112 protein-coding genes, 3 tRNA genes, 1 pseudogene and 1 riboswitch (1 of these 117 only partly in view) are annotated in these 112,704 nt (G+C 62.3%); of the genes and pseudogenes, 60 read left to right on the forward strand and 56 right to left on the reverse strand.

What is annotated here, in order from left to right; translation table 11 throughout:
- Positions 1-74: 74 nt before the first annotated feature.
- The 3 genes from NKI18_RS00005 to NKI18_RS00015 all read left to right on the forward strand — a co-directional run bounded on the left by NKI18_RS00005 (position 75) and on the right by NKI18_RS00015 (position 2,871).
- The gene (locus tag NKI18_RS00005; RefSeq protein WP_352457075.1) at positions 75-443 is read left to right on the forward strand and encodes a four helix bundle protein; all 369 of its coding nucleotides are present in this window, start codon (positions 75-77) and stop codon (positions 441-443) included.
- A gap of 81 nt (positions 444-524) precedes the next feature.
- Complete coding sequence (locus NKI18_RS00010; RefSeq protein ID WP_352622372.1) at positions 525-1,811, forward strand: NAD(P)/FAD-dependent oxidoreductase; 1,287 nt, start codon at positions 525-527, stop codon at positions 1,809-1,811.
- Positions 1,812-2,070: 259 nt separating this feature from the next.
- Complete coding sequence (locus NKI18_RS00015) at positions 2,071-2,871, forward strand: SH3 domain-containing protein (RefSeq protein ID WP_352622374.1); 801 nt, start codon at positions 2,071-2,073, stop codon at positions 2,869-2,871.
- Positions 2,872-2,934: 63 nt separating this feature from the next.
- Here the strand turns inward: NKI18_RS00015 and NKI18_RS00020 are convergent, their stop codons facing one another.
- Entirely contained in the window at positions 2,935-3,681 is a 747-nt protein-coding gene (locus tag NKI18_RS00020; RefSeq protein ID WP_352622376.1) for an SDR family oxidoreductase, read from the reverse strand.
- A 274-nt stretch (positions 3,682-3,955) separates the two neighbouring features.
- Between NKI18_RS00020 and zwf the strand changes: the two genes are divergently transcribed.
- The 3 genes from zwf (at position 3,956) to edd (ending at position 8,017) form a co-directional block, all read left to right on the forward strand.
- Positions 3,956-5,425, forward strand: a complete 1,470-nt coding sequence (zwf, locus tag NKI18_RS00025; RefSeq protein ID WP_352622377.1) for a glucose-6-phosphate dehydrogenase — start codon at positions 3,956-3,958, stop codon at positions 5,423-5,425.
- Positions 5,407-6,120, forward strand: a complete 714-nt coding sequence (pgl, locus tag NKI18_RS00030) for a 6-phosphogluconolactonase (protein ID WP_352622379.1) — start codon at positions 5,407-5,409, stop codon at positions 6,118-6,120. The genes zwf and pgl overlap by 19 nt, the downstream gene beginning before the upstream one ends.
- 73 nt (positions 6,121-6,193) lie before the next feature.
- On the forward strand, positions 6,194-8,017 hold the full coding sequence (gene edd / locus NKI18_RS00035; protein ID WP_352622381.1) for a phosphogluconate dehydratase: 1,824 nt from the start codon (positions 6,194-6,196) through the stop codon (positions 8,015-8,017).
- Positions 8,018-8,165: 148 nt separating this feature from the next.
- Here the strand turns inward: edd and NKI18_RS00040 are convergent, their stop codons facing one another.
- The 5 genes from NKI18_RS00040 to NKI18_RS00060 form a co-directional block, all read right to left on the reverse strand.
- Entirely contained in the window at positions 8,166-9,833 is a 1,668-nt protein-coding gene (locus NKI18_RS00040; RefSeq protein WP_352622383.1) for a vWA domain-containing protein, read from the reverse strand.
- Positions 9,834-9,945: 112 nt separating this feature from the next.
- Complete coding sequence (locus NKI18_RS00045) at positions 9,946-10,944, reverse strand: GlxA family transcriptional regulator (RefSeq protein WP_352541752.1); 999 nt, start codon at positions 10,942-10,944, stop codon at positions 9,946-9,948.
- 16 nt (positions 10,945-10,960) lie between these two features.
- The gene (folD, locus tag NKI18_RS00050) at positions 10,961-11,860 is read right to left on the reverse strand and encodes a bifunctional methylenetetrahydrofolate dehydrogenase/methenyltetrahydrofolate cyclohydrolase FolD (RefSeq protein WP_352622385.1); all 900 of its coding nucleotides are present in this window, start codon (positions 11,858-11,860) and stop codon (positions 10,961-10,963) included.
- Positions 11,861-11,897: 37 nt separating this feature from the next.
- Positions 11,898-12,032 (reverse strand): hypothetical protein, encoded by a 135-nt coding sequence (locus tag NKI18_RS00055; RefSeq protein WP_023677431.1) that lies wholly within the window; start codon positions 12,030-12,032, stop codon positions 11,898-11,900.
- 36 nt (positions 12,033-12,068) lie between these two features.
- Positions 12,069-12,806 carry a hypothetical protein gene (locus NKI18_RS00060; protein ID WP_353018559.1) on the reverse strand — a complete coding sequence of 246 codons (738 nt, stop codon included), beginning with the start codon at positions 12,804-12,806 and terminating at the stop codon, positions 12,069-12,071.
- A 226-nt stretch (positions 12,807-13,032) separates the two neighbouring features.
- On the opposite strand from NKI18_RS00060, the gene proC reads away from it, so the two are divergent.
- Positions 13,033-13,848 (forward strand): pyrroline-5-carboxylate reductase, encoded by an 816-nt coding sequence (gene proC, locus NKI18_RS00065; RefSeq protein ID WP_352622389.1) that lies wholly within the window; start codon positions 13,033-13,035, stop codon positions 13,846-13,848.
- A 146-nt stretch (positions 13,849-13,994) separates the two neighbouring features.
- On the opposite strand, the gene NKI18_RS00070 is transcribed toward proC, so the two are convergent.
- Positions 13,995-14,153, reverse strand: a complete 159-nt coding sequence (locus tag NKI18_RS00070; protein ID WP_352622391.1) for a hypothetical protein — start codon at positions 14,151-14,153, stop codon at positions 13,995-13,997.
- A complete protein-coding gene (locus NKI18_RS00075) occupies positions 14,146-15,471 on the reverse strand; it encodes an NAD(P)H-dependent oxidoreductase (protein WP_352622393.1) in 1,326 nt (441 codons plus the stop codon). The genes NKI18_RS00070 and NKI18_RS00075 overlap by 8 nt, the downstream gene beginning before the upstream one ends.
- 163 nt (positions 15,472-15,634) lie before the next feature.
- Between NKI18_RS00075 and NKI18_RS00080 the strand changes: the two genes are divergently transcribed.
- The 6 genes and pseudogenes from NKI18_RS00080 (at position 15,635) to NKI18_RS00105 (ending at position 19,714) form a co-directional block, all read left to right on the forward strand.
- Positions 15,635-16,990, forward strand: coding sequence for a pilus assembly protein TadG-related protein (locus tag NKI18_RS00080; protein ID WP_353018563.1), 1,356 nt, complete (start codon positions 15,635-15,637; stop codon positions 16,988-16,990).
- Between the two features lie 26 nt (positions 16,991-17,016).
- On the forward strand, positions 17,017-17,436 hold the full coding sequence (locus tag NKI18_RS00085) for a TadE/TadG family type IV pilus assembly protein (RefSeq protein ID WP_023677424.1): 420 nt from the start codon (positions 17,017-17,019) through the stop codon (positions 17,434-17,436).
- Positions 17,426-17,830 (forward strand): TadE/TadG family type IV pilus assembly protein, encoded by a 405-nt coding sequence (locus tag NKI18_RS00090; RefSeq protein ID WP_352614745.1) that lies wholly within the window; start codon positions 17,426-17,428, stop codon positions 17,828-17,830. The genes NKI18_RS00085 and NKI18_RS00090 overlap by 11 nt, the downstream gene beginning before the upstream one ends.
- 174 nt (positions 17,831-18,004) lie before the next feature.
- Positions 18,005-18,886, forward strand: coding sequence for a YihY/virulence factor BrkB family protein (locus tag NKI18_RS00095; RefSeq protein WP_352614743.1), 882 nt, complete (start codon positions 18,005-18,007; stop codon positions 18,884-18,886).
- Between the two features lie 80 nt (positions 18,887-18,966).
- Positions 18,967-19,107 (forward strand): annotated as a pseudogene (locus NKI18_RS00100) (SDR family oxidoreductase); the annotation flags it as partial.
- Positions 19,108-19,210: 103 nt separating this feature from the next.
- Positions 19,211-19,714: a DUF2314 domain-containing protein gene (locus NKI18_RS00105; RefSeq protein WP_352571645.1), complete on the forward strand. Its 504-nt coding sequence runs from the start codon at positions 19,211-19,213 to the stop codon at positions 19,712-19,714.
- Positions 19,715-19,784: 70 nt separating this feature from the next.
- Here NKI18_RS00105 and NKI18_RS00110 read toward each other — a convergent pair whose 3' ends face one another.
- The 4 genes from NKI18_RS00110 to NKI18_RS00125 form a co-directional block, all read right to left on the reverse strand.
- Positions 19,785-20,546: a glutamine amidotransferase gene (locus NKI18_RS00110; RefSeq protein WP_352614741.1), complete on the reverse strand. Its 762-nt coding sequence runs from the start codon at positions 20,544-20,546 to the stop codon at positions 19,785-19,787.
- 87 nt (positions 20,547-20,633) lie between these two features.
- Entirely contained in the window at positions 20,634-21,635 is a 1,002-nt protein-coding gene (locus NKI18_RS00115) for a rhamnose ABC transporter substrate-binding protein (protein ID WP_023677420.1), read from the reverse strand.
- Positions 21,636-21,681: 46 nt separating this feature from the next.
- Positions 21,682-22,671, reverse strand: a complete 990-nt coding sequence (locus NKI18_RS00120) for an ABC transporter permease (protein ID WP_352614739.1) — start codon at positions 22,669-22,671, stop codon at positions 21,682-21,684.
- Positions 22,668-25,226, reverse strand: coding sequence for an ATP-binding cassette domain-containing protein (locus NKI18_RS00125; protein ID WP_352614737.1), 2,559 nt, complete (start codon positions 25,224-25,226; stop codon positions 22,668-22,670). The genes NKI18_RS00120 and NKI18_RS00125 overlap by 4 nt, the downstream gene beginning before the upstream one ends.
- Positions 25,227-25,476: 250 nt before the next feature.
- On the opposite strand from NKI18_RS00125, the gene NKI18_RS00130 reads away from it, so the two are divergent.
- The 5 genes from NKI18_RS00130 to NKI18_RS00150 all read left to right on the forward strand — a co-directional run bounded on the left by NKI18_RS00130 (position 25,477) and on the right by NKI18_RS00150 (position 29,336).
- Complete coding sequence (locus tag NKI18_RS00130; protein WP_353018568.1) at positions 25,477-26,706, forward strand: ROK family transcriptional regulator; 1,230 nt, start codon at positions 25,477-25,479, stop codon at positions 26,704-26,706.
- A 191-nt stretch (positions 26,707-26,897) separates the two neighbouring features.
- Complete coding sequence (locus tag NKI18_RS00135; protein WP_023677416.1) at positions 26,898-27,098, forward strand: CsbD family protein; 201 nt, start codon at positions 26,898-26,900, stop codon at positions 27,096-27,098.
- A gap of 509 nt (positions 27,099-27,607) precedes the next feature.
- Complete coding sequence (locus tag NKI18_RS00140; RefSeq protein WP_352614733.1) at positions 27,608-28,135, forward strand: hypothetical protein; 528 nt, start codon at positions 27,608-27,610, stop codon at positions 28,133-28,135.
- Positions 28,136-28,400: 265 nt separating this feature from the next.
- Positions 28,401-28,658: a hypothetical protein gene (locus tag NKI18_RS00145; RefSeq protein WP_352614732.1), complete on the forward strand. Its 258-nt coding sequence runs from the start codon at positions 28,401-28,403 to the stop codon at positions 28,656-28,658.
- An 84-nt stretch (positions 28,659-28,742) separates the two neighbouring features.
- Positions 28,743-29,336 (forward strand): SOS response-associated peptidase, encoded by a 594-nt coding sequence (locus NKI18_RS00150; protein ID WP_352614730.1) that lies wholly within the window; start codon positions 28,743-28,745, stop codon positions 29,334-29,336.
- A 99-nt stretch (positions 29,337-29,435) separates the two neighbouring features.
- Here NKI18_RS00150 and NKI18_RS00155 read toward each other — a convergent pair whose 3' ends face one another.
- The 3 genes from NKI18_RS00155 to NKI18_RS00165 all read right to left on the reverse strand — a co-directional run bounded on the left by NKI18_RS00155 (position 29,436) and on the right by NKI18_RS00165 (position 31,508).
- Positions 29,436-29,981: a group I truncated hemoglobin gene (locus NKI18_RS00155; RefSeq protein WP_352614729.1), complete on the reverse strand. Its 546-nt coding sequence runs from the start codon at positions 29,979-29,981 to the stop codon at positions 29,436-29,438.
- Positions 29,982-30,644: 663 nt separating this feature from the next.
- Positions 30,645-30,968, reverse strand: coding sequence for a hypothetical protein (locus tag NKI18_RS00160; RefSeq protein ID WP_352614727.1), 324 nt, complete (start codon positions 30,966-30,968; stop codon positions 30,645-30,647).
- Between the two features lie 282 nt (positions 30,969-31,250).
- Positions 31,251-31,508, reverse strand: a complete 258-nt coding sequence (locus NKI18_RS00165) for a hypothetical protein (protein ID WP_352614726.1) — start codon at positions 31,506-31,508, stop codon at positions 31,251-31,253.
- 171 nt (positions 31,509-31,679) lie between these two features.
- Between NKI18_RS00165 and NKI18_RS00170 the strand changes: the two genes are divergently transcribed.
- From NKI18_RS00170 to NKI18_RS00190, 5 genes are all read left to right on the forward strand, one after another.
- Positions 31,680-32,057 carry a metallophosphoesterase family protein gene (locus NKI18_RS00170; RefSeq protein ID WP_352614724.1) on the forward strand — a complete coding sequence of 126 codons (378 nt, stop codon included), beginning with the start codon at positions 31,680-31,682 and terminating at the stop codon, positions 32,055-32,057.
- Between the two features lie 17 nt (positions 32,058-32,074).
- Complete coding sequence (locus NKI18_RS00175) at positions 32,075-32,437, forward strand: hypothetical protein (protein ID WP_352614722.1); 363 nt, start codon at positions 32,075-32,077, stop codon at positions 32,435-32,437.
- Positions 32,438-32,595: 158 nt separating this feature from the next.
- A complete protein-coding gene (locus NKI18_RS00180) occupies positions 32,596-33,090 on the forward strand; it encodes a hypothetical protein (protein WP_352614720.1) in 495 nt (164 codons plus the stop codon).
- A 435-nt stretch (positions 33,091-33,525) separates the two neighbouring features.
- A complete protein-coding gene (locus tag NKI18_RS00185; RefSeq protein ID WP_352614718.1) occupies positions 33,526-34,152 on the forward strand; it encodes a hypothetical protein in 627 nt (208 codons plus the stop codon).
- Positions 34,153-34,156: 4 nt separating this feature from the next.
- The gene (locus NKI18_RS00190; RefSeq protein ID WP_352614716.1) at positions 34,157-34,342 is read left to right on the forward strand and encodes a hypothetical protein; all 186 of its coding nucleotides are present in this window, start codon (positions 34,157-34,159) and stop codon (positions 34,340-34,342) included.
- A gap of 52 nt (positions 34,343-34,394) precedes the next feature.
- Here the strand turns inward: NKI18_RS00190 and NKI18_RS00195 are convergent.
- A tRNA-Thr gene (locus tag NKI18_RS00195) sits at positions 34,395-34,469 on the reverse strand.
- 160 nt (positions 34,470-34,629) lie between these two features.
- Here NKI18_RS00195 and NKI18_RS00200 point away from each other — a divergent pair.
- The 10 genes from NKI18_RS00200 (at position 34,630) to NKI18_RS00245 (ending at position 40,957) form a co-directional block, all read left to right on the forward strand.
- Positions 34,630-34,860, forward strand: coding sequence for a hypothetical protein (locus NKI18_RS00200; RefSeq protein ID WP_352457710.1), 231 nt, complete (start codon positions 34,630-34,632; stop codon positions 34,858-34,860).
- A 157-nt stretch (positions 34,861-35,017) separates the two neighbouring features.
- Positions 35,018-36,310, forward strand: coding sequence for a UDP-N-acetylglucosamine 1-carboxyvinyltransferase (gene murA, locus NKI18_RS00205; RefSeq protein WP_352614714.1), 1,293 nt, complete (start codon positions 35,018-35,020; stop codon positions 36,308-36,310).
- 299 nt (positions 36,311-36,609) lie between these two features.
- Positions 36,610-37,044 carry a DUF2948 family protein gene (locus NKI18_RS00210; protein ID WP_352457708.1) on the forward strand — a complete coding sequence of 145 codons (435 nt, stop codon included), beginning with the start codon at positions 36,610-36,612 and terminating at the stop codon, positions 37,042-37,044.
- Positions 37,045-37,048: 4 nt separating this feature from the next.
- Positions 37,049-38,341: a histidinol dehydrogenase gene (gene hisD / locus NKI18_RS00215; protein WP_352614712.1), complete on the forward strand. Its 1,293-nt coding sequence runs from the start codon at positions 37,049-37,051 to the stop codon at positions 38,339-38,341.
- 2 nt (positions 38,342-38,343) lie between these two features.
- On the forward strand, positions 38,344-38,829 hold the full coding sequence (locus NKI18_RS00220; protein WP_292663977.1) for a UPF0262 family protein: 486 nt from the start codon (positions 38,344-38,346) through the stop codon (positions 38,827-38,829).
- Between the two features lies 1 nt (position 38,830).
- Positions 38,831-39,298 carry an arsenate-mycothiol transferase ArsC gene (locus NKI18_RS00225; RefSeq protein WP_352614774.1) on the forward strand — a complete coding sequence of 156 codons (468 nt, stop codon included), beginning with the start codon at positions 38,831-38,833 and terminating at the stop codon, positions 39,296-39,298.
- An 89-nt stretch (positions 39,299-39,387) separates the two neighbouring features.
- Positions 39,388-39,606 (forward strand): translation initiation factor IF-1, encoded by a 219-nt coding sequence (gene infA, locus NKI18_RS00230; protein WP_006200926.1) that lies wholly within the window; start codon positions 39,388-39,390, stop codon positions 39,604-39,606.
- 25 nt (positions 39,607-39,631) lie between these two features.
- The gene (locus tag NKI18_RS00235) at positions 39,632-40,261 is read left to right on the forward strand and encodes a Maf-like protein (RefSeq protein ID WP_352614710.1); all 630 of its coding nucleotides are present in this window, start codon (positions 39,632-39,634) and stop codon (positions 40,259-40,261) included.
- Complete coding sequence (gene yacG, locus NKI18_RS00240) at positions 40,258-40,449, forward strand: DNA gyrase inhibitor YacG (protein WP_023677402.1); 192 nt, start codon at positions 40,258-40,260, stop codon at positions 40,447-40,449. Before NKI18_RS00235 ends, yacG begins: the two co-directional genes overlap by 4 nt.
- 432 nt (positions 40,450-40,881) lie before the next feature.
- Positions 40,882-40,957, forward strand: a tRNA-Phe gene (locus NKI18_RS00245).
- A 963-nt stretch (positions 40,958-41,920) separates the two neighbouring features.
- On the opposite strand, the gene NKI18_RS00250 is transcribed toward NKI18_RS00245, so the two are convergent.
- From NKI18_RS00250 to NKI18_RS00300, 11 genes are all read right to left on the reverse strand, one after another.
- A complete protein-coding gene (locus NKI18_RS00250) occupies positions 41,921-42,739 on the reverse strand; it encodes a class I SAM-dependent DNA methyltransferase (RefSeq protein WP_353018576.1) in 819 nt (272 codons plus the stop codon).
- A 13-nt stretch (positions 42,740-42,752) separates the two neighbouring features.
- Complete coding sequence (locus tag NKI18_RS00255; RefSeq protein WP_352453411.1) at positions 42,753-43,508, reverse strand: AAA family ATPase; 756 nt, start codon at positions 43,506-43,508, stop codon at positions 42,753-42,755.
- Complete coding sequence (locus NKI18_RS00260) at positions 43,505-43,876, reverse strand: hypothetical protein (RefSeq protein ID WP_352614708.1); 372 nt, start codon at positions 43,874-43,876, stop codon at positions 43,505-43,507. The genes NKI18_RS00255 and NKI18_RS00260 overlap by 4 nt, the downstream gene beginning before the upstream one ends.
- A gap of 532 nt (positions 43,877-44,408) precedes the next feature.
- Positions 44,409-46,001, reverse strand: coding sequence for a gamma-glutamyltransferase (gene ggt / locus NKI18_RS00265; RefSeq protein WP_352614707.1), 1,593 nt, complete (start codon positions 45,999-46,001; stop codon positions 44,409-44,411).
- Positions 46,002-46,022: 21 nt separating this feature from the next.
- Positions 46,023-46,742 carry an ABC transporter permease gene (locus NKI18_RS00270; RefSeq protein ID WP_352614772.1) on the reverse strand — a complete coding sequence of 240 codons (720 nt, stop codon included), beginning with the start codon at positions 46,740-46,742 and terminating at the stop codon, positions 46,023-46,025.
- Entirely contained in the window at positions 46,739-47,452 is a 714-nt protein-coding gene (locus NKI18_RS00275) for an ABC transporter permease (protein WP_023677395.1), read from the reverse strand. The genes NKI18_RS00270 and NKI18_RS00275 overlap by 4 nt, the downstream gene beginning before the upstream one ends.
- 85 nt (positions 47,453-47,537) lie before the next feature.
- A complete protein-coding gene (locus NKI18_RS00280; RefSeq protein ID WP_352614705.1) occupies positions 47,538-48,383 on the reverse strand; it encodes a transporter substrate-binding domain-containing protein in 846 nt (281 codons plus the stop codon).
- An 85-nt stretch (positions 48,384-48,468) separates the two neighbouring features.
- On the reverse strand, positions 48,469-49,140 hold the full coding sequence (locus NKI18_RS00285; RefSeq protein ID WP_352614703.1) for a GntR family transcriptional regulator: 672 nt from the start codon (positions 49,138-49,140) through the stop codon (positions 48,469-48,471).
- A 513-nt stretch (positions 49,141-49,653) separates the two neighbouring features.
- The gene (locus NKI18_RS00290; protein ID WP_023677392.1) at positions 49,654-50,031 is read right to left on the reverse strand and encodes a VanZ family protein; all 378 of its coding nucleotides are present in this window, start codon (positions 50,029-50,031) and stop codon (positions 49,654-49,656) included.
- Positions 50,032-50,688: 657 nt separating this feature from the next.
- Positions 50,689-50,955, reverse strand: coding sequence for a DUF6894 family protein (locus NKI18_RS00295; RefSeq protein ID WP_352614701.1), 267 nt, complete (start codon positions 50,953-50,955; stop codon positions 50,689-50,691).
- Positions 50,956-51,057: 102 nt separating this feature from the next.
- Positions 51,058-51,249, reverse strand: a complete 192-nt coding sequence (locus tag NKI18_RS00300; RefSeq protein WP_352482451.1) for a DUF3606 domain-containing protein — start codon at positions 51,247-51,249, stop codon at positions 51,058-51,060.
- Between the two features lie 411 nt (positions 51,250-51,660).
- On the opposite strand from NKI18_RS00300, the gene NKI18_RS00305 reads away from it, so the two are divergent.
- The 3 genes from NKI18_RS00305 to NKI18_RS00315 all read left to right on the forward strand — a co-directional run bounded on the left by NKI18_RS00305 (position 51,661) and on the right by NKI18_RS00315 (position 53,011).
- Positions 51,661-51,960, forward strand: coding sequence for a DUF1236 domain-containing protein (locus NKI18_RS00305; protein WP_352614699.1), 300 nt, complete (start codon positions 51,661-51,663; stop codon positions 51,958-51,960).
- Positions 51,961-52,038: 78 nt separating this feature from the next.
- Entirely contained in the window at positions 52,039-52,488 is a 450-nt protein-coding gene (locus NKI18_RS00310; protein WP_352614698.1) for a hypothetical protein, read from the forward strand.
- Positions 52,489-52,669: 181 nt separating this feature from the next.
- A complete protein-coding gene (locus NKI18_RS00315; protein ID WP_292663955.1) occupies positions 52,670-53,011 on the forward strand; it encodes a hypothetical protein in 342 nt (113 codons plus the stop codon).
- A 64-nt stretch (positions 53,012-53,075) separates the two neighbouring features.
- Here NKI18_RS00315 and ggt (NKI18_RS00320) read toward each other — a convergent pair whose 3' ends face one another.
- The 3 genes from ggt (NKI18_RS00320) to NKI18_RS00330 all read right to left on the reverse strand — a co-directional run bounded on the left by ggt (NKI18_RS00320) (position 53,076) and on the right by NKI18_RS00330 (position 58,901).
- Positions 53,076-54,812, reverse strand: coding sequence for a gamma-glutamyltransferase (ggt, locus tag NKI18_RS00320; RefSeq protein ID WP_352614696.1), 1,737 nt, complete (start codon positions 54,810-54,812; stop codon positions 53,076-53,078).
- A 572-nt stretch (positions 54,813-55,384) separates the two neighbouring features.
- Positions 55,385-56,677, reverse strand: a complete 1,293-nt coding sequence (gene rhaI / locus NKI18_RS00325) for an L-rhamnose catabolism isomerase (protein WP_352614694.1) — start codon at positions 56,675-56,677, stop codon at positions 55,385-55,387.
- A gap of 121 nt (positions 56,678-56,798) precedes the next feature.
- Complete coding sequence (locus NKI18_RS00330) at positions 56,799-58,901, reverse strand: bifunctional rhamnulose-1-phosphate aldolase/short-chain dehydrogenase (protein WP_352614693.1); 2,103 nt, start codon at positions 58,899-58,901, stop codon at positions 56,799-56,801.
- A 187-nt stretch (positions 58,902-59,088) separates the two neighbouring features.
- Here NKI18_RS00330 and NKI18_RS00335 point away from each other — a divergent pair, with 187 nt between their 5' ends.
- The 7 genes from NKI18_RS00335 (at position 59,089) to NKI18_RS00365 (ending at position 66,230) form a co-directional block, all read left to right on the forward strand.
- The gene (locus tag NKI18_RS00335; RefSeq protein WP_023677380.1) at positions 59,089-59,898 is read left to right on the forward strand and encodes a DeoR/GlpR family DNA-binding transcription regulator; all 810 of its coding nucleotides are present in this window, start codon (positions 59,089-59,091) and stop codon (positions 59,896-59,898) included.
- A 55-nt stretch (positions 59,899-59,953) separates the two neighbouring features.
- On the forward strand, positions 59,954-60,949 hold the full coding sequence (rhaS, locus tag NKI18_RS00340) for a rhamnose ABC transporter substrate-binding protein (RefSeq protein WP_352448664.1): 996 nt from the start codon (positions 59,954-59,956) through the stop codon (positions 60,947-60,949).
- An 83-nt stretch (positions 60,950-61,032) separates the two neighbouring features.
- Positions 61,033-62,574, forward strand: coding sequence for a sugar ABC transporter ATP-binding protein (locus NKI18_RS00345; protein WP_352614691.1), 1,542 nt, complete (start codon positions 61,033-61,035; stop codon positions 62,572-62,574).
- Positions 62,571-63,548, forward strand: coding sequence for an ABC transporter permease (locus NKI18_RS00350; RefSeq protein ID WP_352614689.1), 978 nt, complete (start codon positions 62,571-62,573; stop codon positions 63,546-63,548). Before NKI18_RS00345 ends, NKI18_RS00350 begins: the two co-directional genes overlap by 4 nt.
- The gene (locus tag NKI18_RS00355; RefSeq protein WP_352448661.1) at positions 63,545-64,546 is read left to right on the forward strand and encodes an ABC transporter permease; all 1,002 of its coding nucleotides are present in this window, start codon (positions 63,545-63,547) and stop codon (positions 64,544-64,546) included. The genes NKI18_RS00350 and NKI18_RS00355 overlap by 4 nt, the downstream gene beginning before the upstream one ends.
- Complete coding sequence (rhaM, locus tag NKI18_RS00360; RefSeq protein WP_352614687.1) at positions 64,546-64,863, forward strand: L-rhamnose mutarotase; 318 nt, start codon at positions 64,546-64,548, stop codon at positions 64,861-64,863. The genes NKI18_RS00355 and rhaM overlap by 1 nt, the downstream gene beginning before the upstream one ends.
- Positions 64,860-66,230, forward strand: a complete 1,371-nt coding sequence (locus NKI18_RS00365; RefSeq protein WP_352614685.1) for an FGGY-family carbohydrate kinase — start codon at positions 64,860-64,862, stop codon at positions 66,228-66,230. Before rhaM ends, NKI18_RS00365 begins: the two co-directional genes overlap by 4 nt.
- Positions 66,231-66,266: 36 nt before the next feature.
- Here the strand turns inward: NKI18_RS00365 and NKI18_RS00370 are convergent, their stop codons facing one another.
- Together NKI18_RS00370 and galE are read right to left on the reverse strand one after the other, a co-directional pair.
- Positions 66,267-67,517 (reverse strand): D-amino acid dehydrogenase, encoded by a 1,251-nt coding sequence (locus NKI18_RS00370; RefSeq protein WP_352614684.1) that lies wholly within the window; start codon positions 67,515-67,517, stop codon positions 66,267-66,269.
- Between the two features lie 43 nt (positions 67,518-67,560).
- Positions 67,561-68,556, reverse strand: coding sequence for a UDP-glucose 4-epimerase GalE (gene galE, locus NKI18_RS00375; protein ID WP_352506203.1), 996 nt, complete (start codon positions 68,554-68,556; stop codon positions 67,561-67,563).
- 264 nt (positions 68,557-68,820) lie between these two features.
- Here galE and hemA point away from each other — a divergent pair, with 264 nt between their 5' ends.
- Positions 68,821-70,098, forward strand: coding sequence for a 5-aminolevulinate synthase (gene hemA, locus NKI18_RS00380; RefSeq protein ID WP_352448656.1), 1,278 nt, complete (start codon positions 68,821-68,823; stop codon positions 70,096-70,098).
- 53 nt (positions 70,099-70,151) lie between these two features.
- Here hemA and NKI18_RS00385 read toward each other — a convergent pair whose 3' ends face one another.
- A complete protein-coding gene (locus tag NKI18_RS00385; RefSeq protein ID WP_352614680.1) occupies positions 70,152-71,318 on the reverse strand; it encodes a pyridoxal phosphate-dependent aminotransferase in 1,167 nt (388 codons plus the stop codon).
- A 112-nt stretch (positions 71,319-71,430) separates the two neighbouring features.
- Complete coding sequence (gene mscL, locus NKI18_RS00390; RefSeq protein WP_352614770.1) at positions 71,431-71,853, reverse strand: large conductance mechanosensitive channel protein MscL; 423 nt, start codon at positions 71,851-71,853, stop codon at positions 71,431-71,433.
- A gap of 233 nt (positions 71,854-72,086) precedes the next feature.
- On the opposite strand from mscL, the gene NKI18_RS00395 reads away from it, so the two are divergent.
- Positions 72,087-75,575, forward strand: coding sequence for a PAS domain-containing hybrid sensor histidine kinase/response regulator (locus NKI18_RS00395; RefSeq protein WP_352614678.1), 3,489 nt, complete (start codon positions 72,087-72,089; stop codon positions 75,573-75,575).
- A gap of 3 nt (positions 75,576-75,578) precedes the next feature.
- On the opposite strand, the gene NKI18_RS00400 is transcribed toward NKI18_RS00395, so the two are convergent.
- Together NKI18_RS00400 and NKI18_RS00405 are read right to left on the reverse strand one after the other, a co-directional pair.
- On the reverse strand, positions 75,579-76,241 hold the full coding sequence (locus NKI18_RS00400; protein WP_473556440.1) for a response regulator: 663 nt from the start codon (positions 76,239-76,241) through the stop codon (positions 75,579-75,581).
- A gap of 119 nt (positions 76,242-76,360) precedes the next feature.
- Complete coding sequence (locus tag NKI18_RS00405) at positions 76,361-76,792, reverse strand: hypothetical protein (protein ID WP_352470125.1); 432 nt, start codon at positions 76,790-76,792, stop codon at positions 76,361-76,363.
- Positions 76,793-76,918: 126 nt separating this feature from the next.
- On the opposite strand from NKI18_RS00405, the gene NKI18_RS00410 reads away from it, so the two are divergent.
- Both NKI18_RS00410 and NKI18_RS00415 read left to right on the forward strand, forming a co-directional pair.
- A complete protein-coding gene (locus NKI18_RS00410; protein WP_023677366.1) occupies positions 76,919-77,269 on the forward strand; it encodes a DUF952 domain-containing protein in 351 nt (116 codons plus the stop codon).
- Complete coding sequence (locus NKI18_RS00415; RefSeq protein ID WP_352614675.1) at positions 77,266-78,342, forward strand: quinone-dependent dihydroorotate dehydrogenase; 1,077 nt, start codon at positions 77,266-77,268, stop codon at positions 78,340-78,342. Before NKI18_RS00410 ends, NKI18_RS00415 begins: the two co-directional genes overlap by 4 nt.
- 3 nt (positions 78,343-78,345) lie before the next feature.
- On the opposite strand, the gene NKI18_RS00420 is transcribed toward NKI18_RS00415, so the two are convergent.
- On the reverse strand, positions 78,346-79,698 hold the full coding sequence (locus tag NKI18_RS00420) for an MATE family efflux transporter (protein ID WP_352614673.1): 1,353 nt from the start codon (positions 79,696-79,698) through the stop codon (positions 78,346-78,348).
- 123 nt (positions 79,699-79,821) lie between these two features.
- On the opposite strand from NKI18_RS00420, the gene NKI18_RS00425 reads away from it, so the two are divergent.
- Positions 79,822-80,724, forward strand: a complete 903-nt coding sequence (locus NKI18_RS00425; RefSeq protein WP_353018591.1) for a histone deacetylase family protein — start codon at positions 79,822-79,824, stop codon at positions 80,722-80,724.
- A gap of 4 nt (positions 80,725-80,728) precedes the next feature.
- Here NKI18_RS00425 and NKI18_RS00430 read toward each other — a convergent pair whose 3' ends face one another.
- Complete coding sequence (locus NKI18_RS00430; RefSeq protein WP_023677362.1) at positions 80,729-80,992, reverse strand: DUF6460 domain-containing protein; 264 nt, start codon at positions 80,990-80,992, stop codon at positions 80,729-80,731.
- A gap of 131 nt (positions 80,993-81,123) precedes the next feature.
- Here NKI18_RS00430 and NKI18_RS00435 point away from each other — a divergent pair.
- Positions 81,124-81,197, forward strand: a tRNA-Gly gene (locus NKI18_RS00435).
- A gap of 314 nt (positions 81,198-81,511) precedes the next feature.
- Here the strand turns inward: NKI18_RS00435 and NKI18_RS00440 are convergent.
- Positions 81,512-82,501, reverse strand: a complete 990-nt coding sequence (locus tag NKI18_RS00440) for a LysR family transcriptional regulator (protein ID WP_352614669.1) — start codon at positions 82,499-82,501, stop codon at positions 81,512-81,514.
- Between the two features lie 318 nt (positions 82,502-82,819).
- Here NKI18_RS00440 and chvE point away from each other — a divergent pair, with 318 nt between their 5' ends.
- The 5 genes from chvE (at position 82,820) to NKI18_RS00465 (ending at position 88,468) form a co-directional block, all read left to right on the forward strand.
- Positions 82,820-83,884, forward strand: coding sequence for a multiple monosaccharide ABC transporter substrate-binding protein (chvE, locus tag NKI18_RS00445; RefSeq protein WP_353018594.1), 1,065 nt, complete (start codon positions 82,820-82,822; stop codon positions 83,882-83,884).
- Between the two features lie 99 nt (positions 83,885-83,983).
- A complete protein-coding gene (gene mmsA, locus NKI18_RS00450) occupies positions 83,984-85,516 on the forward strand; it encodes a multiple monosaccharide ABC transporter ATP-binding protein (protein ID WP_352614667.1) in 1,533 nt (510 codons plus the stop codon).
- Positions 85,513-86,805 (forward strand): multiple monosaccharide ABC transporter permease, encoded by a 1,293-nt coding sequence (gene mmsB / locus NKI18_RS00455; protein ID WP_352614665.1) that lies wholly within the window; start codon positions 85,513-85,515, stop codon positions 86,803-86,805. Before mmsA ends, mmsB begins: the two co-directional genes overlap by 4 nt.
- Positions 86,806-86,995: 190 nt before the next feature.
- Entirely contained in the window at positions 86,996-87,988 is a 993-nt protein-coding gene (gene araD1, locus NKI18_RS00460) for an AraD1 family protein (RefSeq protein ID WP_352614664.1), read from the forward strand.
- A gap of 27 nt (positions 87,989-88,015) precedes the next feature.
- Positions 88,016-88,468, forward strand: a complete 453-nt coding sequence (locus NKI18_RS00465; RefSeq protein ID WP_352614662.1) for a hypothetical protein — start codon at positions 88,016-88,018, stop codon at positions 88,466-88,468.
- Between the two features lie 16 nt (positions 88,469-88,484).
- On the opposite strand, the gene NKI18_RS00470 is transcribed toward NKI18_RS00465, so the two are convergent.
- Positions 88,485-89,579, reverse strand: coding sequence for a 2'-deoxycytidine 5'-triphosphate deaminase (locus tag NKI18_RS00470; RefSeq protein ID WP_352614660.1), 1,095 nt, complete (start codon positions 89,577-89,579; stop codon positions 88,485-88,487).
- A gap of 135 nt (positions 89,580-89,714) precedes the next feature.
- Positions 89,715-89,792: riboswitch (SAM riboswitch) on the forward strand.
- A gap of 70 nt (positions 89,793-89,862) precedes the next feature.
- On the opposite strand from NKI18_RS00470, the gene NKI18_RS00475 reads away from it, so the two are divergent.
- Entirely contained in the window at positions 89,863-91,053 is a 1,191-nt protein-coding gene (locus NKI18_RS00475; RefSeq protein WP_352614658.1) for an O-succinylhomoserine sulfhydrylase, read from the forward strand.
- A gap of 36 nt (positions 91,054-91,089) precedes the next feature.
- Here the strand turns inward: NKI18_RS00475 and NKI18_RS00480 are convergent, their stop codons facing one another.
- Positions 91,090-92,244, reverse strand: coding sequence for a glycosyltransferase (locus NKI18_RS00480; RefSeq protein ID WP_353018599.1), 1,155 nt, complete (start codon positions 92,242-92,244; stop codon positions 91,090-91,092).
- Between the two features lie 227 nt (positions 92,245-92,471).
- Here NKI18_RS00480 and apaG point away from each other — a divergent pair, with 227 nt between their 5' ends.
- Positions 92,472-92,864 carry a Co2+/Mg2+ efflux facilitator ApaG/CorD gene (apaG, locus tag NKI18_RS00485; RefSeq protein ID WP_023677352.1) on the forward strand — a complete coding sequence of 131 codons (393 nt, stop codon included), beginning with the start codon at positions 92,472-92,474 and terminating at the stop codon, positions 92,862-92,864.
- A gap of 6 nt (positions 92,865-92,870) precedes the next feature.
- Here the strand turns inward: apaG and NKI18_RS00490 are convergent, their stop codons facing one another.
- The 3 genes from NKI18_RS00490 to NKI18_RS00500 all read right to left on the reverse strand — a co-directional run bounded on the left by NKI18_RS00490 (position 92,871) and on the right by NKI18_RS00500 (position 96,169).
- Complete coding sequence (locus NKI18_RS00490) at positions 92,871-93,881, reverse strand: Hsp33 family molecular chaperone (RefSeq protein ID WP_352614657.1); 1,011 nt, start codon at positions 93,879-93,881, stop codon at positions 92,871-92,873.
- A gap of 162 nt (positions 93,882-94,043) precedes the next feature.
- Positions 94,044-94,955, reverse strand: coding sequence for an ornithine carbamoyltransferase (argF, locus tag NKI18_RS00495; RefSeq protein WP_352614655.1), 912 nt, complete (start codon positions 94,953-94,955; stop codon positions 94,044-94,046).
- A gap of 14 nt (positions 94,956-94,969) precedes the next feature.
- Positions 94,970-96,169: an aspartate aminotransferase family protein gene (locus NKI18_RS00500; RefSeq protein ID WP_352614653.1), complete on the reverse strand. Its 1,200-nt coding sequence runs from the start codon at positions 96,167-96,169 to the stop codon at positions 94,970-94,972.
- A gap of 355 nt (positions 96,170-96,524) precedes the next feature.
- On the opposite strand from NKI18_RS00500, the gene NKI18_RS00505 reads away from it, so the two are divergent.
- On the forward strand, positions 96,525-97,049 hold the full coding sequence (locus NKI18_RS00505; protein ID WP_023677348.1) for a GcrA family cell cycle regulator: 525 nt from the start codon (positions 96,525-96,527) through the stop codon (positions 97,047-97,049).
- A gap of 173 nt (positions 97,050-97,222) precedes the next feature.
- Here NKI18_RS00505 and NKI18_RS00510 read toward each other — a convergent pair whose 3' ends face one another.
- The 3 genes from NKI18_RS00510 to NKI18_RS00520 all read right to left on the reverse strand — a co-directional run bounded on the left by NKI18_RS00510 (position 97,223) and on the right by NKI18_RS00520 (position 100,453).
- Entirely contained in the window at positions 97,223-98,230 is a 1,008-nt protein-coding gene (locus NKI18_RS00510; protein WP_023677347.1) for a magnesium and cobalt transport protein CorA, read from the reverse strand.
- A 116-nt stretch (positions 98,231-98,346) separates the two neighbouring features.
- Entirely contained in the window at positions 98,347-99,072 is a 726-nt protein-coding gene (gene phoU, locus NKI18_RS00515) for a phosphate signaling complex protein PhoU (RefSeq protein ID WP_023677346.1), read from the reverse strand.
- A 118-nt stretch (positions 99,073-99,190) separates the two neighbouring features.
- A complete protein-coding gene (locus NKI18_RS00520; RefSeq protein ID WP_353018604.1) occupies positions 99,191-100,453 on the reverse strand; it encodes an ATP-binding protein in 1,263 nt (420 codons plus the stop codon).
- A 197-nt stretch (positions 100,454-100,650) separates the two neighbouring features.
- Between NKI18_RS00520 and ppk2 the strand changes: the two genes are divergently transcribed.
- Positions 100,651-101,553, forward strand: a complete 903-nt coding sequence (gene ppk2, locus NKI18_RS00525; RefSeq protein WP_352614650.1) for a polyphosphate kinase 2 — start codon at positions 100,651-100,653, stop codon at positions 101,551-101,553.
- Between the two features lie 24 nt (positions 101,554-101,577).
- Here the strand turns inward: ppk2 and NKI18_RS00530 are convergent, their stop codons facing one another.
- The 3 genes from NKI18_RS00530 to NKI18_RS00540 all read right to left on the reverse strand — a co-directional run bounded on the left by NKI18_RS00530 (position 101,578) and on the right by NKI18_RS00540 (position 103,810).
- A complete protein-coding gene (locus NKI18_RS00530; protein ID WP_352614648.1) occupies positions 101,578-102,327 on the reverse strand; it encodes an enoyl-CoA hydratase-related protein in 750 nt (249 codons plus the stop codon).
- Positions 102,328-102,342: 15 nt separating this feature from the next.
- The gene (locus NKI18_RS00535; RefSeq protein WP_023677342.1) at positions 102,343-102,981 is read right to left on the reverse strand and encodes an acyl-homoserine-lactone synthase; all 639 of its coding nucleotides are present in this window, start codon (positions 102,979-102,981) and stop codon (positions 102,343-102,345) included.
- A 97-nt stretch (positions 102,982-103,078) separates the two neighbouring features.
- The gene (locus tag NKI18_RS00540) at positions 103,079-103,810 is read right to left on the reverse strand and encodes a helix-turn-helix transcriptional regulator (protein WP_023677341.1); all 732 of its coding nucleotides are present in this window, start codon (positions 103,808-103,810) and stop codon (positions 103,079-103,081) included.
- A gap of 271 nt (positions 103,811-104,081) precedes the next feature.
- Here NKI18_RS00540 and NKI18_RS00545 point away from each other — a divergent pair, with 271 nt between their 5' ends.
- Positions 104,082-104,933: an ABC transporter substrate-binding protein gene (locus tag NKI18_RS00545; RefSeq protein ID WP_352614645.1), complete on the forward strand. Its 852-nt coding sequence runs from the start codon at positions 104,082-104,084 to the stop codon at positions 104,931-104,933.
- Positions 104,934-104,947: 14 nt separating this feature from the next.
- On the opposite strand, the gene NKI18_RS00550 is transcribed toward NKI18_RS00545, so the two are convergent.
- Positions 104,948-105,358, reverse strand: coding sequence for a tellurite resistance TerB family protein (locus NKI18_RS00550; RefSeq protein WP_023677339.1), 411 nt, complete (start codon positions 105,356-105,358; stop codon positions 104,948-104,950).
- Positions 105,359-105,604: 246 nt separating this feature from the next.
- Between NKI18_RS00550 and NKI18_RS00555 the strand changes: the two genes are divergently transcribed.
- Entirely contained in the window at positions 105,605-107,260 is a 1,656-nt protein-coding gene (locus tag NKI18_RS00555) for a lysine--tRNA ligase (RefSeq protein WP_352614643.1), read from the forward strand.
- Here the strand turns inward: NKI18_RS00555 and NKI18_RS00560 are convergent.
- The 5 genes from NKI18_RS00560 to NKI18_RS00580 form a co-directional block, all read right to left on the reverse strand.
- The gene (locus NKI18_RS00560; RefSeq protein WP_352614642.1) at positions 107,223-108,062 is read right to left on the reverse strand and encodes a thermonuclease family protein; all 840 of its coding nucleotides are present in this window, start codon (positions 108,060-108,062) and stop codon (positions 107,223-107,225) included. The two genes, NKI18_RS00555 and NKI18_RS00560, sit on opposite strands and share 38 nt — an antisense overlap.
- An 11-nt stretch (positions 108,063-108,073) precedes the next feature.
- Positions 108,074-108,718 carry a S24 family peptidase gene (locus NKI18_RS00565; RefSeq protein WP_023677336.1) on the reverse strand — a complete coding sequence of 215 codons (645 nt, stop codon included), beginning with the start codon at positions 108,716-108,718 and terminating at the stop codon, positions 108,074-108,076.
- Positions 108,719-108,800: 82 nt separating this feature from the next.
- Positions 108,801-111,020, reverse strand: a complete 2,220-nt coding sequence (locus NKI18_RS00570) for a 3-hydroxyacyl-CoA dehydrogenase NAD-binding domain-containing protein (RefSeq protein ID WP_352614640.1) — start codon at positions 111,018-111,020, stop codon at positions 108,801-108,803.
- A gap of 12 nt (positions 111,021-111,032) precedes the next feature.
- Positions 111,033-112,241, reverse strand: coding sequence for an acetyl-CoA C-acetyltransferase (locus NKI18_RS00575; RefSeq protein WP_352570361.1), 1,209 nt, complete (start codon positions 112,239-112,241; stop codon positions 111,033-111,035).
- Positions 112,242-112,272: 31 nt separating this feature from the next.
- Positions 112,273-112,704: the 3' portion of an acyl-CoA dehydrogenase family protein gene (locus NKI18_RS00580; RefSeq protein ID WP_352614638.1), read on the reverse strand. Its footprint extends 738 nt past the window's final position; 432 of the gene's 1,170 nt are visible here — the last part of the coding sequence; its start codon lies off the right edge, out of view; the stop codon is at positions 112,273-112,275.

Genomic DNA, 112,704 nt, shown 5'->3' on the forward strand with positions numbered 1-112,704 from the left:
GTAGGGGAGTAGGGGAGTAGGGGAGTAGGGGAGTAGGGGAGTAGGGGAGTAGGGGAGTAGGGGAGTAGGGACGAATGGCTGAGAAAACGGGTTCCTACAAGGATTTGATAGTCTGGCAGCAGGCAATGGACCTTGCTGTGGCCGTTTACGGCGCGACGAAATCATGGCCCAAGGAAGAACTTTATGGGCTGACCAGCCAAGTGCGGCGCGCTGCAAGCTCGGTGCCATCGAACATTGCGGAGGGATATGGCAGAGAGATCCGAGGTTCCTATCAACAATTTCTCCGTATCGCTCAAGGATCATTGAAGGAACTGGAAACTCAGCTTCTGATCGCCGAGCGTACCGGCATCGCGCCGAAGGCGACGGCGGCTTCATTGTTGGCGAGTACCGAAAGCGTTGGGAAGCTTCTTCGCCTCCTGATCCGCAAACTGTCACCCGACTAGCTCCCCTACTCCCCTACTCCCCTACTCCCCTACTGCCCTACTGCCCTACTGCCCTACTGCCCTACTGCCCAGCCGAGCATCATGACCTACCAATCCCCAATCTCCCCCGGCCGCTCCTGGTACGAAGACACGGCCGGGCCAAGGCCCGAATATCCGGCGCTCGACGGCGACCGGACATGCGATGTGGTGATTGTCGGCGGCGGCTTTACCGGTCTGTCGGCGGCGGCTCATCTCGCCGAGACAGGCGCGGATGTCGTGCTTATCGAAACGCATCGTTTCGGTGACGGCGCATCGGGCCGCAATGGTGGCCAGCTCGGCACCGGACAACGGGCCTGGGCAGAGGAACTGGAAGCGGAATACGGCTTTTCCCGCGCCAAGGCGCTGTTCGACCTGGCCGAAGAGGCCAAGGCGCATCTGCTCGACTTTGCCGCGATGCACCAGATCGAGATCGACTATATGCCCGGCCAGATGTCGGTGGCGCACAAGAAGCGCTATGTCGACGACTACAAGGCGCATGCCGAGATCATGGCGAGCCGTTTCGGCTATCCGCACATCTCATTCATGGATGCCGCGGAGACAGCCGAGCGGCTGGGCTCGACGCATTATTTCGGCGGCACGCGCGACACCGGCACCGGCCACATCCATCCGCTGAAACTGGTCATCGGCACCGCAAAGGTGGCGGCAGAGGCCGGCGCAAAGCTATTCGAGCAGACGTCATCAACCGGCATCACCTCCAGTGGCGGCAAGGTGAGGGTTGTGACGCCGAAGGGCACGATCGCCGCCGCTAAATGCCTTATCGGGGTCAATGCCTATGGCGGCACGCTCGAACCGGTGAGTGCCGCGCATATCATGCCGATCGGCTCGTTCATCGGCGCGACGGTACCGCTGGGAGCTGATTCCAAAGTGTTGCCGGGTGGCGAGGCGGTCGACGATTCGCGCTTCGTCGTGCGCTATTTCCGCAAATCGAAGGATGGGCGGCTGCTGTTTGGCGGGCGCGAGATCTATGCGGTCAATGATCCCAAGGACATCCACATCCACATCCGCCGGCAGATCGCCGAAATCTATCCGGCACTGAAGGACGTTGAGATCACGCATGGCTGGGGCGGCTATGTCGGCATCACCGTGCCGAGAAAGCCGTTCGTGCGCGAAGTGATGCCCAATGTGACCTCGATCGGCGGTTATTCCGGCCACGGCGTCATGCTGTCGAACTTTTTCGGCAAGCTTTATGCCGAGACGGTCGCCGGCAACCGCGACCGGCTGAAGCTGATCGAGGACCTGAAAATTCCACCCTTCCCCGGCGGCCGGCGTTTGCGCGCGCCACTGCTCTTTCTTGCGCTCAACTGGTACGCGTTGCGGGACAGGATTTAACCAGACGTTGCAGAATCCTTAACCAGGGCGCAGAATTCCAGCCAAGGGCGCAGTGATGCCACAATCGCGGGCGAAAGATGATGCTCGTGGGCAGCTGAACGGGGAATTTTTGCGGGCCTGCCCGCTTTTGGTTTGGGACCGATGCCGATCGAAATGCCGGCTCTCCGGCATGGGTCGTAAGAACATCGGCCCGCAAATGGAGGTGGCAAGTGTGAGAGAGCCCTTCAGTTTCGGCGCGCCGGAACGACGGCGCCTTGCGATGCAATTCGGTTACGATATGCGGCCGACGTTCTGGCACGGGGTCCGGTCGAACGCGCATCTGGTGATAGCCGCGCTTGGCACGGCCGCACTGCTCGGCGTTGCCGCGGTGGCACTGTGGCTGGCATTGCCGGCAAATGAGCGACAAGCGGCCGCAAGTCCTGAGCAGATCGTTCCGACCATCCCGGTCAAGACGACGAAGATCATGCCTGCCAAGCTTGCTGCGGCGCCGCGGACGACGGGCAAGGCAGATGCGGTTTCCCCAGCGGTGGCCGCAGCGGAAGCCGAGATACCAGCGCTGGCTCCCAACGATCCGCGCTGGACGGGGCCAAAGACGGCATCGGCCGCCGCCACGGCAGCATCCGACCAGCTGGCAAGCCAGACCGAGCAGGCGACCGATAAATCGTCTGCTTCGGTGGCATTCGCCGACCCGGCAGCAAAACCCGACGCTGCGGCATTGTTTGCCAAGGTCGCGGCTCCCGGCAGCTCAACGAAAAACAGCGGGCCCGATGGCGCGCAGACCGCCGCCATCCCCACGCCCAAGCCGCAACTGCCGACGCAGACCGCGAGCGAAGACGACAACAGCACCAAGGCAAAATCCGGAAAAGCCAATACTGCCGGTACCGGACGCATCCTGAGATCCGTCACCATGCGCACCGGCCCAAAAAAGAATGCGGCCGCCATTCTCACCGTGCCGGCCAAGACATCGGTGCAAGTGATGAGCTGCAAGCAATGGTGCCAGATCGTCTACAACGGCAAGCGCGGCTGGGTCTACAAGAGCTACGTCAAAAGCGGGGCGTAGGGCCGGCAGAGCGATTGCGGGTCGCTCGCCATCAGCCGGTCCTCCGCCGGATAACCGAACCGTTCAAATACAACGCCCGCCGTCGACTTCCAGCGCCACGCCGGTGATGAAAGCCGCCTCGTCCGAAGCGAGCCAAAGCGCGGCATTGGCTATGTCGAGCGGCGTCGAAAGCCGGCCGAGCGGGATCGACGCGCGGAACTTCTCGCGGATCTCGGGTGTGTCGGCGCCCATGAATTTCGCGAGCATGCCGGTCTCGCCGGCAACTGGGCAGAGGCAGTTGACGCGGATATTCTTCGGCGCGAGTTCCACCGCCATCGATTTGGTCGCGATGATCGCCCAGCCCTTCGATGCATTGTACCAGGTGAGGCCGGGCCGCGGTCTGATACCGGCCGTGGAGGCCGTCGTCAGGATGACGCCACCGCCTTGCCGCTCCATCACCGGTACCACGGCAAGCGCTGCGTGGTAGATCGCCTTCATGTTGACTGACGTGATCAGGTCGAAGGTCGCCTCGTCGACTTCCAGCATGTCACCGTTGCGATGGGTATAACCGGCGTTGTTGACCATGATGTCGATGCGGCCGAAGGCGCTCATTGCAGCATGGACCATCTCGTCGAATTCGGACCGCAGCGAGACGTCGGTCTGGGTCCAGATCGCCTTTTCGCCGATCTCGCCGGCAACGCGCTCTGCGCCCTTGGCGTTCAGATCGGCGACGACTACGCGCGCGCCCTCCTCGGCAAAGCGACTGGCCATGCCCTCGCCAAAACCCGAGGCAGCGCCGGTGATGATGGCGACCTTGTTTTTGAGGCGCATGCTTTTCTCACTCATCGTTGAAGACGATCGAAAACGCGTTTGGCCATGGCCATCGAAAGATGTGTGTCCATTGCCGATTTCTCCTTTGGCTTTCGCCTTGATCCCGCTCTATGCTGCACCTGCGAACGCTCCCGGAAGCATCGCTTGCCGACAAGCCTCCGGCCAGCGCCGGTGTCAAGAGCACACGCGGATGTGACGCAATGGCACTGGCAAGTTTAAATCGATTAGATTATATCAGCCGCGTTATCGCGACCGGCGTCAGAGCGGACAGACCATGACCAGCCAGATCATCCCCGTCGATCCTTTCGACTTCATCATTTTCGGCGGCACCGGCGATCTGTCGGAACGCAAGCTTCTGCCGTCGCTATACTACCGCCAGCGCGACCACCAGTTTTCCGAGCCGACGCGCATCATCGGCACATCGCGTTCGAAGATGACGGACGAGGAGTTCCAGTCTTTCGCCAGGCAGGCGATTGCCGACCACGTGAAGCCGGAAGATATCGACGCCACGGAACTGAAGACGTTCCTCGCACGGCTTTCCTATGTCCCGGCAGATGCAACCACAGGTGCCGGCTTCGACAGGCTGAAGAAGGCGATCGGCGACAGCGAACACATCCGCGCTTTCTATCTGGCGGTGGCGCCGGCACTGTTCGGCGACATCTCGCACAAGCTGAAGGAGCACGGGCTGATCACGCCGAATTCGCGCATCGTGCTGGAAAAGCCGATCGGCCGCGATCTAGCTTCGGCGCGCGCGCTCAACGATCTGGTCGGCGACGACTTCCATGAAAGCCAGATTTTCCGCATCGATCACTATCTCGGCAAGGAGACGGTGCAGAATTTGATGGCGCTGCGCTTTGCCAACGCGCTCTACGAGCCGCTTTGGAATTCCGCCAATGTCGATCATGTGCAGATCACCGTGGCCGAGACAGTCGGCCTGGAAGACCGCGTCACCTATTACGACAAGGCCGGCGCATTGCGCGACATGGTGCAGAACCACATGCTGCAACTGCTCTGCCTCGTCGCCATGGAGGCGCCGTCGTCGATGGACGCCGATGCCGTCCGTGACGAAAAGCTGAAGGTGCTGCGGGCGCTGAAGCGCATCAACGGCAACGAAGCGCCGAAGCACACGGTGCGCGGGCAATATCGTGCCGGCGCCTCGGCCGGCGGGCCGGTGAAAGGCTATGTCGAGGAGCTCGGCAAGAACAGCAACACCGAGACTTTCGTTGCGCTCAAAGCCGAGATCGGCAACTGGCGCTGGGCGGGCGTGCCGTTCTATCTCCGGACCGGCAAGCGGCTGGCGACGCGCGTTTCGGAGATCGTCATCGAATTCAAGCCGATCCCGCATTCGATCTTCGGCGAGAGCGCCGGGCCGATCTCCGCCAACCAGCTGGTCATCAGGCTGCAGCCCGACGAGGGCGTCAAGCAGTTCATCATGATCAAGGATCCGGGGCCGGGCGGCATGCGGCTGCGCCAGATTCCGCTCGACATGAGTTTTGCGCAATCCTTCGACGGCCGCGCCCCCGATGCCTATGAGCGGCTGATCATGGACGTTATCCGTGGCAACCAGACGCTGTTCATGCGCCGCGACGAGGTCGAGGCGGCGTGGAAATGGATCGACCCGATCCAGGACGCCTGGGAAAGCGGCAGGCAAGAGGCGCAAGGCTACACCGCCGGCACATGGGGCCCCTCGGCCTCGATTGCGCTGATCGAACGCGACGGGCGGACATGGCACGAGAGCAATTAGGCGGCGCCTACAACTGGCACGAATTTGCCGGACGCCAGGAGTTGGCGACAGCGCTTGCCGGCCACGTCGCCGGCCGTCTGTCAAAGGCGATCGCCGAGCGCGGCACGGCGCTGCTTGCGGTCTCGGGCGGCACGACGCCGGCGAAATTCTTCGCGGCGCTTTCGACCGTTCCGATCGCCTGGGAAATGGTGACGATAACATTGGTCGACGAGCGCTTCGTGCCGCCCTCATCGCCGCGCTCCAATGCCGGCCTGGTTGCCGCCAACCTGCTACAGAACGCGGCCGCCGCCGCGAATTTCGTGCCGCTCTACCACGCCGCGGCAACGATCGAGGGTGCAGCGGTCTCCGACAGTGAGGCGCTGCAAGTGCTGCCCTGGCCACTCGACGTCGTTGTGCTCGGCATGGGAACTGATGGCCACACCGCCTCGTTCTTTCCGGATGCCGACAACCTGGCAAGATTGCTCGATCCGTCGTCGCAAAGGATCGTGCTTCCGGTTCACGCGGCAAGCGCCGGCGAGCCACGGCTGACGCTGTCACTGGCGCGGATCATCAATGCCGCCTTCATCGCGCTGCATATCGAGGGCGCGGAAAAACGCAGCGCATTCGAGGCCGCGCTTGGAACTGGAACACGAAAGCCAATTCGCGCCGTGCTCGATGCCACTCAAAAGCCCGTAGAGGTTTTCTGGGCACCCTGATCTCAACTTGGCTGCAGGTCCCGGCAACAGCCGGAAGGTGTTTGCGGGACCTCGCCTGAAAGGACCGACCGCCATGACCGCAAGACGCGATATCGAAGTCATCACCCAGCGCATCCGTGAGCGCTCCAAGCCCGATCGCGAGGCCTATCTCGGCCGCATCGCCGAAGCCTCGAACCGCACCGCCAACCGGGCCGTGCTGTCCTGCGGCAACCTGGCCCATGGCTTTGCCGTCTGCAGCCCTTCCGAAAAAGTAGCGCTTGGCGGGGACCGGGTGCCGAATCTCGGCATTATCACCTCCTATAACGACATGCTGTCGGCACATCAGCCTTTCGAGACGTTTCCAGCGCTGATCAAGGACGCGGCGCGCGAGGCCGGCGGCATCGCCCAGGTGGCCGGCGGCGTGCCGGCGATGTGCGACGGCGTCACCCAGGGCCAGCCCGGAATGGAGCTGTCGCTGTTCTCGCGCGACGTGATCGCCATGGCCGCGGCAATCGGCCTGTCGCACAACATGTTCGATGCCGCCGTCTATCTCGGCGTCTGCGACAAGATCGTGCCCGGGCTGGTGATCGCGGCGCTGACCTTCGGTCATCTGCCGGCGGTCTTCATCCCGGCCGGGCCGATGACGACCGGCATTCCGAACGACGAAAAAGCCAAGATCCGCCAGCTCTATGCCGAGGGCAAGGCCGGGCGGGCCGAACTGCTCGAAGCGGAATCAAAATCCTATCACGGGCCGGGAACCTGCACTTTCTACGGTACCGCCAATTCCAACCAGATGCTGATGGAGATCATGGGCCTGCACACGCCTGGCGCCTCGTTCGTCAATCCGGGTACGCCGCTGCGCGATGCGCTGACCAGGGAAGCGACGAAGCGGGCGCTGGCGATCACCGCGCTCGGCAACGCCTACACGCCGGTCGGGCGGATGATCGACGAGCGCTCGATCGTCAACGGCATCGTCGGCCTGCACGCCACCGGCGGTTCGACCAACCACACCATCCACCTGATCGCCATGGCAGCGGCGGCCGGCATCGCCATTACCTGGCAGGATATTTCCGACATCTCGGAAGCCGTGCCGCTGCTGGCGCGGGTCTATCCGAACGGCCTTGCCGATGTGAACCACTTCCACGCCGCCGGCGGGCTCGGCTTCCTGATCCGCGAACTGCTCGACGCAGGCATCCTGCACGAGGATGTGCAGACGGTGTGGGGCGAAGGGCTGCGCCCCTACGCGGTCGAGGCCAGGCTCGGCGCCGACGGCGGCGTCGTGCGCGAGGCTTCGCCGCGCGAGAGCGGGGACGAGAAGGTGCTGGCGCCGTTCAAGAAGGCGTTCCAGCCGAGCGGCGGTCTGAAAGTGCTTTCGGGCAATCTCGGCCACGCCGTCATCAAGACATCGGCGGTCAAGCCGGAGCGGCGCGTCATCGAGGCGCCGGCCAAGGTGTTCGACAGCCAGCAAGGCCTGAACGAGGCGTTCAAGGCGGGGTCGCTGACCGGCGACTTCATCGCCGTCATTCGGTTCCAGGGACCGAAGGCCAACGGCATGCCGGAATTGCACAGGCTGACCACCGTGCTCGGCATCCTGCAGGACCGCGGCCAGCATGTGGCGTTGGTCACCGACGGCCGCATGTCGGGCGCTTCAGGCAAGGTGCCAGCGGCGATCCACGTGACGCCGGAAGCGGCGGAGGACGGGCCTATCGCCAGGATCCATGACGGCGATATCATCAGGCTCGACGCCGAGGCCGGGACGCTGGAGGTACTGGTGCCAGCCGGCGATTTCGCACTGCGCCGCCCCGCGGACAGCGACCTCATAGGCAATGAATTCGGCTTCGGCCGCGAGCTTTTCGCCGGATTCCGGCAGTTGGTGGGACGCGCCGACCATGGCGCCAGCGCCTTCGGTACGGCGTGACTTTTCGACCATGGAAGAGTGGCTGGTGGCCGCTCTCCTAAAGCGCGTGGCGTTCGATCGGCCTCACGCGACGCGCTTTTAGGATCTTGTTTTTATGCATGTCGTTATCGCAAAACCGCTGCACACTTTTGCGCGACATGCATTAGATCTACTGAACCGTCAGCTCGGCTCGCGCGCCGGCCCTGACCGTTACCGTGCCTTCCCTCGAGCTGTTGTCCGATTTCTCCGAAACCACCGCGTAGTCGCCGGCCGACAGGGTGGCTTGATACTTCTGGTCGTAGGCGTAGCCGACCGACTTGCGGGTTCCGTCGATGGCCTTCCTGGCCTCGAATATCTCGATCTTCGAGGCCCCTGGCGCGGTTATCGTCAGCATGCCGGCGTTCATCGCGATCTTCAGATCCTGATGGTCGCCAACCTTGACGCTGAACGGCTGCTCGGCCACCGCAAGGTCGACCGTCGCGACCATTACATAATCGTCGGGCGGCAGATCGAACTTGCTGTCCGGACCGTAGGCATAGGTCACCTCCTGCCTGGTTCCGTCGATGTTCTTTTTCGCCTGGAGCACCTTGAAGCCGACGCCAGAACCCTCGGCCTTGTCGCCGCCGGCAGCATAATAGGCGTTGGCGACGATACGCCCGACGCCGACGATGATGTCCTTGTCGATGACCCTGCCGGCGGCAAGCGGGATCGTCTCGATAACCATGCCCTGGCCGATCGTGACCGTCACCTTCTGGTCACCGGCCGGCAGCACGACTTTCGTGTCACCGTAGTAGGTCGGCGGGGTGTCGACGCCGGGATAGCCGATTACGACAGCCGCGCCGTCATCAACGTCCGCTCCTTCGCTTGGCCGCGGGTGGATGACCAGCGTGCCGGCATTCAGGTTGAAGTGCGGTTTGGCGACCTGGCCAGGCTCTATCTTGATCTTCTGTTCGGCCCTGGCCTCGCCGGCACGCGCGACGACGATATAGTCGCCCGGCTCCAGATTGCCCTTGTAGGTGCCATATTCGGTGGTGACGGGATCGCCGCGCGTGCCGTCGGAATTCGCCTTGTAGATCTCCCAGGCATTGCCGTCGGTGACGGGATCGCCACCCTCGGCAAGCACGACGGTGGGCACGAAATTGGACTCCGCCGGCTGGGCGGGCGCCGGCTGGGGAGCAGGCTGCGGGGCGGGAGTCGGTTCAGGGGCGGGTGGCGGAGGCGCAACGGTCTCGACGAGGGCGTCCTGCAATGCCTTTTCATCCGACGCTTCGATATATTTGCCGCCGGTATTGTCGGCGAGGCAACCGACCTGCTTGCCCTCGGCCGCCGTCAGGCCGAAGCCGACGACATTGACGGTGAAGTCGACGCCAGCAGCCTCCAGTTCCTTACCGAGCGCACAGGGATCGCCGCTACATGTCTCGATGCCATCGGTGATGAGAACGACCGTCGCCTTGTCCTCGGTGTATTTCAATGCTTCCGCCGCTTGCTTGACCGCAGCGGTCAGCGGCGTCTTGCCCTGAAATTTCAAGCTGTCGGCCGCGGCTGAGATCGCACTTGCCGAGCCTTCCTGCGGTGGCACGATGAGTTCGATGTCGCCGCAACTGGCCTTCTCGCGATGGCCATAGGCCATGAAGCCTATTTCCTCTTCGGCCGGGACCGATTGCAGCACGTTCCGCAGCGATTGACGGGCGATTTCGAGCTTGGGCTTGCCGTCGATCTGCGCCCACATCGAGCCGGAGGCATCGAGAATAACGATGACGCGATCGGCGGCGAAGCCGAACCCCGTCGTCCACAGCAACAGGGCCGCCGCAGCGACGCTCTGCACAAATCCCGCCATCAAAAATCTCCCCCGTCAGTCGCCGCCGCTCGGCGCCGGAAAGCTATTTGACGCCGGGTCGCGACACAAGCCCGGACGCAGTACGAAGCTGCGTCACCTCTCTGTCAAACCCTCAATAGGTTGTGCGGCGTTCCTCGGAAGGCGGCCGGCCGAATTGCAGCCGGTAGCTCTGGGCAAAATAGGAATGCGAGGTGAAGCCGGTGGCGATTGCCACGTCGAGGATCGGCATGTTGGTCTGGCGCAGCAATTCGCGCGCCCGCTCGAGCCTGAGCCGCATGTAATAGCGCCCGGGCGTCACACTGAGATGGCGCAGGAACAGGCGCTCGACCTGGCGCACCGACAGGCCCGCCGACTTGGCGAGCTGCACCGCCGACAGCGGCTCGTCGAGATGGTCGGCCATCAGCTCGACGATGCGGCGCAGCTTCTCCGACTTGCCGGTCAGGTCGCGTTCCGGGCCGACGCGCTGGCGGTCCCCGGCCGAGCGGATGCGCTCATGCTGGAACTGGTTGGCGACGCCATTGGCGAGGCTCGAGCCGAAATCACCGCGCACGATCTCCAGCATCAGGTCGATCGATGTGGTGCCGCCGGCGCAGGTGTAGCGCCTGCGGTCGATCTCGAAGACGTTGCCGGTGCAGTTGATGTCCGGAAAGCGTTCGAGGAAGCCGGCGCGGTTTTCCCAATGGATGGTGCAGCGATAGCCATCGAGCTGGCCTGCTTCGGCAAGCAAATAGGAGCCGACCGAAAGCGCGCCGAGCGCATTGCCGCGCCGGCCCCAACTGCGCAGCGCTGCCAGCACCTTGCTCTTGCCGGGAAATTCCGTCGTCAGCCCGACCGAGACGAACAGGATATCGACCGGCGGCAGATCGGCAACCGCGTAGTCGATCTTGAGCGGCAGGCCGTTGGAGGCCATGACGGCGTCGCCGTCGGCCGACACCGTAGTCCAGCCATAGAAATCGCGGCCGAGCAGCCGGTTCGCCGACCGGAACGTGTCGATTGCCGCGGCCAGCGAGAACATGGAGAACTTGTCGACCAACAGAAACCCGAACTGCCGCCCGCCCTGAACGGGATCATTGGTGACCGGCCGTTCTAAGGGAACAGTGAGGTTCGGCAAGGACGCTGCTTTCTGGTCAGAAGGAAGGCCGTTTCAATCCGGCTGCGAGATAGGCGGAAGCTAGCGTGTTGGCCATCAGCATGGCAATGGTCATCGGTCCGACGCCGCCAGGCACCGGCGTGATGGCGCCGGCCGCCTTCGCTGCTTCGGCAAAGGCGACGTCGCCGACGAGGCGCGTCTTGCCTTCGCCCTTTTCAGGTGCGGCGACGCGGTTGATGCCGACATCGATGACGGTGGCGCCAGGCTTGACCCAGTCGCCGCGGACCATTTCAGACCGGCCGACGGCGGCGACCAGAATATCGGCGGTGCGGGCAAGCGCCGGCAGGTCCCTGGTCCGGCTGTGTGCGATGGTGACGGTGCAGTTGGCGGCAAGCAGAAGATTGGCCATCGGTTTGCCGACGATGTTCGAACGCCCGACGACGACCGCATTGAGACCGGACAGGTCCTTGCCGCGCACGCGTTCGATCAGCAGCATCGAGCCGGCCGGCGTGCAAGGCACGAAGGCGGTCTCGAGTTCGCCGGTGCCGAGCCTGCCGACATTGATGAAGTGGAAGCCGTCGACATCCTTCTCCGGCGCGATGGTCTGGATAATCTTGCCGGAATCGATATGGCCGGGAAGCGGAAGCTGCACGAGGATGCCGTTGATGGCCGGATCGGCGTTGAGCTGGCCGATGATCTTCAACAGGTCCGGCTCGGAGGTTTCGGCCAGCAGCGTGTGCTGAACCGAATGGAAGCCGCATTCCTTGGCGGTGCGGGATTTGGAGGCGACATAGACCTGGCTCGCCGGATCCTCGCCGACGATGACCACGGCGAGACCGGGCTGCCGTCCGCCCTTTTCCGCCAGTTCGGCGGTCAGGGCCTTGACCCGCCGCACCACGTCTTCGGCGACGCTTTTTCCGTCAATCAACTCAGCCATGAACCACCCTCGACGCCTATCGCGTAAGCCTGCCGCGTTAAAACATCCATGCGGCGCGCTCCAGATATCTTTTATGCAGGCCGTTGCCCAGAACCATGCGCTGCGGGCGGACATGCAGCGCGGCATTTTCACGAAAATCGAGCCGGGCAATCCCGTCAATGCGCCGTCCCATGCCGTTAACTCGAAACCGGCATGTTTTATTCGACGCTCAGAAATAGCGGCGGCGCGCGCGGTTTTCGGTGAGCTCGCGAACGACCTCGCGGAATTCGCGCAGGCTGGCGCGGATTTCCTCGATCTGACTTTGCTGATCGGCGGCTTCCGAGGCCTGATTTGCCTTCCTCGACCAGGCCTGAGTATGGGCCGAATGCGGCGGCGTGGGTTGCTGCTGATAAGGTGCCCGACCGGCATAGAGCGGCTGCGGGTGGAACGCAGGTGGCATCGCTGCGGTGGAATTTGTCGCGGCGGAAGTCTCACCGGACGCCATCTCCTCCGGCGCTCTGCCAGGCATGAGCCGGCTCAGCGCCGACAACACGGCACCGATCGGACTAGGACGTTTGGTACGCGCGACCTCGACCGGCTGAGCGGGAGGCGGCGCTGGCCGGTATGCTGCGTGATCGGCGGAACCGGCATCGGGGCCGCCAAGGGAGCCAGCGGGGCCGAAAAACCCATCGGCAGCTGCAGCCTCTTCCATCAGTATGGTGCCGGCCTTTGGCTCATCAGGATCGGGCTGGCTTATGCCGGAGGCTGCCAACAGGATCGGACTGGCACGCGCTTCGCGGCGCGAGCGGGCAAGACGATGGCGTGTGGCGGCATCCTCGCGCCATGACGGGCCTGCGCGGTCCTCTAGCGAAACCAGCGATGCTTCGTCCTCGCCGCGCACCGCCTCGACGAGCGACAGCAAGGAGTGCTCGTTCCTCCAGTGTTCACGATTTTTCCTATAAGCCATGGTTTCTGGAGCCTTTCCCTCGGGCTGGGACGTAGCGACCGCCACTGGTTAAGCGATGCTAAACAGGCATAGGAAATAAAAGGTTAATTTGGTCGCCGCGCGGCTGCGCGACTACATGCGCATCCCAACCGCAAGGTCGGGGTTTCCGCCTGATCACGGTCCCAACAGGGCTTCCCCGCCCTGCCGCGAACGTCTATGGGGAAGCCATCTCTATGGGAGGCTTTCGATGACGATCAGGCTTGTTCTCGCCGGTTGCGGCAATATGGGCTACGCCATGCTCTCGGGCTGGCTGAAAGCCGGCAAGCTGGCTCCGGCGGTGGTGTTCGTGGTCGAGCCCAATGCCGAGTTGCGCAAGCGTGCCGAAGCACTGGGCTGCGTTGCTGCCGCGGATGCCGACGCCATCCCGGCGGACGCCGTGCCGACCCTCGTCGTCATTGCGGTCAAGCCGCAGGTGATCCGCGACGTGACGGCTGGCTACATCCGCTTCAACGATGGCCGAACCACGTTCCTCAGCATCGCCGCGGGGACACCGGTGGCCACGTTCGAAGGTATTCTCGGCGACCGCGCGCCGATCGTGCGCTGCATGCCCAACACGCCGGCGGCGATCGGCAAGGGCATGATGGTGGTGTTTTCCAACAGGCTGGTTTCCGACGACACTAAACGCTTCGTCGCCGACCTGCTTTCGGCGAGCGGGCAAGTGGCCGATATCGACGACGAAGCCCTGATGGATGCGGTGACGGCAGTCTCCGGGTCGGGGCCGGCCTATATCTTCCATTTCATCGAAGCGCTGACCGTGGCCGCCGAGAAAGCCGGCCTGCCGACCGGGACTGCCAAGCTCTTGGCCATGCAGACGGTCTACGGCGCCGCATCGCTGGCCGCCGAAAGCGGCCAGGAGCCGGGCGTGCTCAGGCAGCAGGTGACCAGCCCCAACGGCACCACGGCTGCGGCCCTTGCGGTGCTGATGAGCGAGAACCGGCTGACGCGCCTGCTCACCGAGGCGGTGGAAGCGGCGCGGCTGCGGTCGATCGAGCTGGGGAAGTAGGGCTTCTGGGGAGCCGGTCGGCGGTGATGGTCGACCGTTCCTGTCGGCAATAGCTACCGGTAGAAAAGCCGTTACGCGGCGTTCCTTCGCGCCCTCCACTGTCCTGCCGACATCAAAATCGCGATAGCCTAGAATGTCGACAGATATCAGCGATCTCCCCACAAGTCGTCGATCTCGTCCTTGTTCACGGGCCGCCCGTCTTTGCCGGCTTTGGCTTTGAGATCATCGGCAATGGCCGCGAGCCGCTCTGCCAGAGAAAGGCGTCCATTTTCCCGCTTCAACTCGGATTCACGGACCTCAGCCATCACCAAGATTCCCATACAGCATCTCGTCCTGCAGCCGGCGCAAGGCGAATAGCCTGGTCGTCGGGTCGGGCGCGGCATTGTCGGCGGTGAGCAATTCGCCTTTCCTCACCGGTTTCAGCACCTTGCCGCCTTCGAGCAGACCGACCGGCACGGCGCGATGGGCGCGGGCTTCTTCGACGGTCATGGTCCAGGAGCGGTAGCAGGTCTCGCCGATCGCGTCGAAAACCTCGCCTGCCGCCAGATCCCGCTTGGCCACCGCGCAGACCTCGGCCACCGGCCGCGGCAGCGGCACCATGTCGGGCTTGTCGTAAAGCGCGATGCGAGCCGCCGTCAGCGGCACTTCCAGCGAGGTCAGATGGTAGGGCCTGAAGAAGCTGTAATAGGGGCCGTGGCCGATATGCAGATCGTCCATGCGCTCGATGATGCGCGGATGCGTCGCCTCGACGATGACGAAGACGCCGGGCGCCACGCCCTTGCCGACGGTGTAGTCGACGACGCCCTTCTTCGACAGGATGCCGCCCTGCTCGCGCGGGATCAGCACCTTGACCAGCTCGTCGCGATCGGCCTTGGGGCCGTGCATGCCGGGAACGTCGGGCACCAGCCCGGTGGCGTTGGCAATGGCGCACATCTCGACCATGGTTTTCGAGCCGTCGACGAACTCGACCAGCATGCGCGGATTCATGTTGCGGCGCAGCGCTTCCTCACGGTAGTCGTCGGGAACGGCGTCGTGGTTGAGCGGGTTGTTCTTGCCCTTGCCGGCGGAGACGATGGTGTAGCCGAGCGCCGAGGCGAACTCGATCAGCTCCATGCAGCTCGACGGCTCGTCGCCGGCGCCGACCGAATAGACGACGCCGAGCCGGTCGGCCTGCTGCTTTAGATAGCAGCCGATGGTGACGTCGGCCTCGACATTCATCATCACCAGGTGCTTGCCGTGCTGCATCGCCATCAGGTCGAAATCGGCGGCGACGCCGGGCTTGCCGGTGGCATCGATGACGACATCGATAAGCGGATTGGTGACCAGCATTTCGTTCGAGGTGACGGCGATCTTGCCGCTTTCGATCGCCTGGCTGACCTTCGAAGCGCTGTCCGCTTCGGCTGCCATCGCCTGGTCGCCATAAGCAATGCGGATGGCGTCACGCGCCGTATGCGGGCGGCGCGTCGAGATCGCGCAAACCGAAATGCCCGGCATCAGCATGCCTTGCGTCACCAGGTCGGTGCCCATCTCGCCCGAACCGATAACGCCGATGCGCACCGGGCGGCCTTCCGCGGCACGCTTGGCAAGATCGCGGGCAAGCCCGGTCAAGGCGACATTGGTCATACTGGAACGTCCACTGCTTTTTGATTTGAAGCGGGAATAGCAGGGAACGGCAACCCATTGCCAATCGAAACCGGCCGCGGCGGTCTTTTCTTGCGCATGACCCCGGAAACCAGAATTGTTCCTATGAAGACATGCACCCGGCCGAAGGACTAACGAGGGTCCTGTGGCGCCAAAGGCCCGCATTGAAGCGGCGCAACGGGCCGTTAAGCCCGGATGGATCGCAGCCAAGAAATGTACGGAAATTCTTAGTCATTCTTTTATGCAATCCTGCTTTAATAGGGAAATGGACTGGCGTGCCCGCATTTTTAAGTGTTTTTTCCGCGCTATGCGACCGATCGGCGAGAGCGGCAACGTTGCTACTATTTTTGCTCTGTCTTTGCCGATTGTCGTCGGCGGTGCGGGCCTCGGTATCGAGACTTCCTATTGGTATTACAGCAGCCTGAAGCTACAAGCGGTGGCGGATGCGGCGGCCTATGCTGGCGCTTTGGAAAAGGTTTCGGGATCCGACACGCCAAAGATTGTCTCCGCAGCGACAGCGTCAGCGACCACGAACGGCTGGGGACCGTCAGCAGGTACAATAGAGGTCTTCTCGCCTCCGTCAGCCGGTCCAAATGTCGGAAAAAAGGCGGTTGAGGTGGTCGTTCATCAGAACCTCGATCGGTTCTTTACGTCGATATTCACGCAAAACGCAGTTGGCGCACAAGCAAGGGCGGTGGCTCTTATTACGGATGCTTCAAAAGCCTGCATTTTGACGGTCGATCCTTCCGCTTCGAAAGCGGCGCTCTTTTCCGGCAGTTCGACCACAAAACTGACAGGCTGCTCCGTCATGTCGAATTCGATAGCTCCGGACGCCATCAAACTTCAGGGATCGGCAAGCCTTGATGTCGATTGCCTGATATCGGCAGGCGGTGTTTCGTTGAGCAACGTCGTGAAGACCGTTTGCGCCAGCCTGATAACTCAGGCGCTGCCCGCTGCTGATCCTTTTGCCGACCTGCCGGCGCCGCCGGCCACGAACCCTTGTCAAAACGGCAATCAGTCAACCTTGCAACCTGGAACATACTGCAAGGGGCTCAGCTTGAGCGGCAATGTAACCCTCTCGCCCGGGATATACGTCATTGAGGGAGGCGATTTCAAAGCGAGCTCGAATGCAAATATTTCCGGCGAGGGTGTCGTCATTTATCTGGCCGATACCTCCGGCGTTAGCATGAACGGCACGGCGACCGTCAAGCTCAGCGCACCGACGTCGGGCACCTATTCAGGTGTGCTGTTCTATGGCGACAGAGCCAACCTGGCGGGATCCAACACGTTTAATGGCACGGCGGATTCGCTATTGACCGGCGCTCTGTATTTTCCAACACAGGGCGTCAATTATCTCGGCAATTTCTCGGGCAAGGGTGGTTGCACGCAGGTCGTCGCAAGTACCGTGCAATGGTCCGGCAACGCAAACATCATTCAGGATTGCACGAGCCTTGGAATGCGTAACATTCCGGCCACGCAAACCGTTCAGCTTGTCGAGTAGTTTTCGTGGATCGGCTACAAGTCCGGATGTTCCGGAGTGATTCGGGTGTTGCCGCGGTAGAGTTTGCGCTGGTTCTGCCCGCCCTTTGCCTGGTACTTCTTGGCATCATCGACGGCTGGTCTTTTGTCTCGAGCGCATTGTCGATGCGTGCAGGCGTCAAAACCGCGGCGAACCTCGTGATGCAAGGAGCAGTCGAGGATACGACCATCCAAGCTGTCGCTCTTTCGAGCTGGGAAAACCATCCTGATGGCGCGCAGGTGGCAGTGAGCCGGAAATACATGTGCGGGAACATCGTGGCCGATCCATCGGTCCTGTGCGACACTTTGAAAGCCCCCTCGGTCTTCCTCGTAATACAGGCGACAGCCACCTGGTCACCGCCCTTCAGTTTTGGCGCGTTTTCCCTCTCGCGCGAACTCAGTCATCAACAGGTGATTCGTGTCCGCTAAGTCGAGAGCTTTCACGGGGGATGCATCAGGCGGAGCTGCATTAGAGTTCGCGCTGATCGCGCCTTTTCTGATAATGCTTTTGATCGGCATCTTTGCATTCGGCTGGGCTCTGAATGCTATGTCGAGTGTTCGGTACACGCTGGAAACGTCGTCACGTGCGCTGCAAATGAAGAACTCGCTGACGCAGGCCCAGATCCAAGCCATTGCCACGGAAAAATTACTGGATTTGGGATTGAAAGACGTCGATGTAACAATAGCAATCGACGCCCCCAGCGGCGGCTTTCGCATGGCACATCTGACCGCCCAATATGCGTTCGTGATCGAGTTCCCGTATTTCAACCGATATCCGATAAATTATCAGACAACTGTCACAGTTCCCCTGATTGCACCGTGAGCACGTCCCCGGCCAGTCGAGCGGCACCTTTCGCAGGATGTTCGCTGCACGCCGCCTTTATAGGCGATCGCCTTGTACAGCGCGCCGTTGCCGGCTTTGCTCCGGCCGAGCCCCCACCCCTCGCCCAGCGCCGCGGCGCCGCTACTTGTTTGCTGACAGGCATGCGAGGCGGATATGTGGAATTTGGCAGCAGAGGGCTGGAGGCTCCTCAAGCAGAGCGTCATCGGCTTCATCGACGACAATGCGCTGAGCCATGGGGCGGCGATAGCGTTTTATGCCACGACCTCGCTTGCGCCGATCCTGCTCATTGTTGTCGCTATTGCCGGCATGGCCTTCGGGCACGAGGCGGCGCAACTCGCCCTTTCGGCACAGATCGCTGGCCTGATGGGGCCGCAAAGTGCCGAGCTGCTGCGAGCTACGATCGAAAACGCCTCGCAGAAGGAAGCCGGAACCCTCGCCAGCATTCTGGGGCTGGTCACGCTGTTCGTCGCCGCATCCGGCGTGTTCGGCGAGATGCAGCTGGGGTTGAACGAAATCTGGAAAGTCAAACCGAGCGGGGCAACGATTTCACGAATGGTTCGGGCACGCATTGCAAGCCTGGGCCTGGTCGCCGCCCTCGGTTTTCTGCTTCTGGTGTCGCTGGTCGTAAGCGCTGCAATTTCGGCGCTCGGAGAAGTGATCAACGCTTACCTGCCGTTCGGCACCATCATCCTGAGCGCCATCAACGGGATCGTCTCGTTTGCCCTGATCACGCTGCTGTTTGCCGCAATCTACAAGGTGCTGCCGGACCGCAGCCTGCAATGGCGCGATGTCGGCATCGGCGCCGTGGTCACCGGGTTTCTGTTCACCATCGGCAAGTCGCTGATTGGCTGGTATATCGGAACCAGCGCCATCTCATCGTCATACGGCGCGGCCGGCGCCCTGCTCGTCGTGCTGTTATGGGTCTATTATTCGGCCGAGATATTCCTGCTGGGCGCCGAATTCACGCGAGCCTATTCGGTTCGACACGGCAGCCGGTCCGATTTGAAGAACAAGGTGGAATCGCATGACAAATGAGTTCACGCCGAAATTCGACCTCGCCGGCAAGGTGGTACTGGTCACCGGGGCCTCGCGCGGCCGCGCCTGCGCACTCGCCTGCATGTGCTGGCCACATTCCGCTCGGCCGCATCGGCGACCCGATCGACGTCGCGGGCACCGTGGTGTTCCTCGCCTCGCCGGCGGCGTCACTGATCACTGGCGCGAATATATTGGTGGATGGCGGTTGGTCGGTGGCGTGATAGGGCTCTTTGGCTGGTAGTGCGACACCGCTTCGCGAGCGCCGTCTCTCCACACCAGGAAGAAGCGCGCGGACTTCGCAAGGTTAGTCCAAGAGGTCTTTTAATGAGCGAAAAATCTCAATCGAACGGTGAATTCGACGAACCGCGGAATGAGCCACTCTTCACGGCTATCTCGCAGACAGACCCCGCCTTCCTAGCAGCTTACGATCGCGCGCTTGCGAGTGTGCCGACATTTGTCGAACATATCGAGGGAAATGCAGATGCCTTCTGTTCCGCGAAGCTTCGGTTTCGCGATCCCGACGAGTCCGTACGTCTTCGGGAGGACCACTTTGTTTTCCTTTGGCTTGCCGCTGTGCATTATCATGCTGAGGAGCGGCTATTTTCAGGTACGTTTTTCGAGGTGCCACCCGAGCTTCAGAAATGGCATCAAGTCGGACAGCGACTTTCGTTTGAAGGCGATGATATTTTCGATTGGATGGTTCTCGACGCGGGGCACTTGCAGGGGGGATTCACATTGCGTGTAACCCGAGACAAGCTTCCTGAGAAAGATCGTGGCTCATACGATCGATACATCGGGGTTTCGGTTTATGAGCCACTGCCGTCCTGATTCAACGCATGCTTGATAGCCTGGTCTTTCGTTGGAGGATTGGGCAGCCGCACTGGTCAAACCAGCTTTCTCATTCATCGCCGGCGAGCCAACGGACCATGTTCGCCATCAGTCTTCCGTAGAACGGCCATCCGAGGAAATCCTGCGAGAGCCAATGCGGGCCGATATCGGTTGCCCAGGCAATCGTGCGGCCGCGGCCATGGCTACCGACGGCAAGGAGCGGCCAGTCGGCGCCGCGATGGTGGCAGGTCGCCAGAAGCCGGGACGAACCGTCGCGCCTGAATTCCAGCTTGTTCATGCCGAGAATCGGCGGCAAAGGCCCCTCCACCCCGGAAAAAATCGGATGTGACGACTGCAGGATGGAGGCCTGCAGGCCTTGCGGCACCTCCATGCCGTCGCAGTAGGGTAGGCAACGGATCGGCAGAACGTCCTCGACCGGGGTGTCGTGGAAACGCGCCGTCCCGAACATGCCCTGAAAGCCCATGTAACCGCCGGCCAGCATCAGCCCGCCGCCACCTTCGACATAGGCCTTGAGCACATCGAGGCGGTTGACGCCGACACGCCCGGCGCGGGCATCCGGCGTCACCAGCAATGTCAGGGCGCCGACGTCGGAGATCACCACCGCCTGATATTGGGCGAGCCCATCGAGGTCATAGGGAAACTCCGCGCTGCAATGCTCGCCGCCGATCTGCGCGACCGCGATGCCTTCAGTGGCCAGTGCGGCATTGAAGGCCGTCGCGCCATTTGTCGAGGCCGCACTTGTAAGCACGTCGCTGCCGATGGCGACCGACGTCGTCGCCGCAAAGGTTTCGCCTGCAAGCAATATCTTCATTGCCGCCCCGCACTGTTTTCATTTCGAGAGGTTTTTAGGAAGGGCGCCGGATGGACCGGCGCCCCCTAGAACTCAAGCTCTATAGGATCAGAATTTGAACTCGGCCAGATTTTCGGGAGTCACGATCTTGGCCGGACCAAGGATCAGTTCGCCGCCAGCGCCAATCGTGTATTCGCCGAGCCTGCCTGCCGTGAACTTCTCACCCTCCTTGCCGGTGATCTTGCATTGCGCAAACGCCTGGGCCGTCTGATAAGTAAGATAGCCAAGATCGGTGACGTTCCACCAGATATCCTGAGCCGCTTCGTCCTTGATGTATTTCGAGATCAGAGTGGCCGGCGCGAGGCCGGTCAGCTTGACCTTGCCGATCATGCCCGCTTCCTCGAGTGCACGCGCGGCCGCCGGAAGGCCGATGCCTGCCGGGACGATGATCACCTTGAGATCGGGAAACGCCTGGACCAGCGCCAATGCCTGCTGCTGGTTGATCTGTTCGCTTTCTTCGCCATAGGCCACCTGCACCAGCTTCATTTTGGAGAACTTCGGCTCGGCCGCCATCTTCGCCTTCATGAAGTCGATCCAGGCATTCTGGTTGGTCGCCGTCGGCGTCGACGACAGGATCGCGAATTCGCCTTCACCGCCGCTGAGGGCGAATGCACTTTCGAGCATCATCTCGGCGAGGCTGTCGCCCTTCACCTGATTGACGAACACCGCACGCGCATCGGCGGCCACATCGGAGTCATACGAAATCACCCTGACGCCCTGCTGAACGGCGCGCTTCAGCGCAGGCGCGACGGCATTGGCGTCGTTGCCGGCAATTGCGATGACTCCGACCTTCTGCGACACGAGGCTGTTGATGAATTCGATCTGCGCCTCGGCGGTCGCCTGCGATGGGGCGACCTGGGTAGCGGTGCCGCCAATTTCCTTGGCTGCCTCTTGTGCGCCTCCGAAGGCCACTTTGAAGTAGGGATCCGTGTCGAGCTTGGGCAGGAAACCGACCGTTACGGGTTCCTTGGCGCACTCCTGGCTGAAGGCCAGCGAGCTTGGCGCAAGCAGAACCGCGGATGCGAGCAGGGCTAATCTAAACGCTTTCATTGTGACTCCTCCGTCAAAATTCGGGCTTGAAGGAAGGGGCCCGAGATCACCCCTTTGTCTCGCGCATTGCGCGGGATCTGCTGAGCATCTCCTGTGTGGAGCGCCAGTAATTGCCGACCAGCAGCGAGCCGATCAGAAGCAGGCCGATGATCATGCCCTGCGCGTCGCCACCGATCTGGTTCAGCGCCAGCACGTTGCGGATGATGGCGATCAGGACCAGTGCCAGCATGACGCCGGTCAGGCGGCCCTTGCCGCCAAAGACGCTGACGCCGCCGAGCAGCACGATGGTGATGACGTCGAGCTCCATGCCGAGCGCATTGTTGGCGCGGGCGTTGGAAAGGCGCGCGGTATAGACGATGCCGGCTATCGCCGCGACGACGCCCGAGACGACGAACAGGTTCAGCACCATCCGGCGCGTGTTTATGCCGGAATAGCGCGCCACTTCGGGGCTGCCGCCGAGCGCGTAGATGCGCTTGCCGGTCGGCGTCTTCTGCAGCACGACCGCAAACACCGGCGCCAGCACCAGGAAGGGCACGATGGTCCACGGTATCTCGGTGCCAGGCAGGTTGTTGATGCCGAAATCGACAACCGCGGGCGGCAGGATGTTGACCGAGCCGGTGCCGAGCAGGATGTAGCCAATGCCTCGATAGAGCGCCATGGTGCCGAGCGTCACAACCAACGACTGCAGTCCAAGGCCCGAGACCAGATAGCCGTTGAAGGCGCCGAGCAGGCCGCCGATGACGAGCGTCAGCGGGATTGCGGCAAGTGTCGGCACACCGGCCTGGACCAGCAAGCCAAAGACGACGGACGTCAGCGCCAGCACCGAGGCGATCGACAGGTCGATCTCGCGGGTGATGATGAGCAGCGTCATCGGCAGGATCAGCAATGCCTTTTCCGAGGCGCTGGCGGCCAGTTGCGAGAGATTGAAGCCGGAAACGAAATTCGGCACGAAGATCGCGGCATAGAGGAAGATGGCCACGCAAGAGGTCGCCAGCAGCAGATCCCAGAAGTCGATCGAACGGAGGAACTTTTTCACCGCGCCCTCGCCTGTCTTGCCTGCTCGGCCCGCCGCACGATGAAGGTGTCGATGCCGATGGCGACCAGGATCACGAGGCCGTAGACGCCCTGCAGCCACAGCGGGTCGACGCGCACCAGCGTCAGCCCGTTCTTGATGACGAGCAGCGTGAGCGCGCCGAGGATGATACCGAGCAGCGTGCCCGAACCACCGCGGATGGCGACGCCGCCGACCACCGCCGACGCGATCACGGTGAGTTCGAAGCCGAGCGCGACGCGTGCATCGATGGTCGCATAGCGCGATGCCCACAGCGCACCGCACAGGCCGCCGAGCAGGCCGGCCATGCCAAAGGCCAGCAGGATGCGCCGGTCGACGGGGATTCCGATCAGACGCGCGCCGTCGGGATTGGAGCCGGCGGCGAACAGTTCGCGCCCGATCGCCGTGCGATTGAGCAGCACATAACCCAGGCACAGGATGACGATCGCGATGACGACGATCAGCGGCACGCCGGCGATCTTCAGGCCGGTCATGTCGAGCCAGGCTTGCGTGACTTCGTCGGCGCTGATCTGGTCACCGGCTGCCCAGATCGAGTTGAAGCCGCGGAAGATCGACATCGAGGCCAGCGTGACGACGATGGCCGGGATCCTTCCCCTGGTGACGACGAGGCCGTTGATCAGGCCGGCGACGCCACCGACGGCGCATGCGGTTATCAGGCCAATGCCGATGTCGAGCCCTGGATAGGCCTGGACCATGCTGGCCGCCATGTAAGCCGACAGGCCGATCACCGCAGCGATCGAAAGGTCGATGTTGCGGGTGATCAGCACCAGCATCTGCGCGAGTGCTGCAACGACGAGCAAGGCGGCATCCATCGACACGGCGGTCAGGTTTGCAGCGCTCACCATGCGCGGGTTGATGATGGTGACCGGGATGGCGACCGCCAGCATCGCGGCGAGCAGACCGAACTCCCGCCGCTTCAGTATGTCGAGCGGTCCTTTTCTCTTCTCCTCGCCGGCGGCCTGTGCCGCCGCATCGGCGCTTTCGCCGGCCTTGGTCGCTGCTTCCAGCACCTTTTCCTGGGTGGCTTCGCCCCTGGCAAATTCGGCCGTCCGATGGCCTTCGCGCAGGACGATGATGCGGTCGCACATGCCGATGAGCTCGGGCATTTCGGAGGAGATCAGGATGATTGCCATGCCCTGGGCGGCAAGGTCGGCGATCATCGCATGCACTTCCGCCTTGGTGCCGACGTCGATGCCTTGCGTCGGCTCGTCGAGGATGAGGACGCGCGGTTCGGTGCGCAGCCATTTGGCCAACACCACCTTCTGCTGGTTGCCGCCGGACAGTTCCTTTACCGGCTGCGCGTAGCCGGAAAAGCGAAGCTTCATGCGCTTCAGCCAGTCCGAAACCAGATTGATCGCGCGGTTCGTGCCGTAGAAGCCGGAGCGGGCTGCCTTGTCGAGGACTGGCAGCACGGCGTTGTCGAGGATGGAAAAATCCATCACCAGGCTCTGGCCCATGCGGTCTTCAGAGACATAGGCGATACGCGCATCCATGGCGTCGCGTGCCGACGCGAAGCGCACAGCTTCGCCGTCGATCAGGATTTCGCCGGCATCGGGCTGGTCGATTCCAAACAGCACGCGCGCGATCTCGGTCCGCCCGCTGCCGACCAGGCCGCCGAGCCCGAGCACCTCGCCGGCATGGAGCTTGAGGTCGATATTGGAAAAGCCACCGGCGTGCGAAAGCCCCCTCGCCTCCAGCACCAGTGCGCCGGTGGCGTGGCTTCGTTGCGGATAGAGGTCGGTGACCTCGCGGCCGACCATCATGCCGATGGCAGCGGCGCGGCCAAGCTCGGCCTTCGGCTTGACGCCAATGAGGCGCCCGTCGCGCAGCACCGCGATGCGGTCGGCGATGCGGAAGATCTCGTCCATGCGGTGGCCGACGAACATCATCGCCACGCCGTGCAGCCGCAGGTCGGCGACGACGGTGAACAGCCGCTCGACCTCGCGCTGCGACAGGGCGGCCGTCGGCTCGTCCATGATCAGCACCCGCGCGTCGAGCGACAGGGCGCGGGCGATCTCGATCAGTTGCTGTTCGGAGGTGCGCAACGTTCCGAGCCGGGTTTCGGCCGGCACGTCGAGGCCGACTGTCGCCAGCACCCTGCGCGCGCCGGCAAGCATGGCGGCGTTGTCGATGCCGCCGAAGCGGTCGCGCGGCATATGGCCGAGATAGATGTTCTCCGCCACCGAAAGATCAGGGAAAAGACCGGGGTGCTGGTGCATGACCGAGATGCCGGCAGCCTGGGCGTCGTGCGGCGAATGGAAGACTACAGGCTTGCCATCGACTTCGACATGGCCGCCGGTCGGGAGATACACGCCGGCCAGCAGCTTTACGCAGGTGCTCTTGCCGGCGCCGTTTTCGCCAAGCAGAGCCAGCACCTCGCCTGAGCGCAATTCGAAGGACGCGTCCTTGAGGGCAATCGTGCCGCCGAAGGCTTTTGTCGCCTGAACCAGGGCAACGGGGACAGCCGCGTCGCTCTTCACCATGGCGTCGGCTTCGCCTAATGCGCCCAAGTGCAGCACCTTTCCTCCCTGGTCCTGTTTTTTAAATTTGCTATATTAAATGGCCGAATGCCGCAACTGGAAAATTGACTTCCATGGCCGCGAAGGGCACTGTCGCGTCGCGCCCGGGTGCGATTGGAGTGCTCGACCCCGCGGCAGCCTCAAAGCTGCAAGCGGCTGGAGTGGCTCTGCGGGAATGAATGGGGAGGCGCCGGTTTTGTCCGGAAGAGGCAGCAATTCGGTCAAGGTTCGGCATTATAACGAGCGCTTCGTGCTTGATGCCATTCGCCGCCTGAAGGAGGCATCCAAGTCCGATCTGGCGCGCGCCGCAAATCTGACGCCGGCCGCGGTCGCCACCATTGTCGACGGGCTGGAATCGTCCGGATTCGTAAAGCAAGTGGGGAAAAGGTTCGGGCAACGCGGATCGCCATCCACTCTCTACCGACTTGCACCTGAGCGTATCTACAGCGTCGGCATCAAGATCGGCCGGCGCGCGCTGGAAGCCGTGCTCGTCGACTTTGCCGGCGAGGTCCGCTCGCGCGAGTCGCACGAATATCGCTTTCCGGATCCCGACATGGTGCTCAAGGCCGGCAACATGTCGCTGGCCAATTTCGACAAGCTGGTCGAGGGGCTTGGCGATGCCAGCATCGTCGGCGTCGGCATCGCCTCGCCATATTTCCTCGGCGGCTGGAGCGAAGAGCTCGGCTTTCCCGACGATCTCGGCAGCCGCTGGGAAGCAATCGATCTGACGACGTTCTTCGCCACAAAGCCGAAGACCCCGGTCTTCGTGGAAAACGACGCATCATCGGCCGCACTCGCCGAACTCATCCAGGGGACCGGCGCGCGGTTCCGCGACTTCATGCATATCTCGATCGACACCTTTGTCGGCGGTGGACTGGTGCAAGGCGGCAAGGTCCATACCGGGCCGCACGGCAACAGCGCCGCGCTCGGTCCTTTGCCGGTCTCGCCTTCAAGCCTCGATTCGGTGGCGGCCAAGCCGGCGCGCTACCAGAGCCTGCTGCATCGCGCTTCGATCTATGTGCTGGTCAATCATCTCAAATCGCGCGGCATCGAGATCAACCGCGTGCGCGAACTCGACCCCTTGCCGCCAGGGGCGCGCGAACCGCTGTCCGAATGGATCGACGATTGCGCCAATGCGCTGGTCGAGGCGATCATCGCCATCACCTCCGTCATCGACATCGAGGCGATCGTTCTCGACAGCATCCTGCCGCGGCCGATCCATCTCGAGCTGCTGGCAAAGGTGCAGACCCAGTTCAACAGGATCAGCGCCATCGGCATCGTGGCGCCGGAAATCGTCTCGGGACAATTCGGCCCCGAGGCCTCGCCGATCGGCGCGGCGATGCTGCCGTTCTCGGCACTGTTGGCGCCCGACAGCGGCGTGCTGATGATCGGCAAGGACAGAACAATGCTGCCGGGCAGCCTTTCGAGGCTTGCCAGCCAAGGCCAACCAGCAAGAAGCTCAGCGCCTTCAACGGCATAAGATAGTGCCGCGAAAGAGCATCAAGCTCCGGACATCATCAACATCAGCTCACAGTCAGGCACGGGCACGGCGGGCTTTTTGCGCCGGCACCGGAACTTTTAGCGGCTGCTAATCTTCATTCATTACCGACATCGAATGCTGATCGGTCCGCGCTCCGCTTTAGTGCGGGCCTAGGAAGCAAGGAGGAACATATGAACTGGGATCAAATCAAGGGAAAATGGACGCAGTTCAAAGGCAAGGCGAAAGAGCAGTGGGGTGACCTCACCGACGATGATCTTGATCGCATCGAGGGCAATAGGGACCAGCTTTTGGGACGTATCCAGGAGCGATATGGCATCGCCAAGGAAGAGGCAGAGCGCCAGGTAGATGACTGGTCCCGAAGCATCAGCTGAGCCTTGGGCGCAACGCCGTCTGCTGCCCCACCACCGGGGTGAAACTCTGCGTCGCCCGCCGTGCCGACTGGTGCGGTGGGCTCTTTCGACAGCGAGGCCCGCGAGGAACCTTTAGCCGCATCTAATGTTCCACTTGCGTGGCGGGCTTCGCCTCGGCGTGCGCCCAGCCCAGATGCAAGGAGTGCAATCATGAACAACATTATCTGGCTGGTCGGCGCCATCGTGATCGTAATCGCCATTTTGAGCTTTTTGGGTCTGCGATAGCATCTGAACCCTCTCTTCGAGTCGGCGACCGTCCCCGCTCGGCATGGCCTCAGCACGCCCAAGCTGGTCAGACTTAGGTCCCAAGCAAGACGCTCTGGGGTTGGACCGAAGCCCCGGCTGAGGAACGTAGCCGGCTGGCTCACGTTGTGGTGAGCTTTGGCGCGACGAAGATGCGTCCGGGCGGAAGAGTTCAAGCCAGGGAGGAGAGGCCCGACGCTCCGAACGGGCGGCGGGCCTGGGCGTAAATGCAAACGATCAGCAGGCTGTTCAATTCCCATGCCCAGGCAGCACGTGCCGTTGCCAGGCTTCAGGCTGCCGGGATTCGTCGCCGGCAAATCAGCGTCGTCGGATCTTACAATGACAATGATGAACCGATCAGCGTTGCTGGATATTACGACGATGAGATGAGCGCTCTCTGGCGGGGTGCCGTCGCTGGTGCCGCACTTGGCGCGACGGCTGGTCTGTTGGCCGGCTTCAGCGCTTTTGGAGCTCAAGACGTTGATCCTGCGGGGATGACCGGCATGGCCCTGGTCGGTGCGGCTTGGGGCGGCTTTGCCGGCGTGCTTCTCGGAACTTTCGCCAATTTCGCCCAGAAGCCGCGCAAGCCGAAGATCGCAGAAGGTGTCGTACTGGTGATGGCCCGCGTCGATGAAAGGCAGGCCGGCGCCGCGCATACGGTGCTCCGGAGTTTCGCGGAGATGCCTTCCGGGCCGATGAAGAGGAGCGCTTTGCCAAATTCAAGCCGGCTCCGCGTCCGATCTGGTGCCCGATGAAGTTTGTTTCGCGAAACAGGAATTCAAACCGGAGGCGCCCGACGAAAGCTTGGCAAACCAACACTTTGGAAGCATGCGGGCTACTTGCCGTCGTGTTGTCCTTTATTCTTACCGTTCTGTTGGTTGGTCTCATCCTTGGCTGAACCCATGCCCTTGCCACCGGCGACACTATGCCCGGCAATTGGCGAAGGTTGTGGCCAGTTCGAAGGATTAAACCATTCGTGCTAAGCGTTAATAGCTTGTAGCCATAGGAGAGGACGCCAACGTGGACAAACGGGCTGAAGGAGACGCGGAGAGATTGGCTCGAGGCGAGTTCGAGCTCAAAGCCGAACGATATGGTGTGAACGCCTTTCTTCTCGTTGTCGAACTCGTAAATCTGCTGGAAATGCGTGGAACGATCAGCAGCGACGACGTCGCGAAAATAGCCGAAGCCGCCGCACTTGCCGTTGCCGCATCCAGCGAACCCGACGTGAACAGCATCAATCTGTTGCAGGCCATCGCTGCCGCACGCCGGCCCAAATAGGCTTATATCAAATCCGCCAGCAATCGGCGCCCACCGATAAACGCTATGTTGAACTGATCTCGGTCGAGCGTGCGGAGCCATTCCATGTGCAATGACTACGAGCAGCACATCGCCTGGGCCGAATACTGCCGGATGATGGAATCGCTGGCGCTCAAAATCCCCAGCCATCAAAACGAATTGGATCTGCCGCAGGCGGATGACATCCACATCAACGACCCCGCGCCTGTAATGCGCGCCGCCGGCGACGCAATCGAACTGGCGTCGATGACGTTCGGCTTTCCCCCGGCCGGGCCAAAAGGCGGACCTGTATTCAACTTTCGCTCGGAGGGCCGGCAGTTCAGCAACAGCACGCGCTGTCTCGTTCCGGCGTCGGCATTCTTCGAATTCACGGGAACGAAATATCCAAAGACCAAGCACAGGTTCACGCTGAATGGCCATTCGTTCATGGCGATTGCCGGGCTGTGGCGCGAGGGTGTCGGCAACAAGCCGCCGACGTTCACGATGCTGACGACCGATCCGGGGCCGGATGTCGCGCCATATCACAATCGGCAAGTGGTTGTGCTGCGGCCATCGGACTGGGCGGCATGGATCCATCTGACGAAGTCCGAGGCTGAACTCATGCTGCCACTGCCGGAAGGGTCGCTCAGTGTGGAAACAGCTCGGGCAGGTTCGGAGTAGGAACCATCGGAAGACTGCGCGCGCTGAGCTACGGCCGCGCCGCATCGTCACGGCGACGCGCGCCATGCTCAGAACGAATGCCCGCGCGATATAAGCGCTTCAGCCCGGCTTGACGTAGCCGGCGGTGACCTCGTCCTTGTGGGCGGCGAAAGCTTCCAGGACTTCGGTTTTCTCAGGCTTCGGAATTTTGAAATGATCCAAGGTCCGCCCGAGTTCGGCTGCGACCTCATCGAATTCCGCGGGGGAAATCCGCAGGTCGCGATGCGCCTCCTCGAGACCGAGCGGCGTCGTGCCGGGCTTGGTGGCGACGAACTTGAAGGGCCCGCCAGAAACGTCGCAGACCCACAGCGTGCGCATGAACTTGAGGCCGGGCAACCTTTCCAGGTTCTTGGTGTGCCATTTGCGCAGCTGCGGATTCTTGGATTTCTTGCCGACGATCGGGTTCTTCACGACGGCGTCGCTGAAGTGATCGATCACCGCTGCGATGGCAAACACGCCGCCCAGCCGCTCATACAGACTTTTCTCAGCTGTGGTTTTCTTGGCCTGGGCGAGCGCGTTGTCGGCAGGCAATACCGCCGTCGATGCCGCGGTCAGCGCCAGCGCGGCGACAACACTTCGTCTTGTCAAAGAGGTCGAAATTTTCATCCCTGGTTCCCTTCGCGGTTAGGCCAGAGCGAGCCGCAGCCTGTCTGGCGGGCTTCATGAAATGACATTCGGACACTTTGCCGTATTTTAGCACCGTCTAACGAACTAACGAGCCGTTCGCCCGAATTATTCCGATTGGGCGCATTGTCATGGTCAACATGCGTCAAAAGGGGCGAAGGCCGCGCGGATGAGGAAGGCTTAGCAGGCGTCGCTGCACGCGGCAGAGGTCGCGAAGCCACTTCGGCCGCATCTGTGCCCCTGACCTTGGGCATTTTCCTTCTGTGTCGTGTTGTCGGCGGCAATCAGCCCCGGTAGGGGGCGTACAATCGCTTCCCGCGGCTTTGCCGGCTGCTTGCGGCCAATAGCTTGTGCTTTTCGAAGATCGCGAGCTTCTGCGGATAGGTCATCCGCACCTTGGCGTTGCACCCGTCGCATCTGAAGTGCGCGATTGTTCTTAGTGCGGAGCCCTTTCTTACCGCCGGGTGTGAGCAATCCGGACATTCGAATGTGAGCGCGACATCAGATAAGTCTTCGGCCAAACCCATTTCTATCCCCTTCGCAAGCTCGGTGGCTACACTCTGGCGATCATCAATGGGCAATTCAGATGCCAATCCGATTGTGCCAATGCGGGACTAGAACAATTCGCCTCGGAACGCCGCCTAGCTAGTGCGCCTTCTCTGCGCCTTTTGAGCGACGAAGAGACCTAACTTCCTCCAGCAGTTCGCGCTCATTGGTAGTCACGTTTCGGAAGATTGCGACAATCATCACCGCCAAGGCTTCGGCATCCAGGCTTAGAGGGTCAATGTGCTCATCTGCGCAAACCTGATCAAACACGCGTTCACAAATAGCCAAATCGTGAGGGCTGAGGCGAGTGCGATTGAAACGCCGGCGCGACATTTGCGAGCCTTCGACGCCCGCCGCCCCGTTGCAAAAGAAGCGGGCCTTGGCAAGAAACGCGAGTTGTTGAGCGATTGTTCCCGGCTGCAAGCTTTGTTAAGCCGCCTGGGCGCATTGTCATGTCAACATGCGGCAAAGGGCGACGACGTGCGGGTGAGGAAGGCTTAAGACGTTGCTGCACGATTTCCGGAGGGATCGAGAGAGCCGCTCGCCTTCGCATCACAAAGCGCGTCGACGCCTGACGCTGGAGCTAGACCAGACATTCGTCAGGAGGGCGGACCCCCGGCCGACAATCGGGAGTAGGAATGGTGCGGCGCCAAACCACTGCCGCGGGCCTCGTTGCGGCGCGCCGAGGGCATACCCACGAAGCTCTTACTCTAGCTCCGGCTTTGTGACTTCCATCTTCACTGCCACTGACCGGCTTATCTCCGCCACCATGCCCACCGCGACACCGACCAGAAAGTACAACAGACCCTTGTCGATAGCCTCGCCTGTGGAGCTGGAACCTAGGTATCTCGGGGCCATAGTTTGATCGGTCGTGAAAGCAATGGTGAAGGCAAGCACCGCCCGAAAGCCGCCAAGGATAACCAACACCCACGCAATGACCCGCCCCAACTTTGTGAAAAACATAGACCCCTCCATTTCCTTATCCTCGTAGCTACTTTGTACTGACGACAACCGCAACTAGGCGACCCGATTGGTATACCCCAGCGAACCGAAACGTGGCAGATTGAACGGGCGGCGAGCGCACGCGAGCTTAACCGCATATGCATGGATAGGCCAAGGAACCAGTTCGCAGCGATGAACAAACGGACGCTATTCGAGGATTTCGTACAGCTGAGCGTAAGGCTGAATGGGCTCGTTGTGCCGGGAAGGTTGATCGAGCGGACCTTGGCAGCCTACTCTTTCAACCTCGTCGTATATAACAACCACGAGACGTACAAGGTCTCGTTGGTCGGGTCTGCGACCGCCGTCCACTTCAACGGCAGGTACATTCTGCTGTGCAGCAATCACCAGCTCAGAGACGTAGACCCCCAGCAGGTGGCGATGCTGAGGGACGGCGGACGTTTCCTCGTCACATCGGGGGGTACAGCACCTATCAGGCTCGTTCAGACACCGATGCGAATGACATCGCTGCCTTCGATTTCACAGAGCCCGTTGAAGCGCACCCCGATCTGAAGAAGCGCTTCTTCGACTTGACGGATTTGCCACCCGACACGCCCGTTACAAATGTGATGGCGATGCTGCTGACTGGCTATCCGTCCGCAGGGCAAACCTACGACTTGGAGACAAAAAACCATCTTGGGCTGGCTCGCCAGAACGCAGTTTGCGAGCCGGACGGACAGCCGAACGACGACGCTTTGATGCGGGTGCGTGCCACAAGCCCTCTTTCCATCGACCCGGACGGCATGAGCGGCGGTTCCGCCTTCGTGATCCAGATGGTGGGGACGGACCTTCGTGCGTATTTCGCCGGTGTTATCTTGCAGGGTAGCAAGAAGCTTTTTCACGTGCTGAAGCCGGGCTACGTCGTAGCATTTCTGCGCAGCGTCTACCCGTGAGTGTCCCCACCGGGTCGACATAGGCATAGGACGAGGCCGGCACGGTAGAAGCAGCGGCGGGCGTACGTCGAAGGTGACTGTGGTGCAACGATGGGCCGTTCCTGATAGATCACCTTGATTGTTGGCGCATATCCAACGCGCATTCGAGCGGAGAACGGATGAACGAGAAACCAGACCGAGAGCGACAGCTGGTCGTCCAAATTGTGAAGGGCGCAACTCTCCAGCAAACCGACGCGCTCCGTACGTGGGCGTTGACACTCCTTGAAATCCGCCAGTCGGGATTGCCGGCTCGAACGAAGGCCAAACAAGCCGTCGCCGCAACGATGCACGGCAAAGTCGTGGGACCGATACTCAAGAGTGCGCTCGGACGAGCGAAGAGCGTTGGATGGGACAACAGAACCATAGCCCAACGCCTCGGGCTCGGCGGCGCGGCTGTAGGGGTGGCCATGTTCGGCGGTCAAAGTGCGGGGATTGCTGCCCTCGGGATGGGCGTCGGGGTGCCCCTCTGGGCGGTTCTGGGAGCCGGCTCGATGTTCGCGACGTACCTGTATGAAGAGCTTACCGAGGCGCCGCCGACCGCCAAGAGCGGGGCCACCTATAGGGTCATAGACGCCGAAAAAGAGGACGGGCCTCCGCCCTCGGGCAGGGAGTAAGCAAGCTGTGGCCATAAGGTGTACCTAGCTGAACCTACGTGGAGAACAACGGCGTCCCCTACAAATTCCATGGCCATTCTGTAGTCGACCCGGCGAAAGATGGGTATTTCTTCCGAAACCTCAGCGTACTCAATTTAGACTAGCACTGCCGCCCCCTTTCAAACCCCATGAGCACGGTGAGCACATGGGAGCACCGGAGCATTGGAGCAGCGGGAGCACACGGCGCAGATTTAACTCTTTGATCTGTAATCTTAATCTAAGACGACTTGCGCCAAATCGCTCAATTCGATGACTTGACAGTACATTATGCTCTGCACATCGGTTGTGATGTAATCCACTCTGGGCAGGCTGAAAGCCGCTGTATCGCGCAGCCCATTCAATCGTTGCACCCTGCGGCCAGCTATCCGACACTGGTGGTCATGAAGGAGTTGACCCATGGCAAACGGACGACAATCGACAGTCAAGAAAATGAAAATGGCGGAACGAGCGCAACATCAAATGGATGTGCACTTTCCAAACTACTTGGAAGCCTGGGTTTGGCGCCGGAAGACAAATGATGGCTACACCACCCTGCCACGTACGCTTCCGATCGCAATGCAGGCGATCGATCAACAGTCGAAAGGTATCCCAGCAGGCCACACACTATTTTGTTTATGGGCGCGCGCACCCGACCACCCAGTCATCACAATTGAGAACCCCGCCACTTTCGCAGCAGAGGCCGGCTTTATGGGGCCACGCGCCGTCGATACTTGGCGCAAGCGAATGAAACGTTTGCGCGAGCTTTGTTTCATCGACACCAAACCCGGTCCCTCCGGTGATTTCCACTACGTCCTTCTTCTGAACCCGAACGTTGCTGTGGAACTGATGCGAACCGCAAAACAGGTGCAGGACGTTGTCTATTCGAGGTTCATTGACCGACTAACAGAAATCGGCGGGTACGGCGAAATAGAGGCGATCCGGGCATTTTGGCTGCAACAACAATTAGCGTTAGCCGCAGCTGCGCAGGCAAAAGAAAGCAAAGGCGATGAAACCGCAGCAAATACCGAGCAAGCCCCTGCCTGATAGAATGAAGCGCCTCAATACGATGCTTGGGAATTTCTCATTCAGCCCGTCCGTAGTGACACCCATCGCCGTCGTCATGATGCTAATCATTGCAGCTGCAGCAGGCTACCGACTGGAGATCGACGCGATCGGCCTTCGGTTCGAGCCGCAAGACTTGCCCAAATCGCAGGATATGCCGAAGCTGCCCTAAAGTATGGCCTTTATGCCGCACAGAAACTTGTTGTTAATCAAAAAGAATGGACTGGTGCTGCGAGAGAGGATTGAACTCTCGACCTCTCCCTTACCAAGGGAGTGCTCTACCACTGAGCTACCGCAGCCGCCGATGGCGGGGCTTCTGCCATATCGAACCGGCAAGCGCAAGGCCAAGACAAAGACGGGTTGAAAGGCCGCACCGGGCGATCGTTGCGGACATGGCCGTGCCACAATGTTGGCTATCCCTTGATACGCACCGGCGGGTCGCCGGCCGGGGACAGAACGATGAACGGCAAGACAGTTTCTCCGAACAAGGATGGATCACCGAAGAAGGATGGTTCAGCGAAAAAGGCCGGAACGGGCCGCAAGGACCGGCTGGCCGAGCAATTGCGCGCCAACCTGCAGAAGCGCAAGGCGCAATCGCGCTCACGAAGGACCGGCGACGCCGACAAGCGGCGCGCTGGCGAGGCCGACGAGCGGCCGGAGGGGCTGCAGGCGGCGATGAAAAAAGATTAACGCGAATCGGCTATGTTGGTCGCCGGTACATTGGCCAAGTCGGCGTGGGCCAAAGTGGGGAGTAGCCTGTTTCTTGAACCAAGCCGGCCAATGGTCTAGATGGCCGCAACAGACTCAACCGATTTAAACCGGCCGTGGCGCCGAGGGGACGCTCTTCATGGATCGCATCAGAATTGTCGGCGGCAACAAGCTTGCCGGAAGCATTCCGATCTCGGGCGCGAAAAACGCTGCGCTGCCGCTGATGATCGCCGCGCTTTTGACCGATGACACGCTGACGCTGGAAAACGTGCCGCATCTGGCCGATGTCGAGCAGCTGATCCGCATCCTCGGCAATCACGGCGTCGACTATTCGGTCAATGGCCGCCGCGAAAAGCAGCAGGAAGGCTATTCGCGCACCATCACTTTCTCCGCCCGCAACATCGTCGACACGACGGCGCCTTACGAGCTGGTGTCGAAGATGCGGGCCTCGTTCTGGGTGATCGGCCCGCTGCTGGCCCGCATGGGCGAGGCCAAGGTGTCGCTGCCCGGCGGCTGCGCCATCGGCACACGGCCGGTTGACCTCTTCCTCGAAGGCCTGCAGGCGCTGGGCGCCGATATCGACGTCGACACCGGCTACGTCATCGCCAAGACCAGGAACGGCCGGCTTGTCGGCAACCGCTACATGTTCCCGAAAGTTTCGGTCGGCGCCACCCATGTGCTGATGATGGCGGCCTCGCTGGCCAAGGGCGAGACGGTGCTCGAAAACGCCGCGCGCGAGCCGGAGATCGTCAACCTCGCCGAATGCCTCAACGCCATGGGCGCGAAGATATCGGGCGCCGGCACGGCGACCATCACCATCGACGGCGTCGAGGCGCTGTCGGGCGCCCGCGTGAGGGTGATCCCCGACCGTATCGAGACCGGCACCTATGCGATGGCCGTGGCGATGACCGGCGGCGACGTCGTGCTGGAAGGCGCCCGGCCCGACCTGTTGCAGACGGCGCTCGACATCATTTCGCAGACCGGCGCCGAGATCACGCAGACTAATTCCGGCATCCGCGTCAGGCGCAACGGCGCCGGCATTTCGCCGGTCGACGTGACGACGGCGCCCTTCCCGGCTTTCCCGACCGATCTGCAGGCGCAGTTCATGGGCCTGATGACGATGGCCAAGGGCAAGTCGCGCATCACCGAGACGATCTTCGAAAACCGCTTCATGCACGTCCAGGAACTCGCCCGGCTAGGCGCCCACATCACGCTGTCCGGCCAGACGGCGATCGTCGATGGGGTGGCGAAGCTGAAGGGCGCGCCGGTCATGGCGACCGACCTTCGCGCCTCGGTGTCGCTGGTCATCGCCGGCCTTGCGGCCGAAGGCGAAACTACGGTCAACCGCGTCTACCATCTCGACCGCGGCTTCGAGCGGCTGGAGGAAAAGCTGTCCGGCTGCGGCGCGGAGATCGAGCGCATTTCGGGGTAACGATAGCAGGCTCAGGTCGGCGCTGCCCTCATCTGCCTGCCGGCATCTTCTCGCCGTATAGGGACGGGGAGTAGGACCGCCTCGCGAAGGATTTCGCCAATCTCCGGCGTTGCGGAGAGGGTGCCGAGGTTGCGGCCAGCCCCTACACCCGTCCCTATACGGGAGAAGGTCCCAGCAGGGGGATGAGGGGCGGCGCCGACCGGAGCGATTGCCTGGCCAAGACCTCCGGCGCGGTTGCACGAGCCGGAAAGACCGCCTAACAGAAGGTCGAATAATCAACTCGCAGGTGCGAATTCCGCATGAATGGCCTCAAGCTTGTCGCGCTCGACGATCAGGATCTGAGCATCATCTCGGCGCATGTCCAGGATGCCGTCATGAAGGTCAGCGATCTCGAATACCTGCCTTCGGTAAAGCGCTTCGTGCTGACCATGAACCGCTTCGTCTGGGAGGCGAAATCCGGCTTCTTGCGCCAGCACAATGAGCGGCGACAGGCCGTGCTGCATTTCGACCGGGTGCTCGGCGCCAAGACCAGCGGAATTGCCCGCGACAAGCCCGACGAGGTGCTGTCGCTGCTGGCGATCAGCTTTCTCGCGCTCGACAAGCCGGCCGGCATCGTCGAGCTGATCTTTTCGGGCGGCGGCGCGATCATGCTCGATGTCGAATGCATCGAGGCACGGCTTGCCGATGTCGGCGGCGCCTGGGAAGCGACGTCGCGCCCGGTCCACAGGGTTTGAGCCGATGGCCATCACGCTTCGCCAGTCCGACGCCGATTTCGAGCAGCGCTTTGCCGCGTTCCTGCTGACCAAGCGGGAAGTCTCGGCCGATGTCGACGCCGTGGTGCGCGAGATCATCGCCAAGGTGCGTGCCGAGGGCGACGCGGCGCTGGTCGGGTACACGCAGAAATTCGGCGGCGGTGACCTGGCCAGGCTCGGCATCGCCGTCTCCAGGGACGACATTGCCAAGGCTTACGAGGCCGCCGATCCGCAGACGGTCGAGGCGCTGAAATTCGCGCGCGAGCGCATCCGCGCCCATCACCAGCGGCAGCTGCCGCAGGACGACCGCTACACCGATGCCGCCGGCGTCGAGCTCGGCTCGCGCTGGACGGCGATCGAGGCCGTCGGGCTCTACGTGCCGGGCGGCACGGCGAGCTATCCTAGTTCGGTGCTGATGAACGCGGCACCGGCCAAGGTCGCCGGCGTCGAGCGCATCGCCATGGTGGTGCCGGCCTCCGGCGGCGAGGTGCCGCCGCTGGTGCTGGTGGCAGCCGACCTTGCCGGTGTCTCCGAAATCTACCGCGTTGGTGGCGCCCAGGCGATCGCGGCCCTTGCCTATGGCACCGAGACGATAAAGCCCGTCGCCAAGATCGTCGGCCCCGGCAATGCCTATGTCGCTGCAGCCAAGCGCCAGGTGTTCGGCACGGTCGGCATCGACATGATCGCCGGGCCGTCGGAAGTGCTGGTCGTCGCCGACGGCAGCAACGATCCGGACTGGATCGCCGCCGACCTGCTCGCCCAGGCCGAACACGATGTGTCGGCGCAGTCGATCCTGATCACCGACGACCGTGCCTTTGGCGTAGCGGTCGAACAGGCGGTGGAGCGGCAGTTGCAGAACCTGCCGCGCGGAGAAACGGCGGCGGCGAGCTGGCGCGATTTTGGCGCCATAGTCCTGGTGCCGACGATCGAGGCAGCACTGCCGCTGGTCGACCGCATCGCGGCCGAACATGTCGAGCTTGCCATCGACGACCCAGAGGCCTTCCTGGCGCGGATGCGCAATGCCGGTGCGGTGTTTCTCGGCCGTCATACGCCGGAAGCCATCGGCGACTATGTCGCCGGCTCCAACCACGTGCTGCCGACGGCGCGCTCGGCGCGCTTTTCGTCCGGGCTTTCGGTGCTCGATTTCGTCAAGCGCACCTCGGTCCTGAAGCTCGGGCCGGAGCAATTACGGGCGCTGGCGCCGGCGGCGATCACGCTCGCCAAGGCGGAAGGCCTCGATGCGCATGGGCGCTCCGTCGCCATCCGGCTGAACATGTAGAAATGTCCGACTACGACCAAACCCGCGCCAGGCTGATCGATGTCGAGCTCGACGAGACGATCGGCCGCTCGACGCCCGATGTCGAGCATGAGCGGGCGGTGGCGATCTTCGACCTGATCGAGGAGAACCGCTTCCAGCCGGTCAATGACGACGGCGCCGGCCCGTACCGGCTGAAACTGTCGCTGGCCGAATCCCGGCTGGTGTTTGCGGTGGCGCGCGAGGACGGCGCAGCCGTGGTCACCCACATCCTGTCGCTGACGCCGCTTCGGCGCATCGTCAAGGATTACTACATGATCTGCGAAAGCTATTACGATGCCATCCGTACCGCGACACCCAGCCACATCGAGGCGATCGACATGGGCCGGCGCGGCCTGCACAATGAAGGCTCGCAGACGCTGATGGACCGGCTTGCCGGCAAGATCGAGATTGACTTCGACACGGCGCGCCGGCTGTTCACGCTGGTTTGCGTGCTGCACTGGCGAGGCTGAACTGGCCGCCCCGCTGCCCCGCCCGATCCTGCCCCGCTCGATCCTGTTTGTCTGCGGCATGAACGCCGTGCGCTCGCCGATGGCCGAATTGCTGGCGCGCAAGGTGCTTCCGCCCACCACCTTCGTCGCCTCGGCGGGAGTGCGCGGCGGCGAACGCGATCCGTTCGTCGATGCCGTGCTGGCCGAAGAAGGGCTGTCGCTCGGCGAACGGCACCCGAGAACGATGGACGACCTCGATGACGATTATTTCGACCTGATCGTGACGCTGGCGCCGGAAGCTCACCACACCGCGCTCGAGCTCACCCGCTCGCTGGCCGTCGAGGTCGAGTATTGGCCTATGCCCGACCCGACCGGCGTCAGCGGCACGCGCGAGCAGATCATGGCCGCCTACCGCGACGTGCGCGAGCGGCTGAAGGCGCGGATCGGCCGCCGTTTTCTCGGCAACGGGGCTGAAAACGCCGCGGATTAAGCATGTTCACAAGCGGGCGTTTATCATATAGGTTCCGCGCAACTTTCCGGCCGGGGCGCTGGAAGTACCCATCCAAGCAAAGGTATCGAATGCCGAAGGAAGAAGTCCTCGAGTTTCCGGGTGTCGTGACGGAACTGCTGCCCAACGCGATGTTCAGGGTCAAGCTCGAAAACGAACATGAAATCATCGCCCATACGGCCGGCCGCATGCGCAAGAACCGCATCCGCGTTTTGACCGGCGACAAGGTCCTGGTCGAGATGACGCCCTACGACCTGACCAAGGGCCGCATCACCTACCGCTTCAAGTAAGTTCAAGAACCCGGCCGGGATCGCGATGGGCATTTTGCAGAAGCTCGTGCTTGCCTCGGGTTCGCCGCGCCGGATCGAGCTGCTGCAGCAGGCCGGCATCGAGCCGGACCGTGTGCTGCCGGCCGATGTCGACGAGACGCCGCTGCGCGCCGAGCACCCGCGCTCGCTGGCCAAGCGCCTGGCAACACAAAAGGCCGAGAAGGCGCTGGCTTCGCTGAAGACCGAAGCCGACTACCTGCCGAGCTTCGTGCTGGCCGCCGACACGGTGGTTGCCGTCGGGCGGCGCATCCTGCCCAAGGCCGAGACGCTCGACGACGCCGCCAACTGCCTCGGGCTTTTGTCCGGCCGTTCGCACCGGGTCTATTCCGGCATCTGCCTGATCACGCCGGGCGGCAAGCAGCGCTTGCGGCTGGTCGAGACCAGGGTGCGTTTCAAGCGGCTGCCGCGCGAGGAGATCGAGGCCTACATCGCATCCGGAGAATGGCGCGGCAAGGCCGGCGGCTATGGCGCCCAGGGGCTTGCCGGCGCCTTCGTCGTCAAGCTTGTCGGCTCCTACACCAACGTCGTCGGCCTGCCGCTCTACGAGACGGTAGCGCTTTTGAGCGGCGAAGGGTTTAAGGTGCACGCCAACTGGCTGTCGGGTGCGCGGATATGAGCCCGGACGACAAGGTCACGCCGTTGCGGCCCAAGCGGCCCTGCCCCGAATGCGGCAAGCCATCGGCGCGCGAAACCTACCCGTTCTGCTCGACGCGCTGCAAGGACATCGACCTCAACCGCTGGCTGAAGGGGGTCTACGTCATCCCTGGCCGCGACGACGAGGACGAGAACGACGACCAGAAATAGCGCCGTCCACCTGCGGTTTTCCACAGGTTTGGGACGATTTCGCAGCCGCGATCGTGACCGATGATCGGCCTTGCGGACTGCCTGTCGTTTCCCGCCTGAAATCAATGTCCAGAACTTGTTCCATCCGGGCACTGTCGGACGGAACAGGTTCTGGCGTTTTGTTTGAGCATGATCTTTTCCGAAAACCGGATTCCACTTTTCGGGATCATGCTTTTTGTTTGAGCATGATCTTTTCCGAAAACCGGATTCCACTTTTCGGGATCATGCTTTTTGTCTGAGCATGATCTTTTTCCGAAAACCGGATTCCACTTTTCGGGATCATGCTCTAAGCGCTGGACAGGCCGAATTCCCGTGCTATAACCCACGCGCTTTCAAGGGGTGCCGACGGCGCTTTCATGAACCCGGTGTGCAGATCGCCGCCCGCCGGAGCAGGCCCAGATAGCTCAGTTGGTAGAGCAGCGGACTGAAAATCCGCGTGTCGGTGGTTCGAATCCGCCTCTGGGCACCACTACTTCTTCATATAAAATCAAGGGCTTGCGGTGTCGCCAACTTGGCGACTTACGGCATTTCATGTCGCGCCGTGTTGCGAACTGTTACCGTTGATTTTCAAGGGTTTCCTGCGACTGTCGACAACTCCACGCGACATGAGCACGCGTAAAGCGCGCCGATGTTGCTGTCCGATCAATCGGCTGCTCGATTAGCGAGCACGGACTGTAGGAAGCGAAGCGAATGAGGTCTGGTATGACTTTTGTACGCGGGGCAAAGGCCATACCAGAGGATTCGGTCAGGCCTCAACAGGCGAACGATAGAGGTCAGCGACGAAGACGTCTCTCAATTCTGGGATGCGATAGGTGCCGCCGACCGCAAAAGGCAGATCCTCATCGCTGCATACACGCAATCCATGCCGCAATCCGCTGAGGAAGAGGCGCTTGACGCGGATCAGCAGGATATTGCCGATGGCTTCGAGAGGCGGTTCGCCAGCGCTGAGCTATGGCCCGAGCAAGCCGCTTTCAGACGTTCTCTCATGCGTCTTTATGGTTCGAGATGCGTGGGCACTGTTTACGAGAGGCTTACAGGCCGGCAGGTGCGGCATCGGGCCAAACCGGAGTTCATACGCAGGCATTACGAGGAATTCGCGTCCCGCAATCGGCAGGGAGATACTTGAACGTCAAGACGTCTGGAAATTACGGCGCGAACCCGCGTTACGTTGCCGGAATCCCCCAATCTACGAAAGTACCTCGCGATGTCTGGATGCTTGCGATCGTCCTGCCTCAAAAGGGCAAGTGCATCGTTGGTCACCGGCGAGCGCCGTCGCCAAACGCACTGATGCGCGGAGGCGAGCAGCGCTTTGTCTGATTGAGCCAAGCAAAGCGCAGCCAAAAACGACACTCGATCCTTTCCTGCCAATAGCTTCAACAAAGACCAGCCTCATGGCAAATGCTCGGTTTCAAATTTCATGTGCCCGCCGGCTTTACCGCTTTCTGGCAACCACCAGGAAATTCTGCGCAAGCTCCGCCGGAATCCTGGCACTTGCGCAGATCCTTTCAAACGGCACGATCAATATTTCGCAGAGTCTTGGCAGCAATTTCCCGGGTCGCGGCAAAAAACCGTACCCAACTATCCGCTCGACAATAAAGCCATTTGCAATGAGCGTCTGCTCGTATCCTTTAATGCTCAAAGTATGGCGGACTGTCCCTCCTGCATAACGGTTCAGAATGCGGCAGACCAGCCCTATTGGCGAGGTCGCATTCATGTGGATATTCGAGATAAGCAATCCACCTTCGTTCAAATGCGCGCTGATGGCCGACAGTGCATCCTTCCTGAGCTCATCTTCAGCATTGAGGAAGAATCTGAATGCCGTGACCACGTCGAACCTTTCGGCAAGCGGAGAGAACGTAATATCAGCGCGGACTAATTTCACGTTCTTCGGAACCCGTGCGCTAGCCAGCATAGATTGGGAGATGTCAACGCCGACGACTTCACCAAAAAATTGAGCTGCGATATTTGCTATGCGGCCTGTGCCGCATGCGAAGTCCAGGCATTTCCGGTTCGGCCCGCCGACAGGCAGGAGAATACGTTCGACCAAAGGCTTTTCGATACCCGACCACAGAGCTGCATAGTAGCCGGACCGGAACGTGTCGGAGTAATGGGCACCGTACCCATCCGTCTGGTGGCTTGCTCGGTAATCCCGACGAGCGGGTGCACGGTTCTCATGGACGCTGCCTAACGGTCGCGACTGCGCCCGCAGAAATCTGCGAATGCCAACGAACGATCTCACCGTGAGCACCATGCAACTCGCGCCTCTAGTCTGGGCCGACGCATGCCGTCGCGGGCAATCCGTGCCCCACGATGCGCGCGACGACCTGTTCGAAATTGCGTGGGTCGAGGCCGTCGACACGCATCAGCGGCCATTTGTCTTGCAGGCATTGGCCGATCTCCCTCGCGATATCCGCTTGCTTCAGGCCCCTGACCACTCCGACTTCGAGAAGGCGCTCGAGGTACGGCTGCCGCGCATACCGCTCAATGAGGCGGTGGCGCAGCGTTTCCCCGGGCGCGTCGACTTGAATGAGGAGATCCGGTCGCGGCAGGAACGTCAGGCAATTACGAACCATGTCGATACTTGGATTTCGTGCCAACAGGACGAGCGCACACAACGCCTGAACGATGCCCTCTTCGAAAATGAAGTACCCTTCTGAGGCCTGCGCCGTATTCCAGGCTTCGAAGAGCAAAACGACGTCGATCTTCAGACGCAACGCCCATATTCGACTTTTTGGAGGGATCGATGCCAAAAGCCGCGCAGCGGCCCCCTCGCTCGGCGGGGTCGAGAACAAGACCGGACTCGCGGTGGCGAGCTTGTGCACCAGACGCTGGATGCCATGGCGTGTCTCCGGGCCTTCATCCTCGACCGAATCGACTTCGCTGCCGAAAGACACAAAATCAATCCGGCGATAGCCATTGACTGTCTTCACACGGATGTCGCGTTTCGCCAGCTCACGGCAAAGGGCGCGGAGAAGGGTCGTCTTGCCTGCACCAGGCGGACCGAACAACTCGATGATCATGTAGGGATCTCCGGAACAGGAAGCAGAAAGATCGGATGAAGCGATCTCGCCGCTCGGCGGTGTGGCGAGCGTAAACACTCTGGCATCCGCCTGGCCGAGTTGACCCCGCTCGCTGGCATCCTGCTGACGCCGCAAAAAGCTTTGGAGGAGATGCGATGCGGCGGGAACTGCCTTTCCATGGCGTGCAGTCCCGCCTGTTGAGCCGCGACAGCGTTGCCGGTTGACTTGAGAACTTGCAATTGCTTCTCGATCGCCTGCGCTTGCGGCTGGTTGACACGCCTGTCGCTGTCGAACTGGCTCGTCGCCCGTGCCATCTCCTGATCGATCGAGCGCCCCACGGTTGCCCGTTGGTCGACGTCGGTCGTCATGGCTTCCAGGCGTGCGAGCCTCGACGAAGCCGACCCCGCCGCCTGCGCCAACACCTCCGTCGTCGCGCCGCTTGCGCCCATAGGAACATGGACCTCAGAAAGTCTCGAAATTGCCTGGGGATCGGAGCTTACTAGGAGTGCCGAACCATACCATCATCCATCTGAATGACTGTCGGCACCACGGCACGCGTGTTTGGGGCAACGAGTTCAGGCCGAGCGGGCGCTTTTGGCTTGACGCGACACAAACGCGACATTCGGCCTAAAATCTGAACAATATCAATCACCGACAGCGGACTGAAAATTCGCATGTCGGTGGTTCGAATCCGCCTCTGGGCACCATTTTTTCCCTGTACGGCCCGGAGACATGGGTAACATTTTGTACCTAAGACATGGGTGACAACCTCGCGCCGATCGGATTGTCGATGGCGTGCAAGAATTATCTGGACCATGGCGCCAGCGGCTCCTGCTCGCCGGCCAAATGTCGATGAAGAGCATCTTCGGCATCTTGGATCCCGCTCTGGCCATAACCGGTCTACAGACCGAGGGCGCAGCCGTCCTTGCGCGGTTCAGAACCGCCCAGCAGGGTCCCGTTTGCCCAATCGATGCGAATGGCCTGCGCACCGCCGACCGGGTCCGTGGCGGGAATGATTTCGAAACCGCGTCGGCTAAGTTCAGCTACGGTTTCGCCAGCGAGCCCGTGTTCGGCCTGGACGTTCATGGTGCCGCTGACGGGGGCGACCCGCGGCAGATCAATCGCCTCCTGCAGATCCATCCCGAAGTCGAGCACCTTCGTCAGCAGGTGCGCATGGCCCATTGCCTGGTAGTAGCCACCCATAACGCCGAAAGGCATTTCTGCCCGGCCGTCTCTCGCAAGCATCCCGGGTATGATGGTATGCAAAGGTCGCTTGTTCGGCGCCACTGCATTGGGGTGCTTGGGGTCAAGCGAAAAGCTTTGCCCGCGATTGTGCAAGACGACACCGGAGCGTGGCGAGACCAGGCCCGAGCCAAAGCTGTCGAAGACCGAGTTGATGAAACTGACCGCATTGCGATCCTTGTCGACAACCGAAATATAGACCGTGTCGCTGTGCAGCGGCATATCGAAGGCCGGCAGGTCCGCGCGGGCGCGCTTTAGGTCAATCATGCCGGCCAGACGATCGGCCCAGGCATTCGACAACATGTCGGCCACCGGGACCTCGGACGTGTCGGGATCGGCGACGAGCAGGTCACGCGCGGCGTAAGCGAGGCGTGTTGCTTCGATTTCCAGGTGAAGCCGGTCCGCGGATTGCGGGTCGCCGTGCGCTTCGAAGCGCGAGAGGATGTTTAGAATGAGCAGCGCGATCACACCCTGGCCATTCGGCGGACATTCGAACACATCGCAGCCTCGGAACGCCGTGCTGATCGGGGTCACGTATTCGCCTGTTGCCGAGGCGAAATCTTCGAGTGTGTGCAATCCGCCGAGCCCACGAAGATAGACGACCATGTCGTCGGCCACAGGGCCAGTGTAGAAGGCCTCTCGTCCCATCTTGGCGATCAGCCGCAGCGTTGCAGCCAACTCAGGCTGGCGATGCACTTCGCCAACGCCTGGCGCGTGGCCGTTTGGCAGGAAAATCCGTTTCGCGGCTACATCGGAGGCCAGAAGTTCTTCTTCCAACGCCCAGTCACGATGGACCCGCGGTGAAATGGCGTAGCCTTCCTCGGCGAAACGTATAGCGGGGGCCAGGATTTGATCGAAGGGCATATGTCCATGATCAGCGTGCAATCTGGTCCAGGCATCGATGGCTCCCGGGATGGTGACGGAGCCAGGAGAATTGCGGGCCACCTCCGCCATGCCACGTTCGAGGAACCAGTCAATTGTGAGGGCGGCGGGTGTCCTGCCCGATCCGTTGTAGGCGATGACCTCGCCGGATCCGTTTCGCGACAGAAGAGCGAAGCAGTCGCCCCCGATGCCTGTCGAGGCTGGTTCGACGACACATTGCACCGCGCAGGCTGCGATGGCGGCATCCATGGCGTTGCCGCCGGCCGCCATGATCTCCACCGCCGTCAGGGTCGCCGACGGATGAGAGGTGGCGGCCATGGCCTCGCGTGAAACGACGACCGAGCGCGTTGGTTTCTCAAAATTTCGCATGCTATGCCCTTCTGATCATGCTCAAGAGGCGGCGTCGCTCATCGTCGAGGGGCGGTGCCGCAGATGCCGCGACATCCAGTATTCGAGTGCCGCCAAGGCACGGATGATCGCGAAGTTCAAAGTGAGATAAATGGCGCCCGCGCAGATGAAGACTTCAAAGGCGCGGTAGGTCTGGGAGATCAATCCCTGGGCAATTCCAGTCACCTCCATCAAGGTCACGATGGAAGCCAGAGACGTGCCCTTGATCATCAGGATGATTTCATTGCCGTAACTCGGCAGCGCCTGGCGAAAGGCCAGCGGCAGGATAACGTGCCGATAAGTCAAACAGGTGGACAGGCCGACAGACCGGGCCGCCTCGACAAGGCCGCGTGGCACCGATTGAATCGCGCCGCGGAGGATTTCGCTGCCATAGGCGGTGGTGTTGAGTGTCAGCGCGATGATTGCGCACCAGTAGGGTTCGCGGAAAACGGCCCATAATCCAATTGCCGACAGTTGGTGCCGGAACTGACCAAGGCCATAATAGGTCAGAAAAATCTGCACCAGCAGAGGCGTGCCCCTGAACACGGCAACGAAGCCACGGATCGGCAAGACGACGAAGGGCGATTCCGATTGCTGGGCAAGCGCCAATGTGACGGCAAGAACGAAGCCGGCAACGATGGAAGTCAGGGCCAGTTCCATCGTGAGCGGCAGGCCGGCGAGTAGCTTCGGCAGGATTTCGAGGAAAAAACCGAAATCTATCATGCCGACCGGACGCGCCACGGCGCCTTCCGTTCCAGACGGTAAAAGGCGTGGCCCGTGACGGAAGCGATAGCCAGATAGAGCAAGGCTGCAGCAATGTAGAAGATGAACGGTTCACGGGTCGAACCTGCAGCGATCTGCGCCTGGCGCATCAGTTCAACGAGGCCGATTACCGATATCAGCGACGAGTCCTTCAGAACCAACTGCCACACATTGCCGAGACCTGGCAGCGCGTATCTCAGGAGCTGGGGAAAAATAACCTGTCGCAGCCGCTGCAGCCGGTTGAGACCAAGCGCGCAAGCGGCATCGTGCTGTCCCTGGTCGATGGCGAGGTAAGCCCCTCGATAGACCTCGGCTTGATAGGCGCCCGAGATGATCGCGATAGCCAAGGTTCCAGTGGCAAAGGCCGGAACGCCGACGAATCCGGACCCGCCCAGGCTATGACCAAGCGAGGTCAGGGCGACGCTTCCTCCATAGTAAAGCAGATAAATGGTCAGAAGGTCGGGCACGCCCCTGAAAACCGTGCAATAGCCAAGGGCCAAGAACCTCAATACCTTGGAGTTGCGGAGACGCCCGGCCGCTGCCAGCCCGCCAAAGACAGCGCCAAGCGCAAAGCCCAGCACAGACAGGAGCACTGTGACCGAGGCCGCCATGAGAAGAGCAGCCCCCCAACCTCCGTGCTGGAAACCAAGCAGCCGGAATGCGTCAACCATTGATACCCCCGGCATTGATACCCCCGGCAGGACGAACGGCTCAGCTCCGGAACGTGGTCAGGAATGGCCGTTCGCCGGCAAGCGCTTACTTGACTGGAGTGACGTCGCTCTTGAGCCATTTAAGCGACAGGGTTTTGATCGTGCCGTCGGCGGTCGCGGCGTCGATGGCGCCGTTGAGCATGTCTTTCAGCTTGGTGTCCTCTTTGCGGATACCGGCCCCGGAGCCAAGACCGAAGAGACCCCCGGCAAATCCTGGCCCTGCAAGCGTATAGTCGCTGAACTCCGGCTTGCTCAGCGTGGCGGCCAGCGCTGTCTGTTGCGCGAAGAGCGCGTCGATGCGACCCGCGGCGAGATCGAGATCGTGTTGCTCGGTGGTCTTGTATTCGCGAATCTCGGCGACGTCCGAGAAGTATTTTTTCACAAATTCCAGGTTCGCCGTTGCAGCCTGAACTCCAATGATCTTTCCCTTCAGCAATGGCTTGAGCCGGTCGATTGCCGCCTGCGCAGAGGCTTCATTCTCCAGCTTCAACCGCTCGTTGGAGATGCCGAGCTTGCCCAGTTCGCTGTCCTTGGCGACCGCGAAACCTGAGGGATCCACGGCATACGGCTGGGTAAAGTCAATGATCTTCAGACGTTTTTCAGTGATGAACATGCTCGCCATGATCACGTCGAACTTGCCGACGGTCAGCGCGGGGATCATGCCGTCCCAGTCCTGTGCGACGATCTTGCACTCGATCTTCATTCGCCCGCACAGATCATTGGCGAGATCGACTTCGAAGCCGTCCAGCTTGCCGTCGGCTGTTGTGAAATTCCAGGGCGCGTAGGCTCCTTCGGTGGCAATGGTAATTGCCTTTGGTGTTTCTTGTGCAACGGCGGCCTGGACCAGGCCGAACAGGACCGACGCAATGGCTGCAATGCGGTTAATTTTCATGTCATTCTCCACTTTTTGCCGGTATGGCAGTTCCCTTTCGTCGTGCCGGATTATCTTCCGGCTTCAACGAGTTAGATGGTATTCCCTAGCGGCGGCCGGGACTTGCGAAGTTGGCCAGAAGCGGCGCCGTCTCGACGATATGATCCCGCATGACGATCTCAGCCTTGCCGGCATCACCTGACCGCAGCACGTCGATCAGGATCTCGTGCTCGGCACGCGCGCTGGCGGGTTTGTCGACATAGTCGAACCAGATGCGCAGGTAGGGTTCGATCACGACGTGCAGGCTGGCGATCTGCCGGACCAGCTTGGGTCTGTTGCTCAATTGGCAAATCTGCAAATGGAAGGCCTGATGGCGCACGACCCAGTCGCTGCTGCCGGTCTGGCTGGCGCGCTCCATCCGGTCGAGCTGGCGTTCCAGTTCTTCAAGCACTTCGACATCGATGTGCGGCATGGCAAGCCTCACCGCCAGCCCTTCGAGCACCGAGCGTATTTCAAAGGTTTCGTAGATCTCATCGAGGGTAAGCCCGGCGACGATGCAGCCACGGTTCGGGCGAATGACCACAAGACCTTCCGCGGCCAGTTGGCGGAATGCTTCGCGAACCGGCATGCGGCTCATGCCGATTTCCGTCGCGATCTCTTCCGGGATCAGCCGGTCCCCGGCCCGATAACGCCCCATCCTCAGGGCCCGCTGAATGTGGCGATAAGCCTCCTCCTCGGCGGTCGTGATGCCCAACGGCCCGATTGCGTCTGCTGCCATGTCCTGGGTCCGATCAGAGCGTATCCGTGTATCCACTTATCCAGTTCTCGAAACCTGTGTCAAGCACCGATGCTTGGGCGCTTTAGAATTTCTCTTGTGAGAATAAGCACTTGGTAGGGGAAATCGGGCTAAGCGCACCGTCATCAGCTAAGCCGCTGATCGGCCTGCTTTTCAACGTCCGGCAAAAAGGCCCGCCGCTCCATTTGCGAAGCGGCGAGGCCCCATATTCGGGGACGATTGCCGGGATTCCCCGGCATTACCTGCAGTGCAATTCAGGTGCCAGAATTGTTGACCCAAAACGGGTCACCGCACCGGAGGCGCCAACGCGGACCTTCCGCGATCACGCTACTGCCGCGCTTTGCCGTTCCTGCTATGTTACTTTGCGGCGGACGTAATTTTTCCGCCTGGCCGGCGCCCCATCAGGCAACTTACCCCAACGCGCCCCCCAAGTGGCGCCGGCCATTTTCCCCTTATTGGGGCACGGGCGCGCCGATTCCGTTATGCGCTTTCGAGCTATGGCAATCCGCCGGCGAGCCGCTTTGTCCAGCCTGCAACCATCAGTCCGCACGCGATTCCCGCGCAGTCGGCCACCCAGTCGAATAAATCCGGGTCGCGCCCTATCAGTTGCACGGCCTGAAGCCCCTCGATCGCCGCACCCGTGAGAACGAGGAGTACGATCAGCTTCGCCTTGCGTTCCGGCCAGCCGAGACTTCCGAGAGCCGCCAGGACGACGAAGGCGGCGGCGTGATTGAGCTTGTCGTGATCAAACGTGAAAGCCAGGCCAAGACCCTGCAGGAGTTGCTCCGGCAGAAGGGCGAACAGCAGAACGCCGGCAAACGCGGCCGGAAAGGCAATCCTTGCCACGATCTGATAAGAATCCAGGCGCAACAAGGATAGAATGGCCTTTCGTCCGAAATCTGCAGGGAACACCGGCCGCTGAATCGAGAGCGAGCGCGGTGTCCAATTTCCGCCGTTGGGGGCGTCCGGTGCATCGTCAGAATGAATGAATGCCTCGGGTCAGCCGCTGGGCAGGCCGAACTGCTGGGGAGGGCTCTGCAATGGTGCGGCTTCCGCGATCACGCAATTACCTGCTGCGCCAACGCGGCTACTATCTGGCTGCGGCGGACCTGATTTCCGCTTGGCCGGCGCTGCGTCAGGGCACCTTACCCCATGCCACACGAAGCAGCGCCGGCCAGAATTCCATCGATTGCGTGATGACCGACCCGTGTCAAAAAAGCCCGCCGCCCTGTCGGACGACGGGCTCCGTTGCCTGGGCGCCAGGGCGCCACGGTAGCGACTGATGTTACTAGTGCTCCCGCAGGTCTCCAATATGCAGCTGCCGAACGGCGTTGCGCATCGGCTAAACAAACGAAGCCCGCGCCTCTGGCGGAGGGCGCGGGCCGATCGGGTTGCACCCGATCTGCAGCAGAATCCTGGGAGGTTCCCGCTGCTTAAGATAACAATTAGAGACTTCTAATGTTCCGCGCCAGGGGAAGATGCCGCTGCACCAGAAATCTGATGATGGTCGGCGCGATGATGATCGAGCCGTCAGTTCGTGCGCAAGTCGATCTGGAAAATCCGCTCATCGAAGTGCCGCGTTTCAACGGCAAAGGTCAAAGCCACTTCAAGGACCAGACCGCCACGGTCGTCCCGGACCTTGACTGCAATCCTGCGATGAGGAAGGCCATCCCTGGCCATCTCGGCCAATGTGCGAAGGGCTTCTTTCCTGACCAGCAGGAGATCGTCATATAACGTTCCCTGATCGTCGGAATAGACGATTCCGTCTTCATCGGAATCGAAGAAGTAGCGGGGCATTGCGCTTAGCCGAAGCGGCGGCATGCGGGCACGTTGTCGATAGCTGGCCGGATCTCGGCCGATCGCGATCAGTGCCTCTCCACCGTTGGCTTCGCCGCCAGCTCACTTGCGCTCGCGCAATGCCTTCACCGCCTGCGAGAGGATCATCCGGTCGCCACCGGTCCTTTTGATCAGCTTGCTCACCTGGCTGGGCGAAACACCATTCTCCCGCGCGAAATATTCGACCTCGTAATACTCATCCGCCGAAACACGATTGCGGTCGCTGAAGTCTCGCTTGGTCTTGTCGTCGGCCATTTCTGTTCTCCTCGCCTCAGGGCCAACTTTGGACTGACGCACGCTGCAATCGAGGGTTCGCCCGCCACAAAAGTGACGCGCGAACCCTATCGGCGCAGGAAGGGACAGGGCTGCGCAGATGCTGGATTCGATCGAAATGGAAACAGCCAAGATCGGTGCGAGCCGCCATCGACATTTTCCAAAGAATCCTCCCGGCACGTGCAGCCAGCAACGGCTAGGTGCCGCGGCGGTTCCGGGTCACGCGGCAAACCCACCCTTTGCGCGCAAGGATCAGACTTAGGTCCTGCGGCAACACGTCGGTTGGTCCCTGCCGGGCGGGACCGAAGCCCCGTCGACGGAACGTTTTCAGCTGCCTTCCGTTCGAGTGAGCCTTGGCGCGAAGAGCGGACCGAGTTCGCAAAGGAGACGACCATGAGAATGCATCTTTCCACCGCGGTGGCGGGATTTCTGCTGCTGGCAGGCGTCGGAGCCGCTGCAGCGCAAGACGTTGTCATCGAACCGCAGCAGGAAACGGTCATCAAGGAGTATGTGAAGAAGCAGCCGCTGGCCTCGGTGAAAATCCCTGGGGTGGAGCTCAATATCGGCTCAACGCTTCCCGATACCGTCGAGCTTCATGAAGTCCCCAGCGTCAAATACCGCTATGTCGTCGTCGACAACCGCACCGTCGTGGTCGACCCAGGCACGCGCAGGATCGTCAAGATCATCGATTGACGTGCAAGCTCGGGCAGTCGTCGCTCAGCAGGAACCCGCCGTACCGTCGAGGGCCGGGGGGCCTCACAGGCAGTTTCAATGCGAACAATCAGCAGACTTTTTGATTCCCATGACCAGGCGGTGCGTGCCGTCGAAACACTTCAGGCGGCAGGGATCGCCCGCCACGAAATCAGTGTCATCGGACCCTACGATGACGAAATCGGCGCCGTCTTGCGCGGTCCAGGCACCGGTGCCGCCCTTGGCGCGGCGGCCGGTTTGATGGCCGGCCTCGGCGCGTTCGATATCCCCGGCATCGATCCCCTCGGCGCGGGATGGCTGGCCTCGGCCCTCGTCGGTGCAGTCCTGGGCGGCGTTGCCGGCAGGCTTTTCGGGACATCGTCCGGTACCGGCAAGCAGCCAGGCCAGACGAATGCCGCACCAGGTGTGATCCTGGTGCTGGCGCATGTCGATGAAAGGCAGGCCGACACCGCACAGGCGGTGCTTGGAGCTTCCGTTCAGGCGACGCGGTCTTTGGCCAGGGCGGCTTGAAGATTCAGCTCGGGCAAAGCGCTTGACCGGGCCGCGCAGCGGGGCGGCGATCCAAGCGCGAATTCAAAAATCTCTGGCAAGCCGCCGCCAGAAAGTGTTGAACACCGTGCCGATCACATTCGGCGAGCGGTTGCGCTCGGCGAGGCTTGATGATTTGCTGTCGGTTTGCGGAGAACGAATAATGCATGAGCCTGTCGGTCAAGACGAATATGGGTCGACCAGCCCGTTCGATCCGGACGATCTGTCGAGGTTGAACGCAATCGGCCCGAGCGCCGGCAGCAACGATTTCGAAAAATACGCAGTCGCCGTGATCATCGTGTTCGGCGCCCTGATCATCGGTGGCCTGATGGCTGCCGGCTTGAGCTTCGGGCGCCGCAGCACCTTCTTTTTCGCGCTTGGTGGCGCCACTGCAGCATGGATATCCGGCAATGCGCTTCTGCTCGACCGGCCGCGCATCTACGCGCTGTTCGTCGGCATCGCGGCGCTGATGCTGATTGCGTCGACAATCGCGCTGGTCACCTGAAGCAAGGCGCAATCTTCTTGTTGACCATGATCTTATCCGAAAACCGGTTCCCACTTTTTGGGGTTTAATACCCGATAGCCTTGCCGGCTGCGGCGCGGCTGTCGATGGCGCCATTGTAGCGGGCGCCGCCACCCTTCTCGATTTCCGCCAGGCTCTTGCCGCCGACCAGGATGCCGGCCGCCTGGCCCCAGGTCGTGTCGGCAAGATCGAGGCGGTAGCCCATGCCGGTAAGCAGCTTTTCGGTATCGGGCGACAGGCCGAAAGGTTCGATATAGACCGTGTCGGGCAACCATTGGTGATGGATGCGCGGTGCGTCGATGGCCTCCTGGATGTTCATGCCGTGGTCGACGACGTTGACGATCGCCTCCAGCGTGATGGTGATGATGCGTGAACCGCCGGGGCTGCCGATGACCATGAACGGCTTGCCGTCTTTGGCGAGGATGGTGGGGCTCATCGACGACAGCGGCGTCTTTTTCGGCGCGATCGCATTCGCCTCGCCCTGGACCAGGCCATAGAGATTGGGCACGCCGGGTTTCTGGGTGAAATCGTCCATCTCGTTGTTGAGCAGGATGCCGGTGCCGGCGGCGACAACGCCGGCACCGAAAGAGCCGTTCAGCGTGTAGGTTACCGCGACGGCATTGCCATCATTGTCGATGATCGAAAAATGCGTCGTCTCGTTGCTCTCGCCAAAGCCCTTCGGCATCAATTCCTGCGAGACGCCGGCCCGGAACGGATCGATCTTTTCGCGAATTTCCCTGGCGTAATTCTTGTCGAGCAGTTTTGCGACCGGATTATCGATGAAGCCGGGATCGCCGAGCGCCGAATTGCGGTCGACATAGGCGTGGCGCATCGCCTCGACCATGACGTGAACCGTCTCGGCCGAACCGGCGCCGAGATAGGACAACGGATAGAACTCAAGCACGTTGAGGATCTCGCAGATGATGACGCCGCCGGAGCTCGGCGGCGGCGAGGAAATGATCTCGTAGCCGCGATAATTGCAGGTCGCCGGCTTGAGCTCGCGCACCGCATAGTTTTCGAAATCAGCCCTGGCCAGAATGCCGCCCTTCTCGCCACTCGCCTTGACGATGGCGTCGGCGGTCGCGCCTTTGTAGAAGGCATCCGCCCCGCGGTCGGAAATGGCGGCAAGCGAAGCCGCGAGATCGGGCTGAACAAGGCGCTCGCCGACAGCATAAGGCTTGCCGTCCGGCTTGAGGAAAATGGCCGCCGCCGCTGGGTCCCTTGCCAACCGCTCCGCGCCGCCCTGGAGCGAGGCCGCATCGCCCTGCTCCAGCACGAAGCCTTCCTTGGCAAAGCGGATGGCCGGCGCCAGCAAGTCCTGCCGCGACAGCGTGCCGTATTTCTCCCGCGCCATCTCGAAACCAGCGACCGAGCCCGGCACGCCGACCGCCAGATAGCCATCGAGACTGGCGCCTTTTACCGGCTTGCCGTCCTTGTCGAGATACATGGTTTTGGTCGCGGCCAGCGGCGCGCGCTCGCGAAAATCGAGGAAGGTCGAGCGGCCGTCCTTGAAGCGGATGGTCATGAAGCCGCCACCGCCGATATTGCCGGCGGTCGGATAGACCACGGCCAGCGCATAGCCGACGGCGACCGCGGCATCGACCGCGTTGCCGCCCTGCTTCAGCACCTCGACGCCGACCTCAGACGCAAGATGCTGGGCGGTCACCACCATGCCGTGCTCGCCCTTCGCCGGCTGCGGCGAGGCGGCATAGGCGAGGAAGGGTACGAAGCTCAAGGTGAGGGAAAGGCTGACGGCGATCAGCGTTCGGCGGGGATTGTGCATGGCCGTTCTCCGAGGCGTGGGGTAGGCCTAGGAAACGCGCTTGGAGCGGTTGAGTCTACTGCGAAGATCGAAAGAATCGGGAGGGTTCGCACGCCTGTGCCGGTTCGCCTCGCAACCGCCGTTGCAATCTTCGGCGACTGCAACGGCATGGATCCTAGGGTCTCCGCTACGTCGCTTCGCTCCTGCTCCGCCCTAGGATGACGAAGGGAGGGAGGTATTGGCTAATCCCGAAAGTTTGCGATTTGCCAGCAGCCGCCAGCCTGCAACGTTTGCCATTGCCATCAGCCGCCAATCCCCAACATCTGCAATTAGCTGTAGGCCCTCACGCCTTCGTCATCCTAGGGCGGAGCAGGAGCGAAGCGACGTCGCGGAGACCCTAGGATCCATGCCGTAACTTCTGAGCGCCGCAGCGTTGATAGCAAGGCCACGCTTCATCGCGGCTCCCAGAATTTTCACGTTACAGCAATTTTGTTCTTGCTTTGTGCCGGCAGCTATGCTACTAATCTGACTGTGGTGCTAATTGGCTCCAACGACCCGCCCTTCGTGGCGGGTTTTTCATTTTCACCCCAACATCAAACAATCCCGCCGCCGACGCTCGCCACCGCCGGCCGTTCGGCTGCGACCTTCGCTCGGTAACCGGCGGCGCGGTAGGCGGCGACCGGATCGATGGCGCCGCCGGTCTTCAGCCGCGCCATGGCAAGGATCGGCTCGACGTCGGTGCGATAGGCTGTCTTCAGCGTCTGCGTCGCCATCAGCGCGTCATTGGCGTCCTGGAAACCTTCGAGCGCCTTGCGGTCGACCAGCAGCGCCTGAGCATAGGCGCGCTGCACCTCAATTGCCGACAGCATCAGGCTTTCGATCGGGTCGGTGACGTTGTGGCTCTGGTCGAGCATGTGAGCCGGATCGAAACCTTCGGCACCGGCAAGCTCGGCATCGACGAGTTCGTTGAAGACAAGGAACAGCCGGTAGGGATCGATCGAGCCGGCGTCGAGGTCGTCGTCGCCATATTTCGAATCGTTGAAATGGAAGCCGCCGAGTTTCTTGAACTGGATCAGCCGCGACACGATCATCTCGATGTTGACGTTGGGGGCGTGATGGCCGAGGTCGACCAGACAGAACGCCTTGTCGCCAAGCTCTTTGGCGATGATGTAATTGGTGCCCCAATCCTGCACGACGGTCGAATAGAAGGCCGGCTCGTACATCTTGTGCTCGGTGAACAGTTTCCAGCCGTCCGGCAGTCCGGCATAGATCTCCTTCATCGCGTCGAGATAGCGCTCGAATGCCTTGGCGAAATTGACCTGGCCGGGAAAATTCGAGCCGTCGCCGATCCACACCGTCAGCGCCTTGGAGCCCAGCGTCCTGCCGATCTCGATGCATTCGAGATTGTGCTCGACCGCCTGCCGGCGTGTTGCGGCATCGGCATGCGACAGCGAGCCGAATTTATAGGAAAGTTTTTGGTCCCTGGCGTCGGAGAAGGTGTTGGAGTTGATGGCGTCGAAGCCGAGGCCGAAGCGGGATGCCGCCTGCTTCAGCCGGTTCGGATCGGCCTTGTCCCAGGGAATATGCAGCGAGACGGTCGGCGTCGCCTGCGTCAATTGCCGGATGACGGCGCAGTCCTCGATCTTGTCGAAAATGTCGCGCGGCTCTCCGGCGCCGGGAAAGCGGGCAAAGCGGGTGCCGCCGGTGCCGACGCCCCAGGACGGGATGGCGACGGCGAATTTCTCGACCTTGTCGCGGATGGCGTCGATGGCGATGCCGCGGCGGTCGAGGCGCTCGCCGAGGGACTCGTAATCGCGCTTGAGATTGGCGTTGCGCGCGGCATTGTCTTTCTCGACAACATCGGCGGAGATGATGGTTTCGGACACTAAAGTTTCCTCCCAAAATGCGTTCGGTTGGCGCTGCCCCTCATCCGCCTGCCGGCACCTTCTCCCCGTATAGTGACGGGGAGAAGGGTAAAGCTCCGGCGTCGGCGCCAAAGACGGTCGCTTATCGCGTAAAACTCTGTGCGTTGCCGGCGTCGACGTTGATGATGTTGCCGGTCGATTTGGCCGACATATCGGAGGCGAAGAAATAGATCGCCTCGGCGATGTCTTCGGGGAACACCGACCGCTTCAGCATCGAACGCGAGCGGTAGTGCTCCTCGAGATCGTCGGTCGACATCTTGTAGGCGGCGGCGCGCTGCTCCTTCCATTCGCCGGTCCAGATCTTCGAGCCGCGCAGCACGGCGTCGGGGTTGACGACATTGACCCTGATCTGCGCTTCCGCGCCTTCCAGCGCCAGGCAGCGTGCCAGATGGATTTCGGCGGCCTTGGCAGTGCAATAGGCGGCGGCGTTTGGCGATGCGGCAAGCCCATTCTTGGAGGCGACGAAGACGACGTTGCCGCCGATCTTCTGCGCCCGAAACAGCCGGAACGCCTCCCGCGAAACCAGGAAATAGCCGGTCGACAGGATGTCCATGTTCTTGTTCCACAGCGTCAGCGTGGTGTCCTCGATCGGCGCCGAGGAGGCCAGGCCGGCATTGGAGACCAGAATATCGATGCCGCCGAATTCGACCGCCGTTTCGGCAAAGCCGGAGATCACCTGATCCTCGGACGTGACGTTGATGACTACGGGCCGCACGAAATCCTTGCCATAGGCCTTGGCAAGCTCGTCATTGGCGCCGGCAAGGGCTGCTTCGTCGATATCGGCCAGCACGACGCACGCGCCCTCGCGCAGCAGCCGGTTGGCGGTGGCCCGGCCGATGCCGCCGGCGCCGCCGGTGACCAGCGCAATCTGGCCTGCAAGAGCCTTTGGTTTCGGCAGGCGCTGCAGCTTTGCCTCTTCGAGCAGCCAGTATTCGATGTCGAAGGCTTCCCGGTCGGGCAGGCCGACATAGGTCGAGACCGTCGAGGCACCGCGCATGACGTTGATGGCGTTGACGTAGAATTCGCCCGATATGCGCGCCGTCGCCTTGTCGCCGGCGAAGGTGAACATGCCAACGCCGGGCATCAGATAGACGACGGCGTTCGGATCGCGCACCGGTGGCGAATCCGCGTGCTTGCAGCGGTCATAATAGGCCTGATAGCCGACGCGATACTCCGCCACATCATCGGCAAGACGGGCAATGACGGCATCGACGTCGGGATTTTGGGGGTCGAACTCGATGACCAGCGGCCGGATCTTGGTGCGCAGGAAGTGGTCCGGGCAGGACGTGCCGAGTGCCGCCAGCGGCCGCAAATCCCTGGAATTGACGAATTCGAGCACGGCGGGGGAATCGTCGAAATGGCCGAGCTTGTGGCTGTTCTCGGAGATCAGGCCGCGGATCCTCGGCATCAGTTTTACGGCCACGGCGCGACGCGCCGGCGCATCGAGCGATTTGACGACTTCGCCGCCGAAGATCGGCTTGCCGTGGCTCTTGCGCTCGAACCAGTCGATCGCCTGGTTGATCACCGAGATCGTCGTCTCATAGCATTCCTTCGACGTGTCGCCCCAGCTGAACAGGCCATGACTGGCCAGTACGACACCCTTGGCTTCGGGGTTTTCGCGGCAGAATTTCTCCAGCCACAGGCCGAGCTCGAAGCCCGGACGTTTCCATGGCAGCCAGCCGATCGTGTCGCCGAAGATCTCCTTGGTCAGCGCCTGCGAATCCTTGGCGGCGGCAATGGCGATGATGGCATCGGGATGCATATGGTCGACATAACGCTTCGGCACGAAGGCATGCAGCGGCGTGTCGATGGAAGCCGCGCGCGGGTTGAGGTTGAAGGTGCAATGGGGCAGATAGCCGACCATCTCGTCTTCATGTTCGAGGCCGCGATAGAGACCTTTCAGCGCGCGCAATTTGTCCATGTAGAGCGTGGCGAAGCCGTCGAGCTTGATCGAGGCGCTGTCGCCGCCCGAGCCCTTGACCCACAGCACTTCCACGCTCTCGCCGGTGAGCGGATCGTTTTGCCAGATCTTGGAGGAGGTGTTGCCGCCGCCATAATTGGTGACGCGCTTGTCGGAGCCAAGAACATTCGAGCGATAGACCAGACGTTCGGGCTCGCTCATTGCTTGCGCTTTTGCGTCATCCCAAAGATTGGCGAGGCGCGTGCCGGAGCGCTTGTCGAGCATAGGTATCCTCCCTTTGGGACACGCAAACGGCGCGGGTCCCTCTTGTACGAATTTCTACGCAAGCGGCGGCCTTGTCAATCACAAACGATCAATATCAGTCATATTGCATTGCACAATGAAATTATCTGATCGGAAATGATTGACACTGCGCGCTTTGGGTGACTAGATGCTCCGGCAGGGAGGAACCATGCACGAGAAAGAGCGCCACAGGATCATTCTGTCCGCCGTCCAGGAAAAGCCTGTGGTGACGGTGCAGGAGATGGTCGACCTGACGGAGTCGTCGGAGGCGACGATCCGGCGCGACATCGCGGCATTGCATGTGCAAAAACGGCTGCGCCGGGTGCGCGGCGGCGCCGAGGCGCTTTCGCCGCCGCAGTTCATCGGCCTTGCCGGCCGGCCCTTTTCCGTCAACGAGACCATCAACGCTTCGCAGAAGCGGGCAATCGCGCGGGAAGCCGTGGATCTGTGCAAGGACGGCGAGCCGATCATCATCAATGGCGGCACCACCACCTTCCAGATGGTGCATTTCCTGACCGGCCGCCGCATGCCGATCTTCACCAATTCCTTCCCGATCGCGGAGCACTTGCTCAGGCACTCCAAGAACACGGTGATGCTGTCGGGCGGCACCATCTACCGCGAGCAGAACATCATCCTGTCGCCGTTCGACAATGACGTGACGCGCAATTTCTACGCGCGCCGCATGTTCATGGGCGCGCAAGGGCTGGGGCCGCTCGGTCTTATGGAAGGCGACCCGCTGCTGATCCAGGCCGAGCAGAAACTGATCGACCAGGCAGACGAATTGGTGGTGCTGGTCGATTCCTCGAAGTTCCGCAAACGCTCGAGCCTGATCCTGTGCGGCCTGTCGCGCATCGCCACGGTGATCACCGACGACGCCATCGAGGATCGCGAAGCCAAGATGCTGGAGACCGCCGGCGTGACGCTGATCATCGCCCGCACAACGGCAACCAACAAGGAAGAATCTTCGCTGCAGGCCTGAGAACCACTCACGCCCGCAGCGGCGATGGAATGCAACGCTCAAGGGAGGATATTCGATGAGCTTTCTGAAGAAATTGATGGTTACGGCGGCGTTCTCCGCCGCCATGTTCGTGAATGCCGCCTACGCCGAAAACGTCAAGATCGCGCTGGTGGTGAAGTCGCTCGGCAACGGCTTCTTCGACGCCGCCAACAAGGGCGCCGAAGAGGCGGCCAAGGAGCTCGGCGATGTCGACATCATCTACACCGGCCCGACCAAGGCGACCGCCGAAGCGCAGATCGAAGTGGTCAATTCGCTGATCGCCCAGAAGGTCAATGCCATCGCCATTTCGGCGAACGACGCCGACGCGCTGGTGCCAGTGCTGAAGAAGGCGATGCAGCGCGGCATTACCGTTATCTCGTGGGATTCAGGCGTCGCGCCGGAAGGACGCCAGCTTCACCTCAACCCCTCCGATACCAACCTGATCGGTGAGACCATCATCAAGCTGGCCGCCGACTACCTGCCGGAAGGCGGCGATGTCGCCATCCTGTCGGCTTCTTCGACCGCGACCAACCAGAATGCCTGGATCGACGCGGCCAAGAAGGTGCTGCCGGAGAAGTTCCCCAAGATCAAGCTCGTCGCCACCGTCTATGGCGACGACGACTCGGCCAAGAGCACGGACGAAGCCAAGGGCCTGCTGAAGTCCTATCCGAACCTCAAGGCGATCATCGCACCGACCACGGTCGGCGTCGTTGCCGCCGCGCAGGTGGTGACCGATGAAGGCCTGATCGGCAAGGTCAACGTCACCGGCCTGGCGCTGCCGTCGGAGTTCAAGAAGTTCATCGACAATGGCGCCAGCCAGGCGGTTGCGCTGTGGAACCCGATCGATCTCGGCTACTCCGCCGTCTACCTCGCCCACGACCTGGCGGTGAAGAAGGAAGAGGCCAAGCCCGGTGCTACGCTGTCGATCGGCCGCGTCGGCAAGGTCACGCTCGACGACACCAACTCGGCTGCGATGGCTCCGCCCTTCCAGTTCGACAAGTCGAACATCGAAAAGTTCTCCAAGATCTATTGATCCTGCGACCTTCGAAACGGTGCGGCGGGGCTCAGGTTCCGCCGCGCTTTCAAACGAACCTTGCTACAGGGCTTGATACGATTATGGACACGACAGCCCAGCACGAAGTGGCACATGAAGCGCCTTTGTCATCCGGACCGCGCCTGACGCTGTCCGGCATCTCGAAAAGCTTTCCCGGCGTGCGGGCGCTGCACAATGTCGGCCTGTCGCTCTATCCCGGCCAGGTAACCGCGCTGATCGGCGAAAACGGTGCCGGCAAGTCGACGCTGGTCAAGATCATGACCGGCATCTACCAGCCGGATGCTGGCACGATCAGCATCGACGGCCAGCCGGTCACACTGCCCAGCGCCCACGCCGCGTTCGGGCACGGCATCACCGCCATCCACCAGGAAACCGTGCTGTTCGACGACCTGACGGTGGCCGAAAACATCTTCCTCGGCCATGCGCCGCGCACGCGTTTCAAAACCATCGACTGGCGCACCATGCGCAAGAATGCCCGCGAGGTGCTCGACACGATGGGCGCCGGCCATATCGACGCCGACGCCAGGCTGAAGGATCTCGGCATTGCCAACAAGCACCTGGTTGCGGTTGCCCGCGCCATGTCCATCGACGCGCGGATCGTCATCATGGACGAGCCGACGGCAGCGCTTTCGATGAAGGAGATCGAAGAGCTTTTCCTGCTGATCGAATTCCTCAAGAGCGACGGCAAGGCGATCCTGTTCATCAGCCACAAATTCGATGAGATCTACCGCATCGCCGACCGCTATACCGTGTTCCGCGACGGCGAGATGGTCGGCGAAGGCCTGATCAAGGACGCCGGCCAGAGCCAGATCGTGCGCATGATGGTCGGCCGCTCGGTCGATCACATCTTTCCGCAGCGCAAGGCCGAGATCGGCGCGCCGGTGCTGGCCGTCTCCGGCCTGTCGCACCCGACCGAGTTCGACGACATAGGCTTCGAGCTGCACAGGGGCGAAATCCTCGGCTTCTACGGCCTTGTCGGCGCCGGGCGCAGCGAGGTGATGCAGGCGATATCAGGCATCACCCGCACCAGCGGCGGCACGATCACGCTGGAGGGTAAGGCAATCGCGCCGAAATCGGCGGCGGATTCAATCGACGCCGGCATCGTCTATGTGCCGGAGGAGCGCGGCAAGCAAGGCGTGGTGATCGGCCTGCCGATCTTCCAGAATGTCTCGCTGCCCTCGCTCAAACGGACATCCAAATCCGGCATATTGCGGCTGGCCGAAGAGTTCGCGCTGGCCCGCTCCTACACCGAGCGGCTCGATCTGCGCGCCTCCTCGCTCAGCCAGGACGTCGGCACGCTGTCGGGCGGCAACCAGCAGAAGATCGTCATCGCCAAATGGCTGGCGACCGCGCCCAAGGTGATCATCCTGGACGAGCCGACCAAGGGCATCGACATCGGCTCGAAGGCGGCCGTGCACGGCTTCATGGCCGAGCTCGTCGCGCAAGGCCTGTCGGTGATCATGGTGTCGTCCGAATTGCCGGAAATCCTCGGCATGTCGGACCGCGTCGTCGTTATGCGCGAGGGCCGCATTGCCGAGGTCTACGACAATAAAGGGCTCGACGCCGAAACCTTGGTCAGGACGGCAGCGGGGATCGCGGCATGAAGGCTCTTCTCAAATATCGCGAGGTCTGGCTGCTGGCGGCAATCGTCGTGCTGATCGGGCTGATCTCCACGCGGTTTCCAGGTTTTGCCGATCCGGCCAACCTGCGCCAGGTGTTCAACGACACGTCGATCCTGATGATCCTGGCACTCGGCCAGATGGTCGTCATCCTGACCCGCTCGATCGACCTGTCGATGGCTTCAAATCTCTGCTTCACCGGCATGGTGGTGGCAATGCTGAACGCCGCGCATCCGGCGATCCCGATCCCGCTGCTGATCGTCATCGCACTTCTGGTCGGCCTGGTGCTCGGCGCCATCAACGGCCTGCTGGTATGGCGGCTGAACATTCCCTCGATCGTGGTAACGCTCGGCACCCTCACCATCTACCGCGGCGCCACGTTCGTCATTTCAGGCGGCGCCTGGGTCAACGCCGACCAGATGAGCGCTGATTTCATCGGGTTGCAGCGCGCGGCTTTCCTCGGCATTCCGGTACTGTCGTGGATCGCCCTGCTGGTTATTGCGCTGTTCTTCCTCGTGATGACACGCACCGCGCTCGGCCGCTCGATCTATGCCATCGGCGTCAACCCGACCGCATCGGTCTATGCCGGCATCGATGTCGGCCGGACGAAATTCACCGTCTTCTGCATTTCGGGGATGATCGGCGGCCTCTGCGGCTATCTGTGGATTTCGCGCTACGTCATCGCCTCGGTCGAGGTCGCCAACGGCTATGAGCTCAACATCATCGCCGCCTGCGTCATCGGCGGCATCTCGATCGCCGGCGGCATCGGCTCGGTCGGCGGCGCGGTGCTCGGCGCGCTGTTCCTCGGCATCATCTCCAACGCGCTGCCGGTGATCAATATCTCGCCCTTCTGGCAGATGGCGATTTCAGGCAGCGCCATCATCCTGGCCGTGGTGCTCAACGCGCGCGGCGAACGCCGGCAAGGCCGCATCATCCTCAAGAAGGCGGAAGCGGCATGACCGACACCCCTGCCCCACGCCACATTCCCGACCGGCTCGACAAGCCGCTGACGTCGGCGATCTTCTCATGGGAGGCGCTGCTGGTCGTCGTGGCGGTTGCCATCTTTGCCGTCAACAGCTTTGCCTCGCCCTACTTCCTCGACGCGTGGTCGCTGTCGGACCTGACCTTCAACTTCACGGAAAAGGCGCTGATCGCGCTGGCCATGGCGCTGCTGATCATCTCCGGCGAAATCGACCTGTCGGTGGCCGCCATCATCGCGCTGGCGTCAACAATGATGGGCATGGCGGTGCAGGCCGGCGCCGGCATGCCTGAACTGGTGGCAATCGGCCTCGTCGTCGGGCTCGGCTGCGGCGCCTTCAACGGACTGCTCGTCACCAGGCTCGGCTTGCCGTCGATCGTCGTCACCATCGGCACGATGAGCCTGTTTCGCGGCATTGCCTTTATCATCCTGGGCGACCAGGCCTACAAGGGCTATCCCGCGAGCTTCGCCTTCTTCGGCCAGGGCTATGTCTGGTGGGTGGTGTCGTTCGAACTGACGCTTTTCCTGATCGCGGCAGTCGTCTACTGGTTCCTTCTGCACCGGACGAGCTTCGGCCGCCGGGTCTTTGCCATCGGTAACAACCCGGTCGCGGCGCAGTTTTCCGGCGTACGCGTCGGCCGTATCAAATTCATCCTGTTTTGCCTGACCGGCCTGATGGCGGGCATCGCCTCGGTGCTGATCACATCGCGGCTCGGCTCGACCCGGCCGTCCATCGCACAGGGCTACGAGCTGGAAGTCATCACCATGGTGGTGCTCGGCGGCGTCAGCATCCTGGGGGGCGCCGGCAGCATTCTGGGTGTGGTGCTGGCCGCCTTCATCATGGGACTGGTGACCTTCGGCCTCGGCCTGCTCAACGTGCCGGGGATCGTTATGTCGATCTTCATCGGCCTGCTGCTGATCATCGTCATCGCGCTGCCGATCCTGTGGCGGCGAGTACGGCGGGAGCGCTTTGCCTGATGCCGGAGAAATACGCGTTCAAGATGAAGCTCAATCCGGGCATGAAGGCCGAATACAAGAGGCGCCATGACGACATCTGGCCGTCCCTCGTCGCGTTGCTGAAACAGGCCGGCGTATCCGATTACTCGATCCACCTCGACGAGGAGACTAACATACTGTTCGGCGTGCTGTGGCGCCGTGACGACCATGGCATGGACGAATTGCCGAAGCATCCGGTGATGCAGCGTTGGTGGGCCGAGATGGCGGACATCATGGAGACCAAGCCGAACAACGAGCCGGTGGCGGTGCCGCTGGAAACAATGTTCCATATGGAATGACCCGCCACGTCGCCGTCATCGATATCGGCAAGACCAACGCCAAGGTGGCGCTGGTCGATCTTGCCGCAGCAAGCGAAGTCGCGCTGCGCAGGATGGTGAACGAGCCGGTTCGGCAAGGCCCATACCCGCACCATGACGTCGAGCGGTTATGGGCGTTTATCCTTGGCAGCCTGGCCGAGATCGATCGCGAGCAGCGCATCGGTGCGATATCGATCACCACCCATGGCGCTACGGGCGTGCTGGTCGACGCATCAGGCGAACTGGCGCTGCCGGTGCTCGACTACGAATTCGATGGGCCGGATGCCCTTGCCGGGGACTATGACACGATCCGTCCGGCGTTCTCCGAGACCGGCACGCCGCGTCTGCCGGCCGGCCTCAATCTCGGCGCGCAGCTGTTCTGGCAGCAGAAGCGCTTTCCGGCGGATTTCGCCAGAACCGCCGCGATCCTGATGTATCCGCAATACTGGGCCTTGCGCCTGACCGGCGTCGCCGCCAGCGAGGCGACTTCGCTCGGCTGCCACACCGATCTGTGGAACCCGTGGAAAGCGGATTTTTCGTCGCTGGTCGACCGGCTGCAATGGCGCCGGCTAATGGCGCCGGTACGGCCGGCGAAGGACCGCCTGGGGCCGATCCTGCCCGCGCTTGCGACACGGACCGGGCTCGACCCGCAAACGCCGGTGTTTTGCGGCCTGCACGATTCCAACGCCTCGCTGCTGCCGCATCTCCTGTCCGACAGACCGCCTTTCTCCGTGGTCTCGACCGGCACCTGGGTGGTGTCGATGGCAGTCGGAGGCAACAAGATCGCGCTCGACCCGGCACGCGATACGCTGGTCAATGTCAACGCGCTCGGCGATCCCGTGCCGTCGGCGCGCTTCATGGGTGGCCGCGAGTTCTCCGTGCTGACCGAGGGCCAATCGGAGAACTGGACGGAAGACGATGTTGCCACGGTGCTGGCGCGCAAGACGTCCCTATTGCCCTCGACCCAACAGGGTTCCGGGCCGTTTCCGCATCATACCGCATCATGGCTTAACGCGGACGGTATGAGCGTCGGCCAGCGCTTTGTCGCCATCTCGTTCTACCTGGCGCTGATGACCGCGACCTGCCTCGACCTGATCGGCGCGGATGGTCCCACCATCGTCGAAGGACCCTTCGCCCGCAACCGGCTGTTCACCCGCATGCTGGCTGCGGCGGCGGCGCGCGCCGTCATTGCCTCCGAGGCTGCGACAGGCACCAGCATCGGCGCCGCCTTGCTGGCGTCGGACCAGGGGACACCGCAAGGCAGAGGCGAAAGGACCGAACTGTCGGCCGATCCAGCCTGGGCGGGCTACGCGCGCTCCTGGCGTTCGGCGGTCGACGAACGAGCCTGACCGCCGAGCTCATGGCGCCCTGACGTCTGGAGATGCCTAGTTCCTGTAGAGCAATCCTTGCGGATCGATCTCCGGCTTGCGGCCGGCGACCACGTCAGCAAGGAATTTTCCCGAACCGCAGGCCATGGTCCAGCCGAGATGGCCGTGGCCGGTGTCGAGGTAGAGATTGTCGTACCGCGCCCGGCCGATGACCGGCACGGAGTTCGGCATCATCGGGCGAAGTCCAGCCCAGAGCTCGGCCTTGCTCTCGTCGAAAGCGCCGGGGAACAGGTCTTTGCCGGTGGTCAGGATCGAGTTGAAATCGCGTGGCTTGAACGTGCGGTCGAAACCGGTGAACTCCGCCGTCGAGGACATCCGCAGCCGATTTCCCAGCCTGGAATAGCCGATCAGCCGGTCCTCGTCGGCGCCGCCCATGATCGGCCCCTTGCTTTCATCTTCCAGCGGAACAGTCACGGTATAGCCCTTCACGGGATAGACGGGCAGATCGATGCCGTAGCGGCGGCCGAGCAGACCGCTCTCCGGCCCCATCGAGATGACCACAGCGTCGCCGATTATCGGGCCGGCCGAGGTCATCACGGCGCGCACCCGGTCGCCGTCGATGTCGAGGCCTTCGACCGTGGTGCCGTAGAGGAATTGGACGCCGAGTTTTTCAGCGGCATAGATGGCAAGGCTGCGGGTGAATTGGCTGGAATCGCCGGTCTGGTCGATCAGCGAATAGACGCCGCCGGCTATCTTGTCCTTGGCGCCGGCAAGGCCGGGCTCGAGCTCGACCAGCCGTTCGCGGCCGACGATCTCGATCGGCAGGCCGTGTTCGCCGAGATAGCGATAATTGTCGGTGCCGGTATCGAAACTCTGCTGCGAGCGGAAGAAATAGAGAATGCCTTTCTTGCGCTCGTCATAGTGGATGCCGGTCTCGGCCGAGACGGCGTTGATGCAGTCGCGCGAATAGAGCGCCAGACGCAGCTTGACGTCGGTGTTGGCGCGCATGCGCTTATGCGTGCACTGGCGCAGGAAGCGCAGGCTCCAGGCGAAAAAATACGGATCGAAGCGCAGCCGCACCTTGATGCCGAGATCGTGGTTGTAGAGGCCGCGCAGGAACGTCTTCAGCGCGGCTGGCGAGGCCCAGGCGGTGGCGTCTCCGGGCGACACCAGGCCGGCATTCGACCGGCTGGTGCCGCGTGCTGCCGCCGGATGGCGCTCGATCACCGTCACCTCATGGCCGTCGCTGGCCAGATAATAGGCCGCCGCCGTACCGACGACGCCGGCCCCAAGCACCAGGATTTTCATTCCGCCCTCAGCGCGCTGAACCAACCTTTGCGGAGCGCCCACTTCACCCCAGAGCCGAATTCTTGCTGGTCAGGATGCGCTCCCAGGCAAGCGCATCGGCAACGATCTGATCGAGGTTGTCGCGCTGCGGGGTCCAGCCGAGCTCGCCGCGCGCCAGCTCCGAATTGGCGACGACCGCGGCGGCGTCGCCGGCGCGGCGATCGCCCATCCGTACCTCGAAATCATGGCCGAAGACGCGGCGGACGCTGTCGATGACCTCGAGCACCGAATAGCCGTGGCTGTAACCACAATTGGCGACCAGGCTCGATCCGCCGGCACGCAGCCGCTGAAGCGCCAGCCGATGCGCCGCCGCCAGGTCGCTGACGTGGATATAGTCGCGCATGCAGGTACCGTCCGGCGTCGGATAGTCGGTGCCGAACACCTGCATGAAGGGGCGCTTGCCGAGCGCCGTCTCGCAAGCGACCTTGATCAGATGCGTGGCACCGGGCGTCGACTGGCCGGTGCGGCCCTTCGGATCGGCGCCGGCGACGTTGAAATAGCGCAGCGCCGTATAGCGCAACCCATGGGCAATTGCCGCGTCGCGCAGCATCCATTCGCTCATCAGCTTGGACAGGCCATAGGGCGATTCCGGCGCAAGCCGGGCATCCTCGCGCACCGGCTCCAGGCCGGCGCCGCCATAGACGGCGGCGGTCGAGGAAAAGATGAAATTGGGCACGCCTTCGCGCACCGCGGTCTCGATCAAGGTGCGCGTCTTGCAGGTGTTGTTCTCGTAATAGGCAAGCGGGTCAGCGACCGATTCGGGGACCACGATCGAGCCGGCGAAATGGATGATCGCGTCGACCTTATTGTCGCGGATGATCGAGGCGACCAGTTCCCTGTCGGCGACGTCGCCGACGACGAGCTTTGCTTCCGGGGCCACCGCCCATTCAAAGCCGGTGGAAAGCCGGTCGAGGACGACGACGCTGTCACCCGTGTCCAGCAATTCCCAGACCATATGGCTACCGATATAGCCGGCCCCGCCTGTCACCAAAACCGTCATCCGCATCCTCGCTATTCATGATTTGTCGGAACTGTCTCAAACGCCGCCGTACTGGAAAACCTGCCGCCAGGCCATTAGAACCTGCGGTAACCGGTCTCATCGGCGCGTGGCATTGTCGTGAAACAAGATTGATCCACATCAAGGAATAGGCCACGTTCCGTGGTCGTTAGGAACAGGCTCGGGGCGTGGCATTTTGACCAAAAAGGCCAGGTGGACGACGAATGGGCCAATGACTATGATCCCGCGCAAAACTGGGAAGGCGACATGAACTATCAGCGGTTTTTCGAGGAAGCGATCGACCAGCTCCATGCGGAGCGTCGCTACCGCGTCTTCGCCGACCTTGAGCGTATCGTCGGGAAATTCCCGCGCGCCATCTGGCGCGCCAATGGCCGCGCCGAGGAAATCACCGTCTGGTGCTCCAACGACTATCTCGGCATGGGCCAGCATCCCGACGTCATTGCGGCGTTCCAGAAGGCGGCAGGCAAGATGGGGTCGGGGGCCGGCGGCACCCGTAACATCTCCGGCACCAGCAACCCGCTGGTCGAGCTCGAACTGGAGCTGGCCGACCTGCACGACAAGGAAGCCGCACTGGTTTTCACCTCCGGCTTCGTTTCCAACGAGGCGTCGATCTCGACCATTGCAAAGCTGCTTCCCAATTGCCTGATCATCTCGGACGAGCTCAACCACGCTTCGATGATCGAGGGCGTGCGGCGCTCGGGCGCCGAGAAGAAGATCTTCCGCCATAACGACGTCGCGCATCTCGAAAGCCTGCTGCAGACAGCCGGCCGCGAGCGCGCCAAGCTGATTGTCTTCGAGAGCGTCTATTCGATGGACGGCGACATCGCGCCGATCAAGCAGATCGTCGATCTCGCCGAGCGCTACAACGCCATGACCTACATCGACGAGGTCCACGCCGTCGGCATGTACGGGCCGCGCGGCGGCGGCATCACCGAGCGCGAAGGGCTGGCCGACCGCATCGACATCATCGAGGGCACGCTGGCCAAGGCGTTCGGCACGCTTGGCGGCTACATCGCCGGCAACACTGCGGTGATCGACGCGGTGCGCTCCTATGCGCCGGGCTTCATCTTCACCACGGCGTTGCCGCCGGCGATCGCTGCCGCGGCAACCACCTCGATCCGCCATCTCAAGCGCTCGCAGGCCGAGCGCGATGCGCAGCTGCGTCAGGCGACACGGACCAAGCAAGTGCTGGCCGCGGCCGGCCTGCCGGTGATGGAGTCGCCTACCCACATCGTGCCCCTTCTGGTCGGCGATCCCGAGCTCTGCAAGATGGCCAGCGACCGCCTGCTCGGTGTGCACGGCATCTACATCCAGCCGATCAACTACCCGACAGTGCCGCGCGGCACCGAGCGGCTGCGCATCACGCCTACACCGTTCCATTCGGACGCGTTGATTGCGTCCCTGCAGGACGCGCTGGTCGAGACATGGGATGCGTTGGGGATTCCCTACGGTTCGGCGGGCCGACCGTCGGTCGCCAAGAGCGACCGCGTCATTCCGCTGCTGGTGCCGAAGTCGGGCGGCTGAAGGTCGTTTAAAACTCTACGCCGAGAACCATTTGGTCGTCAGAGCGAAGTCGCTCAGACAGTCTTCATCCATTTCGCCAGCCGGTGTGCGGCTTCCTCGAGCTGGTCGAGGCGGCGGTGGAAGCACAGCCTGAGGAAGGCTTCGCCGCCGGGGCCGAAGGCGGTGCCGGGAGCCAGGCCGACATTGGCGCGGTCGACCATGTCGAAGGCGGCAGCACGGGAATCGGAGATGCCGTCGACCGCGAAGAACAGATAGAATGCGCCCTGCGGCACGGTGAACCGCGCCCTGCCGGTTTCGGCGAGAATGCCGCACACCAGGTCGCGCGCCGCCCTCGCCCGCTCCACCTGCTCGACGATGAAGGCGTCGCCCTCATCGAGGGCAACGACGGCGCCCCGCTGCATGAACTGCGCAACGCCGGAAGTCGAATACTGGACCAGGTTCTCGAACACCTGCTGCAAGGCGGGATGGATCTTGATCCAGCCGATGCGCCAGCCGGTCATCGCCCAGTTCTTGGAAAAGGAATTGACGAACAGGATGCGATCCTCATCGGCCATGATGTCGATGAAGGACGGTGCGCGGCCATGGCCGTAATGAAACAGCGAGTAGATCTCGTCGGCGATGATCCACAGGCCCCTTTCACGGGCAAGGTCGAGGATCGCCTGCAGCGTCTCCTTGTCGGCGGTCCAGCCGGTCGGGTTGGACGGCGTGTTGACGAACAGCGCCTTGGTCCGTGGCGTGATCGCCGCTGCGATCTTGTCGACATCGCAAGACCAGCCATTGCCCGACTGGTCGAGCGTGACCGCGACTGGAACAGCGCCCGCGACGCCGGCGGCGGCGGCGAAGTTCGGCCATGCCGGCGACAGGTAGACGAGTTCGTCGCCCTTGCCGGCCACCGCATCGATGGCCATCTGGATGGCGTGCATGCCGGAGCCGGTGACGATGAATTCCTCGTTGGCGAAAGTCTTGCCGAAATGCCTGGTGTAGTAGCGGGCGAGCGCCTGCCTGAGTTCGGGAATGCCCCGCTGCCAGGTGTAGAAGGTCTCGCCGCCGGCGAGTGCCTTGGCGGCTGCATCGGTGATGAAGGCAGGCGTCGGCAGGTCGCCCTCGCCGGCCCAGAGCGGGATCATGCCGTCGCGGCCGCGGCCACGGTTCATGACGGCGACAATGCCGCTTTCGGGCGCCGCCCGCGCTTCGGCGCGCAGAGTATCGATCAGGGTCATGGATGGGTCCGTTTTCGTTTGCTCGACAGCTAGCGTGTTTCAGGGCGGACGAAAACAGAAAACCCCGGCCGCAAGCGACCGGGGTTTTGGTCCAGAAAGGTTGTCGCAGGCGCTATTTTCTGGCGAGGAGATCGCGAATTTCGGTGAGCAGCGCGACGTCGGCCGGCGGCGGAGCGGCCGGGGCGGCCGGTTTTTCACGCTCCAGCCGCTGGCGCAGATTGTTCACCGCCTTGACCATCACGAAGATGATGAAGGCGAGGATGAGGAAATTCAGCGCCACGGTGATGAAGCTGCCATAGGCAAAGACCGCGCCCTGTTTCTTTGCATCAGCCAGCGAGGTTGCATTCACCGCAGAAGACAGGGGTATGAAGTAGTTGTTGAAGTCCAGTCCTCCGAAGATCGCGCCAACAATAGGCATGATGATGTCGTCGACCAGCGAGGTGACGATCTTGCTGAAGGCAGCGCCGATGATGACAGCGACGGCCAGGTCCATCACATTGCCCCTGGAAATGAATTCCTGAAATTCTTTCAGCATTCGACCCTCCTTGTCCTGACCGGCCGTGCTGCCGTCCACCCCTCGGCATCGACCGGCGGGCAGAATAGCAAAAACCTGCGGTTGCAACAGGATCAAAAGCTGGTTTCAGCCGGTCACGATTGCCCGACGCAGCCGATATGATACGCCGAAAGCCGCGATGGACTTGATCGCCAAGCTGTGATTGCGTCTGGAAGGCCGGATGAAAAAATCGGCGCAGGGAGGAAGTTCGAGCCGTGCAGGGCTGGTTCATCGTCATCATCGCGATCGCCTATGTGACGTTGCTGTTTGCTATCGCCAGCCTGGGCGACCGGCGCTCGACTTCATCCGGGCCTGGCCGCGCCCGGCCCTTTATCTATGCGCTCAGTCTCGCCATCTACTGCACCTCCTGGACCTTCTTCGGCTCGGTCGGGCTGTCCTCCGAACGCGGCCTCGAATTCCTCGGCATCTATACCGGTCCAGTGCTGGTCTTCGTGTTCGGCTTTCCGCTGCTGCAACGCATCGTCAGGCTGGCCAAGACCGAAAAGATCACCTCGATCGCCGATTTCCTCGGCGCCCGCTACGGCAAGAGCTTTGCGGTCGCGGCTATCGCCACGCTGATCGCGACGATCGGCGCGGTGCCTTACATCGCCCTGCAACTGAAGGCGATTTCCGGCTCGGTCAGCCTGATGGTCGAGCACTATACGGGATCACCGCCCTCGTTCGATCCCTTCGTCAGCGACATCTCGCTGGTCGTCGCCATGCTCTTGGCGCTGTTTGCGGTGCTGTTCGGCACGCGCCACGCCGACGCCACCGAGCATCAGGACGGGCTGGTGCTGGCCGTCGCGGTCGAAACCGTGGTCAAGCTTGCCGCCTTCCTGGCGATCGGCCTGATGGTGACGTTCCTGATCTTCGGCGGCCCGGGCGACATGATCGACAAGCTCGCGCAGAATGAGCAGGTGCGTCAGGCGATGAGCTACAACACCTCGCTCGCCACCTGGCTGGTGCTGACATGCCTCAGCGGCTTCGCCATCATCATGCTGCCGCGCCAGTTCTACGTCACCATCGTCGAGAACCGCAGCGAGGCCGAACTGCGCACCGCGACATGGGTGTTTCCGCTCTATCTGGTGGCGATCAACCTGTTCGTGCTGCCGATCGCGCTGGCCGGCCTGGCGCTGGTCGGCTCCAGGACCAGCAGCGATCTCTACGTCTTGTCGCTGCCACTGCTCAACGGCCATGACGTGCTGGCCATGGCAGCCTTCATCGGCGGTCTGTCGGCGGCGACCGCGATGGTGATCGTCGAAAGCGTGGCGCTGTCGATCATGATCTCCAACGACCTCGTCATCCCGCTGTTCGTGCGCCGCCTGCTCAAGACCACGACCTCGCAGAACGAGGACTGGTCGACGCTCATCCTCAATGTGCGGCGCGGCGCGATCTTCATCATGCTGTTCATCGCCTTCCTCTATTACCGCGAGAGCACCAACAGCGCGCGGCTGTCCTCCATCGGCCTGATGTCGTTTACAGCCATTGCCCAGTTTGCGCCGGCGCTGATCGGCGGGCTGGTCTGGCGCGGCGCCAATGGCAGGGGTGCCGCACTTGGCATGGTCGCCGGCATCCTCGTCTGGGGTTATACGCTGCTGCTGCCGTCGCTCGCCGCGCCCGATACCGGCATCGTCGTCCATGGCCTGCTCGGTTTCGAAGCATTGCGGCCGCAGGCGCTGTTCGGCACCGTCGCCGAGCCGCTGAACCACGGCGTCTTGTGGAGCCTGTCGATCAACACGTTGTTTTTCGTGCTCGGCTCGTTGTCGCGCGCGTCGGTGCCGCTGGAACGCATCCAGGCGGCGATCTTCGTGCCGCGCGATGCCGGTCCGATGCCCAGCCTGCGCCGCTTCCGCACCACCGTCACCGTCAACGACCTCAAGGATACGATCGGCCGCTATCTCGGCGTCGAACGCACCGAACGCTCGTTCCAGTCGTTCGAAAAGAGCAGCGGCACTTCGCTGCACGGCAACGAACAGGCGAGCATGGACGTCATCCGCTTCTCCGAGCAGCTTTTGGCGAGCGCGGTCGGCTCGTCTTCGGCGCGGCTGATCCTGTCGCTGCTTTTGCGCCGCAACGACCGCGAATCCAAGGATGCCTTCCGCCTGCTCGACGACGCGACCGAAGCGCTGCAGCACAATCGCGACCTGTTGCAGATCGCGCTCGACCAGATGGAACAGGGCATCACCGTCTTCGACCGAGATTTTCGGCTGATCTGCTGGAACCGCCAGTACCGGGCCTTGTTCGACCTACCCGACGAGATGGGCCAGGTCGGTGTCTCGCTCGACCGCATATTGCACCACCTCGCCCAGCGCGGCGACATTCCGGCGGACCAGCGGGTGGCGATGCTCAACCGCCTGACCAGTTTCGTCAGCCCGTGGCAGATGGAGCTGAAGACCAGCGGCCGCATCCTCGAGTTGCGCTCCAACCCGATGCCGGATGGTGGCATCGTCGCCACCTATGCCGACATTTCCGGACGCGTCGAGCAGGATCTGGCGCTCAAGCGCGCGAACGAATCCCTGGAACAGCGAGTGAAGAGCCGCACCGTCGAGCTCACCCGCGTCAATGAGGAGCTGGCTCAGGCGCAGATGCTGGCCGAGGAGGCCAATCTCGGCAAGACCCGCTTCCTCGCTGCCGCCGGCCACGACATCCTGCAGCCGCTGAACGCCGCCCGCCTCTATTGCTCGTCGCTGATCGAGAAGACCGGCAAGGGACCTGCCGGCAAGGCGGCGATGAACATCGAATCGTCGCTGGAATCGGTCGAGACCATCCTCGGCGCGGTGCTCGACATTTCGCGCCTCGATGCCGGCGCGATGAAGCCGGACGATACGAGCTTCGGCCTCGACGGGCTGCTGCGCCAGATCGGCAACGACTTCCGGCCGCTTGCCGCCGAAAAGAAGCTCGAACTCTCGATCATGCCGTCGTCGCTCAGCGTCATGACGGACCGCAATCTGCTGCGCCGGCTGATCCAGAACCTGGTTTCCAACGCCATCAAGTATACGCGCCGTGGCCGCATCCTGGTCGGCGCGCGGCGGCGCGGCGAACTGGCCGAGATCCAGGTTATCGACACCGGCATCGGCATTGCCGGCGACCAGCTGAACACCGTGTTTCGCGAATTCACCCGGCTGGACGAGGGCGCACGCGAGGCGGAAGGCCTCGGCCTTGGGCTCTCCATTGTCGACCGCATCGCCCGCGTCCTGCGCCTCGAAATCCGGATCTTCTCCAACCCAGGCAAGGGCACACGCTTTTCCGTGTTGCTGCCGGTGGTGGCCGTGCAGGCACCGCGGCGCGAGGCCGAGGCGAAGCCGCCTGCCCGTGCCGCGGCCTCGCTTGCCGGGCTCCATGTGCTCTGCATCGACAACGACGCCCGCATCCTCGACGGCATGCGGCTGCTGCTCGAGGGCTGGGGCTGCAGCGTCGACACGCTTTCCGGCGCGGAGGATCTCGACAGGTCCGGCATGCATCGGCCGGACATCGTGCTTGCCGACTATCATCTCGACGACAGGACCGGCCTCGAATTGATCGCCCAGTTGCGTGCGATCCATGGCGAGAACCTGCCGGCCGTGCTGGTCACCGCCGACCGCTCCAGCGAGGTTCGCGCCGCCGCCGGCAGGCTCGACGTGCCGGTGATCAGCAAACCACTGAAACCGGCGATGCTGCGCTCGATGATGGCCAGGGTCAGGCCGCTGGCGCCGGCGGCCGAATAGGAATCAGCCGGCCGTCTGCAGCGGGTCGCTGCCGATTTTGGACAAAAGGATCACGGCCTGCGTGCGGCTGTCGACGCCGAGCTTCTGCAGGATGGCCGAGACATGCGCTTTGATCGTCGCTTCGGAGACCCCGAGCTCATAGGCGATCTGCTTGTTGAGCAGTCCCTCAGCCAGCATGCCGAGCACGCGCGTCTGCTGCGGAGTCAGCGCTTGCAGGCGCTTGATCAGGTCGGAAATCTCGGGATCGCGCTCGACACCGAGATCGACCCCGGCGGGTGCCGCGATATCACCTGCGAGCACCGACTGCACCGCGTTGCGGATCTCCTCCATGCTGGCCGATTTGGAGATGAAGCCGGAGGCGCCGAGATCGAGCGCGCGCCGGATCGTCACCGGATCGTCATGCGCCGAGACCACCATCATCGGCACCGCCGGATGGATGCCGCGCAACGAAATCAGGCCGGAAAGACCGCTTGCCCCCGGCATCGAGAGATCGAGCAGCACCAGATCGACATCCTCATTCGCCAGGACCAGCGCCTTGGCGCTTTCGAAATCGCCGGCCTCGTGAATGGCGGCAACATCTCCGATGCCCGCGAGTGCCTCCCTCAATGCACCGCGAAAAAGCGGGTGATCGTCGGCAATGACGAATGTGTAGCCCAACGGTGATATCCCTCCCCGAATCCCGTTGGCGATTTTCCGCCTTGCAGGATCTGAACGATCATAACACTACGCCTGCTGTTCGGCGTGGCCGGCTTGCTATTCCCGCCCCAGGTCTTTTTGCGAATTGCCTAGGTCTTTTGCGAATTGGGCTTGGCGCCGTCTTCGTCCTTGTCCATGTCCTTGACGATGTCCATGAAGCTGCGCAGGAAGCGCTCCATGTAGCCCATCGTCTTGTTGAAATCCTCCTCGCTGGGCAAAGTCGATTCGAAACGCGCAGCAAGCGAATTTTCGAGCTTGGCGACGCGTTCGTCGAGCGCCTTCACCGAATTTTGCAGCCGGTCGACCTCATCTTGTAGGGCGGCACGTTCGTCGGCCGCCGTCTTGCAGACGAGCTGGCCGGAGCGTTCCTCGCAGAGCGACATGGCGCCGGTTTGCGTATCCATGCGGACATAGCCATTGGCCGATTTCTCCAACCGGTAGCGATCGGCTTCCTCGGAAAAGGCCGACGCCGCGACAAGCGACACCAGTGCTGCGGGGATCAAGACGTGTTTCAGACGCATGTTTTCCTCCATGAGCCAGTCAGCGCAATCTATCACAGTTTGCGCCTGAAATGGGGATGAACCTGAAATGGGGAAGAACACGGGCCTGCCCTTCCCCGCGTGGTCGGTTCGGACTATAGCGCAACCATGTCCGAGATCATCTACAAGATAGTTCCCGAGGCGCTGTGGCGCGAGGCTGAAAGAGAAGGCGGCTTCACCGGCGCGCCGATCGACGTCGCCGACGGCTTCATCCATTTTTCCACCGCCGGGCAGGTTCGGGAAACGGCGGCCAAACATTTCGCCGGCCAAAGCCGGTTGCTGCTGGTCGCCGTCGATAGCGCGCGCCTCGGCGATGCGCTGAAATATGAGGTCTCGCGCGGCGGCGCCCTGTTCCCGCATCTCTATGGCGGGCTCGGCCTCGATGCGGTCGTTTCGGTGCAGGCATTGCCGCTCGGCGCTGACGGGCGGCATGAATTCCCGGCGCTGGAGGCCGAATGAGCGCGTTCGACCGGATCGGCCAGAAACTGCTGTTCACGCTCGATCCGGAAACCGCGCATGGACTGTCGATTGCCGCGCTGAGATGCGGGCTGCCGGTCGCCGGTCGTCCGCCGCAGGACAACAGGCTAAAGGTCAGCCTTCGCGGACTCGATTTCCCGAACCCGCTCGGCATGGCCGCGGGTTACGACAAGAATGCCGAAGTGCCGGACGCGCTGCTCGGCCTCGGCTTCGGCTTCGCCGAGGTCGGCACGATCACACCGCTGCCGCAGACCGGCAATCCGAAGCCGCGCATTTTCCGGCTGCCTTCGGACGGGGCGGTGATCAACCGGCTGGGCTTCAACAATGAGGGCCACGACGCCGCGGAAAAGCGCCTTGCCGCCCGCATGGGCCGTGCCGGCATCGTCGGCGTCAACATCGGCGCCAACAAGGACAGCACCGACCGCGTCAGTGACTATGAACGCGGCGTGGTCCGGTTCGCGCGATATGCCAGTTATCTGGCAATCAACATCTCCTCGCCGAACACGCCGGGCCTGCGCAACATGCAGGCACGCGAACAGCTTGGCGAACTTCTGTCGCGGGTCATGGCCGCGCGTGCGGCGGCACCGGCAAAACCGCCCGTCTTCCTCAAGATCGCGCCGGACCTGGTCGAGCCCGAGCTTGAGGACATCGCCGCCGAGATCACCGACAAGCAAATGGACGGCGTCATCGTCTCCAACACCACGATCGCGCGAGCCGGCCTGAGCAGCGCCGGCCTTGCCGGCGAGACCGGCGGGCTTTCGGGGAAACCCTTGTTCGAGCGCTCGACTATCGTGCTGGCAAGGATGCGAAAACTGCTTGGCCCGGATCCCACTATCATCGGCGTCGGCGGCGTCGATTCCGCCGAGACGGCGCTGGAAAAGATCCGTGCCGGCGCCGATCTCGTCCAGCTCTATACCGGCATGATCTATGCTGGGCCCGCGCTGCCGGGGCGCATTCTTTCCGGCATGGCCCGTTTCATGGACAGTCAACGGCTGAAGTCGCTGCGCGAGCTTCGCGACAGCCGCCTCGATCACTGGGCGGCGAAACCGTTTTAGCGATCAGCCAAAGACCGCGCGCACCCGCAGCCGCAATATGGCGAGCAGGCTGAAGCCGCGTACCAGCAGGAAGACATGCAACGCCGCCCACAAGCCGTGATTGCCGAAGGCCGGCGCCAGGATCAGCAGCGCGGCACTGAACGCCAGGAACGACAACAGCATCATGTTGCGCATGTCGCGCGACCACGTCGCGCCAATGAAAACCCCGTCCATCTGGAAAGCCAGCGCGCCGCTGAGCGCGGTGAACGCCGCCCAGGGCAGGTAGATGTCGGCAATGGCGCGGACGTCCGTCGAGGTCGTGATCAGGGCGATCAGATCCGTGCCCTCCAGCAGGAAGAAGAGCGTCGCCGCGCCGGCCAGACCGAGTCCCCAAAGCAGCGTCAGCCGCACCGCCTGGTTAAAGGCGGTGGCGGCGCGCGCTCCGATGGCGCGGCCGGCGAGCTGCTCGGCGGCAGTGGCGAAACCGTCGAGGAAATAGCCGGCAACCAGGAACAGGTTCATCAGCACGGCGTTGGCGGCCAGCGTCAGCGTGCCGAACTGCGCGCCCTGGCGCGTGAACAGCGCGAAGGCGGCGAGCAGCGAGAAGGAGCGGATCATGATATCGCGGTTGAGCGACATCATGCGCAGGAATGCCGGCAGATCGAGGACGCGGTGGCGCGGCAGCCTGGGTGCCGCCCAGAAGCGCCGGCCGACGATGGCGAGACCCAGCAGCATGGCGACGAATTCGCCGGTGAGCGTCGCCCAGGCGACGCCGGCGACGCCCCAGCCGAACTCCAGGCCAAGCAGGAAGCAGAGCGCGATGTTGATGCCGTTGAGCACCAGTTGCAGCATCAGCCCGAGCCCGCCCTCGCCGCGCCCAAGCACGTAACCGAGGATGGCGTAATTGATCAGCGAGAACGGTGCTGCGAGCATCCTGATGCGGATATAGACGTCCATCGCCGCGCTGACGCGCGGTTCGGCGCCTATGAACCATTGCCCGGCGGTGGAGACCAGCGGCGCAAGCGCGGCAAGCACGACGCCGGCGACGACCGCGATCAGCACGGCGCGCCAGAACACCGCCTGCTCCTCCAGCGCATCGCCGCGCCCGAAGGCCTGGGCGACGAGGCCGGTGGTGCCGGAGCGCAGGAAGTTGAAGGTGGTGAAAACGACGTCGAAGATCAGGGCGCCGGCCGCCAGGCCGCCGAGAAGGGCGGCGTCGCCGAACTGCCCAACCACCGCCGTGTCGACAATTCCGAGCAACGGCGTCGTCAGATAGGCAAGCGTCATCGGCACGGCGATGGCGAGCACCGAGCGGTTGGTGACGACGAAGGCCCTGGCTTCGGTGGCGTGGACTTCGGTGGGTAAAGCCTGCTCCAAAACGCGTGTTGCTTCCTGTTGCGGCTTGATCGGCTAGCCGATGTGCCCCAGTTTGCGGATCTCGCGCAACCATCCACGCCGCTATGGTCAACCGAAACCCGCCTCTGGCGCACCGCCCGTCCCATGCCCTTGCAGATCGTTCATCATCCCGACTACGACGCCGGCTTCGCCGTCAACCACCGCTTCCCGATGAGCAAATATCCGCTGCTGATGGATGCCTTGCGGGCACGCGGCCTGGCGCAGCCCGAAGCGCTCAACATGCCGGAGGCGGCGCGGCCATCATGGCTGAAGCTTGCCCACGCGGTCGACTATGTCGACCAGGTGCTTGCCTGCGAAGTGCCGGTGGCGATCGAGCGCGAGATCGGCTTTCCCGTGGGACAGCGGGTTTCGCTGAGGGCGCAGCTCGCAACGGCCGGCACGGTGCTGGCAGCGCGGCTGGCGTTGCTGAACGGCATCGCCTGCAACACCGCCGGCGGCAGCCATCATGCACGGCGCGCGCAAGGCGCCGGCTTCTGCACCTTCAACGACGTAGCCGTTGCCGCGCTGGTGCTGCTCGCCGAAGCTGCTGTCCAAAACATCCTGGTCGTCGACCTCGACGTGCATCAGGGCGACGGCACGGCGGATATCCTGAACGACGAGCCGCGCGTGTTTACCTTCTCCATGCATGGCGACCGCAACTACCCCGCGCGCAAGATCGCCTCCGATCTCGATGTCGCCCTGCCTGACGGTGCCGGCGATGCAGCCTATCTGGAGCGGCTGGACGCCATCCTGCCGGAGCTGTCGGCGCGAAGGCGCTGGGACCTCGCCTTCTACAATGCCGGCGTCGATGTCCATGTCGAGGACCGGCTCGGCAGGTTGTCGCTCACGGATGACGGGCTGCGCGCCCGCGACGATATGGTGATCCGCCATTTCCGCATGCTTGGCATACCGGTATGCGGCGTTATCGGCGGAGGCTATTCGACGGATGTCGCAGCACTTGCTGCACGGCACGCCATCCTGTTCGAGGTGGCGGCGGGCTACGCCTGAAAATTCACTTCCGGTAGTTAGCGATCCTGAGCAGGATGAAGGCCGGCACGACGATCGCGGCACCGAGCAGGATGTAGCCGAGAAAGCGGTCGATGGCGTGGAAGCCCAAATTCCACAGGTCGATGAAGAATTTGCGAATGCCATAAAGCACATCCATCGGCGACCAGCCGAAGGCATTCATGACCAGCCCGACGAGGAACGACACTACAAGCAGCTTCAGGATCACCCGGAGCGGCGTATCGCCGAGAAAGCGGTTCAGTGCGGACAAGCCTGTCTCCACAGTCGGGTGCCGCGATTCGGGCACATGCCTAGAAATACGCAGTTGATAGCCCTGCATCAAGCCGAGCCCTCAAACCGGATTGCGCATCGGCGCCGGGCCATGATATCGGAGGAACCAGCGCGGGTATGATGTAATGGTAGCTTGTCAGCTTCCCAAGCTGAACGCGCGGGTTCGATTCCCGCTACCCGCTCCAGCTTTTGCCCCCGGTGCATAGCACTTGTTCTGGCCAAGCTGAAAACCAGCGGATTTATAGGCAGTTTTACAGCCCGGCTGGCCGTCTTTCATCTGTTTGGCCGATGTGCCAGTTCGTGGAATATCTCACATTGAGGGTCGGCGGGGCCTCGAATGACCCCAACCGGAAAGTCTACCCTTGGCCCGCTGGCTTCTGCTGGCGGGCTTTTTTTTGAGCATCAGGCAGTAGTGGCCGACGTGCATCGGCGCCGCTGCTGGCGGGCCTGTCTGGTCGTCTGGCCGGCCACGGGATGCGCCCGCTACCCGCTCCAACCCTCAGCCCACCTCTCGCAAGATAAAATCGTGCAGCATCTTGGCTGCCGGTGACAGCGCGCGGTTCTTCACCGTGATCAGGCTGTAGGGCCTGACCTCGATGTCGAATTCAGTCTGGACGACATCGATAGCGCCGGCCAGGCCTTCGGGGTTCTGGATGAACTTCGCGACCTGGATCGACACCGGCGCGATGGCGTCGGATTGCGCGACCATGACCAGAGTCAATAGCAGCGAGCTGGTGTTGAGGATGCGGTCCGGCAGCGCGATGTTTCGGTTCAGGAAGTTACTCTCCATCGCCTGGCGCAGCGGCGAGCCGCCCGACTGGAAAACCCAGTCATAGGCGGCGGTGTCTTCCAGCCGCACCGCCTTGCCCTTGGTCAGCGGGTGGCCGCGGCGCACGATCAGGCAGGCTTTCTCGACGCCGATGACGCGCGCTTCGAACAGCCGCGGATTGAGGTCGTCGGGGATGCGGGCGATGATGAAATCGTGGCGCGAGGCGATCAGCTCGCGCGCCAGCACGTTCGAGGTCTCGACCTGCATGGTGATTTCGATGCGCGGATAAAGGCGCCGGATCTCGCGGATCGCCGGCACCGCCAGCTCGATCGCCGGTGCTGTCACCGCGCCCAGGAACACCGAGCCGCCTTTGCCCGCCTTGAGCTCGAAAATCTCGCGGTCGACCTCGCGCATCTCGAGCAGGATCGATCGCGCGCGCCGTGCCAACGCCTTGCCATAGGGTGTCAGCGTGATGCCGCGCGGCAGCCTTTCGCAGAGCTTGACGTCGAGCACGGCCTCCATCTCGGCGATCATGCGCGAGGCCGCCGGCTGCGAGATGTTCATGACCTGGGCCGCGGCGCTCACCCGGCCGTGCTCGTCGAGGGCTGCGATCATGCGCATGTGACGCAGGCTCAAGCCGCTGCGCAGCAAGGTTCCGCCATCACCCGGGATTTCATCGTAACTGGCTGATATTCCTTCAGGATTTCGCAGCGCCGCCATGATTCTTCCCTACTCTTACGCCCGGCGCCCTGGCTGGATCCGGCAGCGTCGTCACTAGCCTTAAGCCATATCAGTCTCGATATAGCAACCATCAAAGATCGCATTTGACAGTTATGGCAAAGCGACACACCCTTCGCGCGTCCTGAGGCTTGACGGTCGGTGACGAGGGAAAACTCGTATCGATTGAAACCAGAGTCTCGGGGCCGATTGGGAGGATACCGGAGATCGATTGACGGCAGCGGCGCGTTTGGCGCTCCTGCACGATTGCGCGGCCCACGAAACCCAAGGGTACGCGTCCATCAACCAGGGAGAGTTAATGTGAAGATTGTCAAGACACTGGCCGCCGTCGCGGCCCTAGGCATCGCGGCCATGACGCTGCCGGCGCAGGCGGGCGAAGGCCTGATCGGCGTGCTGATGCCCACCAAGACCTCGCAGCGCTGGATCAACGACGGCGACGCCGTCAAGTCCCAGCTCGAGGCTCTGGGCTACACTGTCGACCTGCAGTACGCGCAGGACAACATTCCGAACCAGCTCAGCCAGCTGGAAAACGAGATCACCAAGGGCCCGAAGGCGCTGATCATCGCTTCGATCGACGGCACCACGATGGGCGATGCGTTGCAGAAGGCGAATGACGCCGGCGTTGTCGTCGTCGCTTACGACCGCCTGATCAAGAAGACGCCAAATGTCGACTACTACACCACCTTCGACAATTTCGGCGTCGGCGTCATCCAGGCCAAATCGCTGCTCAAGGGTCTCGGTTATCCCGAGAAGAAGGGCCCGTTCAACATCGAGCTGTTCGGCGGTTCGCCGGACGACAACAATGCGTTCTTCTTCTATAACGGCGCCATGTCGGTTCTTCAGCCGCTGATCGACGACAAGACCCTCGTCGTGAAGTCCGGCCAGATGGGCATGGACAAGGTCGGCACGCTGCGTTGGCTGGCGGCAACCGCCCAGGCCCGCATGGACAATCTGCTCTCCGCCAACTACTCGGACGGCAGCCGCGTCGATGGCGTGCTCTCGCCCTATGACGGCCTGTCGCGCGGCATCATCGCTTCGCTGCGCGCCGTGGGCTACGGCACCGCCGATCAGCCATGGCCGATCGTCACCGGACAGGACGCCGAGACCGCTTCGGTCAAGGCGATCATCGCCGGCGAACAGTATTCGACCGTGTTCAAGGACACCCGCGAACTCGCCAAGGCGACGGTCGAACTCGTCGACAAGGTGCTCTCGGGCGGCAAGCCGGAAGGCCTCGACACCACGACCTACAACAACGACGTCAAGGTCGTTCCCTCGATCCTGTTGACACCGCACGACGTCGACAAGTCGAACTATCAGGCCCTGGTGGTCGACTCCGGCTACATCAAGGCCGAAGAGCTGAAGTAATCGCGGTTACAAAGCCTGGGGTCCTGCGCAGGCAGGGCCCCTTTTCGTTGGCGAGCCAGCCCGGTATTGTTTGCGGACCTCGCAGGAGTGGTATTCTCAATGGCATCGACGATTTTGGAGATGCGCGACATCACCAAGACGTTTCCCGGCGTCAAGGCGCTGTCGAACGTCAAGCTCATGGTCGAGGAAGGCGAGATCCATGCCGTGGTCGGCGAGAACGGCGCCGGCAAGTCGACGCTGATGAAGGTGCTGTCGGGTGTGTATCCGTCCGGCACCTATGACGGCCAGATCATCTATCGCGGCGATGAGTGCCATTTCAAAGGCATCCATGACAGCGAGCGCAAGGGCATCGTCATCATCCACCAGGAGCTTGCGCTGGTGCCGATGCTGTCGATCGCCGAAAACATCTTTCTCGGCAACGAGCACGCCAGATACGGCGTCATCGACTGGAATGCCAATGAGGCGCGCACCAGCGGCCTGCTCAAGAAGGTCGGCCTCAAGGAAGACCCCAACACGCTGATCACCAATATCGGCGTCGGCAAGCAGCAGCTGGTCGAGATCGCCAAGGCGCTCAGCAAGGAAGTGAAGCTGCTCATCCTCGACGAGCCGACCGCGAGCCTGTCCGAAAAGGACAGCCAGGCGCTGCTCGATCTGCTGCTCGAATTCAAGCGGCAGGGCATCACTTCGATCCTGATCTCGCACAAGCTCAACGAGGTGAACCGGGTCGCCGACAAGGTAACCATCATCCGCGACGGGCGGACCATCGAGACGCTGGCCAAGAAGGACATCTCGGAGGACCGCATCATCACCTCGATGGTCGGCCGCTCGCTCGACGACCGCTATCCGCCGCGCGAGCCGAAGATCGGCGAGACCGTTCTCGAAGTGAAGAACTGGTCGGTCTACCACCCCCTCCATGCCGAGCGGCAGGTCATCAAGGGCATCAGCCTCAACGCTCGGAAGGGCGAGGTGGTCGGCATTGCCGGGCTGATGGGCGCCGGCCGAACCGAGTTTGCCATGAGCCTGTTCGGCCGGTCCTATGGCCGCCGCATCACCGGCGAGGTGTTCCTTGACGGCAAGCCGATCGATGTCTCCTCGGTGAGCAAGGCGGTGGAACACGGCATCGCCTACGTTACCGAGGACCGCAAGACCTACGGGCTCAACCTGATCGATCATATCAAGCACAACATCACGCTGGCCAACCTGCCCGGCGTGTCGCGCCACGGCGTGATCGACGATTTGCGCGAGCTTTCGGTCGCCAACGATTATCGCGGCAGGACCAATATCCGCGCCTCGAGCGTCTACCAGATGACCGGCAACCTTTCTGGCGGCAATCAGCAGAAGGTGGTGCTGTCGAAATGGCTGTTCGCCAATCCGGAAGTGCTGATCCTCGACGAGCCGACACGCGGTATCGACGTCGGCGCCAAGTATGAAATCTATACGATCATCGCGCGTCTCGCCTCCGAGGGTAAGGCAATCATCGTCATCTCGTCGGAAATGCCCGAACTGCTCGGCATCACCGACCGCATCTACGTCATGAACGAAGGACGCATCGTCGGCGAAATGGCGGCAAGCGACGCCAGCCAGGAAAAGATAATGCGCGCCATCGTCCGCGGAGAAGGAAAAGCATCATGAGCACCGAAAGCGCTCCCGGGCCGCAGAGCGGCGTTGCCCAGGATCTACAACAGGGACCTCGCATTGCCGTCTCGGCGCTGGTCACCAACCTGCGCGAATACGGGTTGGTGCTGGCGTTGATCGCAATCATGGTGTTCTTCCAGTTCACCACGTCCGGAACGCTGTTCAAGCCGGTGAACCTCAGCAATCTCGTGCAGCAGAACAGCTTCATCATCGTGATGGCGCTGGGCATGCTTCTGGTGATCGTTTCGGGTCACATCGATCTCAGCGTCGGCTCCGTCGCCGGCTTCATCGGCGCACTGGCGGCGATGATGATGGTCATCTGGCCGCTTGGCCCATTGAGCAATCCGCTGGTGGTGTCGATCATCTGCCTGATCGTCGGTGGTGCGATCGGCGCGGCACAAGGCTACTGGATTGCCTATCACCGAATACCGAGCTTTATCGTCACGCTGGCGGGCATGCTGATCTTCCGCGGCATCTGCCAGGCGCTGCTGGGTGGCGGGTCTTCCGTAGGGCCGCTTCCCGTCGGCTTCAAGGCGCTCAGTTCCGGCTTCATTCCGGACCTGATCGGCCCATTGACGCTGATACCGCCAACCGTGAACGCCGCCGGCAAAACGATTGTCGGCAGCGGCCTGACGCTGCACCTGACGACGATCGTGATCGGCCTCGTCGCCGTGCTCGCCTATGCCTATTTCGGGCTCAGGGCACGGCGCACCCGCGAAAAGCATGGCTACGAAGCCGAGCCCTTCTCGCTGTTCGTCGTCAAGACCCTGGTGATCAGCGCGCTGGCGCTGTTTCTCGTCTACCAATTCGCCACCTATAGGGGCCTCCCGATCGTTCTCATGGTGATGGGCGTGCTGATCGCGTTGTTCGTCTTCGTTACCAAACGCATGACGATCGGCCGTCGCATCTATGCGATGGGCGGCAATGCCAAGGCAGCCCAGCTATCGGGCATCAAGACCGAACGGCTGACGTTGATGGTGTTCATCAATATGGGCGTGCTGTCGGCACTCGGCGGCCTGATTATCGCGGCGCGCCTGGGGCAGGCTGTGCCGGCGGCCGGCCTCGGCAGTGAGCTCGACGTCATCGCCGCGGTGTTCATCGGTGGCGCTTCGGCGATGGGCGGCGTCGGCCAGGTGATCGGCGCGGTGGTCGGCGGCTTCATCATGGGCGTCATGAACAACGGCATGTCGATCATGGGCGTCAATGTCGATTGGCAGCAGGTGGTCAAAGGCCTGGTGCTGCTCGGCGCCGTCGTCTTCGACGTCTACAACAAGAACAAGGCTTGAGAGGCAACCAGGAGGCATACGGGTCACATCGCGGCGCTGCCGGGCGGCGCAAAGAAGTCCCCCGAGGGACCTGATCCGCGAGCGCAATCCGGACGAAGAATTTCAACCGAGGCGCGGACAGGGTCCGGGCCGCGCAGGGTAGGGTTTGCCGAGAAAGGGCAGGCCAGCCCACAATTCAGAGAGGGTTACCATGCTGATCTCACAAATCCTCGACGACGCCGAGACGATCCGCGTCGTTGCCCGCAACGGCGGCAAGACCCGCGTCATCAACGGCGCCCGCAGCGTCTATTCGCTGGCGATGGAAGCCGCGCGTACCGGCAGCGGGCTTGTCGCCCTGATCGAGCGCAAGGGCTTCGGCGAAACCGTCGATCTCGACGCAGCCTACAAGAAGGGCCGGCTGCTGTCGCCGATCAACCATCCCGATCCGGCGCATCTCCATCTCACCGGCACCGGGCTGACGCATCTCGGCTCCGCCGCGACCCGCGATTCCATGCACAGGAAGCTCAGCACGGACGGCGAGGAACAGCTGACCGATTCCATGAAGATGTTCCGCATGGGGCTTGAGGGCGGCAAGCCGGCGAAAGGCCAGACCGGCGTGCAGCCGGAATGGTTCTACAAGGGCAACGGCACCATGGCAGTAGCGCCCGGGGCGGCGCTTATGTCGCCCGCCTTCGCTCAGGATGCCGGCGAGGAGCCGGAAATTGCCGGCATCTATGTGATCGGTGACGACGGCGCCCCGTTCCGTGTCGGCTTCACCCTGTCGAACGAGTTTTCCGACCACGTCACCGAGCGTGTGAACTACCTCTTCCTCGCCCATTCCAAGCTGCGCAACGCCTCGTTCGGGCCGGAGATCCTGATCGGCGACCTGCCGTCCGACATCCGCGGCGCTTCACGCATCCTGCGCGACGGCAAGCTGCTTTGGGAAAAGCCGTTCCTGTCGGGCGAGGCGAACATGTCGCACACCATTGGCAATCTCGAGCATCACCACTTCAAATACTCGGCCTTCCGCCAGCCGGGCGACGTGCATGTGCACATGTTCGGCACGGCGACGCTGTCCTTCGCCGACGGCATCAGGACCGAGGCCGGCGACGTATTCGAAATCGAGGCGCAGGATTTCGGCCTGCCTCTGCGCAACCCGCTCGAAATCGAGCAGCCGGTGAAGGTGGCGGTGAAGGCGTTGTAAACTGGTGACATAATTCAGGGGCGAGAAATGAACGGCCTGCGGATTGGCACTGTGTTCGTAAGTTTAGTCCTGTTCCTCGCCTATTTCTCCCCAGCGGCTTACAGCGCCGGACAATGCAGCGCAAAATCCTATCGCGAGGCCCGGATGTCGATGACTAACCGGCTTCTGGCCACCGGCTATTCGAAATCGCAAGTGAGCTTTCTGATGCGCAACGCGGATCGCATGACGTCCGCACTCCGCGCCGACAGACTGAACGACAATGGCAGAGCCTGCGGTCTCGACTCCGCCAGAGCCCATGTGCTGGGATGTATCGACAAGCAGTTGTTCCCCTTGCAGTCCAGCTCAAGCGCCTCACTTGACGACGAGAAGCAAACCAGAGGTTTTTGGGGGAAGAAGCGATTGGCAGTGCGAGAACTGCTCTTTGTCGGTCAGTTTCATGGCTGCCTTGGCGCCGCGAAAGAATATCTGTTTCGCGGCTGACGGCCTGCGAACAAGATCAGCGGGCGGCGCGGAAATGCTTGGACAGTTTCAGGCCCTGCGCCTGATAGTTCGAGCCTAGATCTGTGCCGTAGAGCGCCTGCGGCCGTTTCAGCATGTGCTCGTAGACCAACCGTCCAACGATCTGGCCGTGATCGAGGATGAACGGCACTTCGTGGCTACGCACCTCGAGCACCGCCCGGCTGCCGGTGCCGCCCGACGCCGAATGGCCGAAACCCGGGTCGAAGAAACCGGCATAATGGACGCGGAACTCGCCGACCAGCGGATCGAAGGGCGTCATTTCGGCCGCGTAGAGCGGCGGCACATGCACCGCCTCGCGCGACACCAGAATATAGAATTCGTCCGGATCGAGCACCAGCTCGCCGGCACCGCTCTTGTAGAGCGGCTCCCAGAAATCGACGACATCCTGCGCGGCGCGCTTGTCGACGTCGACCAGGCCGGTGTGGTGCTTGCCGCGATAGCCGACAAGCCCATCCTTGTCGCCGTCGAGGTCGATCGACAGCGCGATGCCGCCGCCTGAGATGTTGGGTGGTTCGGTGGCGACCAGCATCTCGGCGCGGTGCAACTCGTGCAGCTCGCTTTCCGACAAGAGCGCATTGCCGGTGCGGAACCTGATCTGCGACAGCCGCGAGCCGGTGCGCACGACAATCGGGAAAGTGCGCGGGCTGACCTCCAGATAGAGCGGGCCTTCATAGCCGGTGACGATCTTGTCGAACTCGTGGCCACGGTCGGTCATTACCCGAGTGAAGATATCGAGCCGTCCGGTCGAGCTTTTCGGGTTGGCGGAGGCGGAAATATGGGCGGGCAGCGCCAGGCTTTCGAGCAGCGGCACGATGTAGACGCAGCCGGTTTCCAGCACGGCACCTTCGGCGAGGTTGATCTCGTGCAGCTTCAGCCGGCCGAGCTTGTCGGCAACCCTGTGGTCCGGGCCGGGCAAGAAGGAAGCGCGCACCCGCCAGGCCTTGTCGCCCAGCCTGAGATCAAGGCTGGCCGGCTGGATCTGATCGGCATCGAGCGTGCGCGGCGATTTCAGCGCGCCCGTCTGGAACAGCGCGGAAATATCCTGATCGGGAAGAATGCCTGTCTGCCGCAAGGGTCTGGCTCCGTTCGAACGCCGGGCGAGGTCTTGTTCTGTCGCAGGTCCGACCGTGGACGCCTTTGGCACCTGCTTGGTACAACCCTCTTAATCATGCCGGCAATTGACGCAAGCGTGGCGCGGGTCTAAAGCTCGTTATCCCGTGGTGATTTGGCCGGTCGGCTTGCAGCCACGTTAAACAAGTCGCTAAAGGACCGTCGGGCCGCAAGGCCATATGGACCGGTTGCGACTTTCGCGACCGGTTTTTTGTTGTTTGGACCAATTTTGGTGTTTGGATGGAATGATGACCAAGAAGCGCGACTGGAAGCCTCAGACCGCACTCGTGCATGCCGGGACGCTGCGTTCCGGCTTCGGCGAGACCTCCGAGGCGATGTATCTCACCCAAGGCTATGTCTACGAGACGGCGCAAGCGGCGGAGGCCCGCTTCAAGGGCGAGGAGCCGGGCTTCATCTATTCGCGCTATGCCAATCCGACGGTCGACATGTTTGAGAAACGCATGTGCGCGCTGGAAGGAGCCGAGGACGCGCGCGCCACGGCATCCGGCATGGCGGCGGTGACGGCAGCACTGCTGTGCAGCGCCAAGGCGGGCGACCATATCGTCGCGGCGCGCGCGCTGTTCGGCTCCTGCCGCTGGGTGGTCGAGACGCTGGCGCCGAAATACGGCATTGAGGCAACGCTGGTCGACGGCACCGACATCGCCAATTGGGAAAAGGCGGTCAAGCCCAACACCAAACTGTTTTTCCTGGAAAGCCCTACCAATCCAACGCTGGAGGTAGTCGACATTGCCGCCGTCGCGGCACTTGCCAATTCGATCGGCGCCAGGCTGATCGTCGACAATGTCTTCGCTACGCCCTTGCAGCAGAAACCCCTGCATCTCGGCGCCCACATCGTCGTCTATTCGGCCACGAAGCATATTGACGGCCAGGGGCGCTGTCTTGGCGGCATCGTTCTGTCGGACAAGAAATGGATCGACGAGAACCTGCATGACTATTTCCGCCACACCGGCCCAAGCCTCTCGCCCTTCAATGCCTGGACCCTGCTGAAAGGCCTGGAGACGCTGCCGCTACGCGTACGCCAGCAGACGGAAAGTGCCGGCCGCATCGCGGATTTCCTGGCCGAGCGACCGCAAATCGCCCGCGTCATCTATCCCGGCCGCGCCGACCACCCGCAAGCGGCCGTGGTCCAGAAGCAGATGTCGGGCGGCTCGACGCTGATTTGCCTCGATGTGAAGGGCGGCAAGCAGGCGGCCTTTGCCTTCCAGAACGCACTCGACGTCGTGCTGATTTCCAACAATCTCGGCGACGCCAAGAGCCTGATCACCCATCCGGCGACGACGACGCACAAGAACTTGACCGATGAGGCCCGCGCCGAACTCGGCATCGGACCGGGAACGCTCAGGCTGTCAGTTGGCCTTGAGGACGCCGACGACCTGCTCGAAGACATCGAGCAGGCACTGAGAGTTGCCGGATAGGGGCTGGCCGAATAGAGGCGAGCGGGGACGTGCCGATCAGGCGCCGGACGGGGTCTCTTCCAGCTCCGCGACGGCCTTGGTCTGGATAGTCATCACATTGCCGCGCCAGTCGACGGCGCCGCTCAGCCATCCGCGCGCCCAAATGGCGGGAAGCATCAGGTCTCGCGCCATCATCGCCAGGATGGTGCGCGGCGACAGGTGCCATCCCTTGGCCGAGGCCAAGGCGCATTCCGGCAGGTAGGCCGCGACCAGCACGGCGATGGCGGTTGCCGGCAGGCTGACGCCGGCGTCAGCCGCGGCGATCAGTGCAAGCACTAGCGGCGGTGCCGCGCCGATCAGGATTTCGGGGGCAAAGAACAGTGCAAAGGTGACGCGGCGCAGCCGCGCCCAGCGCGTCTGCCGCGACCAGATCTCGCCAAGCGTGCGCCGGCCGAGCGGCTGTTCGAAGGGAGAGGCGACAAGATTGACCCGCAGTCCGAGCCCGTTGACCAGCTTGGTCGCGGCGGCGTCTTCGGCGATCTCGGCGGCAAGCGCGCGGATGCCGCCATTGGCATCGAGCATCGGCTTGTTCCACAACATGCTCTTGCCCTGGGCGAAGCCGAGGCCGAGCGCCTCTCCGGCGTACTGCCAGCGTGCCTGCAGCGTGTTGAGAAAGGCGCATTCGACCTCCCCCCAGAAGCCGTCCGGCCGCGAGCCGATCGGCGTCGAGCAGACGAGGCCGGTGTCGTGCCGCCACGCCGCCATCAGGTGCTGGACGTAGTCGCTCGGCATAAGCACGTTGGAATCGGCAAGGATGACCCAGCTATAATGCGCCGCTTCCCAACCCTTCACGCAATTGTTGAGTTTTGGATTGCCGCTGATGCGGTCGTCACCGACTAGAAGACGGGCGCGAATAGCTGGAAAGCGCGCCATTGCGGCGGTGATCGGCTTGACCACCGGGTCGTCGGCATGGGCAACGCAGAAGATGAGTTCGTAGCGCGGCCAGTCGAGTGAGAAGGCGCGCTCCAGCGTCACTTCGGCAAACGGCTCGACGCCGCGCGCCGGGATGACGATCGATACTGGCGGCGGGTTGGCCGCGGGCGGTGCGATCCTGGCTGGTCGCTTCAGCTTCAGCGAAGCTAACAGGATGCTGGCGAGATTTGAAAGAAGGAGGGCTATGGAAAGGAGGGCGGCTGCGAATGTCGGTTCCATCGAGATCTGGTCACTCCAGAAGTGCCGGCCGCATGACGGCCGTTTTCAACAATTCGACAGAACGCTGAGTCGCCCGGCACAAGCCTGCACACCATCATTGTCATGTGTCACTTAAATGACATTGTTTTTCGGCACCTGCGCTCGAGTCGGGCAAGGAGATGACGCGCATCGTTGATCAAACTGCGCTGAGCGTCGAAAGTTCCATCTACATTGCTTTGGAGCAGTTTATGTACAGCGCCGTCACCCGCAACATCGAAGTGCAGGTCAGGCCGTTCTATCTGGAGGATCACTCCGACCCGCCGCAAAACCGCTATGTCTGGGGATATCAGGTGACCATCGATAATCAGTCGGATGAGTTCGTGCAGCTTCTGTCGCGCTACTGGCACATTACCGACGGCACCGGCAAGGTCGAGGAAGTGCGCGGCCCCGGGGTCGTCGGCGAACAACCCGGACTCAACCCCGGCGACAGCTATCAGTATACGTCTGGATGCCCGCTCTCGACGCCGTCCGGCATCATGGTCGGGCACTACACCATGCGCAACAAACGGGGCGAGACGTTCGACGTCGCCATCCCCGCCTTCTCGCTCGACTTGCCGGGAATGCGGCGCACCGTCAATTGACGGCCGTCATCCGGCCGCTGCAAACTCCGCCGGGTCGAAGTCATATTGCTTCGAGCAGAATTCGCAGGCGACGTGAATGCTGCCATCCTCGGTACTGTCCCTGATCTCCTCGGCGGAAAAGCCTTCGAGGATGCCGTGGATCTTCTCCCTCGAGCATGAGCACTGGTCGGCGACCGGCACCCCGCCGAACACGCGGACGCCATGCTCGTGGAAAAGCCGGTAAAGCAGCCGTTCGGCGCCGATCGTCGGATCGATCAGCTCGGTCGGTTCAATAGTACCAACCAGCGCCAGCAGCTCCTGCCAGGAATTGTCGGTCGGGTCGTGGATTTCCTCACGCGGATCGCCGTCGCCACCGGGAAGGTCGGGTACGCGCATGCGCTCCGCCGACTGCGGCAGGAATTGTGCCAGCAGGCCACCGGCCCGCCATTGCTCGCGGGCACCGCCGACGCCGGGCGTCAGAAGCTTGGCAACCGAAAGCCGGAGGTCGGTCGGAATCTGCTCCGACTGGCGGAAATAAGTGCGTGCGGCATCTTCCAGTGTGACGCCGTCGAGCTGGACGATGCCCTGGTAGCGTTGTGTGTGAGCGCCCTGGTCGATGGTCAGCGCCAGGACGCCGCGGCCGAGCAGCGTCTGCGGTGACGTCTCGCCGGCAGAAGTCAAAGCCTGCAGCCGGTCGGCATCGAAGCGGGCATAAGCGCGCAGCGCGTGCGGCGTGGAGAAATCCGCGACCAGCATGTCGACCGGCCCGTCGGTGCGGGTCTGCAGAATGAACTTGCCCTCGAACTTCAGCGAAGTTCCGAGCAATACCGTCAACACACAGGCTTCAGCCAGGAGCCGGGCGACCGGCTCGGGATAGTCGTGGCGGCTGAGAATAGCATCGAGCATCGGCCCGAGCTGGACGGTGCGACCGCGCACGTCGAGCGGGCCGACCTCGAACGGCACGACATGGTCGTCGCCGGCGTAGCCGAATTCGCCGAGCTTGGGTTTATGTTCAGCCAATTGATGAGTTTCCAACATGACAAAGCTCCGGGGCGCGGCGATACCGCCCTCCGGGGCGCATGCGACGAGACGCGCTCGATTTGCGTGATGCGCCTGAGATAGGCACCACCAACTCCCGGATCAAGGCGGCCCAGATCAAGGCGGCGCAGATCAGGCCGGCCCGGATCACCGCGGCTCGTATCAAGCGCCCAGGCACCAGGCCAAGACCGCCTTCTGGGCATGGAGCCGGTTCTCGGCCTCATCGAACACCACCGAATGCGGTCCGTCGATGACCTCGTCGGTAACCTCCTCACCGCGATGCGCCGGTAGACAGTGCATGAACAGCGCGTCCGGCTTGGCTTTCGCCATCAGTGCCGCATTGACCTGATAGGGCAGGAAGACATTGTGGCCGCGGGCACGGTGCTCCTGGCCCATCGACACCCAGCAGTCGGTGACGACGCAGTCGGCCTCCTGAACGGCCTCCTCGGGCGAACGGGTGAATTTCAGCTTGCCGCCATTGGCTTTCGACCAGTCGACATGCTTCTGGGCCGGTTCGCTGCCCTCGGGCACGGCGACGTTCAGCTTGAAATGGAACCGCGCGGATGCCTCCAGCAGCGAATGCAGCACGTTGTTGCCGTCGCCGGTCCAGGCGATCGTTTTACCGGCCACCGGACCGCGGTGCTCTTCGAAGGTCATGATGTCGGCCATCAGCTGGCAGGGATGGGTCTCGTCGGTCAGCCCGTTGATGACGGGGACCGTAGCGTTTTCCGTCAGTTCCAGCAGCCGGTCATGCGAGGTGGTGCGGATCATGATGGCATCGACATAGCGCGACAGCACCTTGGCCGTGTCGGCAATGGTCTCCGAGCGGCCAAGCTGCATCTCGGTGCCGGTCAGCATGATCGTCTCGCCACCCAACTGCCGCATACCGACGTCGAACGACACGCGCGTGCGCGTCGACGGCTTGTCGAAGATCATCGCCAGCACCTTGCCTTCGAGCGGCTTGCTGCGTTCGCCGGCCTTGAGCCTTGCCTTTCGCACCGCTGCGTCGTCGAGCATGAAGCGCAGATCGCCTTCGGAAACGGCGGAAAGATCGGTGAAATGGCGAAGGGACATCAGGAATTCCAGGATTACTTCGCAGCGGCAGCGACGATGGCATCTGCCAGGCTCTTGGCGCCGGCACGAATGCGCTCGAGCGCTTCGTGGATCTCGGCGTCGGTGACGGTGAGAGGCGGTAGCAGGCGGATAACGTTGTCGCCGGCCGGAACCGTCAAGAGATGCTGGTCACGCAGTGCCACCGTGACCTTGGTGTTGGGCATCGCGCATTTAAGCCCGAGCATCAGGCCGGTGCCCCTGATGCTTTCGATAACATCCGGAAATTCGTCGGCGACGCCAGCGAGCCCCTGCTTCAACAGCAGTGCCTTGCGCCGGACGTCTTCGAGAAAGCCGTCTTCCAGCATCACGTCGAGCACGGCGTTGCCGACCGCCATTGCCAGCGGATTGCCGCCGAAGGTGGTGCCGTGCACGCCGGCGGTCATGCCGACCGCTGCCTCGTCGGTGGCGAGGCAGGCACCCATCGGGAAGCCGCCGCCGATGCCTTTGGCCACCGCCATGAGGTCGGGTGTGACACCCGCCCACTCATGCGCGAACAGCTTTCCGGTGCGGCCGACGCCGCATTGGACCTCGTCGAAAATCAGGAGCAGTCCGTGCTGATCGCAGAGCTGCCTGAGCCGCTTCAGCGATTGCGTCGGCACTTGCCTGATGCCGCCCTCGCCTTGCACCGGCTCGATCAGGATCGCCGCGGTTTCAGGCGTGATCGCCTTCTCGGCGGCATCCATATCGTCGAAAGCAACCTGGTCGAAGCCGTCGACCTTGGGGCCGAAACCTTCCAGATACTTGTACTGGCCGCCGGCGGCGATGGTCGCCAGGGTGCGGCCGTGGAAGGCGCCTTCGAAGGTGATTGTGCGGTAGCGCTCGGGATGGCCCTTGACGAAGTGGTAGCGCCGCGCCGTCTTGATGGCGCATTCGAGCGCCTCTGCGCCGGAATTGGTGAAGAACACCTTGTCGGCGAAGCTTGCGTCGGCCAGCCGCTCGCCGAGCCGGCTCTGTCCCGGAATCTCGTACAGATTGGAGACGTGCCAGAGCTTGGCGGCCTGCTCGGTGAGGGCCGCGACCAGATGCGGATGGCTGTAGCCCAACGAATTCACGGCGATGCCGCCGGCGAAATCGAGATATCGCTCGCCCTTGTCGGTGACCAGCCAGGTGCCTTCACCGTGGTCGAAAGCCAGGGGTGCGCGAACAAAGGTCTCGAAAAGCGCCGAACCGCTCATTATATGCGTCTCCGGAACCGGAAAAATCAAAAAGCCGCCAAAGCGGCGGCCCTTGTGGCTTATCGTGTTTTTCGGCCGTGAAGTCAACGAAAAGGTCGCGCAAGGTCGCGCGGCAAGCCCCCCAGCATAACGCCGGCTCATAAGCGACCGGGCAAGTTGGGGAAAACCGAAAAAACCGATTCGTGTTGGCCTTGGGACTCTTGTCACCGAGTCAGCGCATAAGGTAATTGTAGTAGAGAAATAACTAGATTTCGTGCGGCGGACCTAATCACCCGATATATGTGGTGTCTGCCCGGCAGAAGCCGGGTCGGGAATGGATTCCGATTGCCGCACGTTTCAGCAGGAGCGCGGTCTCATGAACTGGACTGACGAGCGAGTCGAACTTCTCAGAAAATTGTGGTCGGAGGGCCTCAGCGCCAGCCAGATCGCCGCACAGCTTGGCGGGGTCAGCCGCAATGCGGTCATCGGCAAAGTGCACCGGCTGAAACTGTCCGGTCGCGGACGCACGACCGCCTCACCGGCACGCCAGAAGAAGACGGTGCAGGGATCGACGATCCAGAAATCGGTGTCCCGGGCAGCAAGCGCCACGCGCCATGCCACCACCTCGATGTCGATCGGTGCGACCGCGCTCAAGGCGCAGTTCGATGCCGAACCGGTGGCGCGCCACTATATCCGCCCGGTCGAGAACGTCGTCGTGCCGATCTCGCGGCATCTGCAACTTGTCGAACTCAACGAGCGCACTTGCAAATGGCCGAACGGCGATCCGCTTTCGGAAGACTTCCATTTCTGCGGCAACGACGCAGCCGAAACCGGCCCCTACTGCAAGTACCACGCCCGCGTGGCGTTCCAGCCGGCATCGGAGCGGCGGCGGAGCAGATAGTTAGGGGAATAGGGAGTAAGGCAGTACGGCAGTAGGTGAATTGTAGAGAAGCGCGCTCCCGAAGCGATAGCCTACTGCCCTACTGCCCTACTGCCCTACTGCCCTACTGCCCTACTGCCCTACTGCCCTACTGCCCTACTGCCCTACTGCCCTACTGCCCTACTGCCCTCGCTTCAAAGCCACCCATTCTTGCGAAACCGCCAGTAAAGAAACGTGCAGATCAGGGCAATTGCCGCCAGGACGGCCGGGTAGCCATATTCCATCCTCAGTTCCGGCATGTCGCTGAAATTCATGCCGTAAATGCCGGCGAATGCCGTCGGCACGGCCAAGATTGCGGCCCATGAGGCAAGCTTCTTGGAGATCGCCGTCTCCTGGCTTTGACCGACCAGAAGGCTCGCCTCGAAGGCGAAGGCGAGAACCTCACGCAGGCTGTCGATCTTTTCCTGGACAGTGCGGATGTGGTCGGTGACGTCGCGAAACAGCGGGTGCATGGCTGTGTGGATTTGCGGCAGATCGGCGCTGGTGAGCCGCCGGCAGACCTCCACCAGCGGCAGGGCCGCATTACGCAGGCGCAAGAGATCGCGGCGCAGCATATAAAGCCGTTCGATATCGGAGCCGGTCATCGGTTTCAGCAGAACCTTGTCCTCGATCGCCTCGACCTCGTTTTCGATCTGCTCAAGCACCGGCATATAGTTGTCGACGATGAAATCGAGAATGGCGTAGAGGACGAAATCCTCGCCCTTGGCAAGGGAATGCGGGCAGCTTTCCCAATGCTGCCGAACGGCGGCGTAGGAGGTCGACGGGCCATGCCTGACGCTGACAATGTAGCCCGCGCCGACGAACAGATGCGTCTCGCCGAAGGTGACGCGGCTGTCGATCAGCTGCGCCGTGCGGGCAACTATGAACAGGGCATCACCATATTGCTCGATCTTCGGTCGCTGGTGCGGATGCTCGGCGTCCTCGATCGCCAGCTCATGCAGATGGAATTGCGCCTGGACGCGCAGCAACAAATTGCGGTCGGGCTCCAGCAGTCCGATCCAGACCACGTGGCCCGGCTTCCCGGCCCATTCGCCGGCTTCCTCGATCGGAATGTCGGCGATGCGCCGCCCAGCCGTATAGACGCCGCAAGCGATTATACCCGACATCGGCGGCGCAGGAGCAAACTCGCGGACGTATTCCATCGCAGCCTCCTGAAGGCGGGGCCTTCATCGCGGAACTGAGAAGTCGGCGCGTCGAAAGCTTAGCGCAATTTTCTGTCAGGTGGCGAATCCGAAATTCGCATCAGTGCTGAGAGAACTCACTTCGCTGGTTGGGTTGCGGGAAGAATAATCTTGTCCGTCTTGTCGCCCTTCGGACGATCGGCCGGCATCTGATCGCCGGTGACGATATAGTAGATCGTCTCGGCGATGTTGGTAGCGTGGTCGCCGATGCGCTCGATGTTCTTGGCGCAAAACAGGAGATGTGTACAGGGCGTGATGTTGCGTGGGTCTTCCATCATGTAGGTCAGCAATTCGCGAAACAGAGAGGTGTACATGGCGTCGATCTGGTCGTCGCGGTCGCGCACGAAACCGATTTTCTCCACCGACCGCGACGCATAGACGTCGAGTACTTCCTTGAGCTGGGTCAGTGCCAGATTGGCCAAAGCCTCGAGGCCGCGGAACAGGCTGTTCGGCTGGCGCCCGTCTGCGACGGCAACCACCCGCTTGGCGACGTTCTTGCCGAGGTCGCCTACCCGTTCGAGGTCAGCCGAGATGCGGATCGCGCCGACGATCTCGCGCAGATCCGTCGCCATCGGCTGGCGTTTGGCAATGATGATGATCGCCTTGTCGTCGATCTCGCGCTGTCCCTCATCCAGAACGAGGTCGTCCCGAATGACTTTCTGGGCAAGCCCCGGATCCGCATTGACCAGCGCCGCGACCGCCTGCTCGACCATGCGCTCGGCATGCCCGCCCATCGCCGCGATGCGCTTCGACAGATATTTCAGCTCCTCGTCATAGGCGCTGACGATATGCACGGACTGCATGGGACGAAATGCCTTCCCGGGATCTCGTGGTTGAGTCGTTCCCTCGAATCCCCGCTGATACGCTAGCCGGATGACAGAAAAAAGAAACGGCCCATTACGTGCTAGAGATAGTACTACGTTAGCGAGCCGGCAAATGGACCGTGAACGCCGCACCCTTGCCGACCTCCGACCTGATGGAGAGTCTGGCGTTGTGGCGGGTCAGGATATGCTTGACGATGGACAGGCCAAGGCCGGTGCCCTTCTGGGTTCGGCTGTTCTCGACGTCGACGCGGTAGAAGCGCTCGGTGATGCGCGGAATGTGCTCTTCGGGGATGCCGGGGCCGAAATCCCTGATGGTGACGTCGATGCCCGGTTCGGGATCGCTGTCGCTGCGTATGATCGACACCACGGCGCGTCCGCCCGACTGACCATATTTGCAGGCGTTTTCCAGCAGGTTTTCGAAGACCTGGAAAAGCTCGTCCCGATCGCCGGGCACGTCGAGCGGCCCTTCGGCGAAATCACGCTCGATGACGACGCCGTTTTCCTTTGCGAGCGGCCCAAGCGAATCGATGACGCTGTCGATGGCCTGGCGCAGGTCGACCTCGGTTCCCGGCTTGAGATAGGGCTTCATCTCCAGGCGCGACAGCGACAGAAGGTCGTCGATGAGGCGCGCCATGCGGCTGGTCTGGTTCTGCATGATCTGCAGGAACTGCTCGCGCGCCGCGGGGTCGTTGCGGGCCGGCCCGCGCAGCGTCTCGATGAAGCCGGCGATCGAGGCGAGAGGCGTGCGCAGCTCGTGGCTGGCATTGGCAATGAAGTCGGCACGCATTCTGTCGATCCGGCGCGCCTCACTCTGGTCCTTGAACACCAGCACGTAGAGATCCGTGGCATGGCCGACTGAAGACGCGCTCACCCGATAGGCTCGTTCGACCGGCAGCTTTTCTATGTAGTCGACGCTGTCCGAAGCGACGTTGCCCGCCAAGATACTATCCAGCAAGCCCTGCATTTCCGGCGCGCGGAATTTCAGCGACAGCGACATGCCGGGGGCAATCCCGCCGAAGGCGGCAAAGGCAGCGGCGTTGGCGTGGACGATGGCGGCGGAGCGATCGAAAATGATCAGCGGATCGGCAACCGCCGCCGCGAGGTATTCGCCGGAAAGTTGTTGCACGCTCGACTCGATGGCCGCGGCATTTTCGGTCGATTGGCGGGCGATGCCGGCCGGCAGCATCGCAGCGGCAACCAGCACGGCGCCAGCCAGCAGCACCACATAGCCAGACATGCCGGCAAAACCATAGACCATCAGAACCGCAACGAGGCCGGCCGCCAGCAGCCAGCGGCTGTTCCACAGCCGCATGGCGACGGCTTGCGCCCTGCCTCTCCGCTCTGTGCCGATGTCGGCCATTTGCGCTCCGTCTGCGGCCACTTCAAGAACTTCTTGCTGGACCGGCGCTAGAGCGCAGTGCGTCCAATTGGACGCACAAAGGACGCTCTACCACTTTATCTGCTGCATCGTTCTTTCCGAAAATCGATTCCGATTTTCGGGCCGATGCAGTAAGGCTCCCAATAGCACGAGTCCGGAAGCTGGAAAGGTTCGCCTCGATGAAAAACGCTAAGGAAAGCCCCGCCGCACCCTCATCGGGGCCGCTGAAGATCATGATCGACGGCAAGGAGAGGGCGTTCGACATCGAGGCCCCCGCGCTTCCCGACTGGGTCGAGGACCGCAAGCTCACCGCCGGCGGTTACCCTTACGACAAGAAGATGAAGAGCGAGGAGTATGACGAGAGGCTAGAGAAGCTGCAGATCGAGCTGGTCAAGGCGCAGGCGTGGCTGCAGTCGACGGGCAAGCGGGTAATTTCGCTGTTCGAGGGGCGCGACGCTGCCGGTAAGGGCGGCACGATCTTCGTTTTGCGCCAGTATCTGAACCCTCGCACGGCGCGCAACGTGGCGCTGACCAAGCCAACGCCCACCGAGCTTGGACAATGGTACTTCCAGCGCTACGTCGACCACTTCCCGACGTCGGGCGAATTCGTCACCTTCGACCGCTCCTGGTATAACCGCGCCGGCGTTGAACCGGTGATGGGATTCTGCACGCCCGAGCAGCACGAGCAATTTCTGGACGAGGTTCCGCATTTCGAGCGGATGATCCGCAACGAGGGCATACATTTCTTCAAATTCTGGCTGAACATCGGCCGGGAAACGCAGCTCGAGCGATTCCACGACCGCCGCTGGAGCCCGCTGAAGAGCTGGAAGTTTTCGCCAATCGACATCGCCGGCATCACCAAATGGGACGAATACACCAAAGCGCGCGACCTGATGGTCGAGCGCAGGCACAAGGAGTTCGCGCCCTGGATCATTGTGCGGGCGAACGACAAACGGCGCGCGCGGCTGGCCGTCATGCAGCGCATTCTCCTTTCGCTTCCCTATGACGGCCGCGACCTCGACGTCATCGGCAAGGAGGACAAGAAGATCATCGGCGAAGGGCCGACTTTCCTCGAAAAATAAGCTCACCTCATCGATACGCGGCTCTCATGCCGCCAGCCGGGCAATCCGCTGCAGTCGCTTCAGCGTGGTGTCGTCCTGCAGCGCCTGCTGGAAAAGCGAGATCTCCTGGTCGATGCGGTCGCAGAGCGCGCCGGTGTCGCCCCTAAGCAGGTCGCGCGTCTGTAGCAGCGCCGCGACAGGCTTCTTGGCGAGTTGCCTGGCTCTTGCCAACGTGGCTTCCTCGACGCTGCCGTCCGTCACGATCTCGCCGACAAGGCCCAGTGCCCTGGCATCTTCGGCGGCGAGCGTGTCGCCCAGGCAGAAGAAGCGGAACGCCCCGGCATAGCCGAGCTTCTGCGGCGCCAGAATGCTGGTCGCCGCGTCCGGCACCAGGCCGAAATCGACGAACGGCACCCGAAACGTGCTCTTGCTCGAGGCGATCACCATGTCGCAGTGGAACAGGATGGTGCAACCGACGCCGACGGCGTCGCCGTCGACACAGGCAAGGACCGGTTTTGGGAACGTCGCCAGCGTGCGGAACATATCGGTGACGGCGGCGATCAGTCGCCGATGTTTGGTGGCGTCGAGAAATTCGGAGAAATCGGCACCGAGGCAGAAGCACCGGGCCAAGCCGCGCAGGACCACGACGCGGACGTCGTCGTCGACAGCGGCTTCGTGGAATGTCCTGGCCAGGCTTTCATAGGCCCGCCTGTCCAGCACCGGGCGGCCGTCACCCGACGATACCGTGACGATCAGCGTGTGATTGCGGAATTCTGCTTTTGAGTGAACGTTCATGGCCTCTCTCCAATCTCACGAGGCGCGTCTCTGTCCGAGCATGTCCGGGTACCCTCTGGCCAGCACCGGCGCAAAATGGTTGCGGCGCGAACGCACCACGTCGAGCGTGTGCTCGTTGAAGGTGAGCAGTGTGGCAACCACCTGCTGGTTGCCATAGGTACGCTGGTAACCGAGCGGCGTTGCCAGGAAATGCAGCTGCAGCGCGCGAAGCACCCACATCGGCTCGAATTCGATGATCACCTGGTTGACGTTGCGCTTCAGACCCCACTCGACGAAGCCGGCGATCAGCTCGGTGCCGACCGTCGACACGCCGCGCCGACCGTCGCGGAATCCCGGCGCAACCGCATAGCGGGTCAGTTCATAGACATTCGGGCCCGACGGTGGGGTTCCCTCATAAAGGTCCGCCAGCACATCGGTTAGAAGATGTGCCCGGGTCGTCGGCAGCATCCGCTGATAACCGGCGAGCTCGCCATTGCGGATGACGATCTGGTGCACTGCCTCGTCGTGGTCGAATTGATCGATCTCGAGGCCATCAGGGCGCTGCAGATCGGTCCATCCCATCTCTTCGACGAAAACTCTGTAACGCAAACGATGAACTGCCTCCCAGAGGTCGGGCCGTTCCATCAATTCCTGGGTCGTGAGGGAAAAAAGCATTTGCCGTCTCCTAGTTTCAATAGGAAGATACGGCCGTGCTTTCCCAAAAAAATTACGCGATCACGCAAGCAAGAATTTCTAGGCCGGCGCGGCCGACCTAGTTAATATAGCCGCGCCTTATCGCTTCCGCGACGGCCTGGACCCGGTTGACGGCACCGAGTTTGCTTTTGGCGTTAAGAAGGTGTTTCTCTGACGTGTGTTCCGAAATGCCGAGAATTTGTGAAATCTCCCATTCGGACTTGCCAACAGCAGCCCATTGCAGGCATTCGCGCTCACGCGGCGTTAATTCGACATGATCGATGGTTTTGCCCGCCATGGTGTGGAGCTGCATTGCGCGGCCAATCGCATAAGTCGAGACCAGCGACACCAACCCGAACTCGGCGCTCGACAATTCGACAGCCTCGCCGCCTAGCGACACCATGACGATCTGGCCATCGAGCGTGATTAGCGGGAAGGCCAACCCGTCGCGCAGCTTGAATTCGCCGGCATCGCCCATCACCTCGCCGCCGCTCTTGCCGATGCGGATGCCCTGAGATGCTTCCCGCCACTGGAATGGCGCTTGAAGCTGCTTCATGTGGCTGACGACGGGGTCGTGATCGACGTAGTTGCGCGCGACGTAGCGCTCAAGCCATTCAGCCGGCCAGTCGCAGAGCAGCACATGGTCCTTTTGCTGGTTTCTCGGCGTGCCAGGTTGCGGAACCGTCCCGGCCATCAGCGCCGTCAGCCCGAACCCGCTTGTTACCCCCAGCAGCTTTTCGCAGACGGCGGCGGCTGTGCCGGCGTGCTGCAACTGATCTATCAACTCCAGCGTACGATCGAAATGACCCATCGCAACATCTACCCCATGTTGCCTTCCGCTCTTGAGGCCAATGGCAGTGATCAACCCGCACCACGCCATCAACCCCGGACTGCAAAGCTGCCTCCCCTGTGCGTCCTACTGCTCCTCTTCAGCCGGCATCACGCAGTCACTTGCAAACTCACTAAACAATATCCCTAAATTGCAATGATGAAACCAAAAACCGTCGTACCTGTGTTTTTTTCGTACAAAACCCTGTGTTATTTCGTACGAAAGGCGGGGCAAGACCGGACGGAGTCGTCGCGTGGCGTTTCGGCGCATATCCATTTCATTGATCTTGATATTGATCGGAGCGCAATCGCTTGCGGCTGCTGCGCTCGCCGCGGAGCCGCAGGTGCCGGTGTTCTGGGACGCCAAGGAGCGGCTGCCAAAGCCGGACCTTTCGATGCTGCCGCGGCTGCGATTCCTGACCACCACGGATTTCCCGCCGTTCAATTTCCTCGATGGGGCAGGCCGGCTGTCGGGCTTCCATGTCGACCTGGCGCGCGCCATCTGCGCCGAGCTCGGCATTGCCGAAAAATGCCAGATCCAGGCGCTGCCCTGGGCCGAGCTCGAAGGTGCGCTCGGGAAAGGCGAGGGCGAAGCGATCATTGCCGGCATCGCCGCGACGCCGGAGCCGCGGTCGAAATACGCATTTTCACGCTCCTACCTGCAATTTCCGGCACGCTTCATCATGCTGAAGACACAGGCACTGACCGAACCAATGTTCGACAAGCTGCGCAGCAAGCGTGTCGGCGTGATCGCCGGCTCCGCGCACGAGCGGATGCTGCGCGATTATTTCGGCGACGTCCAAATCGTCCCGTTCGCAAAGCCGGAGGAGCTTTATGGCGAGCTGAAAGCCGGCAAGATCGACGCCGCCTTCGGCGACGGCATGCGTTTCGCCTTCTGGCTCGGCGGTTCGGATGCAGCGGGCTGCTGCCGCTTTGCCGGCGGCCCCTATCTGGCGCCCGAATATCTCGGCTCAGGCATGGCAATCGCCACCAGGGCCGACGATCCGGCACTGGCCGCCGCTTTCGACTACGCGCTGCAGGAAATCTCGGTGAAAGGCACGTTCGCCGAGTTCTATCTGCGCTATTTTCCCGTCAGTTTTTTCTGAGCTTGACCGCCGGCTCAGGTCAGCGTGCGAAGGCGGGCCTTGGCGGCTCGCGCAATGGCGGCGACCGTCAGCGCATCGAGGTCGAGTTCCCGGCGGACGAGCTGCAGGACGCGCACCTCCTCCAAGCGCATTTCGAGATCGACAGCTGCGACCTCGAAGGCGGCGGCATAGGCGGTGTCACGCAGGCGTTCGGGCAGCGCCTCGGCGACGCGCGCCAGGACGCCCTCCAGCCCATCCTTTTCATGCAGCATTTTCTGGCAGGCCTGGGCGACCTCGACCAGCCGCTCCTGGTTGAAATCCTCAAACACCGGCCAGGATCGAACGACGTCGCCGATCCGCGCCAGTTCGACGTCGGTCATGTCGCGGTCTGACGCCGAGGTGATGACCATCAGGTAGATCATGGCTTCGTGTGGCGACAATGGCATTTACAACTCCTTGAGATGGTCCCGAAGTTAGGAACGAGGGACCGGCGCCGCAAGGAAAAACAGCCGCGATCGTTGGCGCTCCGATCACGCCTTGGAACTTGATCCATCCTGACTATCGGGACGGGGGCTCTTAATCTTCTTGCCTGATCACGGTCCTGCTCGAAAACCGGGTTCCACTTTTCGGGATCATGGTCTAGAGCATGCGGCTGCCGGCATGGATGCTGGCAAAGTTGCAGGAATAGCATCATGGCCGAACAACAGCCGAGCGATCTCAGCCCGGAAGTCCTCGCCGCCGCCGCCGAAAGCAAGGCGTGGCCATTCGAGGAAGCGAAAAAGATCGTCGCCCGCTACGCGAGCAGCGGCTACCCGGAAACGGTGCTGTTCGAGACCGGCTACGGCCCGTCCGGCCTGCCGCACATCGGCACGTTCGGCGAGGTGGCGCGCACATCTATGGTGCGCCACGCCTTCCGCGTGCTGACTGAAGACAAGGTCAAGACGCGGCTGCTGTGCTTCTCCGACGACATGGACGGATTGCGCAAGGTGCCGGACAATGTGCCTAACAAGGACATGCTGCGCGCCTATCTCGGCAAGCCGCTGACCAGGATACCGGACCCGTTCTCCAATGAGTATCCGTCCTTCGGCGCCGCCAATAACGCACGGCTGCGCGCTTTCCTCGACCGTTTCGGCTTCGATTACGAATTCGCTTCCTCGACCGACTATTATACTTCCGGCCGCTTCGACGCGACGCTGCTCAAGATGCTCGAGCGCTTCGATAAGGTGATGGCAATTATGCTGCCGTCGCTGCGCCAGGAGCGTGCGCTGAGCTATTCGCCCTTCCTGCCGATCCATCCCAAGACCGGCATCGTCATGCAAGTCGCGATCGACGAGCGCAAGCTCGACGCCGGCACCATCGTGTGGCGCGACCCGGACACGGGCGAGCGCTTCGAGACGCCGGTGACCGGCGGTCATGCCAAGCTGCAATGGAAGCCAGATTGGGCGATGCGCTGGGCAGCACTCGGCGTCGATTACGAGATGTCCGGCAAGGATCTGATCGATTCCGTCAAGCTCGCCGGGCAGATTTGCCGCGCGCTCGATGCTCCGGCACCGGAGGGCTTCAATTATGAGCTGTTCCTCGATGAGAACGGCCAGAAGATCTCGAAGTCGAAGGGCAATGGGCTGACCATCGACGAGTGGCTGACTTACGCGCCGACCGAGAGCCTTAGCCTTTATATGTTCCAGCGCCCGCGAACCGCGAAGAAGCTTTATTTCGACGTCATCCCGAAGGCGGTAGACGAATATTACACGTTCCTCTCTGCCTATCAGAGGCAGGACTGGAAGGAGCGGCTGGGCAATCCGGTCTGGCACATGCATGACGGCAATCCCCCGGCAGTCGACCTGCCGGTTCCGTTCTCGCTGCTGCTCAACCTGGTCAGCGCCTCGAATGCGCAGAACAGGGACGTGCTGTGGGGTTTCATTTCGCGCCACGCGCCGGGTGTGACGCCGACAACCCATCCCGAGCTCGACCGGCTGGCCGAATATGCCATCCGCTATTTCGACGATTTCGTGAAGCCGGCGAAAGTGTACCGTGCTGCCGACGCGGTCGAGCGCGAGGCGCTGACCAAGCTTTCGGAAGCGCTCGCCGCGCTGCCGGCTGATGCCGACAGCGAGGCAATCCAGAACGCTGCCCTCAATGTTGCGCGCAAGATCGAGCGCTACCAGGATCATTCCAAGCAGAGCCCGGAGGGCGGACCCGGTGTCTCCGTCGCCTTCTTCCAGATGATCTATCAGGTGCTGATAGGTCAGGAACGCGGGCCGCGCTTCGGCTCCTTCGCCGCGCTCTACGGCATCGCCGAAACGCGCGAGCTCATTCAGCGGGCGCTGGCTGGTCAGCTGGCGGCATGAGGACGCCGTCTTGCTCCTCCAGGATCGAGCTAGGCGCTACAGGCGCGGATCGCGACGCAGCAGCCGGGAGCGGCGGCAGGCCTGAAACGCTCGGCGCCGGCCCGAAGACGCCTTTTTTTGCTGCACGCGCCTTCTCGCCGGCTTCTACGTAAGGGCCGCCCTTGGCGGCGCGCGCCCAGCCATTTTCGACCAGCCATTGGCCGATATCCTGATTGCCGATCCGGCACTCGGCGGCGATCAGATCACGACCGCCTTCGGGCGGCACGGCACAGACCACCGCACGACTGCGGAGAAAGGCGCGGAAGGCCGTTCGCGCCCGAATGCCGCAATTCCAGGACTCGCCGCCGTCGGTGCAAGTCTCCTCCTGCTTGACGATGTCGATACCGGAAACCGCAATCGAATAGCCCATTGCTTCGATGACCCCGGCGGCCGACGCGACGGGCTGGAATAGTTTCGTGCCTTTCCAGTCGTCGGGCATTGTCGTTTTTGGCGGCTTGGGCGGTCCGGCCAATGCCAGATCGCTCAACGGGGCGCGCGGCTCTATCCGTTCAAGCCCGTTGGAACCGAGCTGCGGCGGCACCACGATTTCTGGATCGATTGCCCTCGAATGCGCCGCCTGCTTGGCCGGCACTGGTTTCAGGATGGCCGACGCAGCCGGCGCGGCGGGCTGCGGTTCAGCGCCGACCTGGATTTGCTCCCAGGGGCCGCCGCTTTCGCTCTGGACGGCGCGGCCGCCGGCGACAATTGCCGTGGCCATCGCCGGGATCGCCAGAACAGCCAAGGCAAGGTGAGGCAGACGCACCGGCCCCGCGCCTACTGGCTTGCCCAGACAATCCGCGCCACCCATTCGACATCGCGCATGGGGATGTCGCGGTCTGGGTGATCGGGATTGAGGGAGACCAGCGCGATCGACCTCGGTGTCTGGCGGTCGAGCACCTTGGCCATCACCTCGCCGGCATTGGTCTTGACGACGACGCGATCACCCTTTCGTATGGTAGCCCCTGGCTCGACGATCAGGACATCGCCATTGCGATAGAGCGGCAGCATGGAATCGCCCTGGACCTTCAAGGCATAGGAGGTTTCGGTTGCCCGTGCCGGAAGCTCGATCAGGTCCCATCCCTGCCCCGCTGGAAACCCGGCGTCGTCGAAGAAGCCACCGGCGCCCGCCTGGGCGAAGCCGAGCAGCGGCACCGACGATCTCTGCACGGGTAGTGCGCCGGAATTACCCCGACCCTCGACCAGCCCCGCAAATTCATCCAGCGAGGCGCCGGTCGCCTCGATGATCTTGGCCAGCGATTCGGTCGACGGCCAGCGCGGCCGTCCATCTGAGGACAGCCGCTTCGATTTGTTGAAGGCGGTCGAGTCGAGGCCAGCGCGCCTGGCCAGTCCAGAGGCCGAAAGCGAATAACGCTCGGCAAGAGCGTCGATGGCGGCCCAAACGCGGTCGTGCGAGAGCACCTTGCTCTTCCTTCGAAACAGGAAAAAATACCTTCCCTGTTCTAACCCTTGGCCGCCATCTTGTCCACCGCCGAAGACGGCGTCAGGCTGCCTCCTTGGCCTCGTCCCTGGTATAGGGATCGAAGCGCTCGTAGAAGGTCTCGCCCTTCTCGGCCATATCAAGCAGCAGCTTCGGCGCCTTGAACTCGGTGCCGTATTTCTTCTGCAGGCGCTTGGCGAGTTTGACGAATTTCTTCGCGCCGATGCCGTCGATGTAGGACAGTGCACCGCCTGTATAGGGCGCGAAGCCGAAGGCCAGGATCGAGCCGACATCAGCCTCGCGTGGGTCGGTAACGATGCCCTCTTCCATCACCCGTACCGCCTCCAGCGCGATGGTGACCAGCAGCCGCTGCTTCAGTTCCTCATAATCGACCTGCTCCGGCGCCAGCTGCGGGTAGAGATCCCTGAGGCCTGGCCACAGCTTCTTCTTGGCCGGTTTTGCCGGATAGTCATAGAAGCCCTTGCCGTTCTTGCGGCCCAAGCGACCATGCGTGTCGACCATCGTGTTGATCAGCGCCATCTGCTTCGGATCGACCGCCTTGTCGCCGAGGTCGCGCATGGTCTGCTTCATGATCTTCTGGGCAAGGTCGATCGCCGTCTCGTCGGTCAACGCCAGAGGACCGACCGGCATGCCGGCGGCTTTCGCCGCATTCTCGATCATCGGCGCCGGAACACCTTCGATCAGCATCTTGTAGGCTTCCGACATGTAGCGCAGTACGCAGCGATTGACATAGAAACCGCGCGTATCGTTGACGACAATCGGCGTTTTCTTGATGGCACGGACGAAGTCGATCGCGGTGGCCAGCGCCTTGTCGCCGGTCTTCTTGCCGAGGATGATCTCGACCAGCATCATCTTGTCGACCGGCGAGAAGAAATGAATGCCGATGAAATTCTTCGGGCGCGCCGAATTCCTGGCCAGCGATGTGATTGGGATGGTCGACGTGTTCGACGCGAAGATCGCCGACGGCTTCAGCACCGCCTCGGCCTGTTCGGTGGCATCCTTCTTAACGGCCGAATCCTCGAACACCGCCTCGACCACAAGATCACAGCCGGCAAGATCGGCGTAATCGGCCGTCGGCGTGATCAGCGACAGCAATCTTTCCTTGTCCTCTGGCTTGGCGCCGCCCTTCCTGACCTGATCCGAGATCAGGTTGTCGGAATGCGCTTTGCCCTTGGCGGCGGACTCTATGTCGCGGTCGAGCAGCACCACCGGAATGCCGGCCTTGGCCGTCACATAGGCGATGCCGGCGCCCATGAAGCCGGCACCGAGCACGCCGATCTTCTTGAACTTCGTTTCCGGCACACCGGCCGGGCGGCGCGCGCCCTTGTTCAGTTCCTGCAGCGACACGAACAGCGAACGGATCATCGCTGCCGCTTCCCTGGTCTGCATGATCTCGGTGAAATAGCGTTGCTCGATCCGCAAGGCGGTGTCGAACGGCACCAACAGGCCCTCATAGACGCATTTCAGGATGGCGGCAGCGGCGGGATAATTGCCATAGGTCTCGCGGCGCAGAATGGCGATGGCCGGCGGCCACAGATTGGCACCGGCCACCGAATAGATCGGGGCGCCGGGCAGCTTGAAGCCCTTTTCATCCCATGGCGACACCGGTTTCAAGCCGTTCCTGATCATCGCCTTGGCGGTTTCGACCAGCTTGTCCGGCTCGGCAATCTCATGGATCAGGCCCATCGACTTGGCCTTCTGAGGCGACAGCGTCTGGCCGGACGTCAGCATTTGCAGCGCCTGCTGCTGGTCGGTCAGCCGCGGCACGCGCTGGGTGCCGCCGGCGCCCGGAAAAATGCCGATCTTCACTTCGGGAAGCGCCATCCTCACTTTGTCTGAATCGGCCGCGACACGGCCATGGCAGGCGAGCGACAATTCGAACGCGCCACCCATGCATGTGCCGTTGATCGCCGAAACCCATGGCTTTCCCGAAGTTTCCAGCTTGCGGAACAGGCCGTTCATGGTGCCCGCATTGTCGAACAGGGCCTTGGTCGCCTTCTCCGGGTCCTTCGCCTTGTCGGCGGCGAAGGTCGCCAGCATCTTCTGCAGCATGGTGATGTCGGCGCCGCCCGAGAACGTATCCTTGCCGGAGGTGATCACCGCGCCCTTTATCGCTGCATCGCTCGCCACTTTGTCGACGATGGTATTCAGTTCGAGCATCACCTCCTCGGTGAAGACGTTCATCGAACGGTCCGGCATGTCCCAGGTGACCAGCGCAATGCCGTCGGCGTCGATGTCGAGGGTGAAATTGGTGTAGCTCATCATCTCTCTCCGTCAGACGCGTTCGATGATCGTTGCAGTGCCCATGCCGGCGCCGATGCAAAGCGTCACCAGCGCGGTGTTGAGGTCGCGGCGTTCCAATTCGTCCAGCACCGTACCGAAGATCATCGCACCGGTGGCGCCGAGCGGATGGCCCATGGCGATGGCCCCACCATTGACGTTGATCCGGTCATGCGGAATGTCGAAAGCCTGCATGTAGCGCAGCACCACCGAAGCGAAGGCCTCGTTGAGCTCGAACAGGTCGATGTCCGACAGCCTCATCTTCGCCCGCTTCAACAGCTTCTCGGTGACGTCGACGGGGCCGGTCAGCATCAGCACCGGTTCGGAGCCGATATTGGCGAACGCACGGATGCGTGCGCGCGGCTTGAGGCCGAGCGTCTTTCCCGCCTTTTTCGAGCCGAGCAGCACGGCCGCCGCGCCATCGACGATGCCGGAGGAATTGCCGGCATGGTGGACGTGGTTGACCTGTTCCACCTCGGGATGCTTCTGCACGGCGACGGCGTCGAAGCCGCCCATTTCGCCGGGCATGACGAAGGACGGGTTGAGCGCGGCCAGCGACTGCATGTCGGTCGAGGGCCGCATATGTTCGTCATGGTCGAGGATGGTCAGGCCGTTCTGGTCCTTGACCGAGATCACCGAATTCTTGAAGCGGCCCTCGCCCCACGCCTTGGCGGCACGCTTCTGGCTTTCGACCGCGTAGGCATCGACGTCGTCGCGCGAAAAGCCGTATTTGGTGGCGATCAGGTCGGCCGAGATTCCTTGCGGCACGAACCAGCCGGGCAGGCCGACCGATGGGTCCATGAACCAGGCGCCGCCGGAGGCGCCCATGCCGACGCGCGACATCGATTCGACGCCACCGGCAATGACGATCTCGTCGGCGCCCTGCGCGATCTTGGCGGCGCCGAAATTGATGGCGTCGAGGCCCGAGGCGCAGAAGCGCGATATCTGCATGCCAGGCGCCTTGGTGTCGTAGCCGGCCTCGAAAGCGGCGGCACGTGGAATGACCGCACCCGCCTCGCCAACCGGATCGACACAACCGAAGATGATGTCGTCGACGGTGCCGGTGTCCAGCCCGTTGCGGTCGCGGATGGCCTCGAGCACCTTGGCGCCGAGCCGCACCGCCGGCACTTCGTGCAGCGAGCCATCCTTCTTGCCCCTGCCGCGCGGCGTGCGCACGGCATCATAGACATAAGCTTCGGCCATTTTCCTGCTCCTTGGGTTTGCTGAAACTCGCTCAGAGCGAGCGCCCGATCAGCAATTTCATGATCTCGTTGGTGCCGCCGTAGATGCGCTGGACGCGGGCGTCGCGGAACATGCGCGCAATCGGATATTCATTCATGTAGCCATAGCCGCCATGCAATTGAAGGCATTCGTCGACGACTTTTCCTTGCAGGTCCGACAGCCAGTATTTGGCCATAGACGCGGTCACCGGGTCGAGGCCGCCGTTAATGTGACGGGCAACGCAGTCATTATAGAAGACGCGGCCGATGGTCGCCTCGGTCTTCAATTCGGCAAGCTTGAACTGGGTGTTCTGGAATTCGATGATGGGCTTGCCGAAGGCCTTGCGCTCCTTGACGTAGTCGATGGTAAGCGCCAGGGCCCGCTCGACCATGGCGATAGCAGTGGTGCCGATCTGCAGCCGCTCCTGCGGCAATTGTTGCATCAA

The organism is Mesorhizobium sp. M0800 (genome assembly GCF_040320095.1).
In the GTDB taxonomy this organism is placed as follows: Bacteria; Pseudomonadota; Alphaproteobacteria; order Rhizobiales; family Rhizobiaceae; genus Mesorhizobium.

Bases quoted from the DNA above. Each gene is read 5' to 3' on its own strand.
- NKI18_RS00005 (WP_352457075.1), top strand. From the start codon at position 75: ATGGCTGAGAAAACGGGTTCCTACAAGGATTTGATAGTCTGGCAGCAG.
- NKI18_RS00010 (WP_352622372.1), top strand. From the start codon at position 525: ATGACCTACCAATCCCCAATCTCCCCCGGCCGCTCCTGGTACGAAGAC.
- NKI18_RS00015 (WP_352622374.1), top strand. From the start codon at position 2,071: ATGCAATTCGGTTACGATATGCGGCCGACGTTCTGGCACGGGGTCCGG.
- NKI18_RS00020 (WP_352622376.1), bottom strand. From the start codon at position 3,681: ATGCGCCTCAAAAACAAGGTCGCCATCATCACCGGCGCTGCCTCGGGT.
- zwf (WP_352622377.1), top strand. From the start codon at position 3,956: ATGACCAGCCAGATCATCCCCGTCGATCCTTTCGACTTCATCATTTTC.
- pgl (WP_352622379.1), top strand. From the start codon at position 5,407: ATGGCACGAGAGCAATTAGGCGGCGCCTACAACTGGCACGAATTTGCC.
- edd (WP_352622381.1), top strand. From the start codon at position 6,194: ATGACCGCAAGACGCGATATCGAAGTCATCACCCAGCGCATCCGTGAG.
- NKI18_RS00040 (WP_352622383.1), bottom strand. From the start codon at position 9,833: ATGGCGGGATTTGTGCAGAGCGTCGCTGCGGCGGCCCTGTTGCTGTGG.
- folD (WP_352622385.1), bottom strand. From the start codon at position 11,860: ATGGCTGAGTTGATTGACGGAAAAAGCGTCGCCGAAGACGTGGTGCGG.
- NKI18_RS00055 (WP_023677431.1), bottom strand. From the start codon at position 12,032: ATGGGACGGCGCATTGACGGGATTGCCCGGCTCGATTTTCGTGAAAAT.
- NKI18_RS00060 (WP_353018559.1), bottom strand. From the start codon at position 12,806: ATGGCTTATAGGAAAAATCGTGAACACTGGAGGAACGAGCACTCCTTG.
- proC (WP_352622389.1), top strand. From the start codon at position 13,033: ATGACGATCAGGCTTGTTCTCGCCGGTTGCGGCAATATGGGCTACGCC.
- NKI18_RS00070 (WP_352622391.1), bottom strand. From the start codon at position 14,153: ATGGCTGAGGTCCGTGAATCCGAGTTGAAGCGGGAAAATGGACGCCTT.
- NKI18_RS00075 (WP_352622393.1), bottom strand. From the start codon at position 15,471: ATGACCAATGTCGCCTTGACCGGGCTTGCCCGCGATCTTGCCAAGCGT.
- NKI18_RS00085 (WP_023677424.1), top strand. From the start codon at position 17,017: ATGTTCCGGAGTGATTCGGGTGTTGCCGCGGTAGAGTTTGCGCTGGTT.
- NKI18_RS00095 (WP_352614743.1), top strand. From the start codon at position 18,005: ATGTGGAATTTGGCAGCAGAGGGCTGGAGGCTCCTCAAGCAGAGCGTC.
- NKI18_RS00105 (WP_352571645.1), top strand. From the start codon at position 19,211: ATGAGCGAAAAATCTCAATCGAACGGTGAATTCGACGAACCGCGGAAT.
- NKI18_RS00110 (WP_352614741.1), bottom strand. From the start codon at position 20,546: ATGAAGATATTGCTTGCAGGCGAAACCTTTGCGGCGACGACGTCGGTC.
- NKI18_RS00115 (WP_023677420.1), bottom strand. From the start codon at position 21,635: ATGAAAGCGTTTAGATTAGCCCTGCTCGCATCCGCGGTTCTGCTTGCG.
- NKI18_RS00135 (WP_023677416.1), top strand. From the start codon at position 26,898: ATGAACTGGGATCAAATCAAGGGAAAATGGACGCAGTTCAAAGGCAAG.
- NKI18_RS00140 (WP_352614733.1), top strand. From the start codon at position 27,608: ATGCAAACGATCAGCAGGCTGTTCAATTCCCATGCCCAGGCAGCACGT.
- NKI18_RS00150 (WP_352614730.1), top strand. From the start codon at position 28,743: ATGTGCAATGACTACGAGCAGCACATCGCCTGGGCCGAATACTGCCGG.
- NKI18_RS00155 (WP_352614729.1), bottom strand. From the start codon at position 29,981: ATGAAAATTTCGACCTCTTTGACAAGACGAAGTGTTGTCGCCGCGCTG.
- NKI18_RS00165 (WP_352614726.1), bottom strand. From the start codon at position 31,508: ATGTTTTTCACAAAGTTGGGGCGGGTCATTGCGTGGGTGTTGGTTATC.
- NKI18_RS00170 (WP_352614724.1), top strand. From the start codon at position 31,680: ATGAACAAACGGACGCTATTCGAGGATTTCGTACAGCTGAGCGTAAGG.
- NKI18_RS00180 (WP_352614720.1), top strand. From the start codon at position 32,596: ATGAACGAGAAACCAGACCGAGAGCGACAGCTGGTCGTCCAAATTGTG.
- NKI18_RS00185 (WP_352614718.1), top strand. From the start codon at position 33,526: ATGGCAAACGGACGACAATCGACAGTCAAGAAAATGAAAATGGCGGAA.
- NKI18_RS00190 (WP_352614716.1), top strand. From the start codon at position 34,157: ATGAAGCGCCTCAATACGATGCTTGGGAATTTCTCATTCAGCCCGTCC.
- NKI18_RS00200 (WP_352457710.1), top strand. From the start codon at position 34,630: ATGAACGGCAAGACAGTTTCTCCGAACAAGGATGGATCACCGAAGAAG.
- murA (WP_352614714.1), top strand. From the start codon at position 35,018: ATGGATCGCATCAGAATTGTCGGCGGCAACAAGCTTGCCGGAAGCATT.
- NKI18_RS00210 (WP_352457708.1), top strand. From the start codon at position 36,610: ATGAATGGCCTCAAGCTTGTCGCGCTCGACGATCAGGATCTGAGCATC.
- hisD (WP_352614712.1), top strand. From the start codon at position 37,049: ATGGCCATCACGCTTCGCCAGTCCGACGCCGATTTCGAGCAGCGCTTT.
- NKI18_RS00220 (WP_292663977.1), top strand. From the start codon at position 38,344: ATGTCCGACTACGACCAAACCCGCGCCAGGCTGATCGATGTCGAGCTC.
- infA (WP_006200926.1), top strand. From the start codon at position 39,388: ATGCCGAAGGAAGAAGTCCTCGAGTTTCCGGGTGTCGTGACGGAACTG.
- NKI18_RS00235 (WP_352614710.1), top strand. From the start codon at position 39,632: ATGGGCATTTTGCAGAAGCTCGTGCTTGCCTCGGGTTCGCCGCGCCGG.
- yacG (WP_023677402.1), top strand. From the start codon at position 40,258: ATGAGCCCGGACGACAAGGTCACGCCGTTGCGGCCCAAGCGGCCCTGC.
- NKI18_RS00250 (WP_353018576.1), bottom strand. From the start codon at position 42,739: ATGGTGCTCACGGTGAGATCGTTCGTTGGCATTCGCAGATTTCTGCGG.
- NKI18_RS00255 (WP_352453411.1), bottom strand. From the start codon at position 43,508: ATGATCATCGAGTTGTTCGGTCCGCCTGGTGCAGGCAAGACGACCCTT.
- NKI18_RS00260 (WP_352614708.1), bottom strand. From the start codon at position 43,876: ATGACGACCGACGTCGACCAACGGGCAACCGTGGGGCGCTCGATCGAT.
- ggt (WP_352614707.1), bottom strand. From the start codon at position 46,001: ATGCGAAATTTTGAGAAACCAACGCGCTCGGTCGTCGTTTCACGCGAG.
- NKI18_RS00270 (WP_352614772.1), bottom strand. From the start codon at position 46,742: ATGATAGATTTCGGTTTTTTCCTCGAAATCCTGCCGAAGCTACTCGCC.
- NKI18_RS00275 (WP_023677395.1), bottom strand. From the start codon at position 47,452: ATGGTTGACGCATTCCGGCTGCTTGGTTTCCAGCACGGAGGTTGGGGG.
- NKI18_RS00280 (WP_352614705.1), bottom strand. From the start codon at position 48,383: ATGAAAATTAACCGCATTGCAGCCATTGCGTCGGTCCTGTTCGGCCTG.
- NKI18_RS00285 (WP_352614703.1), bottom strand. From the start codon at position 49,140: ATGGCAGCAGACGCAATCGGGCCGTTGGGCATCACGACCGCCGAGGAG.
- NKI18_RS00295 (WP_352614701.1), bottom strand. From the start codon at position 50,955: ATGCCCCGCTACTTCTTCGATTCCGATGAAGACGGAATCGTCTATTCC.
- NKI18_RS00300 (WP_352482451.1), bottom strand. From the start codon at position 51,249: ATGGCCGACGACAAGACCAAGCGAGACTTCAGCGACCGCAATCGTGTT.
- NKI18_RS00305 (WP_352614699.1), top strand. From the start codon at position 51,661: ATGAGAATGCATCTTTCCACCGCGGTGGCGGGATTTCTGCTGCTGGCA.
- NKI18_RS00310 (WP_352614698.1), top strand. From the start codon at position 52,039: ATGCGAACAATCAGCAGACTTTTTGATTCCCATGACCAGGCGGTGCGT.
- NKI18_RS00315 (WP_292663955.1), top strand. From the start codon at position 52,670: ATGCATGAGCCTGTCGGTCAAGACGAATATGGGTCGACCAGCCCGTTC.
- ggt (WP_352614696.1), bottom strand. From the start codon at position 54,812: ATGCACAATCCCCGCCGAACGCTGATCGCCGTCAGCCTTTCCCTCACC.
- NKI18_RS00330 (WP_352614693.1), bottom strand. From the start codon at position 58,901: ATGCTCGACAAGCGCTCCGGCACGCGCCTCGCCAATCTTTGGGATGAC.
- NKI18_RS00335 (WP_023677380.1), top strand. From the start codon at position 59,089: ATGCACGAGAAAGAGCGCCACAGGATCATTCTGTCCGCCGTCCAGGAA.
- rhaS (WP_352448664.1), top strand. From the start codon at position 59,954: ATGAGCTTTCTGAAGAAATTGATGGTTACGGCGGCGTTCTCCGCCGCC.
- NKI18_RS00345 (WP_352614691.1), top strand. From the start codon at position 61,033: ATGGACACGACAGCCCAGCACGAAGTGGCACATGAAGCGCCTTTGTCA.
- NKI18_RS00350 (WP_352614689.1), top strand. From the start codon at position 62,571: ATGAAGGCTCTTCTCAAATATCGCGAGGTCTGGCTGCTGGCGGCAATC.
- NKI18_RS00355 (WP_352448661.1), top strand. From the start codon at position 63,545: ATGACCGACACCCCTGCCCCACGCCACATTCCCGACCGGCTCGACAAG.
- rhaM (WP_352614687.1), top strand. From the start codon at position 64,546: ATGCCGGAGAAATACGCGTTCAAGATGAAGCTCAATCCGGGCATGAAG.
- NKI18_RS00365 (WP_352614685.1), top strand. From the start codon at position 64,860: ATGACCCGCCACGTCGCCGTCATCGATATCGGCAAGACCAACGCCAAG.
- NKI18_RS00370 (WP_352614684.1), bottom strand. From the start codon at position 67,517: ATGAAAATCCTGGTGCTTGGGGCCGGCGTCGTCGGTACGGCGGCGGCC.
- galE (WP_352506203.1), bottom strand. From the start codon at position 68,556: ATGACGGTTTTGGTGACAGGCGGGGCCGGCTATATCGGTAGCCATATG.
- hemA (WP_352448656.1), top strand. From the start codon at position 68,821: ATGAACTATCAGCGGTTTTTCGAGGAAGCGATCGACCAGCTCCATGCG.
- NKI18_RS00385 (WP_352614680.1), bottom strand. From the start codon at position 71,318: ATGACCCTGATCGATACTCTGCGCGCCGAAGCGCGGGCGGCGCCCGAA.
- mscL (WP_352614770.1), bottom strand. From the start codon at position 71,853: ATGCTGAAAGAATTTCAGGAATTCATTTCCAGGGGCAATGTGATGGAC.
- NKI18_RS00405 (WP_352470125.1), bottom strand. From the start codon at position 76,792: ATGCGTCTGAAACACGTCTTGATCCCCGCAGCACTGGTGTCGCTTGTC.
- NKI18_RS00410 (WP_023677366.1), top strand. From the start codon at position 76,919: ATGTCCGAGATCATCTACAAGATAGTTCCCGAGGCGCTGTGGCGCGAG.
- NKI18_RS00415 (WP_352614675.1), top strand. From the start codon at position 77,266: ATGAGCGCGTTCGACCGGATCGGCCAGAAACTGCTGTTCACGCTCGAT.
- NKI18_RS00425 (WP_353018591.1), top strand. From the start codon at position 79,822: ATGCCCTTGCAGATCGTTCATCATCCCGACTACGACGCCGGCTTCGCC.
- NKI18_RS00440 (WP_352614669.1), bottom strand. From the start codon at position 82,501: ATGGCGGCGCTGCGAAATCCTGAAGGAATATCAGCCAGTTACGATGAA.
- mmsA (WP_352614667.1), top strand. From the start codon at position 83,984: ATGGCATCGACGATTTTGGAGATGCGCGACATCACCAAGACGTTTCCC.
- mmsB (WP_352614665.1), top strand. From the start codon at position 85,513: ATGAGCACCGAAAGCGCTCCCGGGCCGCAGAGCGGCGTTGCCCAGGAT.
- araD1 (WP_352614664.1), top strand. From the start codon at position 86,996: ATGCTGATCTCACAAATCCTCGACGACGCCGAGACGATCCGCGTCGTT.
- NKI18_RS00465 (WP_352614662.1), top strand. From the start codon at position 88,016: ATGAACGGCCTGCGGATTGGCACTGTGTTCGTAAGTTTAGTCCTGTTC.
- NKI18_RS00475 (WP_352614658.1), top strand. From the start codon at position 89,863: ATGATGACCAAGAAGCGCGACTGGAAGCCTCAGACCGCACTCGTGCAT.
- NKI18_RS00480 (WP_353018599.1), bottom strand. From the start codon at position 92,244: ATGGAACCGACATTCGCAGCCGCCCTCCTTTCCATAGCCCTCCTTCTT.
- apaG (WP_023677352.1), top strand. From the start codon at position 92,472: ATGTACAGCGCCGTCACCCGCAACATCGAAGTGCAGGTCAGGCCGTTC.
- NKI18_RS00490 (WP_352614657.1), bottom strand. From the start codon at position 93,881: ATGTTGGAAACTCATCAATTGGCTGAACATAAACCCAAGCTCGGCGAA.
- argF (WP_352614655.1), bottom strand. From the start codon at position 94,955: ATGTCCCTTCGCCATTTCACCGATCTTTCCGCCGTTTCCGAAGGCGAT.
- NKI18_RS00500 (WP_352614653.1), bottom strand. From the start codon at position 96,169: ATGAGCGGTTCGGCGCTTTTCGAGACCTTTGTTCGCGCACCCCTGGCT.
- NKI18_RS00505 (WP_023677348.1), top strand. From the start codon at position 96,525: ATGAACTGGACTGACGAGCGAGTCGAACTTCTCAGAAAATTGTGGTCG.
- NKI18_RS00510 (WP_023677347.1), bottom strand. From the start codon at position 98,230: ATGGAATACGTCCGCGAGTTTGCTCCTGCGCCGCCGATGTCGGGTATA.
- phoU (WP_023677346.1), bottom strand. From the start codon at position 99,072: ATGCAGTCCGTGCATATCGTCAGCGCCTATGACGAGGAGCTGAAATAT.
- NKI18_RS00520 (WP_353018604.1), bottom strand. From the start codon at position 100,453: ATGGCCGACATCGGCACAGAGCGGAGAGGCAGGGCGCAAGCCGTCGCC.
- ppk2 (WP_352614650.1), top strand. From the start codon at position 100,651: ATGAAAAACGCTAAGGAAAGCCCCGCCGCACCCTCATCGGGGCCGCTG.
- NKI18_RS00530 (WP_352614648.1), bottom strand. From the start codon at position 102,327: ATGAACGTTCACTCAAAAGCAGAATTCCGCAATCACACGCTGATCGTC.
- NKI18_RS00535 (WP_023677342.1), bottom strand. From the start codon at position 102,981: ATGCTTTTTTCCCTCACGACCCAGGAATTGATGGAACGGCCCGACCTC.
- NKI18_RS00540 (WP_023677341.1), bottom strand. From the start codon at position 103,810: ATGGGTCATTTCGATCGTACGCTGGAGTTGATAGATCAGTTGCAGCAC.
- NKI18_RS00550 (WP_023677339.1), bottom strand. From the start codon at position 105,358: ATGCCATTGTCGCCACACGAAGCCATGATCTACCTGATGGTCATCACC.
- NKI18_RS00555 (WP_352614643.1), top strand. From the start codon at position 105,605: ATGGCCGAACAACAGCCGAGCGATCTCAGCCCGGAAGTCCTCGCCGCC.
- NKI18_RS00570 (WP_352614640.1), bottom strand. From the start codon at position 111,020: ATGAGCTACACCAATTTCACCCTCGACATCGACGCCGACGGCATTGCG.
- NKI18_RS00575 (WP_352570361.1), bottom strand. From the start codon at position 112,241: ATGGCCGAAGCTTATGTCTATGATGCCGTGCGCACGCCGCGCGGCAGG.